Source organism: Anaerocolumna sp. (genome assembly GCF_032079385.1).
In the GTDB taxonomy this organism is placed as follows: Bacteria; Bacillota; Clostridia; order Lachnospirales; family Lachnospiraceae; genus Anaerocolumna.
Genome location: NZ_DAMAUC010000013.1, coordinates 17,410 through 114,813, shown reverse-complemented (window position 1 = coordinate 114,813; position 97,404 = coordinate 17,410). Strand labels below are relative to the sequence as shown.

92 protein-coding genes, 2 pseudogenes and 1 other annotated feature are annotated in these 97,404 nt (G+C 35.8%); of the genes and pseudogenes, 80 read left to right on the top strand and 14 right to left on the bottom strand.

Annotation, left to right across the window (positions count from 1 at the left end):
* Positions 1 to 574: pseudogene (locus tag RT261_RS12400) on the bottom strand (hypothetical protein); the annotation flags it as partial.
* Positions 575 to 744: 170 nt separating this feature from the next.
* Between RT261_RS12400 and RT261_RS12395 the strand changes: the two are divergent.
* The 4 genes from RT261_RS12395 (at position 745) to RT261_RS12380 (ending at position 7,228) form a co-directional block, all read left to right on the top strand.
* On the top strand, positions 745 to 1,932 hold the full coding sequence (locus RT261_RS12395; protein WP_313132896.1) for a class I SAM-dependent methyltransferase: 1,188 nt from the start codon (positions 745 to 747) through the stop codon (positions 1,930 to 1,932).
* 268 nt (positions 1,933 to 2,200) lie between these two features.
* On the top strand, positions 2,201 to 4,744 hold the full coding sequence (locus tag RT261_RS12390) for a hypothetical protein (RefSeq protein WP_313132894.1): 2,544 nt from the start codon (positions 2,201 to 2,203) through the stop codon (positions 4,742 to 4,744).
* A 120-nt stretch (positions 4,745 to 4,864) separates the two neighbouring features.
* A complete protein-coding gene (locus tag RT261_RS12385) occupies positions 4,865 to 5,980 on the top strand; it encodes an aminopeptidase (RefSeq protein WP_313132892.1) in 1,116 nt (371 codons plus the stop codon).
* A 231-nt stretch (positions 5,981 to 6,211) separates the two neighbouring features.
* Positions 6,212 to 7,228 (top strand): glycosyltransferase family 2 protein, encoded by a 1,017-nt coding sequence (locus tag RT261_RS12380; protein WP_313132891.1) that lies wholly within the window; start codon positions 6,212 to 6,214, stop codon positions 7,226 to 7,228.
* A gap of 46 nt (positions 7,229 to 7,274) precedes the next feature.
* On the opposite strand, the gene RT261_RS12375 is transcribed toward RT261_RS12380, so the two are convergent.
* A complete protein-coding gene (locus tag RT261_RS12375) occupies positions 7,275 to 7,958 on the bottom strand; it encodes a phosphatase PAP2 family protein (RefSeq protein WP_313132890.1) in 684 nt (227 codons plus the stop codon).
* 167 nt (positions 7,959 to 8,125) lie between these two features.
* Here RT261_RS12375 and RT261_RS12370 point away from each other — a divergent pair, with 167 nt between their 5' ends.
* Positions 8,126 to 9,292 carry a phosphopentomutase gene (locus tag RT261_RS12370; protein ID WP_313132888.1) on the top strand — a complete coding sequence of 389 codons (1,167 nt, stop codon included), beginning with the start codon at positions 8,126 to 8,128 and terminating at the stop codon, positions 9,290 to 9,292.
* 88 nt (positions 9,293 to 9,380) lie between these two features.
* Here the strand turns inward: RT261_RS12370 and RT261_RS12365 are convergent, their stop codons facing one another.
* Both RT261_RS12365 and RT261_RS12360 read right to left on the bottom strand, forming a co-directional pair.
* On the bottom strand, positions 9,381 to 11,174 hold the full coding sequence (locus tag RT261_RS12365; RefSeq protein ID WP_313132886.1) for a flavocytochrome c: 1,794 nt from the start codon (positions 11,172 to 11,174) through the stop codon (positions 9,381 to 9,383).
* 107 nt (positions 11,175 to 11,281) lie between these two features.
* Positions 11,282 to 13,411 carry an ATP-binding protein gene (locus RT261_RS12360; RefSeq protein ID WP_313132885.1) on the bottom strand — a complete coding sequence of 710 codons (2,130 nt, stop codon included), beginning with the start codon at positions 13,409 to 13,411 and terminating at the stop codon, positions 11,282 to 11,284.
* A gap of 158 nt (positions 13,412 to 13,569) precedes the next feature.
* Between RT261_RS12360 and RT261_RS12355 the strand changes: the two genes are divergently transcribed.
* The 4 genes from RT261_RS12355 to RT261_RS12340 all read left to right on the top strand — a co-directional run bounded on the left by RT261_RS12355 (position 13,570) and on the right by RT261_RS12340 (position 17,108).
* The gene (locus RT261_RS12355) at positions 13,570 to 14,256 is read left to right on the top strand and encodes a response regulator transcription factor (protein WP_313132882.1); all 687 of its coding nucleotides are present in this window, start codon (positions 13,570 to 13,572) and stop codon (positions 14,254 to 14,256) included.
* Positions 14,257 to 14,380: 124 nt separating this feature from the next.
* Complete coding sequence (locus RT261_RS12350; protein WP_313132881.1) at positions 14,381 to 15,232, top strand: hypothetical protein; 852 nt, start codon at positions 14,381 to 14,383, stop codon at positions 15,230 to 15,232.
* 371 nt (positions 15,233 to 15,603) lie between these two features.
* Positions 15,604 to 16,536, top strand: coding sequence for a cysteine synthase A (cysK, locus tag RT261_RS12345; RefSeq protein WP_313132879.1), 933 nt, complete (start codon positions 15,604 to 15,606; stop codon positions 16,534 to 16,536).
* A gap of 203 nt (positions 16,537 to 16,739) precedes the next feature.
* Complete coding sequence (locus tag RT261_RS12340) at positions 16,740 to 17,108, top strand: NusG domain II-containing protein (RefSeq protein WP_313132878.1); 369 nt, start codon at positions 16,740 to 16,742, stop codon at positions 17,106 to 17,108.
* A gap of 185 nt (positions 17,109 to 17,293) precedes the next feature.
* Here RT261_RS12340 and RT261_RS12335 read toward each other — a convergent pair whose 3' ends face one another.
* Positions 17,294 to 18,649 (bottom strand): FMN-binding protein, encoded by a 1,356-nt coding sequence (locus tag RT261_RS12335; RefSeq protein ID WP_313132876.1) that lies wholly within the window; start codon positions 18,647 to 18,649, stop codon positions 17,294 to 17,296.
* Positions 18,650 to 18,988: 339 nt separating this feature from the next.
* On the opposite strand from RT261_RS12335, the gene RT261_RS12330 reads away from it, so the two are divergent.
* The 4 genes and pseudogenes from RT261_RS12330 to RT261_RS12315 all read left to right on the top strand — a co-directional run.
* Positions 18,989 to 20,059 (top strand): FAD:protein FMN transferase, encoded by a 1,071-nt coding sequence (locus tag RT261_RS12330; RefSeq protein WP_313132875.1) that lies wholly within the window; start codon positions 18,989 to 18,991, stop codon positions 20,057 to 20,059.
* A 60-nt stretch (positions 20,060 to 20,119) separates the two neighbouring features.
* A complete protein-coding gene (locus tag RT261_RS12325) occupies positions 20,120 to 20,593 on the top strand; it encodes an acyl-CoA thioesterase (protein WP_313132874.1) in 474 nt (157 codons plus the stop codon).
* 104 nt (positions 20,594 to 20,697) lie between these two features.
* Positions 20,698 to 20,952 (top strand): sporulation transcriptional regulator SpoIIID, encoded by a 255-nt coding sequence (spoIIID, locus tag RT261_RS12320; protein WP_313132873.1) that lies wholly within the window; start codon positions 20,698 to 20,700, stop codon positions 20,950 to 20,952.
* A gap of 162 nt (positions 20,953 to 21,114) precedes the next feature.
* A pseudogene (locus tag RT261_RS12315) lies at positions 21,115 to 21,237 on the top strand (sporulation transcriptional regulator SpoIIID); the annotation flags it as partial.
* A 328-nt stretch (positions 21,238 to 21,565) separates the two neighbouring features.
* On the opposite strand, the gene RT261_RS12310 reads toward RT261_RS12315, so the two are convergent.
* Positions 21,566 to 23,143, bottom strand: coding sequence for a methyl-accepting chemotaxis protein (locus tag RT261_RS12310; protein ID WP_313132872.1), 1,578 nt, complete (start codon positions 23,141 to 23,143; stop codon positions 21,566 to 21,568).
* Positions 23,144 to 23,670: 527 nt separating this feature from the next.
* Between RT261_RS12310 and RT261_RS12305 the strand changes: the two genes are divergently transcribed.
* The 5 genes from RT261_RS12305 (at position 23,671) to RT261_RS12285 (ending at position 28,292) form a co-directional block, all read left to right on the top strand.
* A complete protein-coding gene (locus RT261_RS12305; RefSeq protein ID WP_313132870.1) occupies positions 23,671 to 25,071 on the top strand; it encodes an NCS2 family permease in 1,401 nt (466 codons plus the stop codon).
* A 257-nt stretch (positions 25,072 to 25,328) separates the two neighbouring features.
* Positions 25,329 to 25,988 (top strand): amino acid ABC transporter permease, encoded by a 660-nt coding sequence (locus tag RT261_RS12300; protein ID WP_334308250.1) that lies wholly within the window; start codon positions 25,329 to 25,331, stop codon positions 25,986 to 25,988.
* Positions 25,969 to 26,625 (top strand): amino acid ABC transporter permease, encoded by a 657-nt coding sequence (locus RT261_RS12295; RefSeq protein WP_313132869.1) that lies wholly within the window; start codon positions 25,969 to 25,971, stop codon positions 26,623 to 26,625. The genes RT261_RS12300 and RT261_RS12295 overlap by 20 nt, the downstream gene beginning before the upstream one ends.
* 9 nt (positions 26,626 to 26,634) lie before the next feature.
* Positions 26,635 to 27,378: an amino acid ABC transporter ATP-binding protein gene (locus RT261_RS12290; protein ID WP_313132868.1), complete on the top strand. Its 744-nt coding sequence runs from the start codon at positions 26,635 to 26,637 to the stop codon at positions 27,376 to 27,378.
* Positions 27,379 to 27,440: 62 nt separating this feature from the next.
* The gene (locus RT261_RS12285; protein WP_331665478.1) at positions 27,441 to 28,292 is read left to right on the top strand and encodes a cysteine ABC transporter substrate-binding protein; all 852 of its coding nucleotides are present in this window, start codon (positions 27,441 to 27,443) and stop codon (positions 28,290 to 28,292) included.
* Between the two features lie 302 nt (positions 28,293 to 28,594).
* Here the strand turns inward: RT261_RS12285 and RT261_RS12280 are convergent, their stop codons facing one another.
* Both RT261_RS12280 and RT261_RS12275 read right to left on the bottom strand, forming a co-directional pair.
* On the bottom strand, positions 28,595 to 29,479 hold the full coding sequence (locus tag RT261_RS12280; RefSeq protein WP_313132866.1) for an AraC family transcriptional regulator: 885 nt from the start codon (positions 29,477 to 29,479) through the stop codon (positions 28,595 to 28,597).
* A 368-nt stretch (positions 29,480 to 29,847) separates the two neighbouring features.
* Positions 29,848 to 31,209, bottom strand: coding sequence for a uracil-xanthine permease family protein (locus RT261_RS12275; protein WP_313132865.1), 1,362 nt, complete (start codon positions 31,207 to 31,209; stop codon positions 29,848 to 29,850).
* Positions 31,210 to 31,603: 394 nt separating this feature from the next.
* Between RT261_RS12275 and RT261_RS12270 the strand changes: the two genes are divergently transcribed.
* From RT261_RS12270 to RT261_RS12260, 3 genes are read left to right on the top strand one after another with little or no spacing between them, the layout of a single operon-like run.
* Positions 31,604 to 31,978, top strand: coding sequence for a GntR family transcriptional regulator (locus tag RT261_RS12270; protein ID WP_313132864.1), 375 nt, complete (start codon positions 31,604 to 31,606; stop codon positions 31,976 to 31,978).
* Between the two features lie 3 nt (positions 31,979 to 31,981).
* Complete coding sequence (locus RT261_RS12265) at positions 31,982 to 32,854, top strand: ABC transporter ATP-binding protein (RefSeq protein ID WP_313132863.1); 873 nt, start codon at positions 31,982 to 31,984, stop codon at positions 32,852 to 32,854.
* A 1-nt stretch (position 32,855) separates the two neighbouring features.
* The gene (locus tag RT261_RS12260) at positions 32,856 to 33,491 is read left to right on the top strand and encodes an ABC-2 transporter permease (RefSeq protein ID WP_313132862.1); all 636 of its coding nucleotides are present in this window, start codon (positions 32,856 to 32,858) and stop codon (positions 33,489 to 33,491) included.
* 161 nt (positions 33,492 to 33,652) lie between these two features.
* Here RT261_RS12260 and RT261_RS12255 read toward each other — a convergent pair whose 3' ends face one another.
* A complete protein-coding gene (locus RT261_RS12255) occupies positions 33,653 to 34,615 on the bottom strand; it encodes an NAD(P)-dependent oxidoreductase (RefSeq protein WP_313132859.1) in 963 nt (320 codons plus the stop codon).
* Positions 34,616 to 34,984: 369 nt separating this feature from the next.
* Between RT261_RS12255 and RT261_RS12250 the strand changes: the two genes are divergently transcribed.
* From RT261_RS12250 to tuf, 26 genes are all read left to right on the top strand, one after another.
* Positions 34,985 to 35,641: a uridine kinase family protein gene (locus RT261_RS12250; protein WP_313132858.1), complete on the top strand. Its 657-nt coding sequence runs from the start codon at positions 34,985 to 34,987 to the stop codon at positions 35,639 to 35,641.
* A 105-nt stretch (positions 35,642 to 35,746) separates the two neighbouring features.
* Positions 35,747 to 36,280, top strand: a complete 534-nt coding sequence (locus RT261_RS12245; protein ID WP_313132857.1) for an ECF transporter S component — start codon at positions 35,747 to 35,749, stop codon at positions 36,278 to 36,280.
* A 225-nt stretch (positions 36,281 to 36,505) separates the two neighbouring features.
* Positions 36,506 to 36,904 (top strand): hypothetical protein, encoded by a 399-nt coding sequence (locus tag RT261_RS12240; protein WP_313132855.1) that lies wholly within the window; start codon positions 36,506 to 36,508, stop codon positions 36,902 to 36,904.
* On the top strand, positions 36,901 to 38,427 hold the full coding sequence (locus RT261_RS12235) for a recombinase family protein (RefSeq protein WP_313132853.1): 1,527 nt from the start codon (positions 36,901 to 36,903) through the stop codon (positions 38,425 to 38,427). Before RT261_RS12240 ends, RT261_RS12235 begins: the two co-directional genes overlap by 4 nt.
* A gap of 23 nt (positions 38,428 to 38,450) precedes the next feature.
* Positions 38,451 to 38,663: a sporulation transcriptional regulator SpoIIID gene (locus RT261_RS12230; protein WP_313132852.1), complete on the top strand. Its 213-nt coding sequence runs from the start codon at positions 38,451 to 38,453 to the stop codon at positions 38,661 to 38,663.
* 443 nt (positions 38,664 to 39,106) lie between these two features.
* Complete coding sequence (rsxC, locus tag RT261_RS12225; protein WP_313132850.1) at positions 39,107 to 40,423, top strand: electron transport complex subunit RsxC; 1,317 nt, start codon at positions 39,107 to 39,109, stop codon at positions 40,421 to 40,423.
* A gap of 19 nt (positions 40,424 to 40,442) precedes the next feature.
* Positions 40,443 to 41,429 (top strand): RnfABCDGE type electron transport complex subunit D, encoded by a 987-nt coding sequence (locus RT261_RS12220; protein WP_313132849.1) that lies wholly within the window; start codon positions 40,443 to 40,445, stop codon positions 41,427 to 41,429.
* Positions 41,422 to 42,054: an RnfABCDGE type electron transport complex subunit G gene (locus tag RT261_RS12215; RefSeq protein ID WP_313132847.1), complete on the top strand. Its 633-nt coding sequence runs from the start codon at positions 41,422 to 41,424 to the stop codon at positions 42,052 to 42,054. The genes RT261_RS12220 and RT261_RS12215 overlap by 8 nt, the downstream gene beginning before the upstream one ends.
* A 13-nt stretch (positions 42,055 to 42,067) precedes the next feature.
* Positions 42,068 to 42,820 (top strand): electron transport complex subunit E, encoded by a 753-nt coding sequence (locus RT261_RS12210; protein WP_313132846.1) that lies wholly within the window; start codon positions 42,068 to 42,070, stop codon positions 42,818 to 42,820.
* 4 nt (positions 42,821 to 42,824) lie between these two features.
* Positions 42,825 to 43,403 (top strand): electron transport complex protein RnfA, encoded by a 579-nt coding sequence (locus tag RT261_RS12205; protein ID WP_313132844.1) that lies wholly within the window; start codon positions 42,825 to 42,827, stop codon positions 43,401 to 43,403.
* Between the two features lie 81 nt (positions 43,404 to 43,484).
* Positions 43,485 to 44,309, top strand: coding sequence for an RnfABCDGE type electron transport complex subunit B (locus tag RT261_RS12200; protein WP_313132902.1), 825 nt, complete (start codon positions 43,485 to 43,487; stop codon positions 44,307 to 44,309).
* Between the two features lie 5 nt (positions 44,310 to 44,314).
* Positions 44,315 to 44,818 carry a Gx transporter family protein gene (locus RT261_RS12195; protein WP_313132843.1) on the top strand — a complete coding sequence of 168 codons (504 nt, stop codon included), beginning with the start codon at positions 44,315 to 44,317 and terminating at the stop codon, positions 44,816 to 44,818.
* Positions 44,819 to 45,071: 253 nt separating this feature from the next.
* Positions 45,072 to 46,784, top strand: coding sequence for a methyl-accepting chemotaxis protein (locus RT261_RS12190; RefSeq protein WP_313132841.1), 1,713 nt, complete (start codon positions 45,072 to 45,074; stop codon positions 46,782 to 46,784).
* A 484-nt stretch (positions 46,785 to 47,268) separates the two neighbouring features.
* Positions 47,269 to 47,418 (top strand): 50S ribosomal protein L33, encoded by a 150-nt coding sequence (gene rpmG / locus RT261_RS12185; RefSeq protein WP_091687573.1) that lies wholly within the window; start codon positions 47,269 to 47,271, stop codon positions 47,416 to 47,418.
* Between the two features lie 32 nt (positions 47,419 to 47,450).
* Entirely contained in the window at positions 47,451 to 47,666 is a 216-nt protein-coding gene (gene secE, locus RT261_RS12180) for a preprotein translocase subunit SecE (RefSeq protein ID WP_091687572.1), read from the top strand.
* Positions 47,667 to 47,677: 11 nt separating this feature from the next.
* Positions 47,678 to 48,196 carry a transcription termination/antitermination protein NusG gene (nusG, locus tag RT261_RS12175; protein WP_313132840.1) on the top strand — a complete coding sequence of 173 codons (519 nt, stop codon included), beginning with the start codon at positions 47,678 to 47,680 and terminating at the stop codon, positions 48,194 to 48,196.
* Between the two features lie 252 nt (positions 48,197 to 48,448).
* Complete coding sequence (gene rplK, locus RT261_RS12170) at positions 48,449 to 48,874, top strand: 50S ribosomal protein L11 (protein WP_313132838.1); 426 nt, start codon at positions 48,449 to 48,451, stop codon at positions 48,872 to 48,874.
* Positions 48,875 to 48,996: 122 nt separating this feature from the next.
* Complete coding sequence (gene rplA, locus RT261_RS12165; RefSeq protein ID WP_313132836.1) at positions 48,997 to 49,689, top strand: 50S ribosomal protein L1; 693 nt, start codon at positions 48,997 to 48,999, stop codon at positions 49,687 to 49,689.
* Positions 49,690 to 49,759: 70 nt separating this feature from the next.
* Positions 49,760 to 49,932 (top strand) — a sequence feature (ribosomal protein L10 leader region).
* An 83-nt stretch (positions 49,933 to 50,015) separates the two neighbouring features.
* Entirely contained in the window at positions 50,016 to 50,510 is a 495-nt protein-coding gene (gene rplJ / locus RT261_RS12160) for a 50S ribosomal protein L10 (RefSeq protein WP_313132834.1), read from the top strand.
* Between the two features lie 138 nt (positions 50,511 to 50,648).
* The gene (gene rplL, locus RT261_RS12155) at positions 50,649 to 51,017 is read left to right on the top strand and encodes a 50S ribosomal protein L7/L12 (protein ID WP_313132833.1); all 369 of its coding nucleotides are present in this window, start codon (positions 50,649 to 50,651) and stop codon (positions 51,015 to 51,017) included.
* A gap of 307 nt (positions 51,018 to 51,324) precedes the next feature.
* A complete protein-coding gene (gene rpoB / locus RT261_RS12150; protein WP_313132831.1) occupies positions 51,325 to 55,170 on the top strand; it encodes a DNA-directed RNA polymerase subunit beta in 3,846 nt (1,281 codons plus the stop codon).
* A gap of 124 nt (positions 55,171 to 55,294) precedes the next feature.
* Positions 55,295 to 59,086, top strand: coding sequence for a DNA-directed RNA polymerase subunit beta' (gene rpoC / locus RT261_RS12145; RefSeq protein ID WP_313132901.1), 3,792 nt, complete (start codon positions 55,295 to 55,297; stop codon positions 59,084 to 59,086).
* Between the two features lie 278 nt (positions 59,087 to 59,364).
* Complete coding sequence (gene rpsL, locus RT261_RS12140; RefSeq protein ID WP_313132829.1) at positions 59,365 to 59,787, top strand: 30S ribosomal protein S12; 423 nt, start codon at positions 59,365 to 59,367, stop codon at positions 59,785 to 59,787.
* A 241-nt stretch (positions 59,788 to 60,028) separates the two neighbouring features.
* Complete coding sequence (gene rpsG / locus RT261_RS12135) at positions 60,029 to 60,499, top strand: 30S ribosomal protein S7 (RefSeq protein WP_139221532.1); 471 nt, start codon at positions 60,029 to 60,031, stop codon at positions 60,497 to 60,499.
* A gap of 236 nt (positions 60,500 to 60,735) precedes the next feature.
* Positions 60,736 to 62,856, top strand: a complete 2,121-nt coding sequence (gene fusA, locus RT261_RS12130; protein WP_313132826.1) for an elongation factor G — start codon at positions 60,736 to 60,738, stop codon at positions 62,854 to 62,856.
* A gap of 206 nt (positions 62,857 to 63,062) precedes the next feature.
* The gene (tuf, locus tag RT261_RS12125) at positions 63,063 to 64,256 is read left to right on the top strand and encodes an elongation factor Tu (protein WP_313132823.1); all 1,194 of its coding nucleotides are present in this window, start codon (positions 63,063 to 63,065) and stop codon (positions 64,254 to 64,256) included.
* A 63-nt stretch (positions 64,257 to 64,319) separates the two neighbouring features.
* On the opposite strand, the gene RT261_RS12120 is transcribed toward tuf, so the two are convergent.
* Both RT261_RS12120 and RT261_RS12115 read right to left on the bottom strand, forming a co-directional pair.
* Positions 64,320 to 65,375 carry a site-specific integrase gene (locus RT261_RS12120; RefSeq protein WP_313132821.1) on the bottom strand — a complete coding sequence of 352 codons (1,056 nt, stop codon included), beginning with the start codon at positions 65,373 to 65,375 and terminating at the stop codon, positions 64,320 to 64,322.
* A 167-nt stretch (positions 65,376 to 65,542) separates the two neighbouring features.
* Positions 65,543 to 65,863: a helix-turn-helix domain-containing protein gene (locus RT261_RS12115; RefSeq protein WP_313132818.1), complete on the bottom strand. Its 321-nt coding sequence runs from the start codon at positions 65,861 to 65,863 to the stop codon at positions 65,543 to 65,545.
* 149 nt (positions 65,864 to 66,012) lie between these two features.
* Here RT261_RS12115 and RT261_RS12110 point away from each other — a divergent pair, with 149 nt between their 5' ends.
* From RT261_RS12110 to RT261_RS12000, 23 genes are all read left to right on the top strand, one after another.
* Positions 66,013 to 66,210, top strand: coding sequence for a helix-turn-helix domain-containing protein (locus tag RT261_RS12110; protein WP_313132816.1), 198 nt, complete (start codon positions 66,013 to 66,015; stop codon positions 66,208 to 66,210).
* Between the two features lie 117 nt (positions 66,211 to 66,327).
* Positions 66,328 to 66,495, top strand: a complete 168-nt coding sequence (locus RT261_RS12105; RefSeq protein WP_313132812.1) for a hypothetical protein — start codon at positions 66,328 to 66,330, stop codon at positions 66,493 to 66,495.
* 3 nt (positions 66,496 to 66,498) lie between these two features.
* Complete coding sequence (locus tag RT261_RS12100; RefSeq protein WP_313132810.1) at positions 66,499 to 66,717, top strand: helix-turn-helix domain-containing protein; 219 nt, start codon at positions 66,499 to 66,501, stop codon at positions 66,715 to 66,717.
* Entirely contained in the window at positions 66,718 to 67,068 is a 351-nt protein-coding gene (locus RT261_RS12095) for a hypothetical protein (protein ID WP_313132807.1), read from the top strand.
* A complete protein-coding gene (locus RT261_RS12090; protein ID WP_313132803.1) occupies positions 67,014 to 68,600 on the top strand; it encodes a YfjI family protein in 1,587 nt (528 codons plus the stop codon). Before RT261_RS12095 ends, RT261_RS12090 begins: the two co-directional genes overlap by 55 nt.
* Positions 68,587 to 68,961, top strand: a complete 375-nt coding sequence (locus RT261_RS12085; protein ID WP_313132801.1) for a hypothetical protein — start codon at positions 68,587 to 68,589, stop codon at positions 68,959 to 68,961. Before RT261_RS12090 ends, RT261_RS12085 begins: the two co-directional genes overlap by 14 nt.
* 1 nt (position 68,962) lies before the next feature.
* On the top strand, positions 68,963 to 69,130 hold the full coding sequence (locus RT261_RS12080; protein ID WP_313132799.1) for a hypothetical protein: 168 nt from the start codon (positions 68,963 to 68,965) through the stop codon (positions 69,128 to 69,130).
* 243 nt (positions 69,131 to 69,373) lie between these two features.
* A complete protein-coding gene (locus RT261_RS12075) occupies positions 69,374 to 69,751 on the top strand; it encodes a hypothetical protein (RefSeq protein ID WP_313132796.1) in 378 nt (125 codons plus the stop codon).
* Positions 69,723 to 69,884, top strand: a complete 162-nt coding sequence (locus RT261_RS12070; protein WP_313132794.1) for a hypothetical protein — start codon at positions 69,723 to 69,725, stop codon at positions 69,882 to 69,884. Before RT261_RS12075 ends, RT261_RS12070 begins: the two co-directional genes overlap by 29 nt.
* Entirely contained in the window at positions 69,884 to 70,090 is a 207-nt protein-coding gene (locus tag RT261_RS12065; RefSeq protein WP_313132792.1) for a hypothetical protein, read from the top strand. The genes RT261_RS12070 and RT261_RS12065 overlap by 1 nt, the downstream gene beginning before the upstream one ends.
* Before the next feature lie 602 nt (positions 70,091 to 70,692).
* Entirely contained in the window at positions 70,693 to 71,103 is a 411-nt protein-coding gene (locus RT261_RS12060; RefSeq protein ID WP_313132789.1) for a DUF4355 domain-containing protein, read from the top strand.
* Between the two features lie 13 nt (positions 71,104 to 71,116).
* Complete coding sequence (locus tag RT261_RS12055) at positions 71,117 to 71,956, top strand: encapsulin (protein ID WP_313132787.1); 840 nt, start codon at positions 71,117 to 71,119, stop codon at positions 71,954 to 71,956.
* 248 nt (positions 71,957 to 72,204) lie between these two features.
* On the top strand, positions 72,205 to 72,759 hold the full coding sequence (locus tag RT261_RS12050) for an HK97 gp10 family phage protein (RefSeq protein WP_313132785.1): 555 nt from the start codon (positions 72,205 to 72,207) through the stop codon (positions 72,757 to 72,759).
* 154 nt (positions 72,760 to 72,913) lie between these two features.
* On the top strand, positions 72,914 to 73,729 hold the full coding sequence (locus tag RT261_RS12045; protein ID WP_313132782.1) for a sigma-70 family RNA polymerase sigma factor: 816 nt from the start codon (positions 72,914 to 72,916) through the stop codon (positions 73,727 to 73,729).
* Positions 73,730 to 73,758: 29 nt separating this feature from the next.
* Positions 73,759 to 73,902, top strand: a complete 144-nt coding sequence (locus RT261_RS12040) for a hypothetical protein (RefSeq protein WP_313132781.1) — start codon at positions 73,759 to 73,761, stop codon at positions 73,900 to 73,902.
* 539 nt (positions 73,903 to 74,441) lie between these two features.
* Entirely contained in the window at positions 74,442 to 75,431 is a 990-nt protein-coding gene (locus RT261_RS12035; RefSeq protein WP_091687704.1) for a rod shape-determining protein, read from the top strand.
* 122 nt (positions 75,432 to 75,553) lie between these two features.
* Positions 75,554 to 76,324: a flagellar basal-body rod protein FlgF gene (gene flgF, locus RT261_RS12030; RefSeq protein WP_313132779.1), complete on the top strand. Its 771-nt coding sequence runs from the start codon at positions 75,554 to 75,556 to the stop codon at positions 76,322 to 76,324.
* 69 nt (positions 76,325 to 76,393) lie between these two features.
* Positions 76,394 to 77,209, top strand: coding sequence for a flagellar basal-body rod protein FlgG (gene flgG / locus RT261_RS12025; protein ID WP_313132777.1), 816 nt, complete (start codon positions 76,394 to 76,396; stop codon positions 77,207 to 77,209).
* A gap of 32 nt (positions 77,210 to 77,241) precedes the next feature.
* Entirely contained in the window at positions 77,242 to 77,574 is a 333-nt protein-coding gene (locus RT261_RS12020; RefSeq protein WP_313132776.1) for a rod-binding protein, read from the top strand.
* Positions 77,575 to 77,691: 117 nt separating this feature from the next.
* Positions 77,692 to 79,914, top strand: coding sequence for an SF1B family DNA helicase RecD2 (gene recD2, locus RT261_RS12015; protein WP_313132775.1), 2,223 nt, complete (start codon positions 77,692 to 77,694; stop codon positions 79,912 to 79,914).
* Positions 79,915 to 80,136: 222 nt separating this feature from the next.
* Entirely contained in the window at positions 80,137 to 81,048 is a 912-nt protein-coding gene (locus tag RT261_RS12010; RefSeq protein ID WP_313132773.1) for a nucleotidyltransferase family protein, read from the top strand.
* 11 nt (positions 81,049 to 81,059) lie between these two features.
* Positions 81,060 to 81,809: a ComF family protein gene (locus RT261_RS12005; protein ID WP_313132772.1), complete on the top strand. Its 750-nt coding sequence runs from the start codon at positions 81,060 to 81,062 to the stop codon at positions 81,807 to 81,809.
* A 61-nt stretch (positions 81,810 to 81,870) separates the two neighbouring features.
* The gene (locus tag RT261_RS12000; protein ID WP_313132771.1) at positions 81,871 to 82,293 is read left to right on the top strand and encodes a flagellar protein; all 423 of its coding nucleotides are present in this window, start codon (positions 81,871 to 81,873) and stop codon (positions 82,291 to 82,293) included.
* Positions 82,294 to 82,398: 105 nt separating this feature from the next.
* Here the strand turns inward: RT261_RS12000 and RT261_RS11995 are convergent, their stop codons facing one another.
* Entirely contained in the window at positions 82,399 to 83,235 is an 837-nt protein-coding gene (locus RT261_RS11995; protein ID WP_313132769.1) for a CvfB family protein, read from the bottom strand.
* 124 nt (positions 83,236 to 83,359) lie between these two features.
* A complete protein-coding gene (locus RT261_RS11990; protein WP_313132768.1) occupies positions 83,360 to 84,064 on the bottom strand; it encodes an acyl-[acyl-carrier-protein] thioesterase in 705 nt (234 codons plus the stop codon).
* Between the two features lie 309 nt (positions 84,065 to 84,373).
* On the opposite strand from RT261_RS11990, the gene RT261_RS11985 reads away from it, so the two are divergent.
* Together RT261_RS11985 and RT261_RS11980 are read left to right on the top strand one after the other, a co-directional pair.
* A complete protein-coding gene (locus RT261_RS11985) occupies positions 84,374 to 84,964 on the top strand; it encodes a class I SAM-dependent methyltransferase (RefSeq protein WP_313132766.1) in 591 nt (196 codons plus the stop codon).
* A gap of 65 nt (positions 84,965 to 85,029) precedes the next feature.
* Entirely contained in the window at positions 85,030 to 86,100 is a 1,071-nt protein-coding gene (locus tag RT261_RS11980) for a CPBP family intramembrane glutamic endopeptidase (protein ID WP_313132765.1), read from the top strand.
* A gap of 71 nt (positions 86,101 to 86,171) precedes the next feature.
* Here RT261_RS11980 and RT261_RS11975 read toward each other — a convergent pair whose 3' ends face one another.
* Positions 86,172 to 86,348 carry a YjfB family protein gene (locus RT261_RS11975; protein WP_313132764.1) on the bottom strand — a complete coding sequence of 59 codons (177 nt, stop codon included), beginning with the start codon at positions 86,346 to 86,348 and terminating at the stop codon, positions 86,172 to 86,174.
* A gap of 328 nt (positions 86,349 to 86,676) precedes the next feature.
* On the opposite strand from RT261_RS11975, the gene trxB reads away from it, so the two are divergent.
* From trxB to RT261_RS11935, 8 genes are all read left to right on the top strand, one after another.
* Entirely contained in the window at positions 86,677 to 87,600 is a 924-nt protein-coding gene (gene trxB / locus RT261_RS11970) for a thioredoxin-disulfide reductase (protein ID WP_313132762.1), read from the top strand.
* A gap of 232 nt (positions 87,601 to 87,832) precedes the next feature.
* Positions 87,833 to 89,134, top strand: coding sequence for a C40 family peptidase (locus RT261_RS11965; RefSeq protein WP_313132760.1), 1,302 nt, complete (start codon positions 87,833 to 87,835; stop codon positions 89,132 to 89,134).
* Between the two features lie 777 nt (positions 89,135 to 89,911).
* The gene (gene hpf / locus RT261_RS11960; protein WP_313132759.1) at positions 89,912 to 90,439 is read left to right on the top strand and encodes a ribosome hibernation-promoting factor, HPF/YfiA family; all 528 of its coding nucleotides are present in this window, start codon (positions 89,912 to 89,914) and stop codon (positions 90,437 to 90,439) included.
* A 347-nt stretch (positions 90,440 to 90,786) separates the two neighbouring features.
* Positions 90,787 to 93,354 carry a preprotein translocase subunit SecA gene (gene secA / locus RT261_RS11955; protein ID WP_313132758.1) on the top strand — a complete coding sequence of 856 codons (2,568 nt, stop codon included), beginning with the start codon at positions 90,787 to 90,789 and terminating at the stop codon, positions 93,352 to 93,354.
* A gap of 257 nt (positions 93,355 to 93,611) precedes the next feature.
* A protein-coding gene (gene prfB, locus RT261_RS11950) for a peptide chain release factor 2 (protein ID WP_313132756.1) occupies positions 93,612 to 94,749 on the top strand; the annotation gives its coding sequence in 2 pieces (ribosomal slippage) (positions 93,612 to 93,686 and positions 93,688 to 94,749; 1,137 coding nt in all).
* Between the two features lie 38 nt (positions 94,750 to 94,787).
* The gene (locus RT261_RS11945) at positions 94,788 to 95,258 is read left to right on the top strand and encodes a chemotaxis protein CheW (RefSeq protein WP_313132755.1); all 471 of its coding nucleotides are present in this window, start codon (positions 94,788 to 94,790) and stop codon (positions 95,256 to 95,258) included.
* A 210-nt stretch (positions 95,259 to 95,468) separates the two neighbouring features.
* Complete coding sequence (locus RT261_RS11940) at positions 95,469 to 95,909, top strand: ACT domain-containing protein (RefSeq protein WP_313132753.1); 441 nt, start codon at positions 95,469 to 95,471, stop codon at positions 95,907 to 95,909.
* Between the two features lie 96 nt (positions 95,910 to 96,005).
* A complete protein-coding gene (locus RT261_RS11935; protein WP_313132898.1) occupies positions 96,006 to 97,223 on the top strand; it encodes a homoserine dehydrogenase in 1,218 nt (405 codons plus the stop codon).
* Positions 97,224 to 97,404: the final 181 nt, after the last annotated feature.

The following is a 97,404-nucleotide window of genomic DNA, read 5'->3' as shown; positions in this document are numbered from 1 at the left end:
TTCTAGGCCGTTCAGGAGAAGTCCCGGGCATAGTTCTAGGCTGTGTAGGAGCTACAGGAGTGGTACCAGGCATAGTAGTTCTAGGCCGTTCAGGAGAAGTCCCGGGCATAGTTCTAGGCTGTGTAGGAGCTACAGGAGTGGTACCAGGCATAGTAGTTCTAGGCCGTTCAGGAGAAGTCCCGGGCATAGTTCTAGGCTGTGTAGGAGCTACGGGAGTGGTGCCAGGCATAGTAGTTCTAGGTCGTTCAGGAGTGGTGCCGGGCATAGTAGTTCTGGGCCGCTCAGGAGAAGTTCCGGGCATGGTTCTAGGCCGCTCTGGTGTTGTTGGAGTACTAGGCGGAACGTTCCTTTCCATATTTGTATTAGGAGTCGTTGTTCTTGGTGTTGTAGTACGACTAGGGCATCCTGGCTCTTCCGTTGTACCGACTTCAGTGGCGGCAGGTATAACCGTAGTATAGTTCGGAATACCCTTCCTTTCTGAAGTTTCAACAGTATTTTTAAAATCAAAAGGCTTTGCTGTCTGAGTATGATCTGGTTTCGAATAAGGTGAGAATTCAGAAAATGAATATCTCATTATAGCCTCCTTAAGTACATAAGTGCATTTTCATTTATCAATATATGCTATAACTTAGGAACCGTGCATAGTAATCAAAGAGGAAAGTTATAAAAATAGTAGGAATATTTAGATTTATATGGTAAAATACAATAATGTAAATAAATGACCCTATTTAGAAAGGCAAACCCATGGATTCCAATATTTTAAAAGCAATTAGTGAGAATTTGAATATAGATTTTATTGATATGGTAATAAGTAATCCGCCAAAAGATTCTGAATTAATAAAAGTAAAAATACGACCTGTTTTATTAAGAGACAATCTATTATATCAGGCCTCCGAATATCGTGGAAAACAAATTTTTCATACCAATTATAAGGAAGAAGAATTATTGGAAAAACTGCCGGATTGGTTGGAAAACAACATGAAACAGGCGGTTATGACCTGTAGAACTAAACAAATTAATATTTTAATCAGTAAGAAGGGAAAAGCTACTGTTAAGATTAAAAATATTGTGATACCGGATGACGGTAAAGAAAGAAGCGCTGACCTGCAGCATAACCGGGAAAAGGAATATATTTTAGCAGAAGGAAAGCCTGTTCCTTTTTTAATTGATCTGGGAGTTATGAATAGCGAGGGTAAGATTATAAAATCCAAATATGATAAATTCAAGCAAATCAATCGATTCTTAGAATTTATAGAAGATATATTACCTAGTTTAAGCAGGGAAAAAGAACTTACCATTTTAGACTTTGGATGCGGAAAATCTTATTTAACATTTGCCATGTATTATTATCTGAAAGAATTAAAAGGTTATCAAATAAAGGTAGTTGGTTTGGATTTGAAAGAAGATGTGATCAGGCACTGCAATCAACTTGTACAAAAATACGGATATAATAATCTGCACTTTCTGGTAGGGGACATTGCTTCTTATGAAGGTACAAATAAAATTGATATGGTAGTTACCCTTCATGCCTGCGATATAGCAACGGATTATGCCTTGTTTAAAGCAATTCAATGGGAAGCGGAAGTTATACTTTCTGTTCCATGCTGTCAGCATGAGTTGAATAAGCAGATTCATAATGATATATTAAGTCCTATCTTACAGTATGGATTAATAAAGGAGCGATTTGCAGCCTTAGCTACGGATGCTTTACGTGCGGAGTTGCTGGAAGCCGTGGGATATAAATCGCAAATTCTGGAATTCATAGATATGGAACATACTCCGAAAAATATATTAATACGGGCAGTAAGAAATCCGAAGAATCAAAGCAAAGCAGCAGAATTAAAAGACAAGAAAATGAAATCCATAGAAGAATGCAGGAAGTTTCTAAATGTTAATCCGACTTTATATCAATTATTAATAGATAAGATGTAAAGACTATGGGTAAAATTATATACAAAGAATTTAGTTTTTGGGTGGTTGGACACATAGATGGGGCTGAACCCCAGATCGGGGAAGGTTTGAAAACATGTTTTTCAACCGGAAATTTGTGCGGTGGCACAGATTCTCTCTTTATTAAAGGGCGCTAAGGCGTCGGAATCGAGTTTAGGTTGAAGAAATAAATTTTTCAACCGGAAATTTGTGTGTATGCACGAATTCCCTTTTTATTAAAAGGCGCTAAAGCGCTGGAATCGAGGTTGTTATGTTAAAACATGTATATAAAGGAATTATATTGCTTTGTGTATTTGCTGCCTCACTTTATTATTTTAGCCTGGATATGAAAGAAGAAGTAGTTCCTGTTGAAAAAACAGTACAAATGAGCAAAGCCTCATTCCCTATTGTAACAATAAAAGTAAATGATACAGAACTCAATCAAATGCATGGCTACAGTAATACCATGAGTGCCGGCACCGTAAGGGAATCTATTACCCCCTTGGATAGGGATCAAAGCTTTACTGTCATTATAGATGAAAAAGAAAATGATGTAAAACGTGTAATTTATGAATTAAGAAGTGTATCTGACCAAAGGCTGTTGAAAACAGATACCATAAATGCGCTAGATAAGGAAGGCGATTTTAAAACAGCCAGAATCAAATTAGATGCTGCTTTGGATGTAAATGAGGAATATGCTGTAAAAATTACATTAGTTACAATTAAAAGTAAAAAGATGAATTATTACACCAGGGTGAAACTTCTACCGGATTCTAATTTTAAAGAAAAATTAGATTTTGCCATGGACTTTCATAATACTATTATGGATAAAGTAAAAGCAGAAGATATAATTCGCTATTTGGAACCAGATCCAAAACAGGATAATTCTAATTTGGCTTATGTTAATATTCATTCCAGTTTTGATTTAGTCAGCTGGGGTAATTTAAAACCTCAGGTGATTGGAGAAATAATACCCACTTTTAAGGAATTAAGTCCCGATATGGGTTCAATTGAATTGAAATACAGGATATCAGCAGAAACAGACAGCGGACTGGAATTCTATAACGTGCATGAATTCTATCGGGTTCGGTATACTTCTTCCAGAATGTATTTATTAAATTATGAGAGAAGAATGGAATCGGTTTTTGATATAAACCTAACCAGCTTAGCTAAAAGCCAGTTTAAAGTGGGAATTACCAATCAGGAAAAAATAGACATGGTAACCAGTGGGGACGAAACTAAATTAGCATTTGTAAGAGAGCGGGAATTATGGTACTACAATCTGCCTGAAAATGATGCAATAAAAGTTTTTTCTTTCCGCCAGGAGGAATCGGATAATGTCAGGGATATGTACGACCAGCATAATGTGCGAATTTTAAATCTGGATGACAATGGTAACATTGATTTTATTGTGTATGGATATATGAACCGTGGTGTATATGAAGGTAGGGTAGGTATTGTATTATACCGTTTCTATAGTGGAGAAAATAGAATTGAAGAATTGGTTTACATTCCAACCAATGTAACTTACCAGATATTAAAAGAGCAATTAGGAGACTTTAGTTATGTCAATCAATTCAGTACTTTTTATTTTACCATTCATAATACTATCTACGCCTATAATCTTATTACCAGCAATTTAACTACCGTTGCTACTGATATAAGCAATGAGGGTTATGTTGTATCCAAAGAAAATCAATATTTAGCCTTCCAAAACAGCAGTTATCCTCTAAAAGCGGATACTATTACTATTTTGGATTTGGAAACCGGTGCAGAACAACAAATCAATGCACCAAAAGGAAGTAATATTCGTTTACTTGGAAAAATTCACGAGAATATAGTTTATGGATTTGTAAAACATAAAGATATTACCACCACCGTAGATGGTGAACCTTTAGTGCCCATGTATCAAATCCGGATTGCAGACTATAACCGAAATGTTTTAAAAGATTATAAGAAGTCCGGTTATTATATAACCGATGCTATAATTGAAGATAATATTATAACCTTGATTCGTGTAGAGCAGGTAAATGAGAATGGGAAGACTTATTATAAAACAACCCCTTCGGACAATATATTAAATAAAGTAATAAAATCACCTTCGGCATTTAATTTAGCAGAGAGGGTTACAGATCTTACCTTGACGGAACAGTATATTTCTCTTCCATCCGGGTATTCTATGGAAGAAAAGCCCAAGGCTAGACATACTGTAAATACTATTATTTCAAGGGATACTACTCTTCGTCTGAAAGAAGAGGAAACATTACCGGATAAATACGTAGTTTATGCATTAGGTGAAATTGAAGGATTTTATGACCAGGCAGGAGAGGCCATTGAGAAAGCTAGCAGTTTAGTGGGTACCGTATTAAATGAAAATCAGGAAGTAATCTGGGAACGAGGCGTGAAAAAGCCTTCCAGCGACATCAAGAATATCGTTCCTGTTTATGAATCCGATACTTTAAACAGTATTATGGCAAGTGCTCTTATGTTAGTCAGCTATCAAAAAGGAGGTACAATAAACAGCGGTCAGGTTACAAATCAAGTATCAGCCCATGAATTTTTAAGTCAGAACTTAGGAGACAAACTGCTTAACTTAACTGGCTGCTCTTTAGATGATGTGTTGTATTACGTCAGCGATCAAAGACCTGTACTGGCTTTAAAGAATTCCAATCAAGGACTGTTGATTATCGGGTATGACAACTATAATATTACTGTAATTGATCCAGTGCAAAAGAGAACCATGAAACTTGGATTAAATGACAGTATGGCAATGTTTGAGGCAGCAGGAAATGTGTTTATAAGCTATAAAAAGTAACCGGCATAACATTTGCTGCTTTATAAATATAAAATGTATAAAGGAAAAGCAGATAACTTAAAGATATGAAATAAAAATCGAGATAAAAACTAAGAGAAAAGTTAGAAGGGAGAAAATAAAATGGATGAAAGAATTAAAATATTAGCACATAACTTAGTTGCCTATTCTATGAATGTGCAGAAAAATGAGAAAGTATATATTCACTATACCGGTGAGTCTACAAAAACATTAGCAAGACAATTAATAAAAGAAGTATATAAAGCAGGAGGTCTGCCCTTTCCTCACTACACAGATCCACAGGTACAGCGGGAAATGCTTTTGAACTGTACCGAAGAACAGCTAAAACTTATGGCTGAAATAGATGGACAGGAAATGGATAAAATGGATTGTTATGTAGGTGTAAGAGGAAGTGAGAATGTATCGGAGTTATCAGATGTTCCTGCTGATAAGATGAGTTTATATGAAACATTTTATTCCACACCGGTACATCATAATATCCGGGTGGCAAAGACAAGATGGGTAGTTTTACGTTATCCTAACAGTTCCATGGCTCAGCTTGCCAACACCAGTTTAGAGAATTTTGAAGACTTTTACTTCAATGTATGTAACCTGGATTATTCTAAAATGCTTAAAGCAATGCAAAACCTGAAAGTGTTGATGGAGAAAACAGATAGGGTGAGAATTCTTGGACCGGGTACAGACCTTGCGTTCTCAATTAAAGGAATTCCTGCTATTCCCTGTGCAGGAGAAGCTAATATTCCGGATGGAGAAGTGTATACTGCACCGGTGAGAGATTCCATTAATGGTACTTTGTCTTATAATACACCTGCTGTATTCCAGGGCTTTACTTATGAGAACATTAAACTGACCTTTAAAGATGGTAAGATTATAGAAGCAACAGCCAATGATACAGAAAGAATTAGTAAAGTATTTAATACCGACGAAGGCGCCAGATATATTGGAGAATTTGCCATTGGTGTAAATCCTTATGTTTTAAAACCTATGAAAGATACTTTATTTGATGAAAAAATAATGGGCTCCTTTCACTTTACCCCTGGTAACTGTTACAACGATGCCCCAAATGGAAATAAATCTGCTATTCATTGGGATCTGGTATGCATTCAGACTCCTGAGTATGGTGGTGGGGAGATGTATTTTGATGATGTACTGATCCGTAAGGACGGAAAATTTGTAATTCCGGAATTGGATTGCTTGAATCCGGAGAACTTAAAATAACAGTCTCCTAAAGATTATAAAGAATAAATGAAGATGTTTAACAATTTATTAAGATGGAAAATTCTATTTAAAGTTTATACATTATGACTTATAATAAGGTATAAGAATAAGCTTTCGTTTATAACTAAGATAGCTGTCTGAAACAAATTTATAATAGGTATTTTGCAAAAATACTTGTTATTAGATTTTATTATATACCGTAATGACGGTTAGAAAGAGGAGACGAAAAAAATGAAACTTCTTAGTGTAGCTATACCTTGCTATAATTCTGCGGAGTATATGAATCACGCTATTGAAACACTTTTAACAGGTGGAAAAGAAATGGAGATTATCATTGTAGATGATGGTTCCAAAGATGATACCAGAAAGATTGCAGATGAATATGCTGCAAAATATCCTGATATTATTAAATCTGTTCATCAGGAAAATGGCGGTCATGGAGAAGCAGTAAATACCGGGTTGCTTCATGCTACTGGATTGTATTTTAAGGTTGTAGACAGTGATGATTGGGTTAATGAAGATGCCCTTCGCCAGGTGTTGGATAAATTACAGGAGCTGGCAGAAGATGGACAAAGTTTAGACCTTATGATTGCTAACTATGTTTATGAGAAACCAAGTATTAATAAACATAAAGTAATGGATTATAAAACTGCTTTGCCCAAAGGAAAAGTCTTTACGTGGAATGACATTATGCATTTTAAACAAAGTCAGTATATTATTATGCATGCAGCCATTTACCGCACAAAGTTATTAAAAGATTGTGGGTTAAAGCTGCCAAAGCATACCTTCTATGTGGATAACATATTTGTTTATCAGCCACTTCCATATGTCAAAACCATATATTATTTAGATGTGAATTTATATCGTTATTTTATCGGAAGAGAAGATCAATCTGTTAATGAGAAGGTTATGTTAAAACGTATCGACCAGCAGATTCGGATTACAAAGATTATGATTGAAAGTCATGATATGTCTCAGATTAAAAATAAAAAGTTAAGAAATTATATGATCAAATATTTATGTATGATGATGACAGTTTCATCTGTTTATCTAATAAGGGATAATACAAATGAAAGCTTGGCAAAAAAACAAGAGCTATGGGATTACCTGAAAAAAGCCGATAAAAAGTTATATAATCGAATTAACAATATGTTTTTAGGAAGGTCCATGAACTTACCAGGTAAGGCAGGAAGAAAAATAGTAGATATTGGATATAAAATTTCCAAAAAAATATATGGTTTCGGTTAATCCGAAACCATATATAATTAAAAGAAAGAACATCTGATATGCGAATTTAATTTTCAGAAAAAGTGGATTGTGCATATGCTTTATCTGCTTCTTTATGAGCAATTCTGTTACTGGCTATTACGTATACAAAGATATACATAACACCACTTAATGCAATACCGGTAATAACATCAAATGCAGAGTGTTGTTTTAAGAACATAGTTGAAAGACAAATTAATATCATCAAAATAAAAGATGACTTTTGAATCCATTTATGTTTCTTTAAGGCATTGCTTCGGTGTATAGCAATGTGGGCACCAATAGAGTTAAAAACATGTATACTGGGACAAACATTGGTGGAAGTATCTGTTGCATACAGCTTCCCTACAATCCGAATAAAGATATTGTCTCTAGGTATTTGTGATAAATCAGGACGAAGATTTTGTCCATTTGGCCAAATGGTATAAATAATTAAACAGATGGTCATACCTATAAATAAAAATGCAGCGCATTTATAAAAGTCTTCTTTATTTGTTAAAAAGAAATAAGTAATTGTTGCAAAGATATAGAGAAACCATAAATAATATGGAATTACAAACCATTCATTGAAAGGAATGTAGTCATCCAGCCATATCTTTACAGGTGTGTAATCTGTGGTTACTGCTCTTTCCAGAGCAAAGAACCATATAATGTATACAATAAAATAAGAGAATACCCAACCGTGTTTATATTTAGATAGTAATTCTTTCAAGTTAACCAACCTTTCTTTATTATTTTAAGGCTTTTCTGTTGTTCACTGGGATTATAGCACAAAGTGGGAATTCTCACAATATAAATAGTAAAGGTTAATATTAATGTAAGAAAAAGTTAAGAAAATCATTATTTATAGCGTTATTTTAACGCAGGAAGGGGTAATTTATGAAAAGAGTATTTTTAATTGTTTTAGATAGCTTTGGAGTAGGTGAAATGAAAGACTCAGCAGAATATGGTGATGCAGGCAGCAACACATTAAAAGCAGTAGCTTCCAATAAATATTTTAACACACCAAATATGGCTAAGTTAGGTTTGTTTAATTTAGATGGACTGGAAGGTTTAGAAAAGGAGAAGAATCTTATTGGGTCTTTTGCGCGCATGGCAGAAGCATCCAAAGGGAAAGATACTACTATCGGACACTGGGAAATTGCAGGTATTATTTCAAAAAATCCACTACCCACATTCCCGGATGGTTTCCCACAGGAATTATTGGATGAACTATCAAAACGTACCGGTCGCGGTATCATCTGCAATAAGCCGTATTCAGGAACAGAAGTAATTAAAGACTATGGCGAAGAGCATGTAAAAACAGGTGACTTAATCGTTTATACTTCAGCAGACAGTGTGCTTCAAATTGCAGCACATGAAGCAGTTATTCCAATTGAAGAGTTATACCGTTATTGTGATATTGCAAGAGAAATATGCCAGGGACCTTGGAGCGTGGGAAGAATAATAGCAAGACCATTTGAAGGAGAAGCCCCTAACTTTAAGAGAACTTCAAGACGTCATGACTATTCCCTGCTACCTCCCAAAGCAACTATGCTAGATGCGATTAAAGAGGCCAAAAAAGAAGTTTTAGCTGTTGGTAAGATCAATGATATATTTGCAGGAGCAGGTATCACAGATTCCGTTCGTACAGCCAATAATGCAGAAGGTATTGAGAGAACCATTGATTACATGAAGAGAGACTTTGAAGGCATATGTTTTACCAATTTGGTAGATTTTGATATGATTTACGGTCATCGCAACGATGTGGAAGGTTATGCAAAAGCATTAACTTATTTCGACGAACAAATGCCCCGAATTGTAGAATTATTGAAAGAGGATGATATTCTAATCCTTACTGCCGACCACGGCTGCGATCCAAGCACAGAATCCACGGACCACTCCAGAGAACATACTCCATGCTTAATCTACGGAAACCAAATAAAAGCCGGAGTAAACCTTGGAACCAGAGACACTTTCGCAGATATCGCAGCAACTATCCTGGAATACCTAAACATAAAAGGAGATGTAGCTGGTAAATCTTTCCTGAAAGATATATTAAAATAATAACTAAAATATAGCTTATTAACAATAGTACGCTTTGCCCACCATAAACCTATATTGGGCAAAGCGTCCTAATTTAATAAGCTAAATTTTATTTTGCCATATATTTAAGAGCTGATGCCGCTGCAACGCGGCCGAATACTACGATGTCTGCCACTGCATTACCGCCGATACGGTTTGCGCCGTGAACGCCTCCGGTAACTTCACCGGCAGCAAATAATCCGGGTATTGGAGTACCTGTTGTTGCTATAACTTCTGCACTGGTGTTAATTTCAACACCGCCCATGGTGTGATGTACGCCTGGAGCCACTTTAATTGCATAAAAGGGACCTGTGGTGATGTCGTTGTCCATTCCGGTTGTTCTGTCGAATTCTTTGTCGTTCTTGGCAGCAACTGCTTCATTCCAGGTCATTAAAGTTTCTGTCAGAGTAGCGGAATCGGCACCGATAAGGCCTGCCAGTTCTTCAATTGTGTCTGCCTGTTGGGTAATATTATTTTCTACATATTTTTCGATAGCGCTTAGATTATCACGTAAAAGCTGATCAAAAATAATATATGAATAATTTCCCTCTTGTTTAACGATAGCGTCGGATACTACGTCTCTGGTTAATAATTCATTAGTAAATCTTTTTCCTTCTTGATTTACTAATATAGCACCGCCACCACGTACGGATTCAGTGATCATAATACTTGTGGTCTGTTCTACAGTAGGGTGTGTCTGAATTTGTTCAATATCTACCAAATTAGCACCGATTGCTTCAGCCATGACAATTCCGTCTCCCGTTGCACCGGGAGTATTAGTGGTTACATAACCCTTTAATTCCGGTCTATACTTTGTATAAAGCTCCTCATTGGCACCAAAGCCACCAGTAGCCAATATAACCGCTTTTGCGTGAATGGTGTAATCAGCTTCCTTGCCTTCTGCTTTTATACCGGTAACGGCTCCATTTTCTGATAAAATCTCTGTTGCAGTTGTATTTAACATAACCTCAATACCTAAAGAATCCAGGTTATTACTGAATTTTTCTACTAAGTAAGCACCAACACCTGCTCCGCCTTCCGGTCTGTGAATACGTTTATTAGTTGCACCGCCGGAAAAGGATACCTCAGGCAGAGGTGCGCCGATGGAGTCTAGCCAGTCAATTGCATCTGCTGAATTTTCAGCCATAACAGTAACTAAATCTTTGTTGTTTACATTGTAACCGCCGGTCATAGTATCTTCAACAAATTGTTCTACTGTATCCTCTATTCCAAGTTTTGCCTGTACAGAGGTTTCTGCTGCATTCATGCCCCCTGTTGCTTTGATGGTATTACCGCCTACCATAGGCATCTTTTCTACAATGATAACGTTAATTCCAGCATTTTTTAAATCAATCGCCGCGGTCATTCCAGCACCGCCGGCACCTATTACTACTACATCGGTCTCAAGAATTTCTTCTTTTTTCTCAACTTCACCGGCTTCAACTGCTGTCAGAGCAGAAACGTCAACACCGCCACTTTCCAGTGCTTTTGTTACAGCTTCAATAATAGCATTACTGGATACCGTTGCACTTGTTACCGCATCAACATTAACGGTCTGTTTTTCTACCATAAGAGCTGGCAGAGTTTCAATTGCCACTGAACCGATTCCTTCGGTCTCACTGTCACCGACTACTGTAATTTCTTCAATTCTATCTGCTGACAACACAACAGTTGCCACGATATCGCCGCCGAAACCTTTGGCAGTACCTTCATAGGTACCTGGTTTAAATTTTCCTTCGGATGCCCCCGCTTCCTCAGTTGGAGTCTGACCTTGCTCTGTATTGGGAGTTTTCTCTTTTTTTCCACATGCTGCAAGAGAAAATACAAGTGTCAGAACCAAAAATAACGAAAATAATTTCTTCATTACATGTTCTCCTTCTTGGTTTGTTATTTTTTTATCATTCCATAATTCATTATAATAACTAATCCTGTATATAATCTGAATAATATCTTAATATTATGTCAGATTTATCAGTTTAGGTACAGTTCTTCTACCTTTGCTATTATATCAGCTTCAGAGATCGGTTTTATTAAATAAGCATCAATAATGCCTTTTTCTAAATATTCCTGCAATTCTTTTCCCGGATATCCTGTCATTAGAATTATCTTTATATAGGGATTTAGCTTTTTTATAATGGTGGATAATTCCACACCATTTACAACAGGCATAGAGTTATCTGTTAAAAGTATATCAAACTTATCTGTCGATTCTTTTAGTTTGGCGTATACGTTAGTAGGGTTTGTATAGCCTTCTACTATCCATTTAGTCTTTGTAAGTGCCTTTCTAATTGATTTTACGATATCTGGTTTATCGTCCAGAAGCATAATTCGATATTCTTTGTTCATAATACAATGATGGTTTTCTTTTTTCACCTTATTCTGCTCTAACTTCACTGCCTGAATGGGAAAGGTTAGTGTAAAGGCAGTTCCCTTTTCTGGCTCGCTTTCCACAAGTATTGTTCCCTCCATTCCTGTTACCAGCTTTTTAACTACCGGAAGCCCCAAGCCTGTTCCTTCACCCGGTTTTTTTGTTGTGTAAAAAGGTTCAAAGATATTTTCCATAGTTATTTTATCCATACCACAGCCATTATCTTCGATAAGAAGTGTAGCCTTGTTCTCTTTTTCGGTAAATGAAAGCAGTATTTTTCCACCATTTTCTTTCATAACCTGATAAGCATTAGTGCAAAGATTAATGATTATCTGATTTAAGGCACCGGGATTTCCAAGAATTAATATGGGTTCTTTACTTATATCGGATAGGAGTACTACCTCTTTGGGAATGAGTTTTTCGAACATTTTTATTGAGTTCTTCGTTGCCAATGCTGCATCAAATATCACTGGCTTTGCATCTGCATGTTCTACTCTTCCATAATTCAGTAATTGCTTTGATAATTCGGTACAGCGTTTGGCAGCAATGGCTATTTCCTCTACCTCTTCTTTTATTTCTTCTCCAGGCATCTGATTCTTAAGTAAATCGCAGTAAATCATAATAGGAGTCATCAGATTATTGAATTCATGGGCAATCGTGCCGGTTAGTATGCCAAGTGTTTGAAGCCGGTCATATTGCTCTACCTTTTCCTCCTGTTTCTTTAACCGGTAAGCTGCTTCGCTCAATTCTCTTTCATACATCCATTCCATATGCATGCGCTGGGCATTCTTTAATTCTTTGGTTATATAAAATATCAGGCTTGCGAAAAACAATACAAGAAGGATGCCTATCCCGATACTCATGCGAAGGGTCTTATGTAATATATCTGCTATCAGGGAGTACTCCATAATAACATTGACTATCCAAAAATCCTCCACAATAGAAACAGGGGTATATCCGATGATTTTTTTCGCCTTTCCGGCTTCTAAGTTATCCCACCAGTATGAAACTACCAGATCGCTTCCTGATTTTCCCTGTATCTGATTATCTACCAGCCGATTTACTTCTTCCTTGTCTAACTCCGGATATTGTTTTTTTCTATCCTCTCTTGAGTCAATGCCAATCTGGCTTTTGGTACCATGCATAAGAATAATGCCATTCCTGTCCTTAACGGTACAATACCCCTTTTCTCCTATCTGAATAGGGTAAAGAATTTCATCATATACTGTATTTAGATTTATACTAGCTTTTACAACTCCTAAAAATTTTTCTCCAAGGTATAAAGGTTTAAAAAGCTCCAATACATAAAAACCCTCTTCCTGATAGTTATAATTTCCATAAAAGGCATTACCATTTGTAGTGGGCGCCAATACCTGACTTTCCTTAAGAACTTCCTGGGTCAGGAAATCAATTTCATAGATATAAGCCTTCTCCTTTTGATAATATTGGTTTAAAATTGTCTCCATCTGTTTATTTAGAAGATTTTCATCTTCCATATATTGAACTACACCGTTAAAATACAAATCCATTCCATAGCGTTTCTCCCGGAAAAAGGTTTCAAGTCCTCTGGATGCAGTTTCTGCTGTGGTGATTATCTGTTCTTTCTGCTGTTTTATAATTTCATTCCGGTGAATATTAAAAGTCATAATAACTGAGGCTGTAATTATTATGGCTCCAAGTGTTGTAAAACATAACACCATACCTATCTTTTGCCGTGACAGATCTTTTAACATGAAAATTTCCCACTTTCTTCGGTAGTTATTAAAGTATAACATATATGTCGAACCTTGTAAAAATAAGAGATGACAAACTTCTCATCTAAAGCTATAATAAAATATTAAAGTGACTGTTGGCATTTATGCTTCCCAAAAACAGGAAGGAGGAAATACCTATGGCAGGTGAACATATTTTAGTTGCTGATGATGAAAAAGCAGTCCAGAAGGCTATCAAAGCCGCTTATAATAGCGAAAATATGGAAGCCACAATAGCTTCCGGGGGATGTGAAGCCTTATCCCTTATTAAAAAGTATAAATATGATTTGATATTGCTTGACATTTTAATGCCGGATATGGATGGTTTTGAGGTGATTCGAGCTATCCGAAGTCTGGAGATTTATACACCCATTATCCTTTTAAGCGGCAAATTAGAGGAATACAATAAAATTCTGGGTCTTGGACTTGGTGCAGATGACTATATTACAAAGCCTTTCAGCGTTGCCTTGCTCATCTCAAAATCAAAAGCACTTATCCGCAGAAATAATATATACAGCAATAAAACCCTTAAGGATTTAAGCATTGGTCCTTTTACCTTTTGCAAGAACTCCTACAGGGCGTACAAAAATGGAACTGAACTTCCTATGACAGCTAAGGAACTGGCACTTTTTAAATACTTTCTGGAAAATCCAAAGCAGGTATTTACAAAGGAACAGCTTTATCAGCAAATCTGGAACCATCATGTCATTGATGACAATACGATAATGGTTTATATTAAACGTCTTCGTAGTAAAATAGAAGACAATCCAAAACAACCTAAATATTTAAGAACTATATGGGGAATCGGTTATCAATTTGATTGTTAAAGGAACCGGTTCCTTTTATTTGTTTAAAAAGTCAACTACTGTCGAACGATTTTAGGTGTACAAGGTTTGCTATTAGCGGTACTTTACGGTATAATACTCACATCTGTTAATATGGAGGAAAGCAATGAATAGAATGAGATATCAGATATTACCATTGATTCTTACAATTGCTTTAAGTGTGTGCAGTTCCTCGGTCAGTGCTGCAGGACATCAAGATACAGAAACTCCGGATTTCATATTTTCATATCATGAAGATGAAGACTTTGCCTTGAAAATAAAGAATATGAATACCGGAAAGGAAGAACAACTAGATACACAGATTACATATACAGATAAAGTACTGAAAATTACTGGGTTAGAACCATTCTCTTTGGAAAAACTTCAAAATGGAACAACAGATTTAGAAATCTATTATACTTTGGCAGATACTCATGCAGGAGAAAAAACAATTGACTCTTTTGAAAAGCTGGAAAACAGGGAGAGTATTGCTGAAATAGGAGAAGTCCCCCTTACTCTTTCGGAAGATGAGCCTTACTGGAGAGTCTGTAATGAAAACGGCAGTTGGGGTATTGGTATCCGGGGAATAGGAATACCGGAAGTAATATATCAATTATTGCCGGAGAATATGAATTGTCTTAAGGGAATAAGTTATAACGGAATGCAGTCACAGGAAAGCTTAAAAGATAATGGAAAATACAAAAATAAAATTGTATTGACTCAACAGACACCTGAAGAAAAGCAGTCTGTTTTTTTAACGGACTTGAAATTACCTGAGAACATAATGGAGCAAATAACAGCTAATAAAATTAATCAAAGCAAGTTGGAGATTATGGCGAACTACAATTTTAAGATAAAGATTCCTTCTAAGGATAGGAATACGAATTTAAACCCCAATGAGATTGAAAATTCGTTATGGATAAATGGTAAAGTTACTATAAGATATACAGTTGATGTAAAACATGATATTTACGAATAAACGATTTAAGTAAAATGTTTAAATGAAAACGAAAAAGAGAAACAATTAAAAAAGTTTGCAGAAATAAACAGTTCGCAAAAGAACCGTTTAGATCATAAACAGGAAGTCTCTTAAGAAATCTCCTATTGAAGATGAATAAGAGGCTTTTTATTTTATTCATTAATATTTTTAATTCATACTATTCATATATGAAATTATGAAAATAATGATTGACAAATGGTAAATCATATGATAAATTAAATTTAGATAGAAATATATTAGAATGATTGGATAAAAAAGCTAGATAAATCCATCCTATAGAATGGCTATGATACAAAAATATACGCATTCATTTTAATATTATAAAAAATATTTTAAAGGAGAGTTGAGTTATGGCAAATATCGCAAAAAAAATTACAGATTTAATAGGTAACACTCCATTGATTGAACTTGGTAATTACAGCAAAGCAAATGATATAAAAGCAAATCTTATTGCTAAATTAGAGTACTTTAATCCGGCAGGAAGTGTAAAAGATAGAATTGCAAAAGGCATGATTGATGATGCAGAACAAAAAGGATTATTAAAACCGGGCGGAACTATTATTGAACCTACAAGTGGCAATACCGGTATTGGTCTTGCATCCGTAGCAGCAGCAAGAGGTTACAAGTTAATTATTACTATGCCTGAAACAATGAGTGTGGAAAGAAGAACATTATTAAAGGCTTATGGTGCGGAACTAGTATTAACAGAAGGCTCCAAAGGAATGAAGGGTGCTATTGCAAAAGCAGAGGAGATTGCCAAAGAAACACCGAATTCATTTATCCCTGCTCAATTCGACAATACTGCTAACCCTGCTGTGCATAGAGAAACAACCGGTCCGGAGATATGGAAGGATACCGACGGAAAGGTAGATATATTCGTTGCAGGTATTGGAACCGGCGGAACGATTACAGGTGTTGGAGAATTTTTAAAGAGTCAGAATCCTGATGTTAAAGTAATCGCTGTTGAACCTAGCGCATCTCCTGTTCTTTCCAAAGGAACTGCAGGCTCACATAAAATCCAGGGAATTGGTGCTGGTTTTGTTCCCAGCATACTGAATACAAATGTGTATGATGAAATCATAACAGTTGAAAATGATGACGCTTTTGCAATTGGTAAAGAATTAGCAAAGGAAGAGGGCTTCTTAGTAGGTATCTCCTCAGGTGCAGCAGTGTGGGCAGCAACCCAGGTAGCAAAACGTCCTGAAAATGAAGGAAAAACCATAGTGGTATTATTACCGGATACTGGAGACCGCTATTTATCAACACCATTATTTGCAGAATAAGTATGACGAACTATTAAAAATGTTTATTAATATAAAATAAATCACCAATTATAGTAATTATTAAAAGGGCTATTACAGTAATGTTGGCATTTCAAGAGGCTTTCTGTCTCTAAAGATGACAATTTTGTAATAGTCCTCTTGCATTGTATAAAACCCACAGTGTATAATTAGATAATATTACTAGAAAGGAAAAGAGAAAAAGCATGAAGAAAAAAGACCTGATTTTAGTAGGTGTCATATTGATAATAGCAATTGGCGCACTCATATTTATGAATTTAAATAAAAAAGAAGGAAGTACCGTTATTGTTAAAGTAGATGGTAAGGTATATAAAGAATTTCCATTGGATGTTGACGCTACATATGAAATAGAAGGAGCAAACGGCGGAACCAACCTGCTTGTTATTAAAGACGGTTATGCAGACATTACCGAGGCTTCCTGCCCTGATAAAGTTTGTGTGGACCAAAAGAAAATCGATAAAGATGGTGAAACCATTGTATGTCTGCCGAATAGAGTTGTTTTGGAAATAAACAGTAGTGAGAATAAAAATGAAATAGATGCCATTGCTAATTAAGATTACAAGCAAAAGATTTACTAAAAGGTTCTATAATTAATGTTGGGGTGTGCTTAAAACATACTTCCAACATTTTATTTTTTATATTAAACAAAGGCTGCAGCAAAATTGTCATTGTGATTCTTCGCCTATAGGGCTTAGAAGGACAACTTTGCGGCAGCCTTTTAAATATTGTATATTAAATATTATTTTGCAAGTACAAATTCTTTAATGAATTTTTGAGCTTCGTTGATTCCGTCCATAACTGCTTTAGAGGAAATCGTTGCTCCAGATATTGCTTCTACTTCAGTACCAGCTGCAGGTGCAACAGGTGCTTCAGGAGTTTCTTCTGCAGGAGCTTCTGATGCAGTTTCATCGGAGGAAGCCTTCACTAACGCTTCTTCAACTAAATTAACGAATTCACTTACATTGATACTAACACCTGCTACAGAATCAGTTTTACCACTTTCATCAAGAACAATACCTTTTGTAGATTGATTTTCGATAACATTGGCAGCTAAAGCATCTGCCTGCTCTTTCCATGTAGGGTTGCCTTCAACCATAACGTATTCACCAACGGAAGATAAGTAACTCTTATATTCGCCAGCGGTATCTCTGCCATCCCAAACAACGGAAGTGATTTTACCACCTTCAATTGTTAATGTTACAATGCTGGTATATCCCTGACTTTCTTTTCCTTCAACAGTATATGTACCATCTTTTATTGTCTTAGGAGAAGCTTGTGCTAAACATTTGGAAGCAAGATTAATAAAATCATTGATGGAAATACTAACGCCCGCTACCGCATCTGTTTTACCGCCTTCATCTACAGGAATATTGAAAGATTGATTTGCAACTGCATATTCAGCTAATGCAACTGCTTGTTCCTGCCATGTAGGACCGCCATCTGTCATGACATAACCACCGTCTGCTGATAATAAGCTCTTAAATTCTCCCTCTTCGTTATAAGCATCCCATATAACTTCTGTGATTTTGCCATCAGCAACTGTTAAACTAAGTGTACTTTTGAAGCCGCCTTTATCAAATTCCGCAGCTTCAGCAGTATAAGTTCCATCCGCTAAAGCGGTAGTGTCTACAACTGCTTCTTCCTGCTTGGTTTCCTGAGCAGTTTCACCGGCAGCAGGTGCTTTACCTGGTAAATATATTGGAGCTTTCACACCATTAAACTTACTTAAGAAGGTATCTTCCGTAACTCTACTTCCAAGACCCTCTGTTTCAGTTTGCTCTTTAACTACCACTGCGGAAATAGTATCGCCGGTTTTATCGAAGGTCACATCCATAACGATGTTTCCACCGAATCCTGGGCTTGCCACAGTTACTACATAACCGTCCTCGGTTTCGGATGCAGTTTGGATTTTGATATCTCCGCTTTCATAACCAGAAACATCAATTGCAGAACCTGCAGTTTCGGTATTACCATCGGTTGCTGTCTCTGTTTTTTCTTTCTTTGTTAATAAATTTACTCCGATTATTACAACAATAGCTAAAATTGTAACAATCACTAAGCCAATTATTCCATTGGTTTTTCCATTTTTCTTCATAACATACTCCTATCTGCCTTACGATGGCTGTAATTAATGTATTTCAATCTGGGATATTGTATCATATTTTTCCTATTTAGTAAATAGATATTGGGTGATTTGTGAGCGATTTAACAATATAAAACGCCATATTGAAAAACTTTGATAAATTTTATACGAACCTTGACAGTTCATTCTTGTTTTACTAAAATATCATTTATGAGTAATTTCAAAGACTATATAGATTCCTTTGGGTATTCGGGTTTGGGTAACATGATGATATGAAGGTTTTGTATTGAAATGCAGAATAAAAATAGCGTATACCTTAAGTAAATTAGGGGTTAGCAGGAAAGAGGAAATATGAGTAAAGAAAGTAAGAAAAAGTATTTGCCGGCGATTTTGTTAGGAATAGTATGTATTGTAGTGCTGGCAATTTATATTTTTATTTCTAATGGCAGAAATGATAAAAAAGTAATAGGAGAACCCATTCAAAAAAGTTCGTTTTTACTAAACACCATTGTTACAATTACCCTTTATGATTCTCAGGATGAAAGTATTATCGATGGAGCAATGGAGCTGATTGGGGAATATGAAAAGGTGTATAGCCGCACATTGAATACCAGTGAAGTATATAAGTTAAATCATGGGACTCTTGAAAAGGCAGAAGGCGAAAGTTATAGTTATAAAATATCGGATAAATTAGCAGATATATTGGAAAAAGGTTTATATTATAGTAACTTATCTGATGGTGGATTTGATATAACCATTGAACCGGTTACTTCACAGTGGGATTTTATATCGGAGAATGCGGTTATCCCGAAGAAAAATAAATTGGAAGCAGCCCTTCCTTTCATAAATTATAAAAATATGATTTTAGGAGATAATACAGTTACGTTTCGTAAAGAAGGAATGGGCATTGATTTGGGCGCTATTGCCAAAGGGTATATAGCGGACAGGGTAAAAGACTATCTACTGGATCAAGGTGTTAAAAGCGCCATGATCAACCTGGGAGGCAATGTGTTGGCGGTAGGAAAGAAACCAGACGGAGAAGCCTTTAAAGTTGGTATACAGAAACCATTTGCAGGAAGAAATGAGCTTGTTGCAGCTATGGAAATTGAAGATAAATCAGTAGTATCTTCTGGAATTTATGAACGCTACATTATGAAAGATGATAATTTTTATCACCATATTATTGATCCTTCTACCGGATATCCGTATAAAAGTGACCTGGTTGCGGTAACAATTGTTTCAAATGAATCGGTAGATGGGGATGGATTAAGTACCACTTGCTTTGCGTTAGGATTAGAAAAGGGTATGGAATTGATAGAAGGTTTGGAAGATACATATGCCGTTTTTATAACAGATGACTATGAACTTCACTATACAGAAGGATTTTTCGATAATATTAAAGTAACAGAAGTGAAAGAATAATAAGACTTAACTTATTATTAGGAAGGTTTTGAGTACACGCAGATTAAAGGAGCAGTTGAAATGGATATAGAAAAAAGAGTAGAAGAGTCACTAACAGAGCAGATTCAAATAGTTATGCCGGAGCATATTAATGGTTCAGGAAGATTATTTGGCGGTAAATTAATGGAATGGATTGATGTAGTATCAGGTGTTGTGGCAAGACGTCACTCTCAATATAATGTTACAACGGCTGCAGTTGATAACTTTCAGTTTAAAGCAGGGGCACATTTAAATGATACTTTGGTATTAATAGGACGCATTACTTACGTAGGAAATACTTCAATGGAAGTAAGAATAGATACTTATGTTGAAAGTATGGAGGGAATGAGAAAACCAATTAACAGAGCATACTTTGTAATGGTAGCCCTTGACGAAGAAGAAAAACCTGTAAAGGTACCAAGATTAATTGTGGAGACAGAAGCACAACGAGCTGAGTGGGAAGGTGGAAAAAAACGTACGGAATTGCGTAAATTAAGAAGAAGAGAAGGCTTTTAAGGAATAGATATTATAAAATTGTAATGGAATAAAGGCAAATCTGATTATGCATATCATTGGACAACCAAGCATATATTGAAGAAAACAGGCTTGGGGGACCAACAATGCAGCGATATATGGAAGAAAGGATATTGGAATTAGCCCATTATACAATTCAAACAAAAGCAACGGTGCGTGAAACGGCAAACAAATACGGTATCAGCAAATCTACGGTACATAAAGATTTGCAGGACAGACTTCCGTCGGTAAATAATCAATTGTATAAAGCTGTATGTGAAGTGCTTATGTTAAATAAATCGGAACGCCATATACGGGGCGGTATGGCAACACGGAATAAATATAAACATGGACTTGTATAAAACACATGTCATTCCAAATTAAAGGGCAGGGAATCTCAGAATGGTAAAAGGGATTCTTTGCCTTTTAAGCTTAGTATGACATATTTTTGTAGTTGCAAGTTGATATATTTTATAGTGCCCCTGCATACAATATAAAAACAAGTATAATAGGGGGATATCCTTTTGAAAGGCTATATAGAAGAACGAGCTGTGGAAATAGCAAACTATATAATCGAAAATAATGCAACGGTAAGACAAACAGCAAAGCAGTTTGGTATTTCTAAATCAACCGTACATACAGATGTAATAAAACAGAACGTTTATGAACAATAGAAAATAAAACGGCCATAAACAATAGATGTTGGAAATACCTAATGTCTATAACCGTATATGATAGCAAGAAGAATTAATTATTTCTTAAAGGAGGAATATAATCTCTATAAAAACAGAATGATAACTTTTAAAAGCCCTTATTTGTCTCATTCAGATATAAGGCTATTTTTTATATACTTTGTTCATGGGAAATATTATTCGAGACCGCTTCAAATTCAGTGTTTTGGAACTTTTGAGCCTTAATTATTTTATAAAATCCATGAACCACAGTCAAGGCTGAACCCCTTGCCTTGACAGCGTTTCATGGATTTTGTGTATTATCATTAAGCTCAAAATGGAGTATTCTGTAAAACGAGTTTACACGAAATAAGAAACGGAGCCTATTATTCAAATATTTATCAAATTTATTTACTGCATTGAGCAGTGTTTCCAGCTCCCCGGAAGCCAAAGAAGATTGTGTTGCATTTTCATTGCACAAATTAGCAGCAGATTCTGAATTGGCTGTGATTTCTTCTGTTACAGCAGAAAGACGGCTGATATTGTCTACAATATGGTTGTTTGAACTTAATAGGTTCTCAACCATTTCATTGATCTCATTAATAGTATGAGTGAGTTTATCCGTCATTTCTTCTACCTTTTTAAAACCGGAATCGGCAGAGCCAATCAATGAACTTTGTTCGCTGGTAACTCCAATAATTTGCTCAACAGAAGTTACCGCATTGGCTGCATTTACACTTAATTCGTTTAAAATTTCAGAAATACTTTCCGTAGATTTTCTTGTCTGGTCTGCAAGTAGGCGAATTTGTTCCGCTACCACCGCGAACCCCCTTCCGGCTTCACCTGCTCTTGCACTTTCAATGGAAGCATTTAAAGCAAGTAAATTGGTTTGACTGGAAATATCATAAATAAGGGATGTAATATTCTGAACTTCTGCGGTTTTATCTCTAAGGTGATTCATGGTGACGATAACGTTCTTATTTATATCATCCACAGTAACAGATTGTGTTTCAAGCCGGTTGATAATACCAATACCATCCATCAAAGATTTTTGTGACTCGTTGGCTATTTGAACCATGAGTTCTGATTTTTGCGTAATATTTTCAATAGATTCTTGAATGGCTGTAGTCATATTAGTTTGCTTCTCAATGCTTTCTGCATTTTCCTGAGTCCCTGTGGCAATCTCATTCACAGCGGAATCGATAACCTGGCTGGACTTGTAAATTTCTTTTATAATGTCCGATACCTGATTGGAGCTGGCCGCAACAGTATTGGCAATATCCAGTATATCATCTATCATATCTTTCTGAACTGCTTTTTCCTTTGTTAATTCCTCTATAGATCTTTTGCTGAAATACTTATTTATGGAAGTAGCTTTTATAACGGAATAACTAAAAATGATTACAGCACCAATTTGTACGGAATAGCTGCTATTATCAACTGATGAAGATTGATTCAAAATCATAATTTTATATACTATTTCTCCCACAGACAATAAAGTCATTGCTGCTGACGAAATATAAATTAATTTAAGATCTCCATACAGAATGAATACAAGCAGTAAAGGGAAAAGGTAAGTAAAAGCAGAATGGGTTGAACTTGAAAATAAAGCAACGCCATAGGTAATTAAATATGTACCAAGAAAAACATAAGGATTTTTATTAGATGATTTGTTTTTAAAATAAAAAACAAAATCTATTATTAATCCGATTAATATGACTAAAGATAACATAAGAACATAAAAAAATGAGCGTGTTCCTTTTAAGACTTCAATAAAATAGCCAATTATTAGGGCTGATGACATGGCAGTTAAGATCTTCATTACAATAGAATTAATAACGGCCGTCTGACTAAGAAGATTATTGATTTTTTTGTTCACCATAGTTGTAGACTCCTTTGCAATATCCACCATTATACAATAAGTTGGTAAAAAAGCAAATAATTTTTATGAGACGGTTGTATAGTATATGACAAATAATTGAGTGACAAAAATTTTGAAATATATTAAAAAAGCAAAAACATGTCTTATAAAGTCTGAACTTTTTACACTTTTTATGCAATTTTAATAATTTTAATAATTAATATATAAAAATGCTACACAAATTGTTTAATATGATGTATAATAAAGGTAAGACCTTAGACAAGTGCTGTTTAAAATGTATTAAAATAATTACATAATTCAAAAGAAGTATAATGATTTACCAGTTTTTAAAGTTTCCATATCTCTTCTATTTTTTATTAACGCCTTAAGAAACAAATATTGATTGATTTTATAAGAAAAAAAGGTATAATAAGACTGTTATTAAAAAAATGCAATTTTATAAGATATTTATAAGATGTACTAATCAATGAAATTAAGAGAGCTAATATTCTCTTAAATATAATAAGCAAGAAAAAAGGAGATTATCTATGGAAAAATTCTTTAAGCTCAAAGAAAACAAAACGAATGTAAGAACGGAGGTATTGGCCGGAATAACGACATTTATGACAATGGCGTACATCCTGGCTGTTAATCCGACAACCATGACAGCATTCAATGACATTCTTGGACTTGAGGGGTCAGCAAGAATGAATCCCAATGGTGTTTTCATGGCAACTGCTATATCCGCATGTATTGGTTCTTTATTAATGGCCCTTTTGGCAAATTATCCTTTTGCGTTAGCGCCAGGTATGGGATTGAATGCTTACTTTGCTTATACGGTAGTTCTTAAAATGGGTTACCCATGGCAAGTGGCATTAACAGCTGTATTTGTGGAAGGTATTATCTTTATTCTTCTTTCACTTACAAGCGTACGTGAAGCAATTTTTAATTGTATTCCTACAACTTTAAAGTTTGCGGTTAGTAGTGGTATTGGTTTATTTATAGCATTCATCGGATTACAGAATGGAGGCATTGTAGAACAAAATTCTGCTACATTGGTTCAGTTTCATGCATTCCATGTAGATGAAGTAACGGATATAACAAGGACTGCTAATGTTGGTGTTATACTTGCTATCCTAGGTGTTATCATTACTGCTATTCTTTTAATTAATAAAGTAAAGGGTGGTATATTATTTGGTATTCTTATAACCTGGGTACTTGGAATCATTTGTCAGCTAACAGGTCTTTATGTTGTTGATCCAGCTGCCGGATTTTATTCCTTACTTCCTAGTTTTTCATCAGGTTTTGATTTTGCAGCACTAGGCGATGTAGCTTTTAAGCTTGATTTTTCAGGTATTTTCTCTCTTGATTTTGTAGTTGTTATGTTTGCATTTTTATTTGTGGATATGTTTGATACTCTTGGAACATTAATTGGTGTTTCTGCTAAGGCTGATATGTTAGACAAAGATGGAAAGCTGCCTCGTATTAAAGGAGCTCTTCTTGCCGATGCTATCGGAACAGTAGGTGGTTCTTTACTTGGTACATCTACAGTTACAACTTATGTAGAAAGTGCTACTGGAGTTTCTGAAGGTGGTAGAACCGGTTTAACAGCACTAACAACAGCTATTTTATTCGGTCTTTCCGTATTCTTATCTCCAATATTTTTAGCAATTCCTGCATTTGCAACAGCACCTGCTCTTATTATTGTAGGATTCTATATGATGGGTTCAATTGCACATATTAATTTTGAAGATATGTCAGAAGCAATCCCTGCTTTTATCTGTATCATTGCTATGCCATTTACTTACAGTATTTCCGAAGGTATCTCTTTTGGTGTTATTTCTTACGTTCTAGTTAACTTAATTACAGGTAAGGCAAAAGAAAAGAAAATCAGCCTTGTTATGTATATACTGACCGTATTATTCATATTAAAGTATATATTATTATAAATAATTTAGAAATTACATCTTTACATATTTAAAAAAGTACCTATAGGACAAACATTAGAAAAATGTTTGCTCTATAGGTACTTTTTTGTATTCATAAAAGTAGTTGACAACTACCATATGCCATTGTATAATTTCGTTAATTTAATAATTCCTACTAGTTAAGTATAAATAGTAGGAATATAAAATAATGCATCGAATATAATAAAAGCAGATCAATGCTAATATTATGTAAAAAGAGAAAGAAAGGTACTATAGTTATGGATTGGTCGTACATAGGGAGAGAGTTACCCCGTTATATAGAAGCAGGCTTAGTTACATTAAAGATAGGATTTTGGGGGATTCTTGCAGCTGTAATTACAGGTTTGGTATGTTGTTTTGTATTGTATTACAAAATAGTTATATTACAAAATATTGTTAAAGTTTACGTAGAGCTATCCAGAAACACACCACTTTTGATTCAGGTGTTTTTCTTATATTTTGGGCTTCCTCAAGTAGGAATCAAACTAAGCGGAACGGCATGTGCCATCATTGCTCTTGGTTTTCTGGGAGGAAGTTATATGGCAGAGGCCTTTCGAGGGGGATTGGAAGCAGTCCGCAATTCCCAGATTGAGACTGGATTAAGCATTGGACTGGATAGGAGGCAAATGATGCAATATGTGATTCTGCCCCAGGCTATATCTATTTCCATGCCTCAGGTTAGTGCAAATTTTATTTTTTTACTGAAAGAGACCTCCATATTAAGTGCCATTGCAATTCCGGAGCTATTGCATGTGACACAACGTTTAATTGGTCTGTATTATAAGACAAATGAGTCTCTTTTACTTTTAACTGTAAGCTATCTGGTTATTATACTGCCCCTGTCCATACTATTAAGTTATATAGAAAGAAGGTTACGTCATGCAGAATTCGGGAATTAATGTGATATTTAATAATATTGGCATATTGCTTGACGGCCTTGGCAATACTTTGCTGATTGCGGTAGTTTCTTTGTTTATTTCCTTTTTTACAGGTTTTGGGTTCGGACTTTTAAGAATGTCTAAAAATAGAATTGTAAAAACACTTACATATATTTACCTTGAGGCCTTTCGTATTATACCCATTATGGTTTGGTTGTTTTCTTTTTTCTTCTTCATACCAAGAACTCTGGGATTGGATATATCTGGAGAAGTTGCTGCCATCGTAGTATTTACCATGTGGGGAACAGCGGAGATGGGGGACATTGTAAGAGGAGCACTGGAATCTTTATCAAAAGGGCAAATTGAAAGCGGATTATCCATAGGGTTATCCAAATTACAGTTATTCTTTTATATTCAATTTCCCCAAGCCATTAAGCGTATTGTTCCGGGAGCAATCAGCCTTGGAACCAGAATGATAAAAACTACTTCCTTGGTGGTACTAATTGGCGTAATTGATGTAATCGCAAGAGGAAAACAGGTTATAGAAAGAACCAAGGAAGCCTTTTGGATATATGGTTTTCTCTTTCTTCTATTCTTTCTAATGTGTTATCCTCTGTCCATTATGGCAAGAAAGCTTGAAAGAAAATGGGAAAGTTGAGGAGAATATATGAACAATGAAGAAATCGTACTTAAAATAAAAGATTTGCATAAAAACTTTGATGAAAGAAATGTATTAAATGGCTTAGACTTTACCCTTCATAAAGGAGAAGTAGTCGTTATTATAGGTCCTTCCGGATGCGGCAAATCCACCCTGCTGCGCTGTATTAACGGACTTGAGAAAATAGATGGGGGAGACATTCTTTTAGAAGGCACCAGTATCTATGATAAAAACATAAAAATGCGCCAGGTAAGACAAAAAGTAGGAATGGTATTTCAAAGTTATGATTTATTTAGTCATATGACCGTAATGGAAAATATTCTGCTAGGCCCTTTGAAAGTACAAAAGCGGGAGAAACAGGAGGTAATAGAACTTGCCAGAGAACTATTGAAAAAGGTAGGACTTAGCGATCGGGAAAATGATTATCCAAGGCAATTATCCGGTGGACAGAAGCAAAGGATTGCTATTGTACGCTCGCTGTGTATGAACCCGGATGTTGTACTTTTTGATGAAGTAACCGCAGCTTTGGATCCGGAGATGGTTCGGGAAGTATTGGATGTGATACTTGATTTGGCAAAGCAGGGTCTGACTATGATTATTGTGACTCATGAAATGCATTTTGCCAAAGCAGTATCAGACCGTATTCTGTTTATGGATTATGGGAAAATAGTGGAAGAAGGGGAACCGGAAGCCTTTTTCGGAAATCCGAATACAGAACGGGCAAAGCAATTTTTAAATAAATTTGAATATTAATAGTAGTTACCAAGTAATTCTTGGTTTCCTATAAAAAATAATGAAAAGGGAGAATACAGATTATGAAAAAAATGAAAAAAGGATATCTTATTATACTTGCAGTATTGACACTGGTTATTGGCTTAACCGGATGTGGAAAGAAAAACAGCACAGTAAGCGGAGAGGGAACGAAGGGGAAAATTGAAAAAATTAAAGAAGCCGATGTAGTAAAAATAGGGGTATTTGGTGATAAACCACCTTTCGGCTATGTTGCAGAAGATGGAAGTAATGTTGGATATGATGTATATCTGGGACGTCAGATTGCCAAAGATCTGCTTGGAGATGAATCAAAAGTAGAGTTTGTACTGCTGGAAGCGGCTAACCGTATCGAATATCTGAAATCAAAAAAAGTAGATATTGTATTGGCAAACTTTACTGTAACAGATGAAAGAAAAGAACAGGTTAATTTTGCAGAACCTTATATGAAAGTAGCGCTTGGTGTAGTTGCTCCGGAAGACAGCCCAATTACATCTGTAGAGGATTTAAAGGGTAAAACTTTAATCGTGAATAAGGGAACCACTGCAGAATTGTATTTTACAGAAAACTATCCCGATATTAAGTTATTAGCTTATGACGAAAATACTGAAACATTTCAGGCCTTGGTAGATGGAAGAGGATATGCATTAGCACATGATAATACCTTGCTGTTTGCCTGGTCATATGAAAATAAAGGATATAAGATTGTAGACGGTAATATTGGAAGTCAGGATACCATTGCACCTGCAGTAAATAAAGACGATACAGATTTGCTGGAATGGCTGAATAATGAAATAAAGACACTGACAGCAGATGGATTCTTTAAGGAAGCATATGATACAGAATTAAAAGATCATTTTAGCCCGGATACAAATCCCAGTGATGTAATATTTGAATAGTAAGATTCGTATAAATTTATTAAAAGTAAAAATATAAGTGTCAAAGATAATAAGTATAAAAGATGATAAGTATAAAGCTACAAAAAGTATAAAGCTATAAAAAGTATAAGTTATAAAAAGTATAAGTTATAAAATATAAAGTTATAAAAATCATACTAGAAAATCCCTGGTTTAAAAAGTTGTATAAACCGGGGATTTTTCTATGGGATTGAAGAATTCTTTAAATACATAAGGGGAACATCGATAGTCAGTTTTGATAGGGTGTCTTACCTCTTTTTATGTTGCGTATTCTAATATTATTATTATAATTTCTTAACAGGAATATAAATTTCCATAACAGTGTCTTGTCTATGGTGACAGCGTTCATCATAGAATTCAAAGTCAAGTTTACTTTCATCGTAAATATATCCGCTGTCTTGAAACCAATCTTCAAAAATATATTTCCATGTGCCTGTAATAATTTTTGAAAACTCATTTTGGTCTTTGTCTTTGGAGGTATCAACTGGCGGGGTTGTAAAAACCGCATATTCTGCTTCCGGAACTTCTACAGTCAGCATATCTTCTTCTACCTTTGAAAAATAATCAACAATTACACCCAGAAGATATATTGCATTTCCAGATTCAGATAAAGGAACACATAATCCTACTTCTCCATGTTTAGGAGGATTTAGAATCTGGTACATCTTGCTTTCTAAATTTTCACCATTATAATTGCTCCAGAAAGACGCAATATCTTTTGTATAAGTGGTGCCGGTAATATTGGTCTTTATTCCGTAACCGGCAACCTTAAATGCAGGCTTTTTTACAATAACAGGGTTCATAATATAACCTCCCATTTCCAACGTTGTTTTTCTGTCCCCATACCCAGCCATACGTGCTGTATATTGCGTGGGGCTGTAACCAAAAGCTTTGCGAAAAGCTTTTGTAAAGCCACTGGGTGTTTCGAATCCATAATCCATAGCAATATCAATGATCTTTCTGCCTTTGAATAATTCTGCGGCGGCTAAAGACAATTTACGCCCTCGAATGTATTCCATAACAGACACACCCCTGCATAAACTAAAGACTCTGCAAAAGTGATAAAGAGAGTAACCGGCGTGATCGGCAACTTCTTCAAGGGTAATGTTTTCTTTTATATGGTCTTCAATGAATTGAAGACTTTTCTCCATATCTTTTCTGTAATTCAATGTTCACCTCCGTCTGACCTTTTCATAGGTTAGCTTTATTATATCAACAACTTTAAAAGAAGACTATTCCTGTCTTGCTAAAGATTCATGAATAAGGATTCTTCATATAACCAAAATCAATACCTGAAATTGTAACCAATAATTTTTTATTACTAAGGAGATGAGACAAAGGATGCCTGTATAAACAAAGCAAAAGCACTTCTGAAAATATTTTGCTTCTAATTAAAATTTAAGGCGAAGAATCCCATCAAATGAGAATCTTCGCCTTTTAGAATATTATTTATAGAGATTATCTGAAGAAAAATCATATACGAAACTTCTTATAGGAGCGTTTCTAATGTAATGGCCTTCGTTTGTAATGGCCTTCCTTAGGCTTCTTCCTTTTCACCTATGGATAATACAAGGTTTAATAAGATACCTACTACAGCAGCTGTTGCAATAGCAGGGAATTTCATGCCGAACATGGGAATCATACTTGCTTCAAATCCAAAACTTCCGCCTAATCCAATAATTAAGATTACTGCAATAACAGCCAAGTTCTTGGATTTAAACATATCTACTTTCTTATCCATCATAATAGTGATACCCTGTGCAGCAATAACACCAAACAGATAGATGGACAAGCCACCGATAACGGCCTTTGGTATAGAGTATACAACATTTATTAATGGTGTAAAGCAGGAAATAATCATAGTAATAATTGCGGCGGCAATCAGTACAGGAACGGAGAAGATTTTGGATAAAGCCATGGCACTAATATTTTCACCATAGTTTGTTCCAGCGGGACCGCCGATAAATCCGGATACAATATCTCCAATACCATCGCCAATTAAGTTAAGACCAAGTTTGTCTTCAATGTCGTATTTCTTTTTAGAACCTTTTTTCTTAGCTAAATCATTTACATAAATATCAAGCTGATAAATATGAGCGGTTGATTCGGGAATGGTTGCAATGGCAATTGGCATAATTGCAGCAATTGCGGCCCAAGAAGGCTTTGGCAACGTAAAGATTGGAAGGTTAAGTATAGAATTACTGGTAATAGTATCGAATGTGATAAATGGGATACCAGTAACGCCTCCAATGATTGCAGCAGTAGCATAACCCGTAAAAAGGCCAAAAAGAATAGGCAGCTGACTCAGCTTACCTTTTAAGTATACCGAATATATAATTGTTGAAAATAATGTAACTAATGAGATAACCCAAGCCATATTACCGGCTAAACCAACCTGGTTTGCTGCTACTTCAGGGAATACGGAAGCATCAGTCATTGCATTTCCTGCTAGGGATAATCCGATTATAATAGAAATACTTCCTGTAACAGTGGGGGGAAGGACTTTGTCGATAGTGGATTTTCCGCAACGTTTGATAATCAAACCTGCAATAATAGAAACAAAACCAGACATTACAATACCAAATTGTGCAACTGAGATTTTTTCATTAAGAGAATAAGTAGTAAATGCTTCTGCACTCATGATAGAAGCAATAGCAGCGATATAAGAAAAACTGGAACCATAATATAAAGGAATTTTTCTGCCGGTAACAAGGATAAAAGCTAAAGTAGCCAACCCGCTGGCAAATATGGTAGTAGAAACGTGGAAACCAGTAATAAGAGCAACCAGTACAGTTGCCGGAAACATAACGACAATTTGCTGTAGAGCAAATAAAATAAGTGGAATAAATGGTGGGCGCTCATCAGGTAAATAACCCACGGTTTGATTTTGTTGTGACATAGTTGTGTACCTCCTTAAATTTTTTATATTTTGCCATAAAGTTATATGTTTGTAAAGAGGAAAAACGAAAATATTTTTATTAGTTTTTAATTTACTAAAGATGGATAAAACAGGCTGCGCAATTGACTTATAATTCACCTAAATCCAGTGAATTGGCTAATTTCTTTGAAATATAATTTGATTTATTTTTCTATTGACAAAGTGGGTATATGAGTATATACTGTGCATAGTTAGTATGTACAGTATAACAAAAGTGATTTGAAAAAGTAAATTCAATTAAACTGAAAATCAATCATGAATTAAAAGCTAAATAGATGAAAGATAAAAGCATAATCTGAAACAACATGATTGAGAATAAACGGAAGCAAATTACAAATAGAACCGAGGTGAATACGTGGAGATCATTATAAGCAATTCCAGCGGTAAGCCAATCTATGAACAAATTACATCCCAAATAAAAGGCTTAATTATGAGCGGAGAATTACCGTCCGGAGAGCCTTTACCGTCTATTCGTTTATTGGCAAAAGAATTAAGGATTAGTGTTATTACAACAAAAAGAGCTTATGAAGAACTGGAAAGAGAAGGCTTCATTACAACCATAGTTGGGAAAGGGAGCTATGTGTCAGAGAACAACACGGAACTTGTAAAAGAAGAACAGCTTCGAAAAGTTGAAGAAAATATGGAGAATGCAATTGACTATGCAAAACAGGGAGGTATTACCCTGGAAGAATTACATGAGATATTAGATATGATATATAAGGAGGACTAAATCATGGATTATGCTTTGGAATTAAATGGAATTTCTAAGAGCTATAAAAACTTTAAACTGGATAATATTACATTTAAAGTACCCCAGGGCTGCATTATGGGATTCGTAGGTGAGAATGGCGCAGGGAAAACTACGACTATAAAAACCATATTAAATTTAATACATGCGGATAAAGGAAATGTTCGTATTCTGGGTATGGATTATGTGAAAGACCAGCTGGCTATCCGAAACCAGATTGGAGTGGTTTTTGATGAAAGCTTTTTTCATGAGAATCTAACGTTAATGGATATATCCAAAATCATGAAACACATCTATTCCAATTGGGAGGATGAAACATTTTTCCGATATGCAAATACCTTTAAACTGCCAAAAGATAAGATAGTAAAAGAATATTCCCGGGGTATGAAGATGAAATTATCCATTGCAGTTGCCCTGTCCCACCAGGCAAAACTCCTAATTCTGGATGAAGCGACCAGTGGATTGGATCCTATCGTGCGAGATGAAATCTTAGATATATTCCTGGAATTTATACAGGCTGAAGATCATACTATATTTATTTCTTCTCATATTACAAGTGATTTAGAGAAGGTAGCAGATTATATTACCTTTATACACGATGGGAAAATTATATTAAGTGAAAGTAAAGATAATCTGACAGATAATTATGGTATTGTGAAATGTAAAAAAGAAGATTTTGAGAAATTGGATAGAAACCATATTATTGGCACACGGAAAAATCAATTTGGATATGAAACTATGATAGACAACAAGAGAGAAATTATAAAGCAGATGAATCAGAAAAAATACAGTAATGAATTTTATTTGGATAATATAACAATTGAAGAAATTATTTTATTTAAAGTAAGAGGTGAATAGTATGAGTGGATTAATATTAAAGGATATACTTAACTTAAAAAAGTATATGAAACAAATGGGGATTATTCTGATCGTGTATCTTTTTATGTCTATTAGTTTTAAAAACCCTAACTTAATAGTATTTATGATGGTATTTGTAACAACCATGTTGATAGTTACTTCAATGGCTTATGATGAAAGTACGAAGTGGGATAAATATGCATTGACCATGCCCATTACGAAAAAGGATCTGGTAAAGTCAAAATACGTATTGTTAGTACTTTTGGCCTTAGCCGGAGGAGTGATCTCATTAATTTCAGCCTTCATTTTATCCAAATTCATAGGAGTGAGTGATTACGAAGAAATGCTCCTGACCAGTGCTGGTGTCGTATTAGCCTCACTGCTTTTGTTCAGCATAATTATACCTATTATATTTAAAATGGGTACGGAAAAAACCCGTATTATTATGATTATATTGTTTGCGGTACCTACCATATTAATCACCGGGTTTTCCAAAATATTTAAAGATTTAAATATGCCACAGCTTACCGCCGAACAGGTCAAATACTTAGTTTATGCCTCACCTTTTATTGTATTGCTTATCGTATTTCTATCATATAATTTATCGGTTTCTATATTAAATAAAAAGGAATTTTAATATATTTTCCTTTTATGTAAAATACTATAACAAATCAATACCGTTTTACTAAATACACCCTGAGCCTGCAAGGCGAAGAATGCAATGGTTATGTAGCAATTCTTCGTTTCACAGGCTCAAGTTATATGGAATACCAAATTTTTAATATTCTATTCATTCTATCAATAACTTCTCTCAAAATCAATCAAATTTCTGGGCAGCTCTTTTCCTTCCACATAAGCTCTCAGATTTTCTTCAAATATAGTAAATAACCGGCTATTGAACTTAGGCAATAATCCGGAAATATGGGGAGTGATTAAAATATCTTCCCTTTCCCAAAGAGGATTATCAGCAGGTAACGGTTCTGCCTCAAAAACATCCAGTGCTGCAAAGGCCAGCTGTCCTTTCTCTAAAGCTTCAACTAAGTCAACAGTATTAACAGATTTACCTCTGCCAACATTAATGAATATGGCAGTTTTTTTCATTCTCGAGAAAATGGTTCGATCAAAGAAGTAAGTAGTCAGTGTAGTCAGTGGAAGGATATTGACAACAACATCTGCTTCTTCCACATGGTTTATAAAATCAGACTGTTTTATAATAACATCCATATGTTCCACAGCCTTACCTGTACGGTTTACCCCTACAGTTTTCATCCCAAAAGCTTTTGCAAGTTTTGCCACTTCAATACCAATGCGTCCTGCTCCTACTATCATCATAGTGCTGTTCTGTAATTCCATGATATTTTCTCTGTCTCCCCATTTTTTCAAGGGTTGATCTTTAATAGCTCCTATAATGCCTCTGGTATAAGACAAGAGCATGCCAAATACAGATTCTGAGATTACCTTTCCATGAAGACCGCTGCTGTTAGTTAATATAATGTGCTTTGCTTTCATAAGGCTTTGGTCTACAAAATCAACACCTGCCGTGTGTATCTGCACCCATTTTAACTTGCTGGAAGGACTATGCAAAATGGTATTGCCTATTTTACCGTTCCATCCATACAGAATCTCTATGTTATCTAAGGGAAAATCGGGGATTTCCTTCGTGAACCCATCCACAATCTCGTAATCGGGAGCAATGGTCTGCAACCGCTTAATTTGCTCCGGAGTCGTTGTTTGTAATAGCAAAATACCTTTTTTGTTCATGTGATACCTCCTCTTTGGATTATAACTTTATTGTATCTGAAATAACATAATTTGCAAAGGCAAAATGAAAATATTGTGTTTGGATAATTTAGAACTATTTTTAAATTAATGATTGGATAAAAATTTTGAATTTACGTATTTGTAAATTTCCCAAGTTGTGATATGATAACTTTATATGAGTGGAAGAAGACCAAGTATAGCTGACGTAATAATGGGATTGTCGGGCAGTGTAAAATGGCAGGATAATTCCACTTTCAAATGGACAGAAAATGACCAATGCTAAAAGGTACTTAGTAACAAAAACATGAAAATGAAAGTCCCTGAAATCAGCAGGTTTCATTTTCATGTTTTTTATGTGGAGGTGTTGATATGAGTGAAGCAACGGATACTAATATGAACCAGGAGGTATTGGAGGAAAATCATAAAATTAAAACGGATACACCATTTTTACCTTTACTTTATGCAATGGATACTTTTAGCCGTTCCCATAATGACAGTCAGATGCCTTTTATCTTTGCCATAGATGGTTTGTGCGGAAGTGGAAAGACTTCTTTAGCCAAAGAACTAAGTAATATTTATGACTGTAATGTTTTTCATATGGATGATTTTTATCTTCCTTTCGAAATGCGGACAAGGGAAAGGTTGGAACAGCCCGGGGGAAATGTGCATTATGAAAGATTTAATGAAGAAGTCCTTATCCCTTTGCTGAAACAAGAGACCATAACCTATGCTCCCTTTCAATGTTTTGCGGGAAATTACGGAGAACCAAGGATTATAAAACCCAAAGCCATAAATATAGTGGAAGGTTCCTACAGCCTTCATCCATATTTAAGCCGTTTTTATAACTGCAAAGTATTTTTAACAATTAATAAGCAGGTGCAAATAAGTAGAATACGTAAAAGAAGCGGAGAAGAGAAGCTTAGCCAATTTCTTGATAAGTGGATTCCTATGGAAAATAGGTATTTTACTGAATTACATATACAAAGCAGCAGTGACTTGGTTATGGATACTTCTGATTTATGGTAATGAATTGCACCTATAAATTCAACCTGTTAGAATAAATAGCAATAGTATGCAGAACTAAGATATTCAAAAGAAACTAAAAAATATAAATTTATGGAGGAAATATATTTGAGACCAGTAAACACCCAAAAACTTATTTACACAGCTGTATGCATAGCCATAGGCCTTATTTTACCCCAAATAATTAAACTAATCCCTGTTGCTAATATTGGAGCCATTATATCACCAATGCATATCCCTGTATTACTTAGCGGATTCTTGTGCGGAGTACCCTTCGCTGCCTTCTGTGGTATAATCTTACCCCCTTTGGCTTTTGTATTAACAGGAATGCCGCCTATTTACCCGGTTGGTATCTCTATGATATTTGAGCTTGGAACCTATGGTGCTTTAACTGCTGTATTATACCGTATCACGAAAGGTAAGATTTATCCTTCCTTAATCGGAGGTATGTTAGGGGGAAGGGTAGTTATGGGAATTGCTAATGCCATAATATTTGGAGTGGCTGGTAACTCTTACGGATTATCTGCATTTATTTCCGGGGCATTTATCAATGCAATACCTGGAATTGTGATTCAGCTTATTGTGGTGCCGGCTATTGTGTACGCTCTTAAAAGGGCAAGACTTATTCCTGCCGTGGAGTAAAATAATAACATGAATTAACTAAAGATAAACTGCTCATAATGCGGCAAAAGCTTATGCCGTAAAATAATAATAAATGAATTAATTAAAACAGAAGGACATAATTTAATAGTAAATATATCTTATAATTCATAAGAAAAGATAAGCATCAATAATAAAACTCAAGGGAATTTTCATATTTAACCATTTTCCTACATATGATGTAAAAATAACTTTTTTGGTGAGGAAATGGTACAAGCAAATAAAAAAAGCGAAATGTGTATACATAAGAATTCACAGGATGAGCCTAATAAAGAAGTAACAAACCAAGAAGTAACAAACCAAGAAGCAGCAAACCAAGAAGCAGCAAACCAAGAAGCAGCAAACCAAGAAGTAACAAATCAAGAAGTAATAAACCAAGAAGCAGTAAACCAAGAAGCAGTAAACCAAGAAGTAACAAACCAAGAAACGGCGAACCAAGAAGTATCCGGCACAGATTTCTCAAAAAAAGAACGACCCAAAAAAAGAAAGCCTTCCCTGAAAATTACCTTTCACAATCCCAATTCTGAAGAAGCAACAGCTTCTTTCCTGACAAAAATACTGGCAGAAAGAGTTGCGGAAGAAATGGGAAAGGAATTCCACAAATGAAAGCAGTTGCCTATTGCAGAGTATCTACCAACAAAGAAGAGCAGCTGGACAGCTTAGAGAGTCAGCAGACTTTCTTTACAGAGTATGCAAAAAGAAATGGATTAGAATTGATTCGGATTTATGCAGATGAAGGTAAAAGCGGCACAAAGATGAAGAACCGGACTGAACTGCTGGGATTGTTATCTGATTCCGGGAAGGATATGTTTGAAGTGGTATTAATTAAAGACGTTTCCAGACTGGCCCGTAATACCCTTGATTTTCTCACCAGTATCCGGAACCTAAAGTCTCAGGGCATCAAAGTCATATTTGTTAATTATGACCAAACCTCTTCAGACAGTTCAGAATTTATGTTAACCATGCTAAGTGCCATTGCTCAGGAGGAAAGTGCTAACACTTCCAAACGTGTGAAATTCGGCAAAAGACAGAATGCTGAGAAAGGAAAAGTTCCTAACTTGGTATTTGGGTATGATAAGATACCAGGGGATTATTTTCATTTGGATATCAATCAGACAGAAGCTGAGACGGTAAGACGGATTTTTCAATTGTATACAAAAGATTATATAGGAGCCAACCGGATCGCATATATTTTAAATCAGGAAGGCATAAAAACGAAACGGAATTGTAAATGGACACAGACAGCGGTTAGCAGAATATTAAATAATCCTATTTATATTGGAAAAATTGTTAATGGGAAACAGGAAGTAGAAGATTTCTTAACCGGTAAAAGAAGAACATTAGAAAAAAAACAATGGATGCTGGTTAAGAATTCCAAGCTAAAAATAATTGAAGAAGAGGATTATTTTAAAGCTCAAAAATTGTTACAAAGCCGTCAAAGGGCTTATAAGCAGACAAAGAAAAGAACTTCTGAAAAGTATATCCTTAGTCAGCTAATAGTCTGCAAGACATGTGGTTCCTCTTTTCGAAGGCTTGTAAGGCAGTATAAAAGTACCTATATAACATGGGTATGTAATGGACGTAATAGCAATGGAGTTGAATTCTGTAATAACAAAATTACTATTAATGAAGAAGAAATACTTTTAGCCATCGTAGAATACTTTAAAGGCTGTTTACAAGGAAATGCCAACTGGTATCAAGTCTTAATAAAAGAGATTAAGAGCCAGATCAGCAAAAATGCATGTGATACCGACAGTGAACAGAACCTGCTTTCTAACATAAAGAGGCTAAATAAAGAGAAAGAAAAATATATGGACATGTATACCAATGATATTATTACTCTTGAGGAACTTAAGGAAAAAACTGATTGTATTCATAAATCACTGGAATATTATCAGAAAAAGCGAAAAGGAATTCTATTGAATGGGAATTGTGATATTGAGGTAATAAAAAACATGCTGTTACCGGAGGGTATTCTTTGTAAAACGGGAGAACATTCAGGGGATAGGACGGCACTCCTAAACATCATTAATCCGGAACTATTAAATAATAACATGATAAAAAGAATTATGGAAAAAATTGAAGCGAATCCGGATGGAAGGCTTGATATTTACATAAAACATTTTTAGAATAGTTCTCATGGTATCATTACATGGATAAGGAAAGACAACTCTATATTCTAACGTTCCATTATATTACATCTATACATAAAGATGTTACAGAACGTTTAGTGCAAATTAATCCTACCCTAGCGGATAGAGCAAGAGTTGTATTGGATCTGAACAAGTCTGAAAGACATCTAAGAGGAGGTTTGGCAACGAAAGAGAAATACCTTCACAAATCAAAATACGGTCAGGTATTCTAACAATTAATGTTATATAAAATAAAAAAGAACCGGTCTGTCCGTTTTTAGGAGGACTCTGGTTCTTTTTAATATGTTTAAGAATATATATATTTTTATATAGGACAAGTTAAAAGAAGGAAAGTTTGGGAAATAGACCATAATCAGGGAGAGAAAAGTCCTGATAAATTATTAACTTAACAATACGAAACTTACCAATATACTAGGAATGTCAAGAAGTATTTACAAGAAAATGTTAAATATAAGCACCTTTGCAATGAAATATTCATAAAAATGTATAAATTATTCATTTTCGACATAAAAAGTTTATATAATTTAAAAAGATATTGTAAAGGTTAAGCAGTTTGTGATAAAATGAAAGTGCTGTGCTAGGCTGATTGTTAATTTAACGACAGACTGCGAAAAAGGATTATAAATATAAAACATAGAAAGAAGGAGTAATGAGCATGGGAGCAACTTTTAAAGGTGGCATACACACCTATGACGGTAAAGAATTAGCAAAAGACAAAGCTACTGCCTTACTACTGCCAAAGGGTGAAATGGTATATCCTATGTCACAACATATTGGGGCGCCGGCTAAGCCAATCGTAGCAAAGGGCGATTATGTGTTGGCAGGGCAAAAAATTGGAGAAGCAGTGGGTGCTGTATCAGCCAATGTAATCTGTTCTGTATCTGGTACTGTTAAAGCAGTGGAACCAAGATTGACAGCAGCAGGAACCATGGTTGAATCTGTTATTGTTGAAAATGATGGTGAATACAAAACAATAGAGAATTTTGGAGCAAAAAGAGATTATCAAAAGCTTTCAAAAGAAGAAATTAGGGATATTATAAAGGAAGCCGGAATTGTAGGTTTAGGCGGTGCGGCTTTCCCCACACATGTAAAATTTACACCAAAGGATGATAACAAAATTGAATATGTTATTGTTAACGGTGCGGAGTGTGAGCCGTATTTGACTTCTGATTATAGAATGCTGTTAGAAGAACCTGAGAAGGTTATCAGCGGACTTAAGATAGAGCTTAGTTTATTTCCTAACGCAAAAGGTATTATTGCCATTGAGGATAATAAACCGGAAGCCATTGCTAAAGTGAAAGATTTAGTTTCTAAAGAATCTAAAATTGAAGTAAGAGTGTTGAAAACCAGATATCCACAAGGTGGAGAACGTGTGCTGATTTATGCCTTAACCGGACGTAAAATTAGTTCCAGGATTCTTCCTTTTGAAGTTGGATGTATCGTGAGCAATGTGTGCACAGCTATTGCTGTACATAATGCGGTTGCAGAAAACACACCTTTGATTAACCGTATTATTACCGTTACCGGTGATGCGGTGAAGGATCCCGGCAATTTTAATGTGAGAACCGGTACGAACTACAATGAATTATTAGAAGCAGCAGGAGGATTTAAGAATAAACCTGCAAAAGTATTTTCTGGCGGTCCTATGATGGGACAGGCAATATATTCTACAGATATTCCTGTTTCAAAAACAACCTCTGGATTAGTTGCATTTTTGGAAGACGAAGTAGAAGAATTCGATACTACAGCATGTATTCGCTGCGGTAGATGCGTTGAAGTATGTCCAAGCCGTGTCATTCCTCAGAAAATGTATGAGTATGCGGCTCATTCAGATGCAGAGAATTTTGTGAAAATAGATGGAATGGAATGCTGTGAATGTGGATGCTGTTCTTATGTATGCCCAGCAGGATTAAGATTGACTCAATCCTTCAAGCAAATGAGAAAAAGTGTATTAAACAGCAGAAAAAAATAGTAAAAGAGAGGTGTCAATTTTGAGCGAATTATATAACGTATCCGCTGCTCCTCATATTAAAAACTGGGAATCTACCAGAACTATTATGCAGGATGTGGTAATTGCTTTAATTCCGGCCAGTATACTTGGTGTATATAATTTTGGGCTTAGAGCCTTAGCTGTTATTTTAGTGTGTGTTGTAGTCAGTTTATGGACTGAATATATTTATGAAAAAGGTATGAAAAAACCTGTTACTATAGGTGATTTTAGTGCCATTGTTACCGGTTTACTTTTAGCACTTAACTTACCGGCGTCTATTCCATTATGGATTGCAGCGGTTGGTAGTGTATTTGCTATATTAATTGTAAAGCAATTATATGGCGGAATTGGGCAAAACTTTATGAATCCTGCTTTGGCAGCACGTTGCTTCCTATTAATAAGTTTTGGAGCAAGAATGAATGATTTTAAGATTCCTGCCGTGAGTACGACAAAAGACCTTCTTATCCATGGAGCTATTGCAGTTGACGGTGTATCCGGTGCAACACCTTTAGCAGCATTAAAGGGCGGCACTGCAACAGATTTATTGGATATGTTTTTCGGTAATATTGGTGGAACCATTGGTGAGACAAGCGCTATAGCAATTTTAATCGGTGCTGCATATTTATTATTTAAAAGAGTTATTTCCTGGAGAATCCCGGTTACATACATTCTTACTTTTGTAATCTTTATGATTTTATTTGGTGGAAAAGGATTTGACGTTAATTTCTTATTAACTCATGTTCTTGGAGGCGGATTATTATTAGGTGCTTTCTTTATGGCAACGGATTATTCTTCCAGTCCAATAACCAGAAACGGTAAAATCCTGTTAGGTATATTCCTTGGATTAATAACCGGTGTATTTAGAACCTTTAGTAATGCAGCAGAAGGTGTATCTTATGCTATTATTCTGGGAAATTTAGTAGTTCCTTTAATTGATAAGGTAACGATGCCAAGACATTTTGGAAAGGGGACTAAGGTAAATGGCTAAGGAAAAGAAAAGTTCGATTATTAAAGATGCTCTGGTTTTGTTTGCAATAACTATAGTTGCGGGTATTTCCTTAGGCTTCGTATATGAATTGACGCTGCCTGTTATAAAGGAACAAGAGTTAAAGAAACAAACAGAGGCCTATGGCGCGATTTATCCTGATGCTGCTGAATTTGCAGCAGATGAGGACTTAACAAAGCTGGCTGAAGAAGCTGTAACAAAAGTATTAGAACCAAACGGTTTAAAAGGCAATACAATTGATGCGGCATTTGTTGCATTAGATGCTTCCGGAGAAAAAATTGGTTATGTAATGTCAATTACTTCCGGAAACGGTTACGGTGGTGCCATTACTTTATCCCTTGGCTATTCTGTAGATGGAGTGATTCAGGGAATGGAGATAATATCTATGAATGAGACACCTGGTTTTGGTGCGAAAGCCAATGAACCGGCATTTAAAGACCAGTTTAAGGGTAAGAAAGCTGATTTGATTGAATTTACCAAGTCAGGGGCAACCGCAGATAATCAAATTGATGCAGTAAGCGGTGCTACTATTACTACAACAGCAGTAACCAATGCAGTCAATTCAGGGCTTCGCTTCATTAATGAATTGGTTGAAGCAGGAAACTAGGGGGGTGAGCAGGATGAGTAAACAAAATAAAGAAAAAACAAATATATTACAGCCATTTATCAATGGCCTTATTAAAGAAAATCCTACCTTCGTGCTAATGTTAGGTTTATGCCCCACATTAGCAGTAACAAATTCTGCAAGTAATGCAGTAGGTATGGGATTGTCTTCAACAGCTGTATTGGTTATGTCTAACCTTTTGATATCAGCACTTAGAAAAGTTATTCCAGACAAAGTAAGAATGCCGGCGTATATTGTTATCGTAGCTTCCTTTGTTACAATAGTACAATTTGTGTTACAAGGATACGCTCCCGATATATATGAATCTTTGGGAATCTATATTCCATTAATCGTAGTTAACTGTATTATCTTAGGTAGAGCTGAAGCATATGCTAACTCCCATTCTATTGGTTTATCCATTATGGATGGCTTAGGTATGGGATTTGGATTTACTATTGGCTTGTTCCTGATTGGTGCTTTCCGTGAAGTGCTTGGTGCTGGTACAATTATGGGAGCTAAGGTAACTCCGGAAGCATTTGAACCTGCTAATATTTTTGTTTTAGCTCCCGGTGCTTTCTTCGTACTAGCTATATTAACAGCACTTCAAAATAAGTTTAAACTAAAATCAGCAACCAACGGATCTGTTCCCGGATCCAGCTTGGCTTGTGGCGGTGATTGTTTATCCTGTCATGGTGGTACTTGTGAAGATAACAGAGAAAAGTTAGAAACTGCAAAATCAGTGGCTGCTAAAAATAAGAAGGAGGATTAATTAAATGGGAGAATTAGTATTGCTATTCATTACATCAGCATTCGTAAGCAACGTTGTACTAAGCCGTTTCCTGGGATTATGCTCCTTTGTTGGTGTATCTAAAAAATTAAAAACTGCTACCGGTATGGGATTTGCAGTCGTATTCGTCATTGCTATTGCATCAGCGGCAGCAAACTTAATATATGACCATATTTTAGTTCGTTTTGACTTAGAATATTTACAAACTATTGTGTTTATTTTAGTTATTGCAGCTCTTGTTCAATTTGTAGAGATGGTAATTAAGAAATACAGCCCAGCCTTATATAATGCACTTGGCGTTTATTTGGCTTTAATCACTACAAACTGTGCAGTATTAGGTGTTGCGCTTACTAATGCAAAAGAAGGATATAATATTGTATATAGTATTGTTTATGGCTTAGGAACAGCCTTTGGCTATCTGGTTGCTATTGCTCTCTTAGCAGGTATTCGTGAACGTATGGAAAATAGTGAAGTGCCAAAAGCCTTCCAGGGAATGCCAATCGTATTAATTACATCTGGACTTATGGCGATAGCGTTCTACGGATTCTCCGGCTTGTCATTATAGAAGGGGGACGAGAAGATGAATATAATTGGATTATTAGAAAAAATAGCATTCGTAAATGCGGTACCTGTTCTTGCATTTAATATAAAGGGTGTTGCTGTTGCAGCAGTGCTGGTAAGTCTTACCGGTTTAATCATTGGCCTTTTATTGGGTATAGCTGCGAAAAAGTTTGAGATTAAAGTAGATGAAAAAGTATCTTTAGTTCGTGACCTTTTACCCGGCAATAACTGCGGAGCCTGCGGATATGCTGGCTGTGACGCGATGGCAGAAGCCATTGCAGCAGGAAAAGCTCCTGTAAACGGCTGTCCTGTAGCTAACAGTGGGATACATACCCAAATAGCGGAAGTAATGGGTACAGAAGCAGGAGAATTGGATAGACAAGTTGCCTTTGTAAAATGTGCCGGTACTTGTGACAAAGCCAAAGTAAAATACAATTATGTTGGTATTAAAGATTGTAAGCAGGCAGATGTGGTTCCCGGCGGCGGACCAAAACAATGTACTTATGGATGTACAGGATACGGTTCTTGTGTAAATGTCTGTGAATTTGATGCAATCCACATCGTAGATGGCATTGCATTGGTTGATAAAGAAAAATGTACTTCCTGCGGTTTGTGTATTAAAGAATGTCCTAAGAACTTAATCGAACTGGTTCCTTATAAAGCGGAAACAAAAGTGCGCTGCAATTCAAAGGATAAAGGTCCTGTTGTAAAACAAGGATGCAGTATTGGATGTATCGGATGTAAGCTTTGTGAAAAGGCTTGTCAATATGATGCAGTACATGTAAAGGATAATTTGGCATTAATCGACTACAGCAAATGTACAAACTGCGGCGAATGTGCTAAAAAATGTCCTACTAAAGTTATTCTTTCCGAATTAGCAAAGAACCCAAATGAAGCAAAAGCGGTGTAATATACATGAAAAACTCCATTGCAACAAAAACGGCTTACTATGGTGTACTTACTGCCTTAGCCCTTATATTCAGTTATGTTGAAGCTTTAATTCCTATTCCCCTAGGGGTTCCCGGCATTAAACTGGGACTTGCCAATATAGTGATTCTTATTGCTTTATATGTAATGGGAACTAAGGATGCATTTATTATTTCCTGTATCCGTATTATGCTGGTAGGTTTTACTTTCGGTAATATGTTCAGTATTTTATACAGTTTGGCAGGTGCAATATTAAGCTGGATTGTTATGGCTTTATGCAAAAAGATGAAAGGTCTTAGTATAGTTGGCGTAAGTATTGCCGGCGGAATCTCTCATAATATTGGGCAGATTGTGGTAGCGGCAATTACTATGAAAACTCCGGGTATTTTATCTTATTTACCAGTCCTGCTGATTGCTGGTACAATTACCGGACTCGTAATTGGTATATTGGTAGAGATTATTTTAAAAGTACAAACAAAGGCTTTTAAGTAGGCCGTCATATAAAATAAAGAGCTGTTCAGAGCAACAGCTCTTTATTTTATATACGAATATAACTCTGTTTTTATCAGGCATAATGTGGCATTTGACGTCATAATAGTATATTTTTTGACATTTCTCTTGTAATAAGCCGACGAATATGGTATAATTTAACATGTGAATAGTTCGTCACATTTGCCTCAGGTGTCAGTACCTAAATGGCAGCAGTATATGTTCATAAGAATCTATTATACTAAGGAGACGTTTCATGAAGATGATGAGGAAAATGAGTATTAAAGTAAAGTTATTACTAGGGTTTGCAGCAGCTAATCTTATTCTCGTTGTAGTGGGACTTTTGGGCGTTTATGGGATAGAAACACTACAAAAAAATTCAGAATTAATCTATAGTTACAACTTAAGAAGTGTGGATCAATTACACCAAGTAAAGGAAAGTCTGTTAAATATCCGTATGGAACTTCAGAATGCAGTATTATATAAGGACCCGGAACAGACTACCACAGCTGCAAGAAAAGTTCAAATCTATGCCCAGCAAAATCAAACAATATTAAAATCTTATAGCGAATTGGACTTAACAAAGGATATGGAGGAGGATTACAGTAAGCTGCAGGGACTCCTTACAGAATATCGTGATGCAAGAACCAAACTGCTGGACGAAGCCAATGCAGAGAATTATGATAAGGCGGAAGATATGATAACGGGCGTATTGGAGATAATCGGCCGTGTGGATATGGTAATTGACGGACTAATAGAGAAGAATCAGGTAATGGCGAAAGAAGATTATGATTCTAATACAACTACCTATAATAAGATTCGCATATATATGTTGATTGTTGCAGTATCCGGAGTATCTGTCAGCATGCTTATCAGTATATTCATATCCTTTGGTATATCACGGGTGGCTAAAAAAGGTTTAGCATTTGCAAGAGCTGTGGGAGAGGGAGATTTGACATATCAAGTGCAGGTAAAGAGTGATGACGAACTTGGAAAGTTAATTAAAGCACTGATACAGTCAAGAGATAATATACGTGACTTGATACATAATATTATAGAACAATCTCAGGAAGTTACTGCTTCCAGTGAAGAACTTTCAGCTACATTAGAGGAGATGTCCAGTACCTTTTCACAGATTGAAAACAATACTTCTTCTATTGTAGATAACATTCAGGAGGTTCACGCAATTACAGAAGAACTATCAGCCACAGTGGAACAGGTAAATTCCGGTGTAGCACAGTTATCTTCTGAATCTACCCAAAGCAGTGATGAATCTGTGCATATAAAAGATAGATCCATAGAAATTAAGAATAAAGGATTTGAGTCTAAATCTTTAGCAGATACCTTATATGAAGAAAAAGAAGAGAAGATTTTAAAAGCAATTGAACAAGGCAGTGTAGTAGATGAGATTATAATCTTTGCAGAATCCATTGCAGCAATTGCGGAACAGACCAATCTCTTAGCAATCAATGCTGCTATTGAATCAGCAAGAGCCGGAGAACAAGGCAAGGGATTTGCAGTGGTTGCAGATGAAATACGTGTATTGGCCGAAAAATCCTCAGGTTATGTTAAGAACATTCAAAGTGTAGTAACTAATGTAAAAGCAGCGGTTGGAAATCTTTCTGAAAACTCAAAAGATGTATTAGAATTTATTAGTAATCGTGTAAGGGAAGACTACAAATTGCTAATTGAAACCGGCAGCAGTTATGAAAAGGATGCGGCTTTTGTAAGTGATTTATCCAGGAATGTTGCTGCTATGGCGGAATCTTTGAATACATCCACAGAAGAAATCTCAGCAGTTGTCCAAACAATAGTGACTAACGTGGACAGCACTAACAAGAATTCGGATGAAATTATGTTAAGCATTGAACAGACTGCCAAGGCTATGGAGGAAGTTGCTAAGACAGCGCAGCATCAGTCAGCAATTGCTGAAGAATTAAGCCGAATGACTTCCGTATTCAAAATATAGAATATAGCAGCTTTTTAAATGGTTACGACTTAAATTTTAAAATCATGAGAAATATATTTTTCCAAAAGCATATTTTGTGAAAAAGAATATATTTTAGAATTTCATATATACTATATTTCATAAGAAGCAGTTGTAAGATAAGATGATATCAGATGGAACATAGGAGGAAAATATAAGACGATGAGTTTCATATTTTCTTCAGCTATGGAGACTCATGATATATTGAATTTATTTTATAGCAGCTTCTTATATTATTTTGAAATAATATTCAAATAACATTTAAAATAAAAAAGTGCTTGTAAATTTTTCGAAATAGTGATAAAATGGGAATACATATAAAAAATATATTGACGTATGTTTTATAGTATGTTATATTAGACTAGCGATGGAAGAGGTCTTTTTTTTATGCCTAAAAATCCGTGTTCCATATATTTTACTAAGAATATTGGATCACCCAATTTTAAATTTAACGGAGGTGGAAGTTGTGCGCGTAAAGATCACATTGGCATGTACAGAATGTAAACAACGTAATTACAACATGACAAAGGAAAAGAAATTACATCCTGACAGAATGGAAACAAAAAAATATTGTAAATTCTGTAAATCACACACATTACACAAGGAAACAAAATAGTTAGGTTTGATTTTCGAAAGGAAAGTGAAGTCATGGGAGAAACTGCAAACAATACAGAAAAAGCTCCAAAGAAAAGTTGGTTCAAAGGTCTGAAAGCTGAATTCAAAAAGATAATTTGGCCTGATAAAGAATCACTTGCGAAGCAGTCACTGGCAGTTATTGTTATATCCGTAATTTTAGGTTTAGTAATCGCCGTATTAGACTTAGGAATCAAATATGGTGTAGATACTTTTATTAAAATAGGATAGGGTGATAATTCATGTCAGAGACAAATTGGTACGTTGTTCATACCTATTCCGGTTATGAGAATAAGGTAAAAGCCAACATAGAAAAAACAATTGAAAACAGAAAACTTCAAGATCAAATCTTAGAAGTATCCGTTCCTATTCAAGATGTTATTGAAGTAAAGAATGGAGTTAAGAAAAAAGTTCAGAAGAAGATGTTCCCTGGATATGTTTTGCTTAACATGGTAATGAACGATGATACCTGGTACGTAGTTCGTAATACGAGAGGCGTTACTGGCTTCGTCGGTCCTGGATCAAAGCCGGTTCCATTAACAGAAGCAGAAATGCGGGGAATGGGAATTAAGAAAGACGATGTTGTAATTGACTTGACTGTTGGTGATACTGTTGCAGTAATCTCTGGTGTGTGGGAGAATACTACAGGTGTTATTAAACAAATTAATCCACATAAACAAATCGTCACAATTAACGTTGATATGTTTGGTCGTGAAACTCCTGTCGAAATCAGTTTCACAGATGTCAAAAAAATAATGTAAACAAAGATACATCTAGAATACATGAAATATCGAAAACGATAGGTATCTAGATAGTGGGAGGGTAATGGATGCGTATCCATAGGACAATATTATCCATGGATTACTAAAATCCTAGATAGAACTCTATTGCAGGTGATAATCTGCTGTAGATGATAATCTAATGTAGATAACGATCTAGTGTAGATAATCTACTGTAGATGAATGAATCTACTACTCCCGGTAAAACCACAATATTTCAGGAGGTATGCTATAATGGCAAAGAAAGTTACAGGTTACATTAAATTACAAATCCCTGCTGCAAAGGCTACACCAGCTCCACCAGTTGGACCAGCTCTAGGTCAGCACGGTGTAAACATTGTACAATTCACAAAAGAATTCAATGCAAGAACAGCAGATCAAGAAGGAATGATTATACCAGTAGTTATTACTGTATATCAGGACAGAAGCTTTAGCTTCATTACTAAGACTCCACCAGCTGCAGTTTTACTAAAGAAAGCATGTAAAATTCAATCTGGTTCAGCTGTTCCAAACAAAACTAAAGTTGCAACTATTACTAAGGCAGAAGTTCAAAAGATCGCTGAATTAAAAATGCCTGACTTAAATGCAGCAAGTGTTGAAGCAGCAATCAGCATGATTTCCGGTACAGCCAGAAGCATGGGAATAACTGTAGTTGACTAATATAGAATGTTACTGTGGGAGGGTAATGGCAACATAGTTGCCATGGAAAATTGCTTCGCAATTTTCATAAGCATAACAAAAGTTATGTATACTCCCGATACTACCACTAGGAGGTTAATAGAATGAAAAGAGGAAAGAAATACGTTGATGCTGCAAAGCTTATCGACAGAGCTACGTTATACGATGCAGCAGAAGCAATCAGTTTAGTTAAAAAATCAGCAGTTGCTAAATTTGATGAAACAGTAGAAGCTCACATTAGACTTGGTGTTGACGGACGTCATGCTGACCAACAGGTTCGTGGTGCGGTAGTATTACCACACGGAACTGGTAAAACAGTTAAAGTACTTGTATTTGCTAAAGGCGATAAAGTAGCAGAAGCAGAAGCAGCAGGTGCTGATTATGTTGGTGGAGAGGAATTAGTTCCTAAGATCCAAAACGAAGGTTGGGTAGACTTTGACGTAGTTGTTGCAACTCCGGATATGATGGGTGTTGTTGGTCGTTTAGGACGTGTACTTGGACCAAAAGGCTTAATGCCAAACCCAAAAGCTGGTACTGTTACCATGGATGTAACAAAAGCTGTTAACGATATTAAAGCAGGTAAGATTGAATATAGATTAGACAAGACCAATATTATTCACGTGCCAGTTGGTAAAGCTTCCTTTACGGAAGAACAATTAAGCGACAACTTCCAGACGCTGATGGGTGCAATCATTAAAGCAAAACCAGCTGCTGCAAAAGGACAATATCTAAAGAGCGTTGTAATAGCTTCTACTATGGGACCTGGTGTTAAATTAAACACAGCTAAATTAGGTTAATCCATTTGCAAACAATATTTTGTTGGAAATTTTGATTTATGGTTGACACTATAATAGATTAATGATATACTACAACGTGTTATAACTGCCGAAGACAGTAGGTGCGGTTGAATGAAGACTATTTCAAGAAAATTCTTTTCATTCATAGCGTAAGTTGAAAACGCCTACCGAGGGAAATAAGAAATCTAAGATGACTTATAATAGCCCTTACTGTCTAACAGTAAGGGTTTTTTGGTTAAAAGATTATGTTTCGGATTCTACGAAACATTTCTACCAAGATCCCCTTTGACAGAAAGAATGTAAAATCTATAAGGAGGTGTGCTAGAATGGCAAAAGTAGAACTTAAACAACCTATCGTTGATGAAATCAAAGGATATGTAAAAGATGCAAAATCAATTGTTGCTGTAGACTATCGTGGACTTACTGTAGAAGAAGATACAAAACTTCGTAAACAGTTAAGAGAAGCAGGTGTAGTTTATAAAGTTTACAAAAACACATTGTTAAAACGTGCATTTGAAGGAACAGAATTTGAAGCATTATCCAAGCACTTAGACGGACCTACTGCTGTAGCATTTGGTCTTGATGATGCAACTGCTCCTGCAAGAATCCTTAATGATGTTTCTAAGACTTCTCCAAACCTAGAGTTTAAAGCTGGTGTTGTTGAAGGAACCTATTATGATGCAAAAGGCATTCAGGTTATTGCAACTATTCCATCAAGAGAAGTGCTTATTTCCAAATTACTTGGAAGCTTACAATCCCCTATTACCAACTTTGCTCGTGTTATTAAGCAAATTGCAGAAAAGCAAGGCGAAGTAGCATAATAGAAGTTTGTAAGATTATAAAAGCTTAGATTAATATTAAGCTAATTATTCGAAGTGATATAAACATTCGAAAAGAATAAAGAAAAAACTATTCTAACAGAGAATATAAACGAAAAATATAATTGGAGGTAATTAATAATGACAACTCAAGAATTTATTGATGCTATTAAAGGCATGACAGTATTAGAATTAAATGATTTAGTAAAAGCATGTGAAGAAGAATTTGGTGTATCTGCAGCAGCAGGTGTTGTTGTAGCAGGACCAGCAGCAGGCGGAGCAGCAGCAGCTGAAGAAAAAACAGAATTTGATGTTGAATTAACAGAAGTTGGAGCAAACAAAGTTAAAGTTATCAAAGTTGTTCGTGAAGTAACTGGCTTAGGCTTAAAAGAAGCTAAAGACGTTGTTGATGGAGCACCTAAGGTACTTAAAGAAGCTGCATCTAAAGAAGAAGCTGAAGAGATTAAAACTAAGCTTGAAGCAGAAGGCGCTAAAGTTACACTTAAATAATAAAAGTTTACTTTATACTAAGAATCCCACAACAATGTTGTGGGATTTTTGCTTATTAATTCAAAAGACAATAAAAAATAAAAAAAGTCAACAAATTTTTGTTGACACAATGAAAAATTTGTGATAGCATGAAAAGTGCACTATTGTGCTGTGGTATGCCTAAGTGTATATATTATAGCACATAAAAACTAAGTTGAAAAGTATTTTCATTAAAATTATTCAAGAATATTTCGAAAATAGGTTTTTTTACCCATTATTTTGGTAATATTTATGAATATTAATAAAACATCAAGGGGTGAAAACGTCAATGGATAAAAACAGGATACGTCCAATCAAAGTTGGTAACGGCGTTAGAATGAGCTACTCGAGGCAAAAAGAAGTATTAGAAATGCCAAATCTTATTGAAGTTCAGAAAGATTCATATCAATGGTTTCTTGACGAAGGTCTAAAAGAAGTCTTTGAGGATATTTCTCCAATTGAAGATTATAGTGGGCATTTAAGCTTAGAGTTTGTGGATTTCGTGCTGTGTGAAGATGATGTAAAATATTCAATTGAGGAATGTAAGGAAAGAGATGCAACTTTTGCAGCTCCTCTTAAAGTAAAGGTCAGACTTCACAACAAAGAGAACGATGAAATCAATGAACACGATATTTTTATGGGCGATTTACCATTAATGACTGAAACAGGAACTTTCGTTATTAACGGAGCCGAGAGAGTTATCGTAAGCCAATTAGTACGTTCCCCCGGTATCTACTATGCTATTGGACATGATAAGATTGGTAAGAAACTATTTTCCTCAACGGTTATTCCAAATAGAGGAGCATGGTTAGAGTATGAAACAGATTCCAATGATGTATTTTATGTACGTGTAGACAGGAATAGAAAAGTTCCTATTACTGTTCTTATTCGTGCATTAGGCATTGGAAGTAATGTTGAGATACAGGAAATTTTTGGTGAAGAACCTAAAATTATAGCAAGTATCGCAAAGGATCCATCGGATAATTATCAGGATGGTTTACTTGAGTTGTATAAAAAATTGCGTCCGGGTGAACCGCTTTCTGTTGAAAGTGCAGAATCATTAATAAATAGTATGTTTTTTGATCCAAGAAGATACGATCTTGCTAAAGTGGGAAGATTTAAATTCAATAAAAAGCTAGCTTTGAAAAACCGTATACTTGGTGTTACTCTTGCAGAAGATGTTATTAATAGAGAAACCGGAGAAATTCTTGCAGAAGCAGGAACGGTGGTTACAGAGGAACTTGCAGTTTTAATTCAAAACGCAGCAGTTCCCTCCGTTGTAGTTCAGGCAGAAGAACGTAACGTTAAAATTCTTTCTAACTTAATGGTTGATATAAACTGTTATCTGGATGTGGATAAAGAAGAATTGGGAGTAACAGAAGAAGTTTACTACCCAGTTTTAAAAGGCATTTTGGAAGAATTTAAGAACTTAGACGATAGAAAAGAAGCAATTAGAAAGAACATAGCCGATTTAATTCCCAAGCATATAACCAAAGATGATATATTTGCATCCATTAACTATAATATTCATCTGGAGTATGGTATTGGTGCGGCAGACGACATTGACCATTTAGGAAACAGAAGAATTAGAGCGGTTGGAGAATTATTACAAAACCAGTATAGAATCGGTCTTTCCAGAATGGAACGTGTAGTTAGAGAAAGAATGACAACACAAGATTTAGAAGGCATCAGCCCTCAATCTTTAATTAATATTAAACCTGTTACTGCTGCAGTAAAGGAATTCTTTGGTAGTTCCCAGCTGTCACAGTTTATGGATCAACATAATCCTTTAGGTGAATTAACACATAAGAGACGTTTGTCCGCCTTAGGCCCTGGTGGTTTGTCCAGAGATAGAGCCGGATTCGAGGTTCGTGACGTTCACTATTCTCACTATGGCAGAATGTGTCCGATTGAAACTCCGGAAGGTCCTAACATCGGTTTAATTAACTCCTTAGCTTGTTATGCAAGAATTAATGAGTACGGATTTATTGAAGCACCATATAGAAAAGTAGATAAATCTGATCCTAAAAATCCTAGGGTTATAGACGAAGTTCTTTACATGACAGCAGATGAAGAAGATAAATATATTGTGGCACAAGCCAATGAACCATTGGATGATAATGGTTATTTTATAAGCAGTAACGTATCCGGACGTTTTAGAGAGGAAACTTCTCAATTCGAAAAATCCAAAGTGGATTACATGGACGTTTCTCCTAAGATGGTATTCTCTGTTGCTACAGCAATGATTCCGTTCCTTGAAAATGACGATGCTAACCGTGCCCTGATGGGTTCTAACATGCAGCGTCAGGCAGTTCCTTTGTTAATTACTGAGGCACCTGCAGTAGGAACCGGTATGGAAGCAAAATCAGCAGTTGACTCCGGTGTATGCGTTGTTGCTAAGAAATCCGGTGTTGTTGAAAAAGCAGCAGCTAAAGAAATTATTATCAAGAACGATGATGGAACAAAGACTCCATATAAGCTTGTTAAGTTTGCAAGAAGTAATCAGGGTACTTGTATCAACCAAAGACCTATTGTTAATAAAGGTGACAAAATTGACGCCGGTCAGGTAATTGCAGATGGTCCTTCCACTTCTCAAGGTGAGTTAGCATTAGGTAAGAATCCACTAATTGGATTTATGACCTGGGAAGGCTACAACTACGAGGATGCTGTTCTTTTAAGTGAAAGACTGGTTCAGGAAGATGTGTACACTTCTGTTCATATTGAAGAATACGAAGCAGAAGCAAGAGACACTAAATTAGGACCGGAAGAAATCACAAGAGACGTTCCGGGCGTTGGTGATGACGCATTAAAAGATTTGGATGAAAGAGGTATCATAAGAATTGGTGCTGAGGTTCGTGCCGGAGATATTCTTGTAGGTAAAGTAACTCCTAAGGGAGAAACAGAGCTTACAGCAGAAGAGAGACTTCTTCGTGCAATCTTTGGTGAAAAGGCAAGAGAAGTAAGAGATACTTCCCTGAGGGTGCCTCATGGTGAATATGGTATTATTGTAGATGCCAAAGTGTTTACAAGAGAAAACGGAGACGAGTTATCACCTGGTGTTAACCAAACTGTTCGTGTATACATTGCTCAGAAGAGAAAAATCCAGGTTGGTGATAAGATGGCTGGTCGTCATGGTAATAAGGGTGTTGTTTCCCGTGTATTACCTGTAGAAGATATGCCTTTCTTACCAAATGGAAGACCTCTTGATATTGTATTAAACCCACTAGGCGTACCATCACGTATGAACATTGGACAGGTGCTTGAGATTCATTTAAGCCTTGCTGCTAAAGTACTTGGCTTTAATGTAGCCACACCGGTATTCGATGGAGCAAATGAGTTCGATATCATGGATACATTGGAAGTTGCCAATGATTATGTAAATACAGATTGGGAGTCTTTTGTAGGAAAATATAAAGATATATTAGATTCTGACATATTGGAATATTTAGATAGAAACAAAGAAGAAGCAAAATCACAATGGACAGGTGTTCCTATTAACCGTGATGGTAAAGTAAGACTTCGTGACGGAAGAACCGGAGAATATTTTGACGGCTCCGTTACTGTTGGTTTCATGCACTACCTAAAACTTCACCATCTGGTAGATGACAAGATCCATGCCCGTTCAACAGGACCGTACTCCTTAGTTACTCAACAGCCTCTTGGCGGTAAAGCACAATTCGGTGGACAGAGATTCGGTGAGATGGAAGTTTGGGCACTGGAGGCATATGGTGCAGCTTATACGTTACAAGAAATTTTAACTGTAAAATCTGATGATGTAACAGGACGTGTTAAGACTTATGAAGCTATTATTAAAGGTGAAAATATTTCAAAGCCTGGTATACCGGAATCCTTTAAGGTGCTTCTAAAAGAATTACAGTCATTGGCACTTGATGTAATAGTATTAGACGAAAATGGTCAAGAAGTTAAGATGACAGAAAACATTGATTATGGCGATGGAGACTTAACACCACTAATTGAAGGAGACAACAACTTCAGATATGACGAGGATTATAACGAAGCGGGATACAGAGAAACTACTGCGGAAGAAGACAGTTTCTTTGATGCCTTTGAAGAAGAGGAAGTAGAAGCTGAAGTTGAATTAAATGAAGTGGATGACGAAGAATTCGAAGTATAAAAAGTGACTGATGGAATTGGGGAAAGATTTTTTTCTCCTCAATTCCATTAAGAGTTATGACATTTTTTATGTTAATATTGAACGGATGAAGCAGTGTCCGTACTATGAAAGGAAGTGCCAGATGATGCCAGAAGTAGTGAATAACGAAAGTTCTCAGGAAATCACATATGATGCGATAAAAATTGGATTAGCTTCTCCTGAAAAGATCAGAGAATGGTCAAGAGGCGAAGTTAAGAAACCGGAGACAATAAACTACAGAACCCTAAAACCTGAAAAAGACGGTTTGTTCTGTGAAAAGATATTTGGACCAAGCAAAGACTGGGAATGTCATTGTGGTAAATATAAAAAGATTAGATATAAGGGCGTAGTATGTGACCGTTGTGGCGTTGAAGTAACCAAAGCCAGTGTTCGTAGAGAAAGAATGGGACACATTGAACTTGCTGCACCAGTATCACATATATGGTATTTTAAAGGAATTCCCAGTAGAATGGGTCTTATCCTGGATCTCTCTCCTAGAACATTGGAAAAGGTACTATATTTTGCATCTTATATTGTTTTAGAAAAAGGTAATACAGACTTACAATATAAACAAGTTTTAAATGAAAAAGAATATAGAGAAGCTTATGAGAAGTATGGTAATAAGTTTAGAGTGGGAATGGGTGCGGAAGCTATTAAAGAACTGTTAGAAGCAATCGATCTTGAAACAGAAGCTGTTGCACTAAAGAAAGAATTAAAAGGTTCCACCGGACAAAAAAGAGCAAGAATTATTAAAAGACTGGAAGTAGTAGAAGCTTTCAGAGAGTCAGGAAACAGACCGGACTGGATGATTCTTACCGTGGTTCCAGTTATCCCTCCTGATCTTAGACCAATGGTACAATTAGATGGTGGACGTTTTGCAACCTCTGATATGAATGATCTTTACAGAAGAATTATAAACCGTAATAATCGTTTAAAGAGACTTTTAGAATTAGGTGCACCGGATATTATTGTACGTAATGAAAAGAGAATGTTACAAGAAGCAGTAGATGCTTTAATTGATAATGGTAGAAGAGGAAGACCGGTTACAGGTCCTGGTAATCGTGCTCTGAAATCTTTATCTGATATGTTAAAGGGTAAGCAGGGACGTTTCCGTCAGAACTTACTTGGTAAGCGTGTTGACTACTCCGGACGTTCCGTTATCGTAGTAGGACCGGAATTAAAGATTTATCAGTGCGGACTTCCAAAGGAAATGGCAATCGAATTGTTTAAGCCTTTCGTAATGAAAGAATTGGTTTCCAGGGGAACTGCCCATAATATAAAATCTGCTAAGAAGATGGTAGAAAGACTTCAATCGGAAGTTTGGGACGTATTAGAAGAAGTAATCAGAGAACATCCGGTTATGTTAAACCGTGCCCCGACACTTCATAGATTAGGTATTCAGGCTTTCGAACCCGTACTTGTAGAAGGTAAGGCAATTAAACTTCATCCATTGGTATGTACAGCTTTCAATGCCGATTTCGATGGTGACCAGATGGCGGTGCATTTACCATTGTCTGTTGAAGCTCAGGCAGAATGCAGATTCTTACTATTATCACCTAATAACTTGCTAAAACCATCCGATGGTGGTCCGGTTGCAGTACCTTCACAGGATATGGTACTTGGTATTTATTATCTGACTTTAGAAAAACCGGGAGACTTAGGCGAAGGTCACTGCTTTAAGAGTATAAATGAAGCTATTCTTGCATATGAGAATAATGCAATTACTTTACATGCCAAAATTAAAGTAAGAAGAACCGGTATTAATAGTCAGGGCGTAGAAGAAAGCAAAGTGATTGAATCCACTTTAGGAAGATTTATTTTCAATGAAATGCTTAGCCAGGACTTAGGATTTGTAGACAGATCCAATCCGGAGAATTTCTTAGCTCTTGAAGTTGATTTCCATGTTGGTAAGAAACAGTTAAAGAAGATTCTTGAAAAATGTATCAATACCCATGGTGCAACAACAACTGCCGAAACTTTGGATGCAATTAAATCCCTGGGTTATAAATATTCTACAAGAGCTGCTATGACCGTTTCCATTTCTGATATGACAGTTCCAGAAGCAAAGAAAACTATTATTGCAGATGCAGAAGATACGGTTGAAGAAATCTCTAAGAACTTCCGTCGTGGTTTGATGACAGAAGAAGAAAGATACAAAGCAGTTATAGAGACTTGGAAAGAAGCCGATGATGAAATTACAGAAGCTCTTTTAACCGGTCTAGATAAATATAATAATATATTCATGATGGCTGACTCCGGTGCCCGTGGTTCCGACAAACAGATTAAACAGCTTGCAGGTATGCGTGGACTTATGGCGGATACAACCGGACGTACTATCGAGTTGCCTATTAAATCAAACTTCCGTGAAGGACTTGACGTTTTGGAATACTTTATTTCTGCCCATGGTGCAAGAAAGGGTCTTTCCGATACTGCTCTTCGTACAGCCGATTCCGGATACCTGACACGTCGTTTGGTTGACGTTTCTCAGGATTTAATTATTCGTGAAGTAGATTGCTGCGAAGGCAAAGAGATTCCAGGTATGTGGGTAAAAGCATTTACTGACGGTAAAGAAGTAATTGAAAGTTTGGAAGATAGAATTACAGGAAGATATTCTTGTGAAACTATTTATGATGATAATGGTGAAATTATCGTGAAAGAAAATCACATGATTACACCTAGAAGAGCTGCAAGAATTGTTGCTACCAGTAAAATTGCAGAAGCAGGTCACGCAGCAAAAGTTAAGATTCGTACTATTCTTGGCTGTAAATCACACATTGGTGTTTGTGCAAAATGCTATGGTGCTAACATGGCAACCGGTGAAGCGGTTCAAGTAGGTGAAGCAGTTGGTATTATCGCTGCTCAGTCAATTGGTGAACCGGGTACACAGTTGACCATGCGTACATTCCATACAGGTGGTGTTGCCGGTGATGATATTACACAAGGTCTTCCTCGTGTCGAAGAACTTTTTGAAGCCAGAAAGCCAAAGGGTCTTGCAATTATTGCTGAATTTGGCGGTACGGTTACTATTAAAGATACCAAGAAGAAGAGAGAAGTTATTGTAACCAACGATGAAACCGGAGAAGCTAAGGCATATTTAATTCCTTACGGTTCCAGAATCAAAGTTTCCGATGGTGATGTTTTAGAAGCTGGTGATGAACTAACAGAAGGTAGTGTAAATCCTCATGATATCCTTAAGATTAAAGGTGTTCGCGCTGTTCAGGATTATATGATTCAGGAAGTTCAGAGAGTTTACCGTTTACAAGGTGTTGAAATCAATGATAAGCATATTGAAGTGATCGTACGTCAGATGCTAAAGAAAGTCCGCATTGAGAACAGCGGTGATTCTGAATTCTTACCGGGTAAATTAGTAGATGCATTAGAATTCGAAGATGTGAATGAACAATTGGAATCTGAAGAATTAGAGCTTGCTGAAGGTAAGCAGGTAATGCTTGGTATTACAAAGGCCTCTTTAGCTACCAACTCTTTCTTATCCGCTGCCTCTTTCCAGGAGACAACGAAGGTTCTTACAGAAGCTGCCATTAACGGTAAAGTAGATCCATTAATTGGTCTGAAGGAAAATGTTATTATTGGTAAGCTAATTCCTGCAGGAACAGGTATGAAGAGATACCGTTCTGTAAAACTGGATTCTGATATGGAAGAAGAAATCATGATTTCAGAAGATTTGGAAGAGGATAATTTTGATAATTATCATTATTCAGAATCTACCATGGATGAAGTAGATGGTGTGGAAGCAGATGATTTTGATAATGACGATGCAGAATTACTAGAAGAAGATTTTGAAGATGGAGATTTCGGAGAAGAAGACTTATCTGATAAAGATGAAATAGACGAAGGCTTCTTAGATGAAGATTTTGACGATGACTCTACAGATAAATAGTTAATTGCAATAAACAATATATCATTCTGGGTGCAAATTCAACAAGACTGAATTTGTGCCCAGAAACTCTATACTTTAAAATTTTTAAAGACTTTACTAAAATTAACATTTCTAAATTGCTAATTTTCGATAAATCCCTTGACAATAAAAATAATTTAAAGTATAATCATTAAGCGCGATTTTATATTGCGATAAATTTTTGTGTGCAAATTTGCATGCAGGAAACCTATGACAGTGGGCAACCCAAACAATCAATAATCATCAGGAGGTGAAAATTAATGCCTACATTTAACCAATTAGTAAGAAAAGGAAGAAAGACTATTGAAAAGAAATCTAACTCTCCAGCTCTTCAAAAAGGATTCAACTCCTTAAACAAGAGATCTACTGATACTTCATCACCACAAAAAAGAGGTGTGTGTACAGCAGTTAGAACAGCTACTCCTAAGAAGCCTAACTCAGCTCTTAGAAAAATTGCCAGAGTACGTCTTTCCAACGGTATCGAAGTAACAAGCTATATCCCAGGTGAAGGACATAACCTTCAGGAGCATAGTGTTGTTCTGATCAGAGGTGGTAGAGTAAAGGACTTACCAGGTACTCGTTATCACATCATCAGAGGTACACTTGATACAGCAGGTGTTGCTAAGAGAAGACAGGCTCGTTCCAAATACGGAGCTAAGAAGCCTAAAGAAGCAAAGAAATAATAAAGATTCTTCACTAATCATTAAGTGCCGGGTTAATTTTTAAATTCAGATTTGATAAATCCCTATGGGTTGCATTTTATCACCGAAATAAGAAACATGTTTTCAGAATATACGGTATAGATTTGAAGATAGAGTTAAACTGTGCATGAACACAGGATTCCCCTATGGGGAGTATGTGAGTACCGAGGATCTAAGAAAAACTTATTGTAAATCAATAAGAAATATTAAGGAGGGAAGCAACGTGCCACGTAAAGGACATATACAAAAAAGAGATGTATTAGCAGATCCAATTTATAACAGCAAAATTGTTACTAAGCTAATTAATAACATTATGTTGGATGGTAAAAGAGGAACTGCACAAAAAATCGTATACGGAGCTTTTGAAAAAGTAGCAGAAAAAACTGGCAAGGAAGCAATCGAAGTTTTCGAAGAAGCTATGAACAACATTATGCCAGTACTTGAAGTAAAAGCTAGACGTATCGGTGGTGCAACATATCAGGTGCCTATCGAAGTTAGACCTGATAGAAGACAAGCATTAGCTCTTCGTTGGTTAACTTTATATTCTCGTAAAAGAGGAGAAAAGACCATGGAAGAAAGATTAGCTAATGAGCTTATGGATGCAGCAAACAATACAGGTTCTGCTGTTAAGAAGAAAGAAGATATGCATAAGATGGCTGATGCTAATAAGGCATTTGCACATTATAGATGGTAATTAATTGTTTTATATATTATTACAAATAAAAGTGATAATATAGTATTCTGAATAATTAGCATTTGGATATTACGGCCGGTAAATAATTTTACGTTGAAAAGCAATACTATATAACTGGTAGTAATATGGCATTATGTTATAAATATCTTTTTACGATGTAAATATTAATATAGTGTAAAATCATCATACGACTGAAAGATTTTATATGAACCACTAGAATTTAAGGAGGAATTTCCTTGGCTGGAAGAGAATATCCGTTAGACAGAACTAGAAACATCGGTATTATGGCTCATATTGATGCGGGTAAGACAACACTTAGTGAGCGTATCTTATTCTATACCGGTGTTAACTACAAAATCGGTGATACTCATGAAGGTACTGCTACCATGGACTGGATGGAGCAGGAACAGGAAAGAGGTATCACAATTACTTCAGCCGCAACTACATGTCACTGGACTCAGGAATTTGAGCATAAAAAGATTCCTGGTGCTTTGGAACATCGTATTAACATTATCGACACTCCGGGACACGTTGACTTTACAGTAGAAGTTGAACGTTCCTTACGTGTACTAGATGGTGCTGTAGGTGTATTTAGTGCTAAGGGTGGTGTAGAACCACAATCAGAGACTGTATGGCGTCAGGCTGATAAATATAGCGTACCTAGAATCGCATTTATTAATAAAATGGACGTAACCGGTGCTGATTATTTCAATGCTATTGATATGATTAGAACAAGATTAGACAAGAACCCGGTAGCTCTTCAATTACCTATTGGTAAAGAAGATACATTCGTTGGTCTTGTAGACTTGTTTGAAATGAAAGCTTATTATTATTTAGATGATAAGGGTACAGACATTGAAATAAAAGACGTACCAGATGATATGAAAGAAGAAGCTGAAGAATATAGAGCAGCCATGATTGAAGCCATCTGTGAAACAGATGATGATTTAATCGAAAAATTCTTAGAAGGTGAAGAACCAACTATAGAAGAATTAAAAACTGCTTTAAGAAAAGCTACTATTAATGTTTCAATTATTCCTGTACTTTGCGGTTCTGCGTATAAGAATAAAGGTGTTCAAAAATTATTGGATGCTGTTATTGAATATATGCCAGCACCTACAGATATCCCAGATATCAAAGGTATGGATGAGGAAGGTAATGAAACAAGCAGAGAATCATCTGATGAAGCTCCATTTTCAGCATTGGCATTCAAGATTATGACAGATCCTTTCGTTGGTAAACTTGCATTCTTTAGAGTTTATTCAGGAACAGTTAATTCAGGTTCTTACGTACTTAACTCAACAAAAGGCAAGAAAGAACGTGTTAGCCGTATCCTTCAGATGCATGCTAACAAGAGAGAAGATCTTGATAAAGTATACTCAGGTGATATCGCAGCAGCAGTTGGATTTAAGTTCACTACAACCGGTGACACAATCTGTGATGAAAAAGCTCCGGTTATCCTTGAATCCATGGAATTCCCAGAACCAGTTATTGACGTAGCTATTGAGCCTAAGACAAAAGCTGGTCAGGATAAAATGGGTGAAGCACTTGCGAAACTTGCAGAAGAAGATCCTACTTTCAGAACTCATACAAATGAAGAAACAGGTCAAACAATTATTTCCGGTATGGGTGAACTTCACCTTGAAATCATTGTAGACAGACTTCTTCGTGAGTTTAAGGTAGAAGCTAATGTAGGTGCACCTCAGGTTGCTTACAAAGAAACATTTACTAAGAGCGTTGAAGTTGATAGTAAATATGCTAAACAATCCGGTGGACGTGGACAATACGGACACTGTAAAGTTAGATTTGAGCCTATGGATGCTAACGCTGAGAAGGTATTCGAATTTACCTCATCTGTTGTAGGTGGTGCTATTCCTAAGGAATACATCCCAGCTGTTGGTGAAGGTATCGAAGAAGCTTCTAAAGCAGGTATTCTTGGTGGATACCCAGTACTTGGTATTAAAGCAACTGTATACGATGGTTCTTACCATGAAGTTGACTCTAATGAAATGGCATTTAAGATTGCCGGTTCTATGGCATTTAAGGATGCTATGCATAAAGCAGGAGCAATTTTACTTGAGCCTATCATGAGAGTTGAAGTTACTGTACCAGAAGATTATATGGGTGACGTAATCGGTGATATGAGTTCACGTCGTGGACGTATCGAAGGAACAGAAGATATTAACGGTGTTAAATTAATCAGAGGATTCGTTCCATTATCTGAAATGTTTGGATACGCTACAACACTTCGTTCTAAGACTCAAGGCCGTGGTGGTTATTCCATGTTCTTCTCAAGTTATGAGCCAGTACCAAAGAATGTACAAGAGAAAGTTCTTGCAGATAAAGGTAAGAAATAATCTATTATATTCGGCTTAATTTGTATTATATGTAAAAACGATTTGTTTTGTTATTTTAGCTTGAAAAAATTTCTAGATTGAAATATAATTAAGCTTATAAGAAAATATAAAATTAATCCCTTGCAGGCTTCCCTTACGGGGAATTCCTTACGGGCTGTGCGAAGTGCACATGAAAAAGCATTTATTTTAAAGGAGGACTTTATAAAATGGCTAAAGCTAAGTTCGAAAGATCTAAACCACATTGTAATATCGGAACCATTGGTCACGTTGACCATGGTAAAACTACATTAACAGCTGCAATCACTAAGACTCTTCACGAAAGATTAGGTACTGGTGAAGCAGTAGCATTTGATAAGATTGACAAGGCTCCGGAAGAAAAGGCTAGAGGTATAACAATCTCTACTTCTCACGTTGAGTATGAATCAAAAGCTAGACACTACGCACACGTTGACTGCCCAGGACATGCTGACTACGTTAAGAACATGATCACTGGTGCTGCTCAGATGGACGGCGCTATCCTTGTAGTTGCTGCTACTGATGGTGTTATGGCTCAGACAAAAGAGCATATCTTATTATCCCGCCAGGTTGGTGTTCCTTATATCGTAGTATTCATGAACAAATGTGATATGGTTGATGACCCAGAACTTCTTGAATTAGTAGAAATGGAAATCAGAGAATTATTAAACGAATATGAATTCCCAGGCGATGATACTCCAATCATCCAAGGATCAGCTCTTAAAGCTCTTGAAGATCCTACAAGCCAATGGGGAGATAAGATTCTTGAATTATTTGATGCTATCGATACTTGGATTCCAGATCCTCAAAGAGCAACAGACAAACCTTTCTTAATGCCAGTAGAAGACGTATTCTCTATTACTGGACGTGGTACAGTTGCTACAGGACGTGTTGAGCGTGGTGTTCTTCATGTATCTGAAGAAGTTGAAATCGTTGGTATTAAAGAAGAAACTCGTAAAGTTGTTGTAACTGGTATTGAAATGTTCAGAAAGCTTCTTGATGAAGCTCAAGCTGGTGATAACATTGGTGCTCTTCTTCGTGGTGTTCAAAGAACAGAAATCGAAAGAGGACAGGTTCTTTGTAAACCAGGTACAATCAAATGCTACAAGAAATTTACAGCTCAAGTTTACGTATTAACAAAAGATGAAGGTGGACGTCATACTCCTTTCTTCAACAACTATAGACCACAGTTCTATTTCAGAACAACTGACGTAACTGGTGTTTGTAATCTTCCAGAAGGCGTAGAAATGTGCATGCCTGGTGATAACATCGAAATGTCTATCGAATTAATCCATCCAATCGCTATGGAGCAAGGTTTAGGCTTCGCTATTCGTGAAGGTGGTAGAACAGTTGGTTCAGGTAAAGTTGCTACTATCATTGAGTAATTAAAAAATTACCCCAAGCCTTTATTTATAAGGGTTTGGGGTTTTCTTTATTTTGCGGTGATACTATTTTGATACTAATTCATTCAATTTACTGGCTACTTCTTCGTGTTTACTGGGGTATAAATGAGAATATGTGTTAAGAGTTGTTTCTACTTTCTCATGGCCTAATCGTTCAGCTATGAGAAGTGGTGAGAATCCGAGTTCGATTAAGAGTGATGCATGGGAGTGTCTTAGTTCATGGATTTTAATTATTCTTATTCCGGAAGCTTTACTACCTCTTTTGATTTCGTTATATAGAAATGATTTTGTAAACGGGAATATCCTATCAGAAGGGTTAATGTCATATAACATATCTAAATAATTTTTCAATATGTCATTCAGAAAGTCGGGTATGGTAATAATACGATTACTTTTAGGTGTTTTGGGAGCGGTTACAATGTCTTTTCCACCGATTCTTTGCAATGATTTATTAATAGTTAATACCTTGTTATCAAAGTCAATGTCTGATGGTGTAATAGCGAATAATTCGCCTACTCTTATCCCAGTCCAATATAATGTATTTAATGCAGCATAACCAGAAGGGTTGCTTATGCAGTCTATAAATGTTTTAAACTCTTCTTTAGTCCAAAAGTCAAATGCTTCTGCTTTAGTTTTTCCGATGCTACCGGCTTTCTTACAAGGGTTTTCTTTTAACCCATAATATCTTACTGCAAAGTTTAGTAGAATAGTCAGAGTATTGTTTATTTTCCTTTGATAGGTTGGGGAATAATCTTGTTCTAGTATATCATTCTGCCATTTACGAATGTCAGTAGGCTTAATTTCATTTATAGGCTTGTCTTTGAAGAAAGGGAGTATCTTATTATCTATTACATTCCTTTTTGAATCTATAGACGTTTTACGCAGTCTGGTTGACATATCTTCAAAGTATAAAGTAACCAATGTTTGAAATGTCATAGTCTGATCAGCTTGATGCTTACTTAAAAAATCTCTTTCCCATTCCTTTGCGTCCTTTTCTCTTTTAAATCCTCGCTTTAACTTTTGCTTATTCTGACCGGTCCAGTCCTTGTAATAGAATTTACAGTACCAGGTCTTTTTTTCTTCGTCTTTATAAGTTGGCATTTTTATATCAATCTCCTTTTAGAACACCAGTTTTATGGTTCAATTAATTAATTGATACACAGAGAAAGAAGTGATATAATTGTTTTGCGAGACACTTTCTTCTTTGTGTTGAGGTGTTTTACCCTACAGGTATTGGCGTACCTGTGGGGTGTTTTTTTGTTCGGGATTTACTGAATTTTAAGGATGCGTTCAATTGCACGTTTGTCCACTTCATCAGCTTTACGAAATGCAAGAATCATATCTATTTCATGGGTTGTAACTTCAATTCCATCCCAACCTGTGTATGATCTTGCATCAGTTAAGCCCAATATATAGGCTGATGGTACATTTAAAGCTTCAGCAATCTTATCAACTTGTTCCTTTTTAGGCTCTCTAACAAGTGTTTCATATCCCACATATGTTGTATATGGAATACCAATTAAGTCGGACATCTGTTTTTTCGTTAATCCCCGTTCTTCTCTTAATTTCTTAAGGTTTTCACATAGCATATTTTTCACCTCGCTTTTAGAATAACACAAACTGCGTAAAAGTCAATAATATTATTCAAAACGAGTAAAAAAGCACTTGACAATTACGCGAAACGAGTATAATATGAAGTTATAAATACTCAATATGAGTAAAAAAGTGAGGTGATAAAATGAAACTCAATATTAAAAATCTTGATTTAGCGCTGGCTAACGCGTGTCTATCAGTCAATGAATTATCCAAGCTATCAGGTGTCAATATAACTACGTTATCAAGAATTAGAAAGGGTACACAAGAGCCAATGCCTAAAACAATCGGTAAATTAGCAAGAGCACTTAAATGTAAAACGGAAGATCTAATTGAAGATTAACTGTTGCGCTGCGCAACAGGGAAATAGCTTACCAAAATAAGTTAAGAAATTATGAAAAAGCTATTGACAAATAATATTGAATTAGGTGCATGATGTTTTCAGAAAGGAAATTATTATATGAGTATGCAAGAATGCATTCAGATGATGGACAAGTTAGTCACTAAAGAAGAACAAAAGCTGGGTGTAAATAGTCCTGAATTCATGAAAAGACATGAAGAGATTATAAACGAATGTAATAGACAGTTATTACATGATCTAATGTTGGAGCAAAGGGAAGGAGTGTAGAGAATGGCTAAAGCAATTAATTATTATACTGTAGAAGATGTACAAGCATTATTAGGGGTTAGTTCTTCCAAGGCCTATCAGATTATAAGACAACTTAATAATGAGCTTAAGTCGCAAGGTTTTATTGTGGTTATGGGAAAAACACCCAAGAAATATTTTAATGAAAAGTTTTATTGTGATGAATCAGAAGTAAATAAGCAACTTAATATGGCAGGTGATTAGGTGCCGGACAAGCAATCATTTTATCAGGAAATCAATGAAATTACGGTATTTAATGAGGAGTTCTTCAAGAAGGTGTACGCGTATAGCGTATGTGATGAATTATTTATTCCTGCCGTAGTTGCCAAATTAATTGGTATAGGCCGGAAGGATGTTATAGAAGATTATAATAAATGGCTTGCCAAATGGAAAGCCGAAGATGATAAAGTCATAAAAAAGGTTGCCAGATGGTATATAAAGGAGTGTGATAGGGAATTTGAGAAATTTCAAAAAGAACAGCAGGGAAAGGCGGTGGAAAAGTGGAAAGAAAGCTTGCAGAATTTGACCAGCGAGGACTTGATCCGGATGTTGTAAGTGAACTAAATAAGAGAGGGATAGTTGTATCGATCAATAAATCTGGTTTTGTCCCTTTTGACCCTTTTGTCCCACCTAATGTAAATCAATTAATGGAGTTTCCTTTAGATACATTACCTCCAACTATTCAGGAATATACAAAAGCGGTAGCAGAATCGTTACAAGTATCTATTGATATGGTAGCAGTAACTATTTTAGGGATTACAGCTTTATGCATACAGGGTGAATTTAAGGTACAGCCCAAAGCAGACTGGCAGGAACCATTAAACCTGTACATATTAATTGTTGCCAGGCCATCAGAGAGGAAAACCCCGGTAATGAAAGAAGTGGCAAGACCTGTCTATAATTACGTGAATACTATTAATGAGAAAAAACAATCTGAAATATGTGAATATAGTATAAAACGGGATGTTTTATCTAAGAAAGTAGCTCACTTAAAGGAATCTGTTGTGAAAAATAAAAAAGGGGTATCAATGCAAGATATATTAGATACTCAAAAGGAACTTGAAGAATTGGAGGAGGTATTACCCTTGAGAATTATAGTAGATGATATTACAACTGAAGCTCTTGTAAGGGTAATGAAAGAAAATGATGAGCGTATTTCCATAGTAACTGCTGAGGGTGGGATATTTGGTATGTTGGCTGGAAGATATAATAATCAACCAAATATCGATATTGTTCTTAAAGCATATTCAGGTGAACCATATACATCTGATAGAATCGGTAGGAAAGGTGAAAGTTTGAGCAATCCATTGCTTACACTGCTAATCATGACTCAGCCTGTCGTTGTAGATGAAGCTATGCAAAATAAGGAGTTCAGAGAGAGGGGATTACTTGCTAGATTTCTGTATTCTTTACCAGCTTCAAGAATAGGAAACAGGAAGTATAATTCTCAACCTATAAATCCAGAGATAAGAAAATCATATGATAATCTTATAAATGAACTACTTTCTATAAGAGATTGGAAATTTGAACAAAGGGAAATTAAGTTCAGTAGCGAAGCTGACACTTTAAGTGAAGAATTTGCCAATGAGATAGAGAGGAAACTGCTGGATGATTTTGAAAAGATTGAGGATTGGGCTGGTAAGTTTCATGGACAGGTAATGCGCATCGCTGGAATACTCCATTGCATTAAATATATTGTGAAGTCGCCAACTACTAAATTAGAAGGACAAACAATGAAAGAAGCTATAAAAGTCGGAAGATACTTTCTTAATCATGCGATTGCATCTTTCAGGATAGCAGGACTAGCAGATCCCAAAGAGACTAAGGATGCAAAGTATATTCTTAAACGTATCGACAAAAGGGACAAAAGGGACAAAAGCATTACTAAAAGGGAATTATTTCGCCTATGCGATGGGAGATTTAAAAAAGTGGAAGATATGCAGCCAGGGTTGGACGAGCTTGTGAAACATGGATATATTCGAATTTACAAGAATAATACAACTGGTGGCAGACCTACGGAAGTCATTGAAATGAATCCAGAGTATGAAGGGCAAAAGGAAGGAGTTAAACTTAATGGCACAATTTGAATATATAAACGGCAGTCATATTAACAAAGATATTATTAAGGAGTTTTATCAAACAACTGACAGGAAGGTTGTAATAAAGTATAAAGACGGAACCAGTGAAAAAGTCCCCGATTCATATTTGAACTTTTTATCTGGTGAAAACTTTATAATTCAGGTGATTCCATGTGTGAAAACCTTGTATGCTGCATTTGGTAAAAATGGGGACATTGTCGGTGAAGATACTGTATATTATTTGGGCTTATGTGCAGATGGAAATGTCAGAGGATTAATATGCAATGAAAATTACTTTGAAATCGCAGATACAGTTTCTAATTTTGTGGGACTATTTGAGACAAGCCAATATAAGGAAGAGGTAAAATAATATGGATCACTCAACACAGTGTTTAATAGAAGAATTATCAAAAATATGTAAGGCTATTGAGGATACCAATTATGAATTAGTACGTTTGAATGATAGCATTGAGAATGTAACCGGTACATTTAAGAATAGGGCATTCCTAAATGTCGTAGCTTCTATTCATGAGGAATAGGGATATTGAGCTTAAAGAACAAAAAAGTTAATTAATCTATTGACTTAACCTTTGAGATTATAAGAAAGTAATATTAAGAAAATGAAAGGAGTTAATAGTGAATCATTATAATAAAAATGCCCTTACCAGTGCACCACCACCAGTAAAGGCAAAGTAACCCGTCAACAGCTAGGCTAATAAGCCGGTTACACCTATAATATTATCATTGGTGGAGCTCCGGCGCAAGTAGAAGGAGAAAATTGTATGATAAAAGCATTAACAATTAAAGAAATGGCACAGCTGCCATACATAGAAAGACTAGGCGATTTAAAAACTTTATCAATGTTTTATGATCCTGCAGATGATCAGGTTATACTTAATTCAGATCATGAAAATTATGAAATATACAATATGTTAGCAGCATCATATTTAACTGCAGATTGTGACAAAAGAGAGAGGCTTAAGACAAAAATAAAATCCCGCTTTCCGGAAGAAATTGATCTATTGGAAAAGGTTATACAAATTAGGCTTAAGAAAGAATTGAATAATCCGGAAAGAATAAAAAAGCAGTATAAGAAAGAGTTTAAAGAGCCAGAAGAAAGAAGGTGTCTTTATGAGCATTATAATCAAGGTATCTTATGAAACGGACACAGAGCTTAAGACAGTACTTACTCTCCTGGATCCAATCATAAAGGAATGGCATAAGGCCAGCGAAAAGAAAGGCAGATATGATAGAGTATATATTAAAACCAATTCCAAAGGGGGACAAGCATAATGGAAACATCGGCAAAACAGTATAGGAAGCTTTCAGAAGCTATTATTACATCTCTTTCTAATTGTGCATCTGATGAAGATAACGTTGTGTATTGGAGAAGAGTATACACTTTTTTAAAGGCAATGACAGATGCAGAAGTTGTAATTTCAAAAGGTGAATTAATAGTTCGGGTAAATGGAGTTGCTACAATAGTTGAAGATAAATAATAGTCTTACATAGAGTTCAAAGAATAAATTAAAGGGTTAGTTTGTCATTGCAAATGATAGACCGACCTTTAATTTTTCAAAACGACGAATAGATGATACGCAACATTTACAAAACAAACGAAACAAACTCGAATACCTGATAATTCATTGTAAATGCTAATGTTGTACGCTGTATTTGTATGCGAACGTTGCACACAAAACGTTCGGAACGTTGCATACTTTTTTCGGAACGTTGCACCCCCAAGAAACCCTAAGGCATGTGCTAAGAAATGCTAAGGTTGAATGTTAAGAATTGTTAAGGTGAGATGTTAACCTTTGTTAATCTGTAAAGCTTGATATTAAGTAAGAAAATATTGCAATTATTATTCTATATGTTATAATACAATTAGAATAAATAAATACTTAAGTACCCCAATGACTTGCAACATTGGAAGTCTTATTTAAGAGACGTGGGAATGATTGGAGATATACTCCGGTTGTTCTTGCGTCTTTTTTATTTATTCTTTCCTTCTCCACTCCATAGATAGGGGTTAGGCTCCTGGGTATGATCCTAAAATGCCTAAATCAGTCCACCGAGGACGTTAAACAGAAAGGGAAATTAAATGGATAATGAACAGAACACAAACCCTACAGAGGGGCAATCACAAGAGGTAAAGACCTTCACCCAGGATGAAGTTAATAAGATCGTTGGTGAGAGGTTAGCAAAGGAAAAGACGAAGCTTGAACAAGCCGTCACCTTAAGAGAGCAGGAACTCAATAAAAGGGAACTGAATCTTAAGGCTAAGGAGCTGCTAACGGAAAAGGGATTACCGCTTGAAATACTCGAAGCGCTGAACTACAGTAACGAGGATTCTTTAAACAATTCAATCAGTATCATAGAAAAACAATTAAAGAAAGATGCCCCGCCTATAGTTCAGGGAAGAGAACCTGTACGTAATGGAGTTTCCTATTCAGCACAAAATGGTAGCTCACCGTCTCTGGATAACAATATTCGAAAGGCATTCGGGCTGTAGAGGTAATTAATATATGGCTATACAATTAGTAACACAGTTTAAACAAAGCGTAGACGAACTATTCACAAAGGAGAGCAAGAAAAGCTTGCTAACCAATCAGAACTATGATTTTAACGGTGCTCATACTATCAAGGTGTATAAGGTAGGTACCGCAGATATGAATGATTATGACCGTTCCGGTACCGGCACAGGAGTAACCGGATCCCGATATGGTACAGTGCAGGGACTGGATGCGACAACGGAAGAGTTTACACTCACAAAAGACCGCTCCTTCACATTCGCTATTGATAAGTTGGATACAGACGAAACCGCTCAACAGGTAGCAGCAGCTTCCGCCCTGGCTAGACAGTTAAGGGAAGTAGTTATTCCTGAAGTGGATACCCGTGTTTATGGTGTGATGTGCGATAAGGCAGGCACAAAGCCTGCTGTCATAGCATTAACAGCTGACAATATCTATGATGAAATCGTAAAGGCTAATAACACTCTCGACAATGCAGACGTACCAGAAACAGAGCGTGTACTGGTGGTTACACCGGATACATATGTCTTGATGAAGAAATCCAAGGATATTGTTATGGAAACGGATATCGGCAATGATTTAAGGCTTAAGGGTGTTATTGCCATGATTGACGGTGCGGTAGTAATTAAAGTACCAGCGCCAAGACTTCCGGAAGATTTCGGTTTCATGCTTGCCCATCCAGTAGCAACGGTAGCACCCACTAAGTTAGAGGATTATAAAATACATCAGGACCCACCGGGTATTAGTGGTTCATTGGTAGAAGGTCGTATCAACTATGACGCTTTCATTCTTGATAACAAAGTAAAGGCCATTTACTACCAAACTAAAGAATAATAATATGCCCCTCCTGGCTCACTGTCAGCTTGCGAGGGGCTGCCAAAGAGTGTTTAGAGGAAATGCTTGCCTTGGTGAATGCAGCACTGGAAGCAGATTAATTTAATGTTCCTATATGGCTTCCATCTGGTATGTCCAGGGAGCCTTTTTAGGTATCCGATAGATTAGCAGGGCTGTATTGAGTGCGTGAAAGGCAGACGGTATAGTATCCTCATTAATAACAATAAAAAATCGAAAAGGAGATAATTATGGCTACAAGATTAAAGTTTGACGTATCCGGTCTGAAGGAGTTTGAAAAGCAGCTTAAACAGCTTCAGGAAGAAGATATGCAACGGTTTAACGAGCAGATGGTAAAAGAATTGGCTGCCAGATCACTGGCTAATTTAATTGAGCGAACACCGGTAGGAGTATATGATAAGCCTGTGCAATTCACCACTAAGGACGGAAAAGAGGTATCGTTTACGCCCCATACAGGTAAACAGGGTGGGACTTTAAGGCGAGGATGGACTTCATCTAAAGAGAGTGAGGCGGCCACTGGAACCGGGGACGGTAAAGATAAAATTAAAGAACATACGGATTTATTAAAAGTAAAAAAAGTTGGAGATACATATGAGATTGAAATTACTAACCCCGTCAACTATGCCTCTTGGGTTGAAACAGGACATAGAATCTATTTAAAGGATAGTATAGGATGGGTTGACGGAAAATTCATGGTAAAGATTACTGAAGAAGAAATGGAATCTCAAGGGCCTGCAATTATTGAAAGGAGACTAAAAGCTTTTCTTAAAGAACATTTGGGTTAGACCGTTCTGACGTCGCAACACAGATTTGTGTTTACTCTTAGCAAGACAATAGTTAAGTTTAGTGGCGCCGGCGCCAGTAGCCAGTTTCGCCAGCGAAACAAAAAGGTAAATAAGTGTTCTGACATCAGAACGGGCATTAATGGGAGTTGATAACATGAGTAATGAAGAATTGGTACAATTAATACAAGAGGGTATGGATCCAACTGAAAACATGGGAAAGCTTTACTTGCAGAATCAAGGGCTTATCTATTCTACTATAAAAGTATTCCGCTATGCCTGCCAGGCTGACTATAACAGTACTCCAATCATAGAAGCGGATGAATTAATGCATGAAGCTTATTTTGGACTGGTTAAGGCTGCAGAGAGCTATGATTCCGGCCAGGGAATCTTATTCATGTCTTATGCTATGGTTTGTATTAAACAGGCTGTAAAACGATTCCTTGATAACTGTGGTCGGGTAGTCCGGGTACCGGTGCATACCCAGGAGAAGATTTACCGGTATAACCAGGTATCAGCTTATTACCTGCAGAACTTCAACCGGCTGCCATCCATTCAGGAATATGCCATGTGGTTACATATATCTGAAGGGGGTATAGAGAAGCTGCAGCGTTTCATGTTCCAGGATAAAGTAAAAAGCCTGGATGTTACTTTCCCTGGTACTGAAAAAGATGATATAACTGTGGGTGATACTTTGGCAAGTGATATTGATATAGAAAGTGATGTAATAGAAAAGGTTGCCCAGGAACAACTTGAATCTGAATTATGGGACAGAGTAAGCGAGGTGCTTAAGCATGATAAAATGGTAACAGTACTACGTTATCGCTTTATAGACAGGCTTTCATTGGATGAGACAAGTAAACGGATGGGTATTACTCGGGAAATGGTTAGACAATACGAAGTCCGGGCACTAAGGCGGTTAAGATGTAACAGCAAGACTAAGAGAATGTTTGAGGGTTATCTGACAGCATGAAAACACACACAGAAAGGAGATTATAGCTATTGAAAAGAAATCATGAACATTACATAGATAAAACAGCATATGAAGCCATTAGGAGGGCAGACAGGACAAGGAAGAAGCCCAGACCCTGGGGTGACAGACTGACTTATACGGTGGGGGAAGTATTGGCTTTGATACTACTTTGATACTAAAAACTTTTTAAAAGCGTTTTTTCATTAAATAATACGAATAAAATATATAAAGAAAGCTGATAAAACAAGCATTTATAATAAGGAAGAAACTCTGTTTAGTAAAGTTGCTACTATCGTTGGATAATACAATCTGATAACTGATAAATATAAAATCCCCTGCTTTTGCAGGGGATTTTTTTGAATGTTCTTAGCCTCTGCAGCTAGATATTTCCTTATTTCTAACGGAAAACTTAAATTTGACAGTTTTCTTCTAAAATATAAAAATTTCCTTTGAATTATTCCAAAAATATGTATATAATGATATAGAGTATGTTTAAATGGTATGGTATTGGAAAAAATAGAAAAGAAGACAAAAACGGGAAAAGAATTTTGTGTAACAGAGTCCAATTAATAAATATGGCCAATTATATTTAAACATCAGGAAAAGAATAGCAGATAAAAATAAAATTGATAAATCCGATAGACAAGCTAGTTATATATTTATACCAGAAGAAGAAAACGGGTATCACAAGAATTGAAAGGAGAACTATAATATGCTAGGCAGTGATATAGGAATTGATTTAGGTACCGCAAGTGTTTTAGTTTATATGAAGGGCAAAGGGGTTGTTTTGAAAGAACCTTCTGTTGTTGCATTTGACAGGGATACCAATAAAATAAAAGCAATTGGTGAGGAAGCAAGATTAATGCTTGGTAGAACACCTGGTAATATTGTTGCGGTAAGACCTTTAAGACAGGGTGTTATTTCTGATTATACAGTGACAGAAAAGATGCTTAAGTACTTTATTCAAAAAGCGGTAGGTAAGCAACGTTTCCGTAAGCCTAGAATCAGCGTTTGCGTTCCAAGTGGTGTAACAGAAGTTGAGAAGAAGGCAGTAGAAGATGCTACCTATCAGGCTGGTGCAAGAGAAGTTGCAATTATTGAAGAACCAATTGCAGCTGCCATTGGAGCGGGTATCGATATATCCAGGCCATGCGGTAATATGATTGTTGATATAGGCGGCGGTACTTCTGACATAGCGGTTATTTCTTTAGGTGGTACTGTAGTAAGTACTTCTATTAAGATAGCTGGTGATGATTTTGATGAAGCCATTGTCAGATATATGCGTAAGAAACATAACTTATTAATCGGTGAGAGAACGGCAGAAGATATTAAGATTAAAATCGGTTCTGCTTACAAAAGACCAGAGACAGTGACAATGGATGTCAGAGGCCGTAATCTGGTTACCGGTTTACCTAAAACAATTACTGTTTCTTCCGATGAGACAGAAGAAGCATTAAGAGAAACTACTTCTCAAATTGTAGAAGCTGTTCATAGTGTATTAGAAAAGACTCCACCTGAATTAGCTGCAGATATTGCTGACAGAGGTATTGTGCTAACAGGCGGCGGATGTTTATTATATGGTTTGGAAGAATTAATTGAAGAAAAGACTGGAATTACAACTATGACAGCAGAAGATCCTATGACAGCAGTTGCCATTGGAACCGGTAAATTTGTAGAATTCTTAAGCGGAAAAAGAGACTAAATTAAAAGATATAAAAAGCCAAAGAGATAAAATCATAAAAATATTAATAAAAATTTCATTTTGTACGATATATATATTAAGTTATTTTATTACGAAAGCATAACCATGGAAAGGGAGAACATATGGTAAGAGGATTATATACTGCATGGACCGGAATGGCAAATGAACAGAAGCGTTTAGATATTATATCGAATAACCTAGCCAACGCTGCTACAGTAGGATACAAACAAGACAATGTTACCTCGCAGTCATTTGATGACGTTCTAACTATTAAAATAAAGGATGCATCTGAATTATTTCATGAAAGACCAATCGGTAAGATGAAATTGGGTGTAAAATTAGGAGAGGTATATACGGATTTTGGACAAGGTTCCTTAAGAGAAACCAGTAATACCTTTGATGTGGCTTTGGAAGGGAAAGGATTCTTTCAGGTATCCGTAGCCGATAAGAATGGTAATGAACAAACTTTTTACACTCGTGATGGTTCATTTACCATGACCCATGAAGGAAATATTGTTGATATGAACGGTAACAAACTGATAGGTGAAGGCGGTAACATTTCAGTTCCGGTTGATGCATCGGACATTGTTATCGATACAGACGGCTCTGTATTTGCAGATGGTGTACTTGTAGATAAAATATTAATTACTGATTTTGAAGATTATAATTACCTTAAGAAATATGGTGAAAATATGTACAGTTTGGTAGAGGGAGGAACCCAGATACCTTCTGAGGCATCTGTACACCAGGGATTTACAGAACAATCCAATGTAAATGTTGTAGCTGAAATGGTTGATATGATTGCTATTACAAGAGCTTATGAAGCAAACCAAAAAGTAATTCAAACCGTGGACAATACTTTAGAGCAGGCAGCTTCTGTAGGTAAGGTATGATAATAAGTGTAATAAATTATTTTTAGATAATATTTAACTGATGTACAAAAGAAAGGACTTGAGAAGATTATGATGCGTTCACTTTGGACAGCAGCATCTGGTATGCAGACACAGCAGACCAATGTTGATACTATATCTAATAACTTAGCTAATATTAATACAACAGGTTATAAAAAAGAAGCAGCACAATTTAAATCTTTATTATATCAAACTATTCAGGCAAACTCTACGGATGCCAATGGTGAATTAAAGCCGGTGGGAATTCAGGCAGGCTTAGGTGTAAGAACCTCAGCTATTGTATCCAAGTACTCACAAGGAACTTTGCTTGAAACAGGCAATGATTATGATTTTGCAATACAAGGGCAAGGATTTTTTATGATTCAGATGGAAGACGGTAGTGTAGGGTATACCCGAAACGGTTCTTTTGGTCTTTCCATAGGTACAGAAGGTACTACCCTGGCAACTGCGGAAGGACGCCCGGTATTAGATACAGACGGTAATCCTATCGTGTTCCCTTCAGAGTATAATACCTCTTTAATTGAGATAGATGATAGAGGTAATTTTACTTATAAAGGCGAAACAGGAGAGGAAGAGCCACTCAAGATGCGAATTGGACTTGCTCAATTTAATAATCCGGCAGGTTTAGAAAAAGTATCCAATAGTATATTAAAACCTACAGAAAGTTCAGGGGAAGCCAGATTAGAAACAGAAGATCCTAATGTAACAGAAAGTAAAGTGATTCAAAGATACTTAGAAGGATCCAATGTGCAGGCAGTAAATGAGATGGTGGATTTAATTGTTGCCCAGAGAGCTTATGAAATGAACTCTAAGACAATAATAGCAACAGATGAAATGCTGCAGCAGGCCAACAATTTACGTAGATAATATACGGTAAGAGGAAAGTCGGGGTTACTATTATGAGTATAGCAATCGGAAGCGGTTCAACGTTTCAGCTTCCTGTTTCCAATATGGAGACTTCAAGTACTAAGAAGCTGGAATCGAAATTAAAAGATAATGACTTAAATAAGATGCCGGACGAGGATCTAATGGAAGCTTGTAAAAGCTTTGAAACATATTTTGTGGAACAAGTAATCAAAGCAATGAGAAAAACGGTTCCCAATAATGAAGAAGAAAATGATTATATGAATTATTTTGGAGATATGCTCTATCAGAAGTATTCGGAGAACATTACGGAAAGCGGAGAATTAGGCATCGCACAAATGCTTTATGAATCAATGAAAAGAAATTAAAAGAAAGCATGCTGTTTAAAGAGTATGCTAATAGATAGCATGCTATTTTAATAGCATACATAAAAGGAGCGGTTATCTACATAGCTGCTCCTTTTTTACTCTTAAGGAGGTGACTCGGTGGCTGAAATTTTAGAAGGCTGTGTAGAAAAAATAGTCTTTCGGAATACGGAAAATGGATATACGGTATTGTCTTTGATAAATGATGATGTAGAAATCACTTGCGTGGGTTCTTTTACTTTTATTAGTGAAGGAGATTTTATCAAAGCCAGTGGAAGTTATATAGAACATCAGATATATGGTGAACAATTCCAGGTGGAAAGTTATGAATTTAAAAAGCCGGAAGATTTAGATTCTATAGAGCGTTATCTAGGTTCCGGAGCCATTAAAGGTATCGGAAACGCCCTTGCTGCCCGCATTGTCAGAAGGTTCAAGGAAGATACTTTTCGAGTAATGAAAGAAGAACCGGAAAGGCTTGCGGAAGTAAAAGGCATCAGTGAAAAAAAGGCAAGAGAAATAGCAAGTCAATTTGAAGAGAAACAGGATATGCGTGATGCCATGCTATTTTTACAACAATATGGCATATCAAATGCATTTGCGGTGAAGATATATAAAGAATACGGGCAAAAGATGTATGATGTGGTAAAAGAAAATCCATATCGATTGGCAGAGGATATTAGTGGAATCGGTTTTAAGTTAGCTGATGAAATTGCCGCCAAAGTAGGAATTGGGGTTAGTTCAGATTATAGAATCAAGGCAGGTATTTTGTACGTACTGCTGCAAGCCAGCGGGGCGGGGCATGTTTATTTACCAGAGGATATACTAAAGTACAAAACCACAGAGTTATTAGGAATAGCTGCCCAGAGCATGGACCATCACATAATAGATTTAGCTATGGACCGAAAGATTATGATTCGTGAGGCAGAAGGCAAAAAGTTAATCTATGGTACCAGCCTTTATTACATGGAATTAAATACAGCAAAGATGTTGTGTGACTTAAATATAAAGTATGATTTTACAATAACAGAAATTGAACAAAGATTAGTTTCCGTAGAGAAACAGTTTAAAATTGAATTGGATGAGTTACAAAGAACTGGCGTAATAGAAGCGGCCAGAAATGGTATTTTAGTACTTACAGGTGGACCGGGTACTGGTAAAACCACAACCATAAATGCTATTATCCGTTTTTTTGAAGCGGAGGGAATGGATATTTTATTGGCTGCACCTACCGGAAGAGCAGCCAAACGAATGACGGAAACAACAGGTTATGAAGCCAGAACTATTCACCGATTGTTAGAGATTTCAAGAATGTCCGGTGATTTAGATAGTAAGTTACTTTTTGAAAGAAATGAAGCCAATCCGTTAGAAACGGATGTTATTATTATAGATGAAATGTCAATGGTGGATATCACTCTAATGAATTCTTTATTAAAAGCCATTACCGTAGGGACACGTTTGATATTGGTTGGAGACATTAATCAGCTTCCTTCCGTTGGACCCGGAAATGTATTAAAGGATATTATTAATTCTCATAACTTCAATGTAGTCAAGCTGACTAAGATTTTCAGGCAGGCATCGGAAAGTGATATTATTGTGAATGCCCATAAAATCAATGCTGGAGAAAGTATAAAGATGGATAACAAAAGTAAAGACTTTTTCCTGTTAAAAAGAGATAATACTAATATTATCATTCAAAATATAATTACCCTTGTGGGTCAGAAAATCCCCAAATACGTAAATGCCACTACCTTCGATATTCAGGTATTAACTCCTATGAGAAAAGGAGAATTAGGTGTAGAGCGGTTAAATCAAATATTGCAGCAGTATATTAATCCACCGAATGAGAATAAAAGAGAAAAAGAATTCCACAACGGTATCTTCCGGGAGGGGGATAAGGTAATGCAGATTAAAAACAATTATCAGCTCGCCTGGGAGATAAAGAGTAAATACGGTATCACAACAGAGAATGGAACCGGTGTATTTAATGGGGATATGGGAGTTATTAAAGAAATTAATTTATTTGCGGAACTGGTTACCATTGAATTTGATGAGGGCAGAATGGTGGAATATACCTTTAGTCAGCTAGAAGAGCTGGAATTGGCATATGCCATTACTATTCATAAATCTCAAGGAAGTGAATATCCTGCCGTTATAATGCCGCTATTATCAGGACCGAGAATGCTATTTAACCGAAATCTCCTATATACGGCTGTAACACGTGCCAAAGACTGTGTAGTTATAGTGGGCAGTGAGAAAACAATACAGGTAATGATCGATAACGAAAGCGAGCAGCACAGGTACTCCAGCTTATCTGATAGAATACAGGAATTACAAGGTTTATAGTGGACAGCAGCTTTTATAGATAGAGGACAGAAAGGTCTTGTTTTAGAAGGATAGAGATGTGACAGCAAGGGACAAAACTGGTGTAAATCAGTTTGTTCTAAGTAAGTATAGAACTGCGTATAAAAATATAGGTGCATTTTTAATGACAATAAGGTATAATATAATGAAATAGCAATGTAGTATATAATGAAATAACAATGATTGGAAAGGAAAGAAAGTATTATGAAAAAGACAGCATTGGTTATAATGGCTGCAGGGTTAGGCAGCAGATTTGGTGGAATTAAACAGTTAGAACCTGTAGGACCCAGTGGAGAAATCATTATGGACTATTCCATTCATGATGCTATAGAAGCTGGATTTAATAAGGTAGTGTTTATTATAAGAAAAGATTTAGAGAAAGATTTTAAAGAAGTTATAGGAAATCGTATTGAAACAAAGATTGAAGCAGAATACGTATTTCAAGAAATTGATAATCTCCCTCAAGGCTTTACAAAACCGGCTGATAGAACAAAGCCATGGGGAACGGGACAAGCTGTATTAAGCTGTATCGATGCAATAAAGGAACCATTTGCAGTTATTAATGCAGATGATTACTATGGTAAAGATGCTTTCGTTAAGATTCACGATTATTTAGTAAGCAGTACAAACAATTCCAATAAATACGATGTATGCATGGCTGGTTTTATACTTGGCAATACCTTAAGTGAAAACGGTACTGTTACCAGAGGCGTATGCAAGGTAAATGACCAGGGAATCTTAGTAGATATTGTTGAAACCAGCGGAATAAAACAAGAAGGGGATAAAGCGGTAGCCGCGAATAAAGCAGGAAATCCAATTGAAATTGATATTAACAGTGCTGTTTCAATGAATATGTGGGGCTTTACTCCGGATTTCTTAAAAGAGCTGGAAACAGGATTCGTAGAATTCCTTAAGAAGAATGGTACAGAATTAAAAGCAGAATACTTACTTCCGGAAGTAGTTGGCAATCTCATTAAAGAGGGAAAAGCAGAAGTACATGTGCTAAAAACCACAGACAAATGGTTTGGTGTAACTTATAAAGAAGATAAACAATTAGTTGCAGATTCAATTCAGGCATTGGTTGATAAAGGGGTTTATCCTGTAAAACTTTATTAGAATAGGTGACGATGAGGGAGAATATTTTACTAAAGACAATTACCAATTTACTGTATCCAAGAAGATGTCCCATCTGTGGGAAGATAGTAGTTCCTAGAGGAGAATTAGCTTGTCCACCATGTAAATCTAAATTGATACCTATAGAAGAACCTCGATGTAAAAAATGCAGTAAACCTATAGATTCTGAAGAAATAGAATACTGTCTGGACTGTTTTACAAAACGTCATCAGTATAAAAAAGGTTTTGCATTATGGGTTTATGATACTAACATGAAAAAATCCATAGGGGATTTTAAATTTCATGGAAGGCGGGAATATAGTGATTTCTATACAGAAGAATTAGTTAATAAATTTCGTACAGAAATTCAGAAAATTGCACCGGATGTTTTGGTGCCAGTGCCCATTCATAAATCCAAGCAAATACAAAGAGGTTATAACCAAGCTGAAATCCTGGCAAAAGGAATCGGTGAGAAAATGAATATACCGGTTATTTCTCATCTTCTAGAAAGGGACCGTAAAACGTTGCCACAGAAACAATTAAATGATAAAGAAAGATTGAAGAACCTTTTGAAAGCATTTACTTTTTCCAAAGAAGAGCTGCTTCAATACGAAAGGAAATATAATAGAAAAGTTCGTAAAGTCTTGCTAGTTGACGATATATATACTACAGGAAGCACCATAGAAGCGTGCACGGGAATCTTATTGCAAAATGGAATCGAAGAAGTTTATTTTATAAGTATTTGCATTGGAAAAGGATACTAAGGAAAAAGGGTTGAAGAAATTTTATTATTTCAAAGACCTTGAAAGGAGCGAGGATATAGAAATGGATGTTAGAAATTGTAGAGAATGCGGTAAATTATTTAATTATATAGGGGTATCCGATTTATGTCCCAATTGTTCAAAGAAGTTGGATGATAAGTTTGGAAAAGTGAAGTCATATCTTTATGATCATCCGGGAGCTGGTATACAAGAAGTTTCTGAAGAGAATGATGTAACGCCTGGCCAGATAAGAAAGTGGATAAGAGAAGAGAGACTTGCCTTTGCGGATAACTCTGCCGTTGGCATAGAATGTGAAAAATGTGGTACCATGATTCGTACCGGACGCTTTTGTCAATCCTGCAAAGATAAACTGGCAAACAATTTAAATAATATTTACAGAGAGCCGGAAGCGCAATCGGTACAAAAAAGAAAAGATTACAAAGAAAATGCTAAAATGCGTTTTCTGGATAACAAAGAAACCGATTAAATCCAAGTAACAATTTGCGGTAAATTATAAACTCCGAAAGTGCCGGATTGCTTTTAACAAGCAGGTCCTGCATTTCGGAGTTTTGTTCTTTACCATAAAGGTCTCTTATTTGATTTCGCTGATACCGGAATCGGTAATTTGAATGCGGCCTTCTTTAAGAAGACGGCCAATACCACGTTTGAAAGCATTTTTGCTTAGACTGAATTCTGCTTTTATTACTTCAGAATCTGTTTTATCGTGATAGGGTAAAAAACCTCCGGCTTCTTGCAGCTTTTTGAAAATCAAATCAGCATCTGCATCCATTTGGACATAAGCTTTCTCTCGAAGGCTTAAATCTAATTTACCGTCTTCTTTTACATGGATTACCCTTGCTTCTACACTATCTCCTGCTTTTAATGGACGATGCAGTTCTTTAACGGGTACTAAACCGCAATAAAGGTTATCAACTGCAACAAAAGCTCCGAAAGCGTCTATGATTTCGTAAACGATTCCTATGACACGGTCGTCTTTTTTATACGGAGAATTACATGAAAGATAATCGTATACTTTCATGGTAGCACATAGACGATTGCTTTTGTCAATGTAGAGTCCAGCTAAGACATCTTCTCCGGTATGAACTCTTGCGGTCTGCTCCTTAAATGGCAGCAATAAATCTTTTGCCAGTCCCCAATCAAGGAATGCACCAATGGAGGTTACTTCTTTCACTCTTAATAATGCGGTTTTTCCTAATGTTAATTCAGGAATAGTGGTTGTTGCTATGATTCTGTCTTCAGAATCCTTGTATATAAATACTTCAATTTCCTCGCCAATCTTTATATCCTTAGGTATCTGATTTTTTGGTAAGAGTACTCTGTCATCGCTATTTACAGTTTCTCCTAAATATACTCCGTGATCAGAAGTCTTAACAACCTTCAGAATCTGAACTTCTCCTAATTTTATCATAAAACCTCCTACTGTAACATTTTTATGAAATGATATTCACATATAATATGTGTTTAAGAAATTATAAAAATCAAAATGTAATTTTTAAAGACTTTTATTCATATTTCTAATAAATAGTATTATCCTATTGCGTAAATTCTATAATGGTATAGGGCTTGTCCTCTGTGTTTGACAGCACTATGGTACATTTATTATCTTCTTTCGAAATGTAAGGAACTATAGTATCACCCAGTACAGCTGACATTTTGTATTCTGCACGCATTTGCTTAAATTGAAAGCCCAGGGATAAAAATTCTTCTGCCATTTTTATATATTGCCCATTGTTTACATGATTATTAGTATCAATATTGGCGCGGATGACAGGGAAGGGTGTTAATCCGGTAAGCTTCTCAGGTATATCTATTTTACGGGGCGCATATTCCATATTGTATTTTTCTTCAGCTAAATAACCTCGTACCTCTTCTTCAGCAACTTTAACAGGACGGTATGTTTCAGAGTCAAGATATACCCAAATGGAATTGGCAACGGCAGCAACTTCTCCATCAGAATCCTGAATCATAAAATTACGATAACCGTACATACTTTTAAAATCATAAGCCCAGGTTGAAGTAGTAATCTCTTCACCTAAAACAGGATAACGGTTCACAATAATCTGCCAGGAATTTAATAACCATACACGTTTCTTATCAGCAAGATAACCAATGCCTAATCCTATGTCTTCTGACTGAAAGGTGCTGCAATCCTGAAAATAATTTATAATTGAGGTTAAATCCATTTTTTTATTTTTATCAACCTCGCTATAACGAACGCGGCTTTTGAAACTATACATTGTTGTACTCCTTTTTATAAACCCTGTATTATACATGAAGCGTGTTTATGACTTGGCTGCTTTCTCTAAAATTCATAAATTAGCTTACATGTGTTATGTGTCTTTCATTTTCTTTATTCCATTTTCTATTATAACATCATTTTAATTGATTTGATATGTTTTTTTTAGAAGAAGGTATATTTAGGAATTATATCGATAAGACTAAATTTATTCTATAAAATTAATGAAATTCTTGACCATATAGTATATAATTAGAATATCATATCAAAATAATAAGAGTATTGCTTTAATTCGAAAGGAAGGTTTTGGTTGGACTCGATTGATTACTATAATAAATACGCCAATATATATTTTGAAAATACAGTAGATTTGAATATGGAAGAACATTTAGAAAAGTTTATTTCCTTCCTGCCAGAGGCAGGTACTGTACTGGATTTAGGCTGCGGTTCAGGAAGAGATAGCCTTTATTTTATTAATAAAGGTTTTGACGTTACTGCAATGGATGGTTCTGAGGAATTATGCCAGCTTGCCTCCATACATATTGGACAGGATGTACTTAATATGCAGTTTAACGAGTTGGATTTTCAACAAGTTTTTGATGGTATTTGGGCGTGTGCTTCTCTATTACATACTACACCGGAACAATTACATGGAATCTTGGGTAAGGTATCGGACAGTTTAAATCCGGGCGGATTATTATATATGTCTTTTAAATATGGAGATTTTCAAGGTTATCGCAATGGTCGTTATTTTGCTGATTACAAATTTCATGATATGGAAGAAATTCTGGAAGAACATAGGGATTTGGAAATTATAGAGATGTGGAAGACCTCCGACCTTAGACCAGAGCGTGAGGAAGATAGCTGGTTAAATATTATAGTGAGGAAAGCAGGACTATAATAAATGGTTTTTATATAGTCTTATGTAAAATAGTAGTTACAAAATGGAAAGACAGGAGCAGGTTAATGAATAGAGTAAGAACAATCAATTTCGTATTTTTTGCCACAGTAGCACTTTCTTTAGTAGGACATTTCATAAATCAATGGATTTATAATTATACAGACAATTATTTTATAATACTGCTGGTTTCACAAATAATTTTAGTACTTCCCTCCGCAATATATCTGGCGCTTAGTAAAAACAGTATAGGAAAAGCCATCCGGTTTAATAAAATTAAGGTCTCCAATGTAATCTTAATTATTATATTTTCTTATTTAATTTCTCCCTTAATGACTTTAATCAATGCCATATCAATGCTTTTTGTAGAGAATGACACAGTCGGGGTTATGGAGAATATTGTTTCTAATAATGGTTTTATTATAAGTTTGTTTGTTATTGCCTTTATACCATGTATACTGGAAGAAACGGTTTATCGTGGGATATTTTATAATGAGTATAGAAAAGTCAGTCCAATCAAAGGCATCCTATTAAGTGCATTTCTTTTTGGAATCATGCATATGAACTTTAATCAATTTTCCTATGCATTTGTTATGGGTATGATATTCGCCTTACTGATAGAAGCCACGGATTCCATTCTGTCAACCATGATAGTTCATTTCTTTATAAATGGGAACTCGGTATTAATTATGTATTTATACCCTAAAATGATGGAACTGTTTGAAAAAGTTTATGGACCGGGATATTTTAATTCCACAGAATCCATAGAAGCCATTCAGGCAAGCATTCAGATGGACTTAAATTTTGTTCTCCGGACTTATGCTTTTCCAGCACTTATTGGAAGCGTTTTGGCCTTTATTGTTTATCGTGCCATCGCAAAGAATTCGGGAAGATGGGGCTTTATAAAAGGTATATTTAAAAAAGACGAAAATATGGAATTAAGCTCTTTTCAGGATACTATAGAAAATAACCCGCCTTATGGACAAAAGAAACGGTTGATAACAGTAAGTCTGTTAATCGGTATCCTTGTATGCTTAATACTAATGATTTCTTCTGAAATCATTAGTCAGATGCCTGCTCCTACTATAGATGAGATAAACACATCCCTGTCAATTTATATTAGTCATATTCTTTCTTAATATAAAAAAGGCTATTGAAATAACATTTGTTATTACCAATAGCCTTTTGTTATACTTAGCTTTTCCTGATATTATAATTTAATATCAATAGTCTGGCCCACGTTAGGAGCAACGGACTGTTCCATCATTTTTATCATGCTGTCTGCGGAGACTTCTACCGTATCCAAGCTATTTTTTAGTACTGCAATACTAACATTAGTCATTAATTGTGATTGACTAAGTGCCATTGATGTCAAAGCAACATCCATGAGTACACCTCCTCTTTCGTAGAAATTTAGGTGCTGCATAACATACATCAAAGAAAAATCGAATAGGATTGTTCTTGATTGTTATAATATGTTATAATACATCATATCATGAACAAAAAGCGTTTCATGATCTTAATGCTAGATTTAGGATTTTGAATGTAAGTTTGCAAATCCTTTACCACTTTTATTATAGTATATTTTTAGTAATAGGAAAAGAGTTTTTTAGTCCCAGAAAGAAAAGATTAAAGAGCTAAAATGGTGCTATTGCTAATTTGTGTTCTGCGACCCTAAGGTTTGCAGGCATTGAAGAAAGGCAGGTTTATTTATTATGAATAAAATTTATGATTTAATTATTATAGGCTCCGGTCCAGCAGGTTTGGCAGCAGCAATTTATGCGGGAAGAGCAGAATTAGATACAATAATTATTGAGAAAGCCCCTATGAGCGGCGGACAAATTATTAATACCTATGAAGTAGATAATTATCCTGGAATTCCAGGCATCAGTGGGTTTGATTTAGGAACTAAGTTTAGAGAACATTGTGATAAATTAAATATGAATTTCATTACCGGTGAAGTTGTGAAGTTTGAAGTGGAAAATGATATTAAAAAAGTAACTTTGGATGAGGGTACTTCCTATTCAGCTAAAACGGTAATTATTGCAGCAGGAGCAAAACCACGTAAGCTCATGGTTGAGGGCGAAGAAAAATTGTCCGGTTTAGGGGTATCTTATTGTGCTACTTGTGATGGTGCCTTCTTTAGGAATAAAGTGACTGCAGTAGTGGGCGGCGGAGATGTGGCAGTGGAGGATGCAATATTCTTAGCAAGACTATGTAAAAAAGTATATGTAATTCATAGAAGAGATGAATTCAGAGCGGCAAAAAGCTATGCTTCCAAACTTGTTTCTATGGAAAATGTTGAAGTTCTTTGGGATACAGTAGTTGAAAAGATTCTAGGAGAGGATCAGGTATCTCAATTAGAAATTAAGAATATAAAAACAGAAGAATCTAAAACACTGGAGATAGATGGTGTATTTGTTGCAGTAGGCAATATTCCAACCTCAGAAGTTTACAAGGAAGCCATTAATATGGACAAAAACGGATATATTATTGCAGGGGAAGATTGTAAAACTAATGTACCCGGTGTATTTGCAGCAGGGGATATCCGTACAAAAGAACTGAGACAAATTATTACCGCAGCATCAGATGGAGCTAATGCTATTACAGCGGTAGAAAAGTATTTAAATACCCTTTAATCAAAATTCTTGCAAAATAACTAGAAATATTCTGAATTATTAAATTAATTGGGCATAATTAACCATGTTTTTACCATATTAACAGTTGACAGACGTAGTATAGTTTGATATAATGACCTCAGAAATTTAATAAATTTGTAACAATTATATTTGATTTGTAAAACTTATTTAAACTAATGAGATGATTTAAAGATTTTCACCTATGAAATCTTTTAAGGAGGTCAACTTTCATATGATAAATAGAACCGTGGTTAAAGTAACCCTTTTCGCTGCCGGTGCATTTCTGTCCTTAGGTACTGCGGCAACTGCGAAAGCTTCTACAATTACATCTGATAAACCCATTGCCGGAATTACCCAAAAGATTGATGAATATTACGAAGCGGTTCCGGAAGATCAGGTAGGAGAAGCAGAAGCAATATTAGAAACTATTTCTTCAAAGGAGAATCCTGAAGCGAAGAAGATGACAGAAGTTGTTTCGCCATATGCCAATTTAGGTATATCCATTGCTAATGATTATGTTAATATCAGAAAAGAGCCGAATACGGAAAGCGAAATTGCAGGTAAATTATATCGCGGCTGTGCAACGGATATTTTAGAAGTAGATGGTGAATGGGTTAAAATTCATTCCGGTAAAGTAGATGGTTATATTAAGGCAGAATATTTAGCAATCGGAGAAGAAGCAGCAGCTTTAATCGGAGAATTTGCAACTAAATATGCTACGGTTAATACAGAAACTTTATTTGTAAGAGAAGGACAAGGTACTGATACTAAGATTATTAATATGGTTCCCTTGGGAGAAAGTTATTATGTAATTAATGAATATGATGAATGGGCGGAAATCATGATTGATGATGCAGAAACAGGATTCGTTTCCAAGGAGCTTGTTAGTATAGATGTTGAATTTGAATATGCAATCTCTATAGAAGAAGAGCAGGCTAAGCTTGCAGCAGAAGAAGCAGCCAGACAAGCAGAGATCGAAAGATTAGAAGCACTTGCTAGAGAACAAGAAGCAGAAAGAGCAGCAGAAGCAGCCAAAAAGGCAGAAGCTCAGAGACAGGCAGAAGCAGCCCAGAAAGCAGCAAGTTCCAATACCTCTAATTCTTCATCCAATACTTCCAACACTCCTAAAGAGCCCGCAACGGAAACAAAGAAACCTTCCAGCAGCGGTTCCGGAAGTGGTCAGAAGATAGCAGAATACGGTGTTATGTTTGTTGGAAATCCATATGTTTATGGTGGGGAAAGCTTAACCAATGGAGCAGATTGCTCCGGATTTGTTCGATCAATTTATTCACACTTTGGAAAGAGTATTAGACGTACATCTGTAGAACAATCTCAATCAGCAGGATACGCTGTGGATATATCAGAACGTCAGCCTGGAGATTTGATTTTCTATCGTAACAGCAGCGGTACTGTAAATCATGTTGCTATTTATATTGGAAATGATAAAATTGTACATGCCTCCAATAAAAGAGATGGAATCAAAATATCTAATTACAAATATCGTACACCTTATATTGTAAGAAGGGTATTTTAATGGCAGATAACGAAAAGTATCAAATAATAAGCAATTTATAATAAAAATATAATAAAAGAACAATATATAAATGTCATTCTGGACTTTAAGTTTAGAATGACATTTTTAATGTCCAAAACGGCTTCCAAGAATGGTATTTCAATCCAGGCTCATAAAAGGAAATCAAATTGTGGATACAATCGAAGAAAGGAGAGTTTTTTGAATTGTAGTTAAATATTTTGAAAATTGATTTATATTTGGCAAATAGTATACAATTTTGTTCTTTGTAAAAGAGCAGCAAAAGACCTATTGACAAACTGGGACATGTACAAAGTGCACAAAGTTTGAAAATTTGTTCGTCAAAAATAAAGTTGGAGAAAAATTATTCCCCATTCATCCAAAAGTTATCCACAATTTTAAGCGTTCATTTTTAACGAAAAAAGAGTTATACACCGAGTTATCCACATTATCCACAATTATTAACCACACCTGTCGTGTGTAAAATTCTTGTCAAGGACGAAAATCTGTTTTGTAAGTAATGATAATTAACATAAAAATAGGGCAAAATTAATTGTTGTGACAGTTAACCTATATTGTCAAATAAAAAGAGAATTTGTTTTCTAATTATTCGAATTTAGGGGAAATAATGACAGATTAAATAGAATTATCAGTAATAATAAAATAAAATGGTAGAAAGGAAGAAAGGAAACGGCTTTTTTTATTTGCTTGTCACATAATCCGCCATGTGTTATAATACTTATATAGTAATACAATATGAATTAAAAGGAGTTGGTCATAATGCGTTATATAATTAGCGGTAAAAATATTGATGTGACAGAAGGTTTAAAATCAGCTGTTTATGAAAAGATAGGCAAGCTTGAAAGATATTTTACTCCTGATACTGAAATTCATGTAACTATGAGTGTGGAAAAAGAAAGGCAGAGAATTGAAGTAACTATTCCTATGAAGGGAACCATTATTCGTGCCGAACAAGTCAGCAATGATATGTATGTTTCCATTGACCTGGTAGAAGAGGTTATTGAGCGTCAATTAAGAAAGTACAAGAATAAATTAATAGAACAAAAACAAGCTGCAGCTAATTTTAATCAGTCATTTATTGAAGACGATTATGCAGAAGATGATTCTATTAAAATTGTTAAAACGAAAAAATTTGCTATCAAACCTATGGATCCGGAAGAAGCTTGCATTCAGATGGAATTATTAGGTCATAATTTCTTCGTATATCGTAATGCGGAAACAGACGAAGTTAATGTAGTCTACAAACGTAAAGGAAACACCTACGGTTTAATTGAACCGGAATTCTAATAGTGAATTTTATTACAACATACAAAAATTTAATTGCTAAGGATTAGTAATGAGCTGTCGTATCAGAAGCTTTGCTGGAGACAACCAATAAGTTGAATCCATAAGTATGATGCGGCAGCTTTTTTTGTTACAGGTTTCCAGATTATGCAATAACTGTTTATATTTTAAATAAAAAATTACGGTATTGTGTACAGAAAGCAAAAATGTGAACGGAAAATGAACAATTATAAAAAGAGTTGATTACTATCTATGTAAATGATACAATATATGCTGATAAACATATATAAATATAATGAGGGAAGTTGTAATTTAGCGAACCAATCCAAATAATACAGGAGTGAAAGAATATGGGTTTCTTAGAAAAGATTTTTGGTACACACAGTGAAAGAGAATTAAAGTTAGTTTATCCAATCGTCGATAAAATAGAAGCATTAGAGCCGGCAATGGAGAAACTTTCAGATGATGAATTAAGGAATAAAACATTAGAATTTAAAAATAGACTGAAAAATGGAGAAACATTAGACGACATAATAGTGGAAGCTTATGCAGTGGTAAGAGAAGCTGCAAAAAGAACTCTTGGTATGAGGCATTACCGTGTACAGCTAATTGGTGGTGTAGTTCTTCACCAGGGAAGAATTACAGAAATGCGTACTGGTGAAGGTAAAACATTAGTTTCTACTTTACCAGCTTATCTAAATGCTTTAGATGGTAAAGGGGTTCATATTGTTACCGTTAATGATTACTTAGCAAAACGTGATGCTGAGTGGATGGGACAAATACATGAATTCTTAGGTCTAAAAGTAGGCGTAATTTTAAACAGCATGAATAATGATGAGAGAAGAGACGCCTATAACTGCGATATTACCTATGCGACCAATAACGAATTGGGATTTGACTACCTAAGAGATAACATGGTTATTTATAAAGAACAGCTAGTACAAAGAGGCTTATATTATGCCATCGTTGACGAAGTTGACTCCGTATTGATTGATGAAGCTAGAACACCTCTTATTATATCCGGTCAAAGCGGTAAATCTACCAGATTATATGAAGCATGTGATATTCTTGCAGGACAGTTAGTTCGCGGTAAGGAAAGTGCAGAACTTACCAAAATGGCCGCACTTATGAAGGAAGAGATCGAAGAAACCGGTGACTTTATTGTAAACGAAAAGGACAAGAATGTTAACTTAACCGAAGAAGGTGTAAAAAAAGTAGAAGAATTCTTCCATATAGAAAACCTTGCTGATGCGGAGAATCTTGAAATCCAGCATAATATCATATTAGCATTGCGTGCTCATAATTTAATGTTTAGGGATAAAGACTATGTAGTAAAAGATGATGAAGTTTTAATTGTTGATGAATTTACTGGTCGTATCATGCCTGGAAGACGTTATTCTGATGGTCTTCACCAAGCTATTGAAGCAAAGGAAAAAGTTAAGGTAAAGAGAGAAAGCAAAACTTTAGCTACTATTACATTCCAGAACTTCTTTAATAAATATGAGAAAAAATGCGGTATGACTGGTACTGCATTAACAGAGGAAAAAGAATTCAGAGAAATATATGGAATGGACGTTATTGAAGTTCCAACCAATTTACCGGTTGTCCGTGATGATAGACAAGACGCGGTATATAAGACCAAAAGAGAAAAACTGAATGCAGTTGTGAATGAAATCGTAGAGTCACACAAGAAAGGACAGCCGGTATTAGTAGGTACGATTACCATTGAGGCATCCGAAGAATTAAGTGATTTATTAAAGAGAAAAAATATTCCTCATAAAGTATTGAATGCGAAGTTCCATGAATTAGAAGCAGAAATCATAGCTGATGCAGGTCAGCTTGGAGCCGTTACTATTGCAACCAATATGGCTGGACGTGGTACCGATATTAAGCTTGGGGAAGGTGTAATAGAAGCTGGCGGTCTTAAGATTATAGGTACAGAACGTCATGAATCCAGACGTATTGATAATCAGTTAAGAGGACGTGCCGGACGTCAGGGAGACCCTGGTGAATCCCGTTTCTATATTTCCCTGGAAGATGACTTAATGCGTTTATTCGGATCTGAAAGATTAATGGGTATGTTCAATTCCTTAGGATTACCGGAAGGAGAACAAATTGAACATAAGATGTTAAGCAGTGCTATCGAAAAAGCCCAGAAACGTATTGAAAATAATAACTTTGGTATCAGAAAGAATTTACTTGAATATGATCAGGTAAATAATGACCAGCGTGAAATCATCTATGCAGAAAGAAGACGTGTGCTTGACGGCGAAAGCATGAGAGATGCTATCTATAAGATGATTACCGATACGATTGAAAAGGCAGTAGGCAGGTCTATCAGTGATGACCAGAGTCCGGAAGAATGGGATTTAGATGATTTAAATAATCATATTCTGCCCATTGTTCCTTTAGAGCCAATTACCTTAGATCAGGTAACCGGATTAAAGAAGAATGCATTAATGCAAAAATTAAAAGAAGACGCAGTAAAACTTTATGAAGTAAAAGAAGCAGAATTCCCGGAAAAAGAACAGTTAAGAGAAATTGAACGTGTTGTTTTGCTTAGAGTTATTGATAGAAAATGGATGGATCATATTGATGATATGGACCAATTACGTCAGGGAATTGGTTTACAGGCATATGGACAAAGAGATCCATTAGTAGAATATAAATTCATGGGATTTGAAATGTTCGATGAAATGACAGAAGCCATTAGTGAAGACACAATAAAAGCTTTAATGCATGTAAGAATCGAGCAGAAAGTAGAACGTGAGCAAGTTGCCAAAGTGACTGGAACCAACAAAGATGATTCTGTTCAACAAGGACCGGTTCGCAGAGTCGGTAAAAAGATTCAGCCAAATGATCCATGTCCATGTGGCAGCGGTAAGAAATATAAATACTGCCATGGAAAGAATGCTTAAGCATAATTATGCACTGTGAAAGCATGTTAGTTTAAGTAAAGTATATAGTTGACGATTTATGTCAAGGGGAGTAAAGTATGCGAATCCGGGCAAGGTATGTCAGCCGGAATAGGCACATTAATCTGAGTAAAAAATGTCATTCTGAGCGAAAATTCGGCTTGCTGAATTCTCGCTCAGATTTCTAAATCTTGGGATTCTTATATTAAATCGAACCTTGGAATAAAACAATTAAATAATAAAATGAAAGCGGTGATATATTGGTAGAATTAGATCAACTAAAGTATACTCTTAGTTCTTATGAAAAACCTTTAATTGAAGTGGGGGATTCACTTTGACCTGGTAAATAAACAGGAAAGAGTGACCATGCTTGAGCACATTATGGAGGAACCTAATTTTTGGGATTCAACAGAGAAAGCGCAAGGCTATGTAAAAGAATTAAAGAATTTAAAAGATATTATTGATGGATATCATTTTTTAAAACAACAATATGAGGACGTTGAAACTTTAATAGAGATGGGCTATGAAGAGAATGATGAGTCCCTTATACCTGAGATAGAGGAAACATTAAAGAAATTCATAGAGAATCTGGAAGAACTTCGCCTCAATACTCTTTTATCCGATGAATACGACAAATATAATGCTATACTAACTCTCCATGCCGGTGCAGGGGGAACGGAAAGTTGTGACTGGGCAAGTATGCTCTCAAGAATGTACCAGAAATGGGCGGATAAAAAAGGCTATACTACTGAAATACTGGATTATCTAGATGGAGAAGAGGCAGGTATTAAATCCATAACTATACAAATCAACGGAATCAATGCTTATGGACATCTAAAATCTGAGCATGGAGTTCATCGTTTGGTGCGTATTTCTCCATTTAATGCAGCAGGAAAAAGACAGACCTCTTTTGTGTCCTGTGATGTTATGCCGGATATAGAAGAAGATATGGGTATCGAAATTGATGAAGATGATTTAAGAATAGATACCTACCGTTCCAGTGGCGCAGGAGGACAGCATGTTAATAAGACTTCCTCCGCAATCAGAATTACTCATATACCTACAGGAATTGTTGTACAGTGTCAGAATGAAAGGTCTCAGTTCCAGAATAAAGATAAAGCAATGCAAATGTTAAAAGCGAAATTATATATATTAAGAAAACAAGAAAATCAAGAGAAAGAGTCTGGAATCCGTGGTGAAGTGAAAGAAATCGGATGGGGCAATCAGATACGTTCCTATGTTATGCAGCCATACACTATGGTGAAAGACCACCGTACCAATGCGGAGATTGGAAATGCATCCAGTGTATTGGACGGGAATATTGATCCTTTTATTAATGAATACTTAAAATGGATTAATATTAAAAGTACCAATGAAATCCAAAATCAAAATATATAAAATAATAAATTGCAGTATATGAGATAGGAGGAACGCAAATGATAAAATCAGCACAAACAAAGCAGGTTATATTTGCATTGGGAGACGAAGAATACGGTTTGGATATTATGATTGTAAATGCGATTGAAAAATATACCGATATTGTCAGAGTCCCCAATGGACCGGAATGTATAAAAGGAATCATTAATCTACGTGGAGATGTAATTCCTGTTTACAGCTTACGCAAAAAGTTTGGGTTAGAAGAAAAAGGTATTGATGAAAATACCAAACTGGTAATTACAAAATCAAACAATATCATGATGGCATATGAAGTAGATGCGGTGAAAGAAATTATTGAAATTCCTAATGAAAGTATCAGCGAAACGCCGATTATAGTAAAAGGCAAGAATACATCTTATATAAAGAATATTGCTAATATAAACGGTCGTATGATTATACTTCTTAATCATAATGGGATATTAACAGAGAAAGAGCAAGAAAATATAGAGCTTTTAATGGAAAATCAATAGTGGGCTTTTCCGAATCAAAACCATATTTATAAAAAGGGTTGTCTCAAAATGAAAGATTGGGATGACTCTTTTTGTATATTCCGAATATAGAATGAAAATTTATTCAAAAATAAGTTGAAATTTAAAATAAAGTATGTTACTATATCTTTCTATGAGAGACATGTGTACTTCCTGCAAAAACAAAACTCCAGAGGATGAAGGGTGAATGGAATGAATGAAGGTAAATATTATATTGTAAAGAAAAAAGCAGTACCAGAAGTATTACTAAAAGTGGTAGAGGCAAAAAGACTTTTAGATTCTGAAAAAGTTATAACGGTTCAAGAAGCTGCAGATATAGTGGGAATTAGCAGAAGCTCTTTTTATAAGTATAAGGATGATATATTTCCCTTTCACGAGAATGCAAGAGGTAAAACCATTACTTTTATGCTGCAGGTAGATGATACCCCTGGCTTATTATCATGTATATTAAACTGCGTTGCCAAGAACAATGCCAATATACTTACCATACATCAAAGTATTCCGGTAAATGGTATAGCTTCCTTGACTTTAAGTATTGAGATTCCACCTCAGACCTTAGATGCATCAGTTATATTTGATGAAATTGAAGCTTTAGAAGGAATTCATTATCTTAAGATATTAGCAAGAGAATAATCAGCAATCGATAAATAAATCGGGCAATTAGAGAGCAGGAAAGACATTTTGAGAGCGTGGCAAGAGCAGCTTGTCCTATGCAGAAAAGAGGCGAAAATGGTAAATATAGCGATATTAGGATATGGCACTGTAGGATCCGGTGTTGTAGAAGTGTTAAGTATAAATGGAGACAGTATTAATAAGCGATGCGGGAAAGAAATAAACATAAAATATATTTTAGACTTAAAGGAATTCCCCGGAACTCCTATCGAACATAAGATTGTTCATGACTATAATATTATAGTCAATGATCCGGAGGTTCAAATCATAGTGGAAGTTATGGGTGGTGTAGAACCGGCTTATTCCTTTGTAAAAGAAGCTATTTTAAAAGGGAAAAGTGTGTGTACTTCCAATAAAGAGCTGGTGGCAAAACATGGTGCTGAATTATTAGCCCTTTCCAAAGAGAAAAAGGTCAACTTTTTATTTGAAGCAAGTGTTGGCGGAGGAATTCCAATAATACGCCCTCTAAATCAGTCTTTAACTGCGGATGAAATAGAAGAAATCACAGGTATCTTAAATGGAACCACTAATTACATCTTATCCAAAATGAGTGAAGAGGGTGTGGATTTTGAATCAGCATTAAAAGAAGCCCAAGCAAAAGGATATGCGGAACGCAATCCGGAAGCAGACGTTGAAGGATATGATGCATGCAGAAAGATTGCAATTCTTTCTTCTCTGGCATTTGGCATGCAGGTGGACTTTGAAGATATTTATACAGAAGGCATCTCAAAAATTACAGATATTGATTTTAAATATGCGGAAGAATTGGATGCAAGAATAAAACTCTTAGGCACAAGCAGAAAAGAAGGGGAAGGAGTTTGTGCAATGGTGGCACCGATGATGATAAATGCCAACCATCCCCTTTATAGCGTAAATGATGTATTTAATGGAATATTTGTCAGAGGTAATGTAATTGGCGATGTTATGTTTTATGGCAGTGGTGCAGGCAAACTTCCTACAGCCAGTGCAGTGGTAGCCGATGTAGTGGATGCCACAAAACATCTGGGAACCAATATTATGACTATATGGAGCAATAAGAAGCTTGATTTAATAAGTATAAAGAAGAGCTCACATAGATTTTTTGTACGGATTGGCAGGGATAATGAGGAAACAAAAGCAGAAGTTACTAAAATGTTTGGTCAGGTTCAAGTAGTAAAAGCCAAGGATGTAACGGGAGAATTTGCATTTATTACAGAACCTATGACAGAAGCTGAATATAGTGAAAAAGCAGCGAATTTAAAAGATATTGTAAGCATGATTCGAGTTCGATTTTGACATTCCCGTGAGGATAGACAAAGTATGGATTGAAGTTATATCCATGGAAATATGCGGATATGTAAATATCCGCTTGACTTAACTATGCTTGAAGTGTTAAAAAATACTTGTAAAAGAATGTTTGAAAAGAATGTTTGAAGAATGTTTGAAAAGAATGTTTGAAGAATGTTTGAAAAGAATG

Excerpts from the sequence above, each read along its gene's own strand:
- RT261_RS12360 (WP_313132885.1), bottom strand. The coding sequence starts at position 13,411 with ATGTTAAAAGATCTGTCACGGCAAAAGATAGGTATGGTGTTATGTTTT.
- RT261_RS12235 (WP_313132853.1), top strand. The coding sequence starts at position 36,901 with ATGAAAGCAGTTGCCTATTGCAGAGTATCTACCAACAAAGAAGAGCAG.
- RT261_RS12355 (WP_313132882.1), top strand. The coding sequence starts at position 13,570 with ATGGCAGGTGAACATATTTTAGTTGCTGATGATGAAAAAGCAGTCCAG.
- RT261_RS12365 (WP_313132886.1), bottom strand. The coding sequence starts at position 11,174 with ATGAAGAAATTATTTTCGTTATTTTTGGTTCTGACACTTGTATTTTCT.
- rplJ (WP_313132834.1), top strand. The coding sequence starts at position 50,016 with ATGGCAAAAGTAGAACTTAAACAACCTATCGTTGATGAAATCAAAGGA.
- RT261_RS12240 (WP_313132855.1), top strand. The coding sequence starts at position 36,506 with ATGGTACAAGCAAATAAAAAAAGCGAAATGTGTATACATAAGAATTCA.
- RT261_RS12310 (WP_313132872.1), bottom strand. The coding sequence starts at position 23,143 with ATGGTGAACAAAAAAATCAATAATCTTCTTAGTCAGACGGCCGTTATT.
- hpf (WP_313132759.1), top strand. The coding sequence starts at position 89,912 with ATGCGTTATATAATTAGCGGTAAAAATATTGATGTGACAGAAGGTTTA.
- RT261_RS12190 (WP_313132841.1), top strand. The coding sequence starts at position 45,072 with ATGAAGATGATGAGGAAAATGAGTATTAAAGTAAAGTTATTACTAGGG.
- RT261_RS12205 (WP_313132844.1), top strand. The coding sequence starts at position 42,825 with ATGGGAGAATTAGTATTGCTATTCATTACATCAGCATTCGTAAGCAAC.
- trxB (WP_313132762.1), top strand. The coding sequence starts at position 86,677 with ATGAATAAAATTTATGATTTAATTATTATAGGCTCCGGTCCAGCAGGT.
- RT261_RS12260 (WP_313132862.1), top strand. The coding sequence starts at position 32,856 with ATGAGTGGATTAATATTAAAGGATATACTTAACTTAAAAAAGTATATG.
- RT261_RS12105 (WP_313132812.1), top strand. The coding sequence starts at position 66,328 with ATGAGTATGCAAGAATGCATTCAGATGATGGACAAGTTAGTCACTAAA.
- spoIIID (WP_313132873.1), top strand. The coding sequence starts at position 20,698 with ATGCAGCGATATATGGAAGAAAGGATATTGGAATTAGCCCATTATACA.
- RT261_RS12085 (WP_313132801.1), top strand. The coding sequence starts at position 68,587 with ATGGCACAATTTGAATATATAAACGGCAGTCATATTAACAAAGATATT.
- RT261_RS12350 (WP_313132881.1), top strand. The coding sequence starts at position 14,381 with ATGAATAGAATGAGATATCAGATATTACCATTGATTCTTACAATTGCT.
- RT261_RS11935 (WP_313132898.1), top strand. The coding sequence starts at position 96,006 with ATGGTAAATATAGCGATATTAGGATATGGCACTGTAGGATCCGGTGTT.
- rpoC (WP_313132901.1), top strand. The coding sequence starts at position 55,295 with ATGCCAGAAGTAGTGAATAACGAAAGTTCTCAGGAAATCACATATGAT.
- RT261_RS12275 (WP_313132865.1), bottom strand. The coding sequence starts at position 31,209 with ATGTCACAACAAAATCAAACCGTGGGTTATTTACCTGATGAGCGCCCA.
- RT261_RS11990 (WP_313132768.1), bottom strand. The coding sequence starts at position 84,064 with ATGTATAGTTTCAAAAGCCGCGTTCGTTATAGCGAGGTTGATAAAAAT.
- RT261_RS12070 (WP_313132794.1), top strand. The coding sequence starts at position 69,723 with ATGAGCATTATAATCAAGGTATCTTATGAAACGGACACAGAGCTTAAG.
- RT261_RS11940 (WP_313132753.1), top strand. The coding sequence starts at position 95,469 with ATGAATGAAGGTAAATATTATATTGTAAAGAAAAAAGCAGTACCAGAA.
- rpsL (WP_313132829.1), top strand. The coding sequence starts at position 59,365 with ATGCCTACATTTAACCAATTAGTAAGAAAAGGAAGAAAGACTATTGAA.
- RT261_RS11945 (WP_313132755.1), top strand. The coding sequence starts at position 94,788 with ATGATAAAATCAGCACAAACAAAGCAGGTTATATTTGCATTGGGAGAC.
- RT261_RS12385 (WP_313132892.1), top strand. The coding sequence starts at position 4,865 with ATGGATGAAAGAATTAAAATATTAGCACATAACTTAGTTGCCTATTCT.
- rplA (WP_313132836.1), top strand. The coding sequence starts at position 48,997 with ATGAAAAGAGGAAAGAAATACGTTGATGCTGCAAAGCTTATCGACAGA.
- rplL (WP_313132833.1), top strand. The coding sequence starts at position 50,649 with ATGACAACTCAAGAATTTATTGATGCTATTAAAGGCATGACAGTATTA.
- RT261_RS12120 (WP_313132821.1), bottom strand. The coding sequence starts at position 65,375 with ATGCCAACTTATAAAGACGAAGAAAAAAAGACCTGGTACTGTAAATTC.
- RT261_RS12020 (WP_313132776.1), top strand. The coding sequence starts at position 77,242 with ATGAGTATAGCAATCGGAAGCGGTTCAACGTTTCAGCTTCCTGTTTCC.
- RT261_RS12290 (WP_313132868.1), top strand. The coding sequence starts at position 26,635 with ATGAACAATGAAGAAATCGTACTTAAAATAAAAGATTTGCATAAAAAC.
- rpoB (WP_313132831.1), top strand. The coding sequence starts at position 51,325 with ATGGATAAAAACAGGATACGTCCAATCAAAGTTGGTAACGGCGTTAGA.
- tuf (WP_313132823.1), top strand. The coding sequence starts at position 63,063 with ATGGCTAAAGCTAAGTTCGAAAGATCTAAACCACATTGTAATATCGGA.
- RT261_RS12285 (WP_331665478.1), top strand. The coding sequence starts at position 27,441 with ATGAAAAAAATGAAAAAAGGATATCTTATTATACTTGCAGTATTGACA.
- nusG (WP_313132840.1), top strand. The coding sequence starts at position 47,678 with ATGTCAGAGACAAATTGGTACGTTGTTCATACCTATTCCGGTTATGAG.
- RT261_RS12115 (WP_313132818.1), bottom strand. The coding sequence starts at position 65,863 with ATGCTATGTGAAAACCTTAAGAAATTAAGAGAAGAACGGGGATTAACG.
- RT261_RS12010 (WP_313132773.1), top strand. The coding sequence starts at position 80,137 with ATGAAAAAGACAGCATTGGTTATAATGGCTGCAGGGTTAGGCAGCAGA.
- RT261_RS11975 (WP_313132764.1), bottom strand. The coding sequence starts at position 86,348 with ATGGATGTTGCTTTGACATCAATGGCACTTAGTCAATCACAATTAATG.
- rplK (WP_313132838.1), top strand. The coding sequence starts at position 48,449 with ATGGCAAAGAAAGTTACAGGTTACATTAAATTACAAATCCCTGCTGCA.
- RT261_RS12035 (WP_091687704.1), top strand. The coding sequence starts at position 74,442 with ATGCTAGGCAGTGATATAGGAATTGATTTAGGTACCGCAAGTGTTTTA.
- RT261_RS12000 (WP_313132771.1), top strand. The coding sequence starts at position 81,871 with ATGGATGTTAGAAATTGTAGAGAATGCGGTAAATTATTTAATTATATA.
- RT261_RS12230 (WP_313132852.1), top strand. The coding sequence starts at position 38,451 with ATGGATAAGGAAAGACAACTCTATATTCTAACGTTCCATTATATTACA.
- RT261_RS12005 (WP_313132772.1), top strand. The coding sequence starts at position 81,060 with ATGAGGGAGAATATTTTACTAAAGACAATTACCAATTTACTGTATCCA.
- RT261_RS12370 (WP_313132888.1), top strand. The coding sequence starts at position 8,126 with ATGAAAAGAGTATTTTTAATTGTTTTAGATAGCTTTGGAGTAGGTGAA.
- RT261_RS12265 (WP_313132863.1), top strand. The coding sequence starts at position 31,982 with ATGGATTATGCTTTGGAATTAAATGGAATTTCTAAGAGCTATAAAAAC.
- RT261_RS12060 (WP_313132789.1), top strand. The coding sequence starts at position 70,693 with ATGGATAATGAACAGAACACAAACCCTACAGAGGGGCAATCACAAGAG.
- cysK (WP_313132879.1), top strand. The coding sequence starts at position 15,604 with ATGGCAAATATCGCAAAAAAAATTACAGATTTAATAGGTAACACTCCA.
- RT261_RS12380 (WP_313132891.1), top strand. The coding sequence starts at position 6,212 with ATGAAACTTCTTAGTGTAGCTATACCTTGCTATAATTCTGCGGAGTAT.
- RT261_RS12065 (WP_313132792.1), top strand. The coding sequence starts at position 69,884 with ATGGAAACATCGGCAAAACAGTATAGGAAGCTTTCAGAAGCTATTATT.
- RT261_RS11980 (WP_313132765.1), top strand. The coding sequence starts at position 85,030 with ATGAATAGAGTAAGAACAATCAATTTCGTATTTTTTGCCACAGTAGCA.
- RT261_RS12295 (WP_313132869.1), top strand. The coding sequence starts at position 25,969 with ATGCAGAATTCGGGAATTAATGTGATATTTAATAATATTGGCATATTG.
- RT261_RS11965 (WP_313132760.1), top strand. The coding sequence starts at position 87,833 with ATGATAAATAGAACCGTGGTTAAAGTAACCCTTTTCGCTGCCGGTGCA.
- flgF (WP_313132779.1), top strand. The coding sequence starts at position 75,554 with ATGGTAAGAGGATTATATACTGCATGGACCGGAATGGCAAATGAACAG.
- RT261_RS12305 (WP_313132870.1), top strand. The coding sequence starts at position 23,671 with ATGGAAAAATTCTTTAAGCTCAAAGAAAACAAAACGAATGTAAGAACG.
- RT261_RS12330 (WP_313132875.1), top strand. The coding sequence starts at position 18,989 with ATGAGTAAAGAAAGTAAGAAAAAGTATTTGCCGGCGATTTTGTTAGGA.
- RT261_RS12210 (WP_313132846.1), top strand. The coding sequence starts at position 42,068 with ATGAGTAAACAAAATAAAGAAAAAACAAATATATTACAGCCATTTATC.
- RT261_RS12195 (WP_313132843.1), top strand. The coding sequence starts at position 44,315 with ATGAAAAACTCCATTGCAACAAAAACGGCTTACTATGGTGTACTTACT.
- flgG (WP_313132777.1), top strand. The coding sequence starts at position 76,394 with ATGATGCGTTCACTTTGGACAGCAGCATCTGGTATGCAGACACAGCAG.
- RT261_RS12340 (WP_313132878.1), top strand. The coding sequence starts at position 16,740 with ATGAAGAAAAAAGACCTGATTTTAGTAGGTGTCATATTGATAATAGCA.
- RT261_RS12055 (WP_313132787.1), top strand. The coding sequence starts at position 71,117 with ATGGCTATACAATTAGTAACACAGTTTAAACAAAGCGTAGACGAACTA.
- RT261_RS12100 (WP_313132810.1), top strand. The coding sequence starts at position 66,499 with ATGGCTAAAGCAATTAATTATTATACTGTAGAAGATGTACAAGCATTA.
- RT261_RS12250 (WP_313132858.1), top strand. The coding sequence starts at position 34,985 with ATGAGTGAAGCAACGGATACTAATATGAACCAGGAGGTATTGGAGGAA.
- RT261_RS12080 (WP_313132799.1), top strand. The coding sequence starts at position 68,963 with ATGGATCACTCAACACAGTGTTTAATAGAAGAATTATCAAAAATATGT.
- secA (WP_313132758.1), top strand. The coding sequence starts at position 90,787 with ATGGGTTTCTTAGAAAAGATTTTTGGTACACACAGTGAAAGAGAATTA.
- RT261_RS12050 (WP_313132785.1), top strand. The coding sequence starts at position 72,205 with ATGGCTACAAGATTAAAGTTTGACGTATCCGGTCTGAAGGAGTTTGAA.
- secE (WP_091687572.1), top strand. The coding sequence starts at position 47,451 with ATGGGAGAAACTGCAAACAATACAGAAAAAGCTCCAAAGAAAAGTTGG.
- RT261_RS12390 (WP_313132894.1), top strand. The coding sequence starts at position 2,201 with ATGTTAAAACATGTATATAAAGGAATTATATTGCTTTGTGTATTTGCT.
- RT261_RS11995 (WP_313132769.1), bottom strand. The coding sequence starts at position 83,235 with ATGATAAAATTAGGAGAAGTTCAGATTCTGAAGGTTGTTAAGACTTCT.
- RT261_RS12335 (WP_313132876.1), bottom strand. The coding sequence starts at position 18,649 with ATGAAGAAAAATGGAAAAACCAATGGAATAATTGGCTTAGTGATTGTT.
- RT261_RS12075 (WP_313132796.1), top strand. The coding sequence starts at position 69,374 with ATGATAAAAGCATTAACAATTAAAGAAATGGCACAGCTGCCATACATA.
- rsxC (WP_313132850.1), top strand. The coding sequence starts at position 39,107 with ATGGGAGCAACTTTTAAAGGTGGCATACACACCTATGACGGTAAAGAA.
- RT261_RS12110 (WP_313132816.1), top strand. The coding sequence starts at position 66,013 with ATGAAACTCAATATTAAAAATCTTGATTTAGCGCTGGCTAACGCGTGT.
- RT261_RS12215 (WP_313132847.1), top strand. The coding sequence starts at position 41,422 with ATGGCTAAGGAAAAGAAAAGTTCGATTATTAAAGATGCTCTGGTTTTG.
- RT261_RS12300 (WP_334308250.1), top strand. The coding sequence starts at position 25,329 with ATGGATTGGTCGTACATAGGGAGAGAGTTACCCCGTTATATAGAAGCA.
- RT261_RS12255 (WP_313132859.1), bottom strand. The coding sequence starts at position 34,615 with ATGAACAAAAAAGGTATTTTGCTATTACAAACAACGACTCCGGAGCAA.
- RT261_RS12325 (WP_313132874.1), top strand. The coding sequence starts at position 20,120 with ATGGATATAGAAAAAAGAGTAGAAGAGTCACTAACAGAGCAGATTCAA.
- RT261_RS12395 (WP_313132896.1), top strand. The coding sequence starts at position 745 with ATGGATTCCAATATTTTAAAAGCAATTAGTGAGAATTTGAATATAGAT.
- RT261_RS12045 (WP_313132782.1), top strand. The coding sequence starts at position 72,914 with ATGAGTAATGAAGAATTGGTACAATTAATACAAGAGGGTATGGATCCA.